79 protein-coding genes and 4 pseudogenes are annotated in these 86,528 nt (G+C 48.1%); 39 read left to right on the top strand and 44 right to left on the bottom strand.

Annotation, left to right across the window (positions count from 1 at the left end):
* Positions 1-48 precede the first annotated feature (48 nt).
* Genes CHK_RS03085 through CHK_RS03075 form a run of 3 tightly spaced genes read left to right on the top strand, consistent with a single transcriptional unit; the run spans position 49 to position 2,645 of the window.
* Positions 49-1,371 carry a sensor histidine kinase gene (locus CHK_RS03085; protein ID WP_046442569.1) on the top strand — a complete coding sequence of 441 codons (1,323 nt, stop codon included), beginning with the start codon at positions 49-51 and terminating at the stop codon, positions 1,369-1,371.
* Positions 1,361-2,074 (top strand): LytR/AlgR family response regulator transcription factor, encoded by a 714-nt coding sequence (locus CHK_RS03080; RefSeq protein ID WP_046442568.1) that lies wholly within the window; start codon positions 1,361-1,363, stop codon positions 2,072-2,074. The genes CHK_RS03085 and CHK_RS03080 overlap by 11 nt, the downstream gene beginning before the upstream one ends.
* Before the next feature lie 7 nt (positions 2,075-2,081).
* Positions 2,082-2,645, top strand: a complete 564-nt coding sequence (locus CHK_RS03075; protein ID WP_046442567.1) for an accessory gene regulator B family protein — start codon at positions 2,082-2,084, stop codon at positions 2,643-2,645.
* Here the strand turns inward: CHK_RS03075 and CHK_RS03070 are convergent.
* A complete protein-coding gene (locus CHK_RS03070; RefSeq protein ID WP_046442566.1) occupies positions 2,635-2,877 on the bottom strand; it encodes a hypothetical protein in 243 nt (80 codons plus the stop codon). The two genes, CHK_RS03075 and CHK_RS03070, sit on opposite strands and share 11 nt — an antisense overlap.
* A 117-nt stretch (positions 2,878-2,994) precedes the next feature.
* Between CHK_RS03070 and CHK_RS03065 the strand changes: the two genes are divergently transcribed.
* Positions 2,995-3,240 carry a helix-turn-helix domain-containing protein gene (locus CHK_RS03065; protein ID WP_046442565.1) on the top strand — a complete coding sequence of 82 codons (246 nt, stop codon included), beginning with the start codon at positions 2,995-2,997 and terminating at the stop codon, positions 3,238-3,240.
* Between the two features lie 541 nt (positions 3,241-3,781).
* Entirely contained in the window at positions 3,782-3,994 is a 213-nt protein-coding gene (locus tag CHK_RS17120; protein ID WP_407923515.1) for a DUF4160 domain-containing protein, read from the top strand.
* A 128-nt stretch (positions 3,995-4,122) separates the two neighbouring features.
* On the opposite strand, the gene CHK_RS03050 is transcribed toward CHK_RS17120, so the two are convergent.
* Positions 4,123-4,932 carry a DeoR/GlpR family DNA-binding transcription regulator gene (locus CHK_RS03050; protein WP_046442563.1) on the bottom strand — a complete coding sequence of 270 codons (810 nt, stop codon included), beginning with the start codon at positions 4,930-4,932 and terminating at the stop codon, positions 4,123-4,125.
* A gap of 392 nt (positions 4,933-5,324) precedes the next feature.
* On the opposite strand from CHK_RS03050, the gene CHK_RS16785 reads away from it, so the two are divergent.
* The 15 genes and pseudogenes from CHK_RS16785 to CHK_RS17025 all read left to right on the top strand — a co-directional run bounded on the left by CHK_RS16785 (position 5,325) and on the right by CHK_RS17025 (position 21,965).
* Positions 5,325-6,308, top strand: coding sequence for a thiamine pyrophosphate-dependent dehydrogenase E1 component subunit alpha (locus CHK_RS16785; protein ID WP_235843862.1), 984 nt, complete (start codon positions 5,325-5,327; stop codon positions 6,306-6,308).
* Entirely contained in the window at positions 6,308-7,321 is a 1,014-nt protein-coding gene (locus CHK_RS16780) for an alpha-ketoacid dehydrogenase subunit beta (RefSeq protein ID WP_046442562.1), read from the top strand. Before CHK_RS16785 ends, CHK_RS16780 begins: the two co-directional genes overlap by 1 nt.
* 22 nt (positions 7,322-7,343) lie before the next feature.
* The gene (locus tag CHK_RS03035; protein ID WP_046442561.1) at positions 7,344-8,273 is read left to right on the top strand and encodes a class II fructose-bisphosphate aldolase; all 930 of its coding nucleotides are present in this window, start codon (positions 7,344-7,346) and stop codon (positions 8,271-8,273) included.
* Between the two features lie 14 nt (positions 8,274-8,287).
* Positions 8,288-9,535, top strand: coding sequence for a dihydrolipoamide acetyltransferase family protein (locus CHK_RS03030; protein WP_046442560.1), 1,248 nt, complete (start codon positions 8,288-8,290; stop codon positions 9,533-9,535).
* 20 nt (positions 9,536-9,555) lie between these two features.
* Positions 9,556-10,926 (top strand): annotated as a pseudogene (lpdA, locus tag CHK_RS03025) (dihydrolipoyl dehydrogenase); the annotation flags it as partial.
* 34 nt (positions 10,927-10,960) lie between these two features.
* Entirely contained in the window at positions 10,961-12,073 is a 1,113-nt protein-coding gene (locus CHK_RS03020) for a zinc-binding dehydrogenase (RefSeq protein WP_046442558.1), read from the top strand.
* Positions 12,074-12,082: 9 nt separating this feature from the next.
* Positions 12,083-13,639 (top strand): FGGY-family carbohydrate kinase, encoded by a 1,557-nt coding sequence (locus CHK_RS03015; RefSeq protein ID WP_046442557.1) that lies wholly within the window; start codon positions 12,083-12,085, stop codon positions 13,637-13,639.
* Positions 13,640-13,684: 45 nt separating this feature from the next.
* Positions 13,685-14,818: a substrate-binding domain-containing protein gene (locus CHK_RS03010; protein WP_082103362.1), complete on the top strand. Its 1,134-nt coding sequence runs from the start codon at positions 13,685-13,687 to the stop codon at positions 14,816-14,818.
* A gap of 121 nt (positions 14,819-14,939) precedes the next feature.
* Positions 14,940-16,415 (top strand): sugar ABC transporter ATP-binding protein, encoded by a 1,476-nt coding sequence (locus CHK_RS03005; RefSeq protein WP_235843863.1) that lies wholly within the window; start codon positions 14,940-14,942, stop codon positions 16,413-16,415.
* Between the two features lie 13 nt (positions 16,416-16,428).
* Entirely contained in the window at positions 16,429-17,412 is a 984-nt protein-coding gene (locus CHK_RS03000; RefSeq protein ID WP_235843861.1) for an ABC transporter permease, read from the top strand.
* Between the two features lie 15 nt (positions 17,413-17,427).
* On the top strand, positions 17,428-18,255 hold the full coding sequence (locus CHK_RS02995; protein ID WP_046442554.1) for a transketolase: 828 nt from the start codon (positions 17,428-17,430) through the stop codon (positions 18,253-18,255).
* Positions 18,252-19,196, top strand: coding sequence for a transketolase family protein (locus tag CHK_RS02990; RefSeq protein ID WP_046442553.1), 945 nt, complete (start codon positions 18,252-18,254; stop codon positions 19,194-19,196). Before CHK_RS02995 ends, CHK_RS02990 begins: the two co-directional genes overlap by 4 nt.
* Positions 19,193-20,653 (top strand): FGGY family carbohydrate kinase, encoded by a 1,461-nt coding sequence (locus CHK_RS02985; RefSeq protein ID WP_046442552.1) that lies wholly within the window; start codon positions 19,193-19,195, stop codon positions 20,651-20,653. The genes CHK_RS02990 and CHK_RS02985 overlap by 4 nt, the downstream gene beginning before the upstream one ends.
* A complete protein-coding gene (locus CHK_RS02980; protein ID WP_046442551.1) occupies positions 20,620-21,342 on the top strand; it encodes a histidine phosphatase family protein in 723 nt (240 codons plus the stop codon). Before CHK_RS02985 ends, CHK_RS02980 begins: the two co-directional genes overlap by 34 nt.
* Before the next feature lie 368 nt (positions 21,343-21,710).
* Complete coding sequence (locus CHK_RS17025) at positions 21,711-21,965, top strand: DUF4368 domain-containing protein (RefSeq protein WP_082103361.1); 255 nt, start codon at positions 21,711-21,713, stop codon at positions 21,963-21,965.
* A 552-nt stretch (positions 21,966-22,517) separates the two neighbouring features.
* Here the strand turns inward: CHK_RS17025 and CHK_RS02970 are convergent.
* The gene (locus tag CHK_RS02970; protein WP_046442550.1) at positions 22,518-24,158 is read right to left on the bottom strand and encodes a C40 family peptidase; all 1,641 of its coding nucleotides are present in this window, start codon (positions 24,156-24,158) and stop codon (positions 22,518-22,520) included.
* A gap of 11 nt (positions 24,159-24,169) precedes the next feature.
* A complete protein-coding gene (locus CHK_RS02965; protein ID WP_046442549.1) occupies positions 24,170-25,075 on the bottom strand; it encodes a radical SAM protein in 906 nt (301 codons plus the stop codon).
* Positions 25,076-25,361: 286 nt separating this feature from the next.
* On the opposite strand from CHK_RS02965, the gene CHK_RS02960 reads away from it, so the two are divergent.
* The gene (locus CHK_RS02960; RefSeq protein WP_046442548.1) at positions 25,362-26,579 is read left to right on the top strand and encodes an IS110 family RNA-guided transposase; all 1,218 of its coding nucleotides are present in this window, start codon (positions 25,362-25,364) and stop codon (positions 26,577-26,579) included.
* Positions 26,580-26,769: 190 nt separating this feature from the next.
* Here CHK_RS02960 and CHK_RS02955 read toward each other — a convergent pair whose 3' ends face one another.
* The 24 genes and pseudogenes from CHK_RS02955 to CHK_RS15985 form a co-directional block, all read right to left on the bottom strand.
* Complete coding sequence (locus CHK_RS02955) at positions 26,770-29,118, bottom strand: VirB4-like conjugal transfer ATPase, CD1110 family (RefSeq protein ID WP_046442547.1); 2,349 nt, start codon at positions 29,116-29,118, stop codon at positions 26,770-26,772.
* Entirely contained in the window at positions 29,111-29,452 is a 342-nt protein-coding gene (locus CHK_RS02950; RefSeq protein ID WP_046442546.1) for a PrgI family protein, read from the bottom strand. Before CHK_RS02950 ends, CHK_RS02955 begins: the two co-directional genes overlap by 8 nt.
* 12 nt (positions 29,453-29,464) lie before the next feature.
* Positions 29,465-29,821 carry an LPD28 domain-containing protein gene (locus CHK_RS15520; RefSeq protein ID WP_052740242.1) on the bottom strand — a complete coding sequence of 119 codons (357 nt, stop codon included), beginning with the start codon at positions 29,819-29,821 and terminating at the stop codon, positions 29,465-29,467.
* A gap of 47 nt (positions 29,822-29,868) precedes the next feature.
* Positions 29,869-30,714: a hypothetical protein gene (locus tag CHK_RS02940; RefSeq protein WP_046442545.1), complete on the bottom strand. Its 846-nt coding sequence runs from the start codon at positions 30,712-30,714 to the stop codon at positions 29,869-29,871.
* A gap of 18 nt (positions 30,715-30,732) precedes the next feature.
* A complete protein-coding gene (locus CHK_RS02935) occupies positions 30,733-30,963 on the bottom strand; it encodes a hypothetical protein (RefSeq protein ID WP_046442544.1) in 231 nt (76 codons plus the stop codon).
* A 5-nt stretch (positions 30,964-30,968) separates the two neighbouring features.
* Positions 30,969-31,220, bottom strand: coding sequence for a glutamyl-tRNA amidotransferase (locus CHK_RS02930; RefSeq protein WP_121418993.1), 252 nt, complete (start codon positions 31,218-31,220; stop codon positions 30,969-30,971).
* Between the two features lie 40 nt (positions 31,221-31,260).
* Positions 31,261-31,716, bottom strand: a pseudogene (locus CHK_RS02925) (type IV secretory system conjugative DNA transfer family protein); the annotation flags it as partial.
* A 758-nt stretch (positions 31,717-32,474) separates the two neighbouring features.
* A pseudogene (locus tag CHK_RS02920) lies at positions 32,475-33,866 on the bottom strand (VirD4-like conjugal transfer protein, CD1115 family); the annotation flags it as partial.
* A gap of 60 nt (positions 33,867-33,926) precedes the next feature.
* Positions 33,927-34,109, bottom strand: a complete 183-nt coding sequence (locus CHK_RS02915; protein WP_052740238.1) for a hypothetical protein — start codon at positions 34,107-34,109, stop codon at positions 33,927-33,929.
* A 4-nt stretch (positions 34,110-34,113) separates the two neighbouring features.
* Positions 34,114-34,965, bottom strand: a complete 852-nt coding sequence (locus CHK_RS02910) for a hypothetical protein (protein ID WP_046442540.1) — start codon at positions 34,963-34,965, stop codon at positions 34,114-34,116.
* A gap of 5 nt (positions 34,966-34,970) precedes the next feature.
* Positions 34,971-35,774: a PcfB family protein gene (locus CHK_RS02905; RefSeq protein ID WP_046442539.1), complete on the bottom strand. Its 804-nt coding sequence runs from the start codon at positions 35,772-35,774 to the stop codon at positions 34,971-34,973.
* A complete protein-coding gene (locus CHK_RS02900; RefSeq protein ID WP_046442538.1) occupies positions 35,716-37,146 on the bottom strand; it encodes a relaxase/mobilization nuclease domain-containing protein in 1,431 nt (476 codons plus the stop codon). Before CHK_RS02900 ends, CHK_RS02905 begins: the two co-directional genes overlap by 59 nt.
* A complete protein-coding gene (locus CHK_RS17115; RefSeq protein WP_046442537.1) occupies positions 37,146-37,517 on the bottom strand; it encodes a plasmid mobilization protein in 372 nt (123 codons plus the stop codon). Before CHK_RS17115 ends, CHK_RS02900 begins: the two co-directional genes overlap by 1 nt.
* A gap of 42 nt (positions 37,518-37,559) precedes the next feature.
* Positions 37,560-37,937, bottom strand: coding sequence for a type II toxin-antitoxin system death-on-curing family toxin (locus CHK_RS02890; RefSeq protein WP_046442536.1), 378 nt, complete (start codon positions 37,935-37,937; stop codon positions 37,560-37,562).
* Entirely contained in the window at positions 37,934-38,176 is a 243-nt protein-coding gene (locus CHK_RS02885; RefSeq protein WP_046442535.1) for a type II toxin-antitoxin system Phd/YefM family antitoxin, read from the bottom strand. Before CHK_RS02885 ends, CHK_RS02890 begins: the two co-directional genes overlap by 4 nt.
* A gap of 177 nt (positions 38,177-38,353) precedes the next feature.
* Positions 38,354-38,710, bottom strand: a complete 357-nt coding sequence (locus CHK_RS02880; protein ID WP_046442579.1) for a DUF7768 domain-containing protein — start codon at positions 38,708-38,710, stop codon at positions 38,354-38,356.
* Between the two features lie 78 nt (positions 38,711-38,788).
* Complete coding sequence (locus CHK_RS02875) at positions 38,789-39,520, bottom strand: DUF6036 family nucleotidyltransferase (protein WP_046442534.1); 732 nt, start codon at positions 39,518-39,520, stop codon at positions 38,789-38,791.
* Positions 39,510-40,166, bottom strand: a complete 657-nt coding sequence (locus CHK_RS02870) for a helix-turn-helix transcriptional regulator (RefSeq protein ID WP_235843860.1) — start codon at positions 40,164-40,166, stop codon at positions 39,510-39,512. Before CHK_RS02870 ends, CHK_RS02875 begins: the two co-directional genes overlap by 11 nt.
* Complete coding sequence (locus CHK_RS02860; protein ID WP_046442533.1) at positions 40,163-40,366, bottom strand: DpnD/PcfM family protein; 204 nt, start codon at positions 40,364-40,366, stop codon at positions 40,163-40,165. The genes CHK_RS02870 and CHK_RS02860 overlap by 4 nt, the downstream gene beginning before the upstream one ends.
* Positions 40,363-41,367 carry a DUF3991 and TOPRIM domain-containing protein gene (locus tag CHK_RS02855; RefSeq protein WP_046442532.1) on the bottom strand — a complete coding sequence of 335 codons (1,005 nt, stop codon included), beginning with the start codon at positions 41,365-41,367 and terminating at the stop codon, positions 40,363-40,365. Before CHK_RS02855 ends, CHK_RS02860 begins: the two co-directional genes overlap by 4 nt.
* Positions 41,368-41,381: 14 nt before the next feature.
* Positions 41,382-42,230: a helicase gene (locus tag CHK_RS02850; RefSeq protein ID WP_152651649.1), complete on the bottom strand. Its 849-nt coding sequence runs from the start codon at positions 42,228-42,230 to the stop codon at positions 41,382-41,384.
* Positions 42,231-42,429: 199 nt separating this feature from the next.
* Positions 42,430-44,067 (bottom strand): group II intron reverse transcriptase/maturase, encoded by a 1,638-nt coding sequence (ltrA, locus tag CHK_RS02845; protein WP_046442576.1) that lies wholly within the window; start codon positions 44,065-44,067, stop codon positions 42,430-42,432.
* Positions 44,068-44,656: 589 nt separating this feature from the next.
* A pseudogene (locus tag CHK_RS17110) lies at positions 44,657-48,616 on the bottom strand (DEAD/DEAH box helicase family protein); the annotation flags it as partial.
* Between the two features lie 1,697 nt (positions 48,617-50,313).
* Positions 50,314-50,613 carry a TnpV protein gene (locus CHK_RS15985; RefSeq protein WP_330379176.1) on the bottom strand — a complete coding sequence of 100 codons (300 nt, stop codon included), beginning with the start codon at positions 50,611-50,613 and terminating at the stop codon, positions 50,314-50,316.
* A 226-nt stretch (positions 50,614-50,839) separates the two neighbouring features.
* On the opposite strand from CHK_RS15985, the gene CHK_RS15980 reads away from it, so the two are divergent.
* On the top strand, positions 50,840-51,094 hold the full coding sequence (locus CHK_RS15980) for a hypothetical protein (protein ID WP_131924984.1): 255 nt from the start codon (positions 50,840-50,842) through the stop codon (positions 51,092-51,094).
* A gap of 414 nt (positions 51,095-51,508) precedes the next feature.
* On the opposite strand, the gene CHK_RS02835 is transcribed toward CHK_RS15980, so the two are convergent.
* The 13 genes from CHK_RS02835 to CHK_RS02775 form a co-directional block, all read right to left on the bottom strand.
* Complete coding sequence (locus CHK_RS02835) at positions 51,509-51,880, bottom strand: LPD28 domain-containing protein (protein WP_046442529.1); 372 nt, start codon at positions 51,878-51,880, stop codon at positions 51,509-51,511.
* A 27-nt stretch (positions 51,881-51,907) separates the two neighbouring features.
* Positions 51,908-52,387 (bottom strand): hypothetical protein, encoded by a 480-nt coding sequence (locus CHK_RS02830; protein WP_046442528.1) that lies wholly within the window; start codon positions 52,385-52,387, stop codon positions 51,908-51,910.
* Positions 52,388-52,404: 17 nt separating this feature from the next.
* Positions 52,405-52,629, bottom strand: coding sequence for a hypothetical protein (locus CHK_RS02825; protein WP_052740233.1), 225 nt, complete (start codon positions 52,627-52,629; stop codon positions 52,405-52,407).
* A gap of 99 nt (positions 52,630-52,728) precedes the next feature.
* Positions 52,729-52,869 carry a hypothetical protein gene (locus tag CHK_RS16505; protein WP_160295578.1) on the bottom strand — a complete coding sequence of 47 codons (141 nt, stop codon included), beginning with the start codon at positions 52,867-52,869 and terminating at the stop codon, positions 52,729-52,731.
* A 27-nt stretch (positions 52,870-52,896) separates the two neighbouring features.
* The gene (locus CHK_RS02820) at positions 52,897-53,187 is read right to left on the bottom strand and encodes a type II toxin-antitoxin system RelE/ParE family toxin (protein WP_046442526.1); all 291 of its coding nucleotides are present in this window, start codon (positions 53,185-53,187) and stop codon (positions 52,897-52,899) included.
* A complete protein-coding gene (locus tag CHK_RS02815; RefSeq protein WP_046442525.1) occupies positions 53,184-53,393 on the bottom strand; it encodes a hypothetical protein in 210 nt (69 codons plus the stop codon). Before CHK_RS02815 ends, CHK_RS02820 begins: the two co-directional genes overlap by 4 nt.
* A 67-nt stretch (positions 53,394-53,460) precedes the next feature.
* A complete protein-coding gene (locus CHK_RS02810) occupies positions 53,461-53,661 on the bottom strand; it encodes an antitoxin VbhA family protein (RefSeq protein ID WP_046442524.1) in 201 nt (66 codons plus the stop codon).
* A 201-nt stretch (positions 53,662-53,862) separates the two neighbouring features.
* Positions 53,863-58,293, bottom strand: coding sequence for a VaFE repeat-containing surface-anchored protein (locus CHK_RS02805; protein WP_052740231.1), 4,431 nt, complete (start codon positions 58,291-58,293; stop codon positions 53,863-53,865).
* Between the two features lie 79 nt (positions 58,294-58,372).
* Positions 58,373-58,666: a type II toxin-antitoxin system RelE/ParE family toxin gene (locus CHK_RS02800; protein WP_046442523.1), complete on the bottom strand. Its 294-nt coding sequence runs from the start codon at positions 58,664-58,666 to the stop codon at positions 58,373-58,375.
* Complete coding sequence (locus CHK_RS02795; RefSeq protein WP_046442522.1) at positions 58,663-58,875, bottom strand: hypothetical protein; 213 nt, start codon at positions 58,873-58,875, stop codon at positions 58,663-58,665. Before CHK_RS02795 ends, CHK_RS02800 begins: the two co-directional genes overlap by 4 nt.
* A gap of 60 nt (positions 58,876-58,935) precedes the next feature.
* On the bottom strand, positions 58,936-59,544 hold the full coding sequence (locus tag CHK_RS02790) for a hypothetical protein (RefSeq protein ID WP_046442521.1): 609 nt from the start codon (positions 59,542-59,544) through the stop codon (positions 58,936-58,938).
* Positions 59,545-59,948: 404 nt separating this feature from the next.
* The gene (locus CHK_RS02780; protein WP_046442519.1) at positions 59,949-60,899 is read right to left on the bottom strand and encodes a ParB/RepB/Spo0J family partition protein; all 951 of its coding nucleotides are present in this window, start codon (positions 60,897-60,899) and stop codon (positions 59,949-59,951) included.
* On the bottom strand, positions 60,856-61,674 hold the full coding sequence (locus CHK_RS02775) for a ParA family protein (RefSeq protein ID WP_046442518.1): 819 nt from the start codon (positions 61,672-61,674) through the stop codon (positions 60,856-60,858). Before CHK_RS02775 ends, CHK_RS02780 begins: the two co-directional genes overlap by 44 nt.
* A gap of 907 nt (positions 61,675-62,581) precedes the next feature.
* Here CHK_RS02775 and CHK_RS15515 point away from each other — a divergent pair.
* On the top strand, positions 62,582-63,352 hold the full coding sequence (locus CHK_RS15515; RefSeq protein ID WP_160295577.1) for a phage tail protein: 771 nt from the start codon (positions 62,582-62,584) through the stop codon (positions 63,350-63,352).
* A 432-nt stretch (positions 63,353-63,784) separates the two neighbouring features.
* On the opposite strand, the gene CHK_RS02765 is transcribed toward CHK_RS15515, so the two are convergent.
* Positions 63,785-64,243 carry an Lrp/AsnC family transcriptional regulator gene (locus CHK_RS02765; protein ID WP_046442517.1) on the bottom strand — a complete coding sequence of 153 codons (459 nt, stop codon included), beginning with the start codon at positions 64,241-64,243 and terminating at the stop codon, positions 63,785-63,787.
* Positions 64,244-64,413: 170 nt separating this feature from the next.
* Between CHK_RS02765 and CHK_RS02760 the strand changes: the two genes are divergently transcribed.
* Together CHK_RS02760 and CHK_RS02755 are read left to right on the top strand one after the other, a co-directional pair.
* The gene (locus CHK_RS02760) at positions 64,414-65,754 is read left to right on the top strand and encodes an MATE family efflux transporter (protein WP_046442516.1); all 1,341 of its coding nucleotides are present in this window, start codon (positions 64,414-64,416) and stop codon (positions 65,752-65,754) included.
* 110 nt (positions 65,755-65,864) lie between these two features.
* Positions 65,865-66,473: a MarR family winged helix-turn-helix transcriptional regulator gene (locus tag CHK_RS02755; protein WP_052740225.1), complete on the top strand. Its 609-nt coding sequence runs from the start codon at positions 65,865-65,867 to the stop codon at positions 66,471-66,473.
* Between the two features lie 108 nt (positions 66,474-66,581).
* Here CHK_RS02755 and CHK_RS02750 read toward each other — a convergent pair whose 3' ends face one another.
* The gene (locus tag CHK_RS02750; protein ID WP_082103354.1) at positions 66,582-67,277 is read right to left on the bottom strand and encodes a GntR family transcriptional regulator; all 696 of its coding nucleotides are present in this window, start codon (positions 67,275-67,277) and stop codon (positions 66,582-66,584) included.
* A gap of 420 nt (positions 67,278-67,697) precedes the next feature.
* On the opposite strand from CHK_RS02750, the gene CHK_RS02745 reads away from it, so the two are divergent.
* From CHK_RS02745 to CHK_RS02680, 14 genes are all read left to right on the top strand, one after another.
* Complete coding sequence (locus tag CHK_RS02745) at positions 67,698-68,012, top strand: L-rhamnose mutarotase (RefSeq protein ID WP_052740223.1); 315 nt, start codon at positions 67,698-67,700, stop codon at positions 68,010-68,012.
* A 276-nt stretch (positions 68,013-68,288) separates the two neighbouring features.
* Positions 68,289-69,029: an SDR family NAD(P)-dependent oxidoreductase gene (locus tag CHK_RS02740; RefSeq protein ID WP_046442514.1), complete on the top strand. Its 741-nt coding sequence runs from the start codon at positions 68,289-68,291 to the stop codon at positions 69,027-69,029.
* 58 nt (positions 69,030-69,087) lie between these two features.
* The gene (locus tag CHK_RS02735) at positions 69,088-70,611 is read left to right on the top strand and encodes a sugar ABC transporter ATP-binding protein (RefSeq protein ID WP_052740221.1); all 1,524 of its coding nucleotides are present in this window, start codon (positions 69,088-69,090) and stop codon (positions 70,609-70,611) included.
* Positions 70,608-71,636 (top strand): ABC transporter permease, encoded by a 1,029-nt coding sequence (locus CHK_RS02730; protein WP_046442513.1) that lies wholly within the window; start codon positions 70,608-70,610, stop codon positions 71,634-71,636. The genes CHK_RS02735 and CHK_RS02730 overlap by 4 nt, the downstream gene beginning before the upstream one ends.
* Positions 71,637-72,635 carry an ABC transporter permease gene (locus tag CHK_RS02725; protein WP_046442512.1) on the top strand — a complete coding sequence of 333 codons (999 nt, stop codon included), beginning with the start codon at positions 71,637-71,639 and terminating at the stop codon, positions 72,633-72,635.
* An 80-nt stretch (positions 72,636-72,715) separates the two neighbouring features.
* Positions 72,716-73,840, top strand: a complete 1,125-nt coding sequence (locus tag CHK_RS02720) for a substrate-binding domain-containing protein (RefSeq protein WP_052740218.1) — start codon at positions 72,716-72,718, stop codon at positions 73,838-73,840.
* A gap of 118 nt (positions 73,841-73,958) precedes the next feature.
* The gene (locus tag CHK_RS02715) at positions 73,959-74,756 is read left to right on the top strand and encodes an SDR family oxidoreductase (RefSeq protein WP_046442511.1); all 798 of its coding nucleotides are present in this window, start codon (positions 73,959-73,961) and stop codon (positions 74,754-74,756) included.
* Between the two features lie 128 nt (positions 74,757-74,884).
* Positions 74,885-75,526 carry a cyclase family protein gene (locus CHK_RS02710; RefSeq protein WP_046442510.1) on the top strand — a complete coding sequence of 214 codons (642 nt, stop codon included), beginning with the start codon at positions 74,885-74,887 and terminating at the stop codon, positions 75,524-75,526.
* A 275-nt stretch (positions 75,527-75,801) separates the two neighbouring features.
* Positions 75,802-77,070, top strand: a complete 1,269-nt coding sequence (locus CHK_RS02705; protein ID WP_046442509.1) for a galactokinase — start codon at positions 75,802-75,804, stop codon at positions 77,068-77,070.
* Positions 77,071-77,087: 17 nt separating this feature from the next.
* Positions 77,088-78,080, top strand: coding sequence for a UDP-glucose 4-epimerase GalE (gene galE, locus CHK_RS02700; RefSeq protein ID WP_046442508.1), 993 nt, complete (start codon positions 77,088-77,090; stop codon positions 78,078-78,080).
* 12 nt (positions 78,081-78,092) lie between these two features.
* Positions 78,093-79,592, top strand: a complete 1,500-nt coding sequence (galT, locus tag CHK_RS02695; protein ID WP_046442507.1) for a UDP-glucose--hexose-1-phosphate uridylyltransferase — start codon at positions 78,093-78,095, stop codon at positions 79,590-79,592.
* A gap of 170 nt (positions 79,593-79,762) precedes the next feature.
* Complete coding sequence (locus CHK_RS02690) at positions 79,763-80,800, top strand: D-alanine--D-alanine ligase family protein (protein WP_330379175.1); 1,038 nt, start codon at positions 79,763-79,765, stop codon at positions 80,798-80,800.
* A 12-nt stretch (positions 80,801-80,812) separates the two neighbouring features.
* Complete coding sequence (locus CHK_RS02685; RefSeq protein WP_046442505.1) at positions 80,813-82,168, top strand: UDP-N-acetylmuramoyl-tripeptide--D-alanyl-D-alanine ligase; 1,356 nt, start codon at positions 80,813-80,815, stop codon at positions 82,166-82,168.
* A 139-nt stretch (positions 82,169-82,307) separates the two neighbouring features.
* On the top strand, positions 82,308-84,941 hold the full coding sequence (locus CHK_RS02680; protein ID WP_046442504.1) for a hybrid sensor histidine kinase/response regulator: 2,634 nt from the start codon (positions 82,308-82,310) through the stop codon (positions 84,939-84,941).
* Positions 84,942-85,023: 82 nt separating this feature from the next.
* On the opposite strand, the gene CHK_RS02675 is transcribed toward CHK_RS02680, so the two are convergent.
* The gene (locus CHK_RS02675) at positions 85,024-86,289 is read right to left on the bottom strand and encodes a phosphoglycerate kinase (protein ID WP_200896516.1); all 1,266 of its coding nucleotides are present in this window, start codon (positions 86,287-86,289) and stop codon (positions 85,024-85,026) included.
* Positions 86,290-86,528: the final 239 nt, after the last annotated feature.

The following is an 86,528-nucleotide window of genomic DNA, read 5'->3' as shown; positions in this document are numbered from 1 at the left end:
ATTATGTAGAGATTAAAATTCGTCTTATAGGCAGGGGAGGAAATAAGAATGTCTTTACTCTGGGTGTTATGGGAAATCTGCGTTAATTCTCTCGAGTGTTACTTTTTGTTTTATATGTTGTCAAGACAATTAGATTTTTATCCAGGAGGCAAAAAATACGCCTATTTAGGCTTGCTTGCGATAATCATCATTGAGACCACTTTGAACTTTACTCATGTGGAATCGGATGTAGTTATCGTCATATGTTCTATTATAAAATTCGTTTATCCGCTTATTTGCTTTTCGGGTAAAATACCTCCTAAAATATTATGGAGCGTAATAGGAAATTTTGTGCCGAATATCGCTAATCTGATTTTATCAAATATTTTACCACTCATCAGCGGTCTGAATATCGTGGATACTTTATCTCCATCAATGGCGCGTTTCGGTGTCCAGATTTTTTATATTTTGGTTGTAATCATACTGTATTGGATACTCTCACAAATCCCAAGAAAGAATAAGATTTCTTTGTCTCCCGCCATTCAGATCATTTCTATTGGCATTGTTGCCATCGGTATTTTTTCAGTCGCTGAAATTGTAGGTTTCTCCATAAACGCAGAACGTACTCCGGATGAACGCCGTATTTTGATCATCATTAGCTTTGCGATCCTTGTAATGATGACAGCCATTATTCTCTTGTTTGACAAGATGGGATCTGCTATCTGGAAAAAATTGGATGCGGAGCATAGATTGCAGCTTTTTACGATGGAGAAAGCCAATATTAAGCGCTCCAAAGAAATGATACGCACATGGAATCACGATTTTAAAAATGCCCTTGAAATATTACGATATTATGCCGTGCGCGGTGATCTTGAAAACATCAAAAAGTATATTGGTATTCTACAGAGTGGATATGAAGAAATAAAAGCAGAGCAATCAACCGGATATTCTTCCGTTGACGCCATTATATCTATGAAACTAATGGTGGCTCATACAAAAGAGATCCCCATTTCTTTAAATATCAGCCAAATCGATAATCTCCCCATTAATGAGTCAGACTTCAGCATGATTTTAGGGAACCTTTTAGATAACGCAATTGAAGCATGCGAAAAGGTGGAAATACCGGACAATCGCTATATCGATGTTGTAATCTACAAACAGCAGGATATGATACGCATTGGAATCACCAACAGCTCTATTGGGGATTATCAGTATAAAAACAATAAACTCATTTCCAGTAAAAAAGTGGGCGATCACGGTCACGGACTTTCTCGAATGAATCAAGTTATAAAACGATGTGGGGGATTCTACAAAACGTTTCCCGAAAATGATTCATTTGAGTTACAGATTTTTATCCCAACTACATCGGAGGAAAAGTGTCATGAAGATTAAAATTGGTATTTTGGAAGATGAAATTGAATTCTGTGATAAATTGAAGCATGAGTTATTAAAGTGGGCAGAAGAAGCGAAATGTTTTGTGGAAATCAAAGCATATAGTACTAGTGAAGCATTTTTACTTGATTTTGATTCACAGGAAGATTTCGACATCATATTTCTGGATATCGTCTTACCAACTTCGCAGACCGGAATGGACGTTGCAAAACATATCCGCGAAACAGATAATGATGTGGTTCTTATATTTTTGACCAGCAATGTAAGTTATATGGGCGAGGGTTATGATGTTCAGGCGCTTCAATATCTTATTAAGCCTCTGCGTTATCCGGTCATACGTAAGTACATGAATAAAGCTAAAGATATTCTTTCCAGAAGAACTGAAAAAAATTATATATTAACGACTCGCAAAATGACGATCAAGATCCCGTTTCATAGTATTCTTTATTTTGATATGATAAGCCAAAGAATTACGATACATACAAAAGATAATGAATATACTCAATGGGGACGTTTGCGTAATATAGAAAACCAACTGCCGCCCGAGTTTATTCGGTGCAATCGCTCGACTATAGTCAATGTTCAGGTAATTTCGTCTTTTTTACCTGGTAATGAAATGAAACTTATAAATGGGCAAAATCTCCATGTTAGTGACGCATGGATTAATCAAGTCAGAGAACGATGGATGTATTATTTCGGGTGAGGAATATATGGAAAAAATCGCAAACAAATTCGCTGACTGGCTAGTATGCTGCGGTGCGCCGGGAGACAATAGAGAAATATATGCTTATGCGGTAGAATGTTTATTGAATACCGTGCTGATTTTTAGCGTTATTATTGTTGTCAGCATAATATTGGGAAAATTTCTCCCAACCTTGCTATGGATATTGTTTTTCTTGCCTGTCCGTCATACATCCGGAGGGCTTCATGCCCCAAATCATATTGGCTGTTTTCTTTTTTCCGTATCAGTAGGAATAGGATGTATGTTTCTGGCACCATTGCTTGTCAATATGCCGAGCGTTTTTTTTGCGGGGATATGTGCGAGTATTGTGATTATCTTTGTATTTGCTCCGGTCATACATTCCAATCATCCTCTTTCGGAGCAAAGTATCCAAAAAACAAAAAAGCACGCCCGAATTATTATTCTTCTTGAGAGTGCTTTTATGATCCTGCTCTATTTCTTAACAAAGGATAGTGTATTGGCATTTTCCGCTTTGTTAGGTGTACTTTCCGCTACGCTATCAACATTCGCCGGACGATTGCTCAATCAATAAATTCAGATTTTTCTTTATGGAAGCGCTTATCCAGACGGCCATACTTTTGAATCGCATTACTGAGTTCTTTATTGACCTTTAATGCTGTTTCATCTTCACAAAGATTTCTGGTGGGATCTGTTTTGATCTCTTCCGTGATCGCGGCCAATTCAGCGCGTTTCTGCTCCATACGTTCTTTTGCAGCAATCAGTTGCTGTTCTAATTTTTTCCTATATTTTTCACTTGTATCCATTTGTTTTATCCAATACCTATAAGAAAAGTTATTTTGACATTTTTATAATGTCATTTATGCCTCGAATATACCATATAATTTCAATATGACAAGATAATAATGTCAAAATGAAATTAAATGGAAATACTGAAGCCGCCTATGGCACCGCGAAATTTATGCGGTCAAAATATTGCACGGTTGCGTAAGGCTATGATTCCAAAAGTCTCACAACGGGCATTAGCCGATAAAATGCAGTTATTGAACATCAATTTAGACAAAAACGCGATCCAACGCATTGAAGCAAGACTGCGGTTAGTAACGGATATTGAATTACGCGCATTTGCTCAAATTTTCAATACAACTACCGATGAATTATTAAAATAACTATTCTACACGGCTTATGCTTATTATAGGGAGTATCGTTGCTAAATACAAGAACAGAAACATTAAAATTCCCGGCCACTCAATAAAAATTGAATGGTCGGGAATTTCCCGTAAAACGAAAGTGCCCAGGGGCTGAGGTTTCTGGCTTTCTGTCTGTTACGGTGAAAAATAGAATATGAGACGTGATAACAATATTAGGCAAGGAGAGTGAAATGCTTTATCCTATTATTTATGCATTACTTTGCAGGTGAGCCCCAAATTACACATTCCAAAATTTTGGATAAAGGGAGAATATATTATGTAGAAGTGCGCTTTGGACGTTTTGATGGAATCGTATGGGCATCGACCGATTGTTTACTGTTGGACTATATATGGAGCGGCCGGGAAGAGTTTTCTAATGCAGAAATATAAGATTTTACAAAGAATGCAATGCGCATTTAATATACCGTTTTGTGGGACGCGGAAGGGCGTATACTGTGTCTGATTTATTGAGATTTGGACAATATCTGGTATATTTCTGAACCGATGATAGTAATGCCCCATCCATGTCTATATTGAAAAAGGCAAGACGGGCAAAAACGCAACAAAAGTATGGCTGACCGCGTCGGGAGGGTGTATTTTGGCAAACAACAACGGCCATATTCCACAAAACGTATTAGGCGACTTGCTTGATATCATTGCCGCCCAGTTCTTTATGATTTGCAATATATGGAAAGAACATTTTTGTATCAATGAAATCCGGTTTTACTGCTAAAGGATAGCCTGCAAAGCGGAAGCATACGTGAGTGTCTGCTTCCGTTTTTTTATTGCTTCAGCAAAAACAGAGAAAGTCCACGCGCCAATATAAAACCTCGGCCAAACAGAGTTATGCCAAAATTGATATTAGCCATTGTTGTAATGATGGATGATCCTGCCGTCCGGAACGTCGACGATCAGGACTTCTTTGCCGAGCGTAACCAGCTTCGCGATACTATCCTCGGAAGTAGCGGAATCAGTAATGATGGTATCGATATCCTTCATTTCCGTAGCAATACAAAGAGAATTCAAGCCGAATTTTGTATGATCAACACACAATACAACCTTGCGGGCCAATGAAGCCAGAAATTGTTTGGGTGGAATAAGCGTTAGGGTATGCTCATAAGCTCCGCCTGGAATCCGCAGGGAACGCGTAGATAAAAAGGCGATATCAGCGCTTAAGTCTCCAACTGAATCCAAGGAGAGATCGTTAATTGTAGAATGCGTCATTTGGTGAACGCTCCCACCAACCTGAATGATTTGGGCGTTTTGGTTGCTGGCAATCTCAAACGAACAGAAAAGACTGGTAGTAATGATCGTAATTGGGAAATCAGGAGGCAGAAATTTCACGACAGAACGTGATGAAGTTCCTGAATCGATGCAAATAATATTATTCGGTTGAATCAGGCTGGCAGCAGCTTTTCCAACAGCATTTACTTCGTCACGAAAAATCCCGAATGGCTGTTGTGCCGGTGGCGTTGTGCCTTGCTGTGCATGGTTGACCAGGATCGCCCCGCCGGGAAACCGTTTTACGATATTCGCCTTTTCCAGATCAGCCAAATCCCTGCGCACTGTCATAACCGAACAATCTAACTTCTGTGCTATTTGCTGAACGGTCAGGAGCGGGGATAAATCGAATTCTTCTACTATTTTTGCCTGACGCAGATTTTTGGACATTTTTTCACTTCCTATCCCTACAAACGCTTGCAATTATATTATCCATGGTTTCATTAAAAATTAAAAAAATTGTTAAAAAACAATCATTTCTTTTTCATTATAGCTCAATCTACAGCAAGTAGGCAAGCATAAGTATTCTTTTTTTTGTTCGGAAAAAATCATTATGTTATTAAACGAACAAAAATATGATGAAATACGATAAAATTTGCTTGACTACGAAGAAAAATAGCATTAAAATAAGCTATACAGACCGATTTCAAACAAAAAATGTTCTATAACAAACAAAAATGTGCGCAAAAGAAAAATATTGTCCGAAAAAAAGATCGAAAACGTCAATTCTTTCACCTGTTGGGTGAAGAAAAATATGAAAAATTATTCAGGAGGGAACAGTTTTGGCACAAAAGTATAGCAAAGAAAAGTTACTGGGGATGTATGAGCGGATGTGCTTGATCCGTAAGTACGAAGAAAGTATCTATTACCTGTTTTTGGAAGGGATTATGCCGGGCAGCATACACCAGTCCACCGGACAAGAAGCGTGTGCGGTCGGAATGTTATATGACCTGACAGACGAGGATTATGTCGCCTCTACGCACCGTCCCGCCGGACATTGCCTCGCGAAAGGTGTGACATTGCAGTCCATGATGTGTGAAATGTTTGGAAAAGAAGAAGGATGCTGTCACGGAAAAGGCGGAGCCATGCATACGGGAGACATTCATGTCGGCGTAGTTCCGGCAAATGCAATCGTAGGTGGGAATCTACCGATTGCCGCGGGAATAGCACTTTCCAATAAAATGCGCAAAACGAACCAGGTAGTCGTGTGCTTTATGGGCGATGGCGCAACGAACGAAGGTTCGTTCCATGAAAGTATGAATTTTGCAGCTGTTTGGAAGCTCCCGGTCATTTATGTATGCGAAAACAACCTGTATTCGGCAACGACTTCGATCAAACGAACGACGCTTTTGGAAGATGTTGCAGCCGGGCGAGCAGCCGCTTATGGCATGGAGGGGATCGTTGTCGACGGAAACGACGTGCTTGCCGTCAATGAGGTTGCGGTCAAGGCGATTAAAAAGGCGAGGGCAGGCAAGGGACCAACGCTGATCGAGCTAAAAACTTACCGGCATGGCGGACATTCCAGGAATGATGCATGTGGATACAGGCCTAAAGAAGAAGAAAAAAAGTGGTTTGACCGCGATCCGCTGAAGCTTTTCCGCGCATATCTGATAGAGCATAAAATCGCGACAGAACAAGAGATTGTGGCGATCGACGATCGGATACAGGACGAAGTAGACGAAGCGGTGGAATATGCGCAAGCAGCAGCAGAACCAGCGTTGGAAAGTGCGTTGCATGACATTTACTGGGAAGGAGAGAACGACTAATGGCTACGATGAGTATAGCGGATGCGCTGAGGGAAGGAATCATGGAAGAAATGCGCCGGGATGAACGTGTTTTTTGCATCGGTGAGGATGTGGATATAGAAGGCGGAATGGGCGGTGCGTTTACCGTAACCCGGGGCTTGGCAAAAGAATTTGGAGAAGAGCGGGTGATCAATACCCCAATATCCGAGATTTTAATTTCCGGAGCGGCGGTTGGCGCCGCGATGACCGGGATGAAACCGGTTGCTGATTTACAATATGGCGACTTCTTATTTTGTATGATGGATCAGCTTGTGAACCAAGCGGCGAAAATGTGTTATATGTCGGGTGGAAAAGTAAAAGTACCGATGGTGATGCGCGCTCCATGCGGGGCAACAAACCGGGGTGCCCAGCATGCGCAAAGCTTTGAAGGGTTTTTCACACATGTTCCCGGACTCAAGGTCATTTGCCCGTCTACTCCTTACGATGCCAAAGGAATGATCAAACAGGCCATACGTGACGATAATCCGGTTGTTGTGTTCGAACATAAACTGTTGTACGGCGGAAGCAGAAAAGAAAAGGACGCACTGCAAACCTCCGGTGAAGTTCCAGAAAACGATTACACGGTAGAGTTTGGAAAGGCAGCGGTGCGCCGCGAGGGAACGGATATGACAATTGTAGCCAATCTGCTTATGAACTATAAAGCACAGGAAGCAGCCGCGCTGGCTGAAAAGGACGGAATCAGCTGCGAAATCATTGATCCTCGGTCCTTGGTTCCCTTTGATTATGAAACTGTAGAAAATTCCGTCAGGAAAACAGGAAAACTCCTGATCGTGCATGAAGACGTCTATTCCAATGGTTGGGGAGCCCAACTTTCCGCGCATTTTGCAGAAAAATGTATCTATGATTTGGACGCTCCGGTTATGAGGGTAGCAACGCCGGATACCCCGATTCCGTTTGCGCCAAATTTGGAGAATTACGTAATCCCTTCCAAGGAACTGATCTACGAGGGAATTTTGAAGTTGGCAAGACAGTAATTTTGATAAAGGAGATTGATCAATGACGAAAATAAGTGGAAAAGCCCTGTTAAAACATGCGGAAGAAAATCACTATGCGGTTGGATATTTTGAAAGCTGGAACCTCGAATCTACGCTTGCGGTGGTTCGGGCAGCCGAAAAAATGAAATCGCCTGTGATGATAGGCGTTTGTGGAACGTATATTGCCGAACCAAAAAGAAAATATCCGGAAGATATAGCGGTTTATGCCGCAATGGTAAACACGATCGCGCAGCGCGCGAGCGTGCCGGTGGCAACTCTTTTGAATGAATCGGACAACGAAGCATTGGTGTATCAGGCTGTTCAGGAAAAATTCGATATGGTGATGTTTGCGCCGATTTTTGCGGCAGATGCGCTGCCATTGGACGAACAGATCGCAGTCCAAAAACGGATCGTCCATTATGCGCACGCATGCGGTGTGACAGTCGAGGCTGAAGTGGGAGAATTGCCGATGGTTAATTCAGCAACCGGGGACGTTCATCAGGGCGAAAACACCGACCCGCAATTGGCGGTTGATTTTGTAGCGCAGACTGGGATTGATGCACTCGCGGTAGCGGTAGGCAATTGTCATTTGATGGAAAATGGCAAGGCAAAGATTGATTTTGAATTGATCCGAAAAATAAAGTCTATGGTGAAAGATGATGTAAGGCTGGTCCTGCACGGTGGTACCGGAGTCGCTTTGCAGGATTTCCGCGAGGCGATTGACGCGGGGATCACAAAAGTCAATATCGGTACAGCATTGAAACGCGCTGCAGTAAATGCCGAAAATAGTTTTTATCATACGAGCGATACCGACAAAATGGATCCCAACGATATTTTGGGACGTGGCATGGATATTGATATCATGGTCAAGCAACAGGAACCGGTCATGCAGGTAGTGGTCGATTATATCAAAGCATTTAATGGAGAGAATAAAGCGTTCCGCGTTGGATAAATGGAGGAGAGAAGATGATCAAGAAAATTATTATGCCTTCCGGCGGACAAACAACGGATCGGTCTATGGTTGCAAATTGGCTTGTCAGCGTGGGGGAGGAAGTAAAACGCGGGGATACGATGCTTGAAATCGAAACAGACAAAGCAACGCTGCCGGTGGAGAGTTTTACCAAGGGCATTGTGGTCGACATACTTGTACAAAAAGGAGAATTTGCATCTGCAGGCGAAGTGCTGGCGCTTGTTGGAGACCGGAACGATTTTGAGCAATATCGGATGGAAACAAATATGACGGCACGAACGCCGGCATCTCCGGAACAAAATAAAGAACCTGACGACGAATACCAGCCGATTATGAAGAAGCAGGATTCCACTGCGGCCCCTAAGGTGCAGGCAGTTGAAAACGCCGTTCGCGCCGGGGAAGCTGACGGCCTGAAAGCAATGCCCAATGCAAAACGGTTTGCGCGGGAAAACAAGATTGATTTGGCCAGATTCGCGCAGGAGCATGGACCTGGCACAATAAAATTAGCGGATTTGAAAGAACATGCGAGCGCTGTACCGACGGTGTTGCAGCCAATGGGCGAAACATATCTGGATATTCCGAAAAGCAGTATGCGGCGCACAATTGCGCGCAGGATGCTTGAAAGCACACAGAACATACCGGCTTACCAGGTTACTGTAGAAGTGGATATGACAAGTTGTATCGCACTGCGCAAACAAGTCAATTCCCTCTACCCGAATGTAAAAGTAAGTTATAACGACATTATTCTAAAAGTTTTGGGGACAGCGGCAAAAATGCACCCGGATGTGAATGCGTCGTGGACGGAGGATGCAATCCGCAGGTATCCCCAAGTCAACGTGGGGTTGGCGGTTGCGGTAGAAGGCGGATTGGTCGTTCCTGTTATAAAAGACGTTGGGGCATATTCGGTCCGTGAGATTGCAACAATGACACAGGAAAAAATTTCGAAAGCGCGTGAGGGAAAATTATCGCCGGATGAGATGGAAGGCGGAACGATCACACTCTCAAATCTGGGAATGTATCCTGTGCAGCATTTTACAGCAATTATTAATCCGCCGGAAGCATGTATCCTTGCGCTGGGGAAAACAGAAGAGAAAGTCGTTGTGCGGGATGGTGAAGCGGTGATTCGACCGGTAATGACAGTGACCGCAACATTTGACCACCGGATCATTGACGGTGCAAGCGGCGCCCAGTATTTAACGGATGTTAAAAATTTGCTGGAAAATCCCGGGTTGGCCGTTTGCTGATGGAGGGCTGAAATATGGCTGATATATATGATTTGATTGTCATTGGCGGCGGACCGGGCGGATATCTGAGCGCTAGAGTCGCAGCAAAAAAAGGAGCGAAAGTCGCCCTGTTTGAAAAAGACAGTTTGGGCGGGACTTGCCTGAACGTTGGATGTATCCCGACAAAATACTTGCTGGACAAAGCAAAACTGATGGACCGGATCACGGAACTGACGGAGCAGGGAATCTTCAAAGAAGCAGGACAGTTTAGTTTTAGGAAAATCCAGCAAGGAAAAGAAAAGGCCGTGTCCCAGTTGGTCGGTGGCGTGGGGAGCCTGCTGAAAGCAAGCGGCGTGAAGCTTGTGAAAGGAAGCGCACAACTGATGCCAGGACTGCGGGTATCCTGCAACGGCCGGGAATACCAAGCCAAGGATATTATCATTGCGACGGGTTCTAGCCCGGTAACAGTCCCTGTTCCGGGTGCGGAAAATACGATTGACAGCACCGCTGCATTGGCGTTGCAAAAAATCCCCGAACGACTTGTAGTGATCGGCGGAGGCGTAATTGGAATGGAACTTGCAAGCGCCTACAACGCCTATGGATCAGATGTAACCGTAGTAGAGATGATGGAAAGGCTTTATCCAGCTGAGGAACAAAAAATTGTGGACGGACTTGTCGCAGCCATGACATGTAAGGGCGTCAAAATTGAAACAGGCGCGGCGGTAAAGGAAGTAAAAAAAGATCGGGAAACATTAGCCGTGCGCTATCAAAAAGGGGAAGAGGAAATAACCCTTCCCGCCGACGTTGTATTGATGGCTGCAGGCAGGAAGGCGAACTTAGAGGGGATCGATGCCAACCGGCTGGGGATACGGCTCAACTCCAAAGGGGAAATCGTGGTCAATCAACGGATGGAAACGTCTGTTCCACATATTTATGCGATTGGAGATGTGATCGGAGGGTACCAGTTGGCTCACGCAGCATATGCCGAAGGAGAGTGCGCTGTTCACAATATTATGGATGGACCAAAGACCGCAGATCTATCGGTTATGCCAAGGTGTATCTATACCATCCCCTGTATGGCGGCGGTAGGAATCACATCGGCGCAGGCGAGGGAAAGGGGGATTGATGCGTCGGTCGGTACATTCCATTACCGGGCGAACGGAATGGCGCTTGTGGAAGATGCGCAAGGAATGGTGATTGTGATAGCCGATAAAAAGACGAAAGAAACACTGGGCGTCCATATTTTGGGAGAAGGGGCAACGGAAATGATTTCTTTCGCCGCGGCAGCAGTGATAAACAAAATGACTTTGGCACAATGGGAAGATTTGATTGTGGCACATCCTTCCCTGTCAGAGATGGTACGGGAAGCGGCGCTCGATTGTTTCGGCATGGCGGTTCACAGCGGGCGCTGAAACTAGGACGAAATATTCTGAGGAGGAGAATACAATGAAAAAAGTAGACGGAATTCCAAAAATTATGAAAGCGTTGGTTGCCTATGGGCCAAATGATTTTCGTTACGAAGATCATAAAGTCCCGGAAATCACTGAGGACGAGGTTTTGATTAAATCGCTGGGATGCGGGATTTGTGCGGGCGATATTAAATCTTATCATGGAGCAGCGATGTTCTGGGGTGGCAACAACTTGCCGCAATGGCAAACGCCGGGCGTAATTGGCGGACACGAATTTAGCGGGGAAGTCGTTGCGATTGGGGACAATGCAGCCAAGAAGTACGGGCTGGAACTGGGAGACTGGTGCGCGCCGGAACAGATTCTTCCGTGTTGGGAATGCCGGTTTTGTGAGGAAGGCATGCGCTGGATGTGTGAAAAACACGACATGTATGGTTTCCAGAAAGGGATTACGGACGGCGGCATGGCTGATTATGTGCGGTTAAGTTCGAGAAGTATAATCCATAAACTGGATAAATCGATTGGGATCAAAGGCGCGGCGTTCGTAGAGCCGGCATCCTGCGCGGCCCATACCATTGAACGCGCGGGGATTTCCATGCGGGATGTTGTAGTCATTGCGGGCATGGGACCGATCGGCCTCGCAAAGACCCGGTTCGCGAAAATGAAATCGCCAAAACTGTTGATTGCGCTTGACGCGAAACAAAACCGGCTGGAGGCCGCAAAAAAAATGGGCGCGGACCTTTGTATCAATATTGCAGAGGAAGACGCCGTAAAAAAGGTAAAGGATTTGACGGACGGATATGGATGCGACATTTATATAGAATGCGCCGGGTATCCGTCTTCCGTAATCAACGGTTTGAATATGGTGCGCAAACGCGGAAAATTTATCGAATTCAGCGTATTTGGACAGGAAGTGACAGTTGACTGGAGTATTATTGGAGACCGCAAGGAACTCGATCTTCTGGGCGCGCACATCAGCGGGCTGGAAGGATATGAAGTTGCAATCAGCGCAATTACGAAAGGTACGCTCGATGTGGAAACCCTTGTGACCCACAGAGTACCGATGCAGGATTGGAAAACAGGATTTGAGCTTGCCGAACAGGGCGATCCTGCAATCAAAGTTGTTTTGATTCCCGAAGCAATGCAAAAGTGAGGAGAAACTATGGCAAAATATCTGATCGGTATGGATTTCGGAACCGGCGGCGGTAAAACATGCATTATTGATGAAAATGCGGATGTACTGGCTTATTCTTTTCAGGAATATCCGATTTATGTGGATCATCCGGGATGGTCAGAACACGATGCGGAGCGGTACTGGAAACTTGCGTGCGAGACTATACAGGATTGTGTGCGAAAGTCAGGAATCGACCCAAAAGACGTAGTAGGGATTGGCGTATCGTCGGCACAACCTTGCCTTGTTATGGTCGACAAGGAGACAAACCCGATCAACCGGGCTTATAATCTCATGGATCGCAGGGCGACAAACGAGGTGCAGTGGCTGCGCGATAACATCGGAACGGACAAAATATTTGAAGTGAGCGGTAACCGGATAGAAGATCATCCGACAATGGTCAACCTGATGTGGGAGAAGAACAACCGTCCGGAAGATTTCGGAAGGATTTGGAAAGCGCTCACCATCGATGGTTTTGTTCGCCTGCGCATGACGGGAAAGGCAGCAATGAATTATTCTACGGGCGGTTTTTGGGGAATTGCGTACAATATTGTGAAAAAAGAATATGACCCGGAAATTATGGAACGTATTGGCATACCGGTTGAGATGATGCCGGATATGTATGCGTGCGAAGAAATTGTCGGGGAACTGACACAAAAAGCAGCACGGGAAACAGGGCTTGTTCCCGGGATACCGGTTTGTGCCGGCCAAGTAGACTGTAATGCAGCATGGGTAGGCGGCGGCGCCACGGAGCCGGGGGATACGCAAATCAATCTCGGAACGGGAGGCATTTTGGGAATTGTCAATAATAATCTCGATTTTTCAGATTTGCTTCTGAATGACCCGTATACGACAAATTCCTGCAACGATTATATTACGATCGCCGCGATCGTGGGTGGCGGACAGGTGTTGCGCTTCCTGCGTGACAGCGTTTGCCAGCTTGAGACCGCAGCGGCGCGGCTGACGCCTAATTTGGATGTGTATGACTACATGAATATTGAAGCGGAACAAGCACCTGCCGGTTGCGAGGGTTTGGTTGCGTTGCCCTATCTGATGGGAGAACGGACGCCGCTTTGGGATGTATATGCACGAGGGGCGTTTTTCGGACTTTCGTTGCATCACACCAAAGGACATATGATACGGGCCATGATGGAAGGCGCCGCTTTCGCGTTATATCAGAATTATGAAGTCATGCAGTATAAGGGGATCAAAATCAACCTTCCAATCGTACTCAATGAGGGCGGCGCGAAAAGCAAACTATGGAGAAGAATCCTGACCGATTTGTTTAATGTTCCGACGGCATTCCTTGAAAACCGTGTGGGCGCTCCTTTCGGAGACGCGATTCTTGCGGGTGTTTCGGTGGGCGTGTTCAAAGATTTTTCGATTACCAAAGAAAAGCGTAAATTTAGCGATTATATGGAACCTGACCAGAAACAGCATGAGCTTTACATGGATTATTATGGATTATTCAAGAAATTGTACGTCCATGTGAAAGATGATTTCCATGAGATGGCCGCGCTCGTTAAAAAATACGGTGTAACGAAATGAGTTTGCCTGCGGGCAAAAATAAATAAAAGTATGGAGGAAGAACAAATGAAGAAGGTATTGGTAGTAGTACTGGCAGTTGTCCTGGTATGTATGAGTTTTATGGGATGTGCACAATCAGGCTCGACGGAGACGGCCGCGCAGACAACGGGAAACGAAACAGCGGCGGCTTCAGACAACGAGCCAGATGCTGCGCAGACGGCCGGAGCTTCTAAACTCTCAAAGGCTTCCGAAGCGGAAGACGATTATCAGCCAAAGAAAGATTTCTATCACATTTACGCGACCTATAAACTAATCCACAACTGGTATGATGCAATTAAAACAGGTGCAGATGCGGCAATTGCAGAATTGGCAGAACAAGGAATCACCGTACAATTTGATTGGGAAGCACCGGTCACACCGGATGCGCTGGACCAGGTCAACCGGATTGAATCTGCGGTTGCAAAGAACCCGGATTTGATTGCGGTCGATATTTCGCAGGAAGATACGACGACCACGGCAATCAACAATGCAGTAAAGGCGGGAATCCCTGTTATGACATTTGCTGGCTCTGATCTTCCCAATAGTGAACGTACTGCGTTTGTTGGGAATTTGGATAATGAAGGAGACGGCTATGCTTTGGCGGTAGCGTTGTTTGAGGCGATGGGCGGAAAAGGTAAGGTCGCAACATTGGAAGGAACGATCGGGGCGCCTTCCCATGAACAACGGATCGAAGGTTTTAATAGGGCGCTCGAAGAATATCCGGAAATTGAAGTTGTCGACCGCCAGCGGGATGAAGACTTGGTGGAAAAAGCGGTGCAGATCACGGAGAGTTATATCCAAAAACATCCTGACTTAGGAGGAATTTGGTGTAACAATGCCTCAAACCCTGTTGGGGCGGCACAGGCTGTTCAGGATGCCGGGAAATCAGGCGAAATTTTGATTGCCGGCATGGATCATGATTTACGGACGCTTTCTTACCTTGACGAAGGAGTGATCACGGCGGCACAGATACAAAATTGCTATGATATGGGATATTTCCTGATCAAAAATGCAATCAAAGTCATTGACGGAGTAGAACCGGGAGATGACACCTATCCGGAAATTTATGCGGTAGGTTCGCAGACTGTTTACCAAGATGAAGCAAAAGAGTATGCAGACTTGCTTTACGGGGCAGGCGCACTCGATACGCAAGCAGAATAACGCACTGTTGTATCATCATATGCCCGCAGTCCTTCTGCGGGCATATGGTGCTGTGAACTGCGGCGGATACAAATAAAAGTCTGAAAGGAAGTGATTTCGGATGAGTGAATACGCAGTGGAGATGAAAAATATAACAAAGACCTTTCCGGGAACGAAAGCGCTTGACGGGGCCTGTTTGTATATCAAAAAAGGTGAAGTACACGCATTACTCGGCGAGAATGGGGCTGGCAAAAGTACTTTGATGAACGTATTGATCGGGATCCATAAAATGGACAGCGGCGAAATGTTCCTCAATGGCGGACCATTGAAAATCAACAATAATTTTGAGGCGCTGAGAAAAGGCATTGGGATGGTTCCGCAGGAAATTAACCTGATACCAGATGCAAGCATAGCGGAAAATATTTTTCTGGGGAATGAACGAAAAAACAATAAGGCCAAGGCATTGATTGATTGGAAAGACGCAAGGGTCCAAGCGCAAAAAATATTGCATAGTTTAGGCGTTGATATTGATGTAAATCAAAAAGTCAAGCAATTGTCTGCAGCATACCAACAAATGGTTTCGATCGCACGATCCTTGGTTTACGACCCGCAGATTTTGATTCTTGACGAACCGACGTCGGCATTGACAAGCAATGAAGCCAATCTGCTGTTCCAGTCGATGGAAAAATTGAAAAACGAAGGAAAATCTTTGATTTTTATTACCCATCATTTGGATGAAGTCATGTCGCAGGCGGATCGGATGACGATCATGCGGGACGGAAAAGTTGTCCATGTATGTGATAAAAAAGATATTACCAAGGAAGAGATCATCAACAAAATGGCCAACCGTGATGTAACCCGCGACAAAAAGGTCGTTCGAACCTATTCAAATGAAATATTTTTCAAAGCTGAAAATCTGCAACGTGAAAATGAATACAAATCCGCTTCTTTTGAGGTAAAACGCGGGGAGATACTCTGTGTCGCTGGTCTCATCGGCGCAGGCCGGACAGAATTATTTAAAACTGTGTTTGGATTGACCAACTCGGAACCTGGCGGAAAAATGTATTTGGAAGGGAAAAGAGTAGAGATCAACGATCCGGTAGCAGCGATTAGGCTAGGAATTGGATATGTTCCAGAGGAAAGGCGGCAGGAAGGCATATTTCCTATTTTATCAGTTGCAGAGAATATGACGCTGCCATCCTACGGGAAATTGAAAAGGCATGGCCTAATCGATATGAAGCGGGTCCGGAGCGTAACAGATAAATATATAGCTGATTTAAAGGTGAAAACAGCGTCACAAGATACGCAGATCAAAAACCTAAGCGGAGGGAACCAACAGAAAGTTATTTTGGCGCGGTGGATGGCAAAAAAAGTCCGAATGCTGATACTGGACGAACCTACGCGCGGGATTGACGTCAACGCCAAAGACGAGATTCATCGGTTGATACGGGCTATGGCGGACGAAGGCGTTACTGTAATCGTCATATCTTCGGAAATGGAAGAGGTGATCGCGCTTGCCGACCGTATCATGGTGATGCATAAAGGCGAAATCAAGGGGTTTGTAGAAAATCCGATCGATGTGGACGAAGAAAATATATTGAAAATTGCATTGGCATAATGGGGGATAGGACATGAATAAAAAATCTGAAGTGAAAATGATGAATCCATTGCTTAAGGGAATTACTCGATCAACGGCGATGGCGGTTTTTTTAATTATTATTGTTCTTGCTGTCATTGTACATATCGCGACAGGAAATTTTTTCACACCATATAATTTAAGTACTCTTTTGCGGCATGTATCTTTTACAATTATTGTAGCATTTGGACAGACGCTTGTGCTGTTGACGGGAGGAATTGACCTTTCTGTCGCAAGTCTGGGATCGATTTGCAGTATGGTCGGCGCCCTTATGATGACGTCGTATGGAATCAACCCTGCAATTGCCATACCGGTCGCTTCGCTGATGGGGCTTGGTTTGGGTGCGATCAACGGCGCACTGATTTCTTCGTTTAGCTTGACGCCCTTTATCGTGACGCTGGCAACGAGTGAAATATTTAAAGGAATTGTAGTCATTGTAACGCAAGGTATGCCCATTATTGGCGTACCGGATGCGGCTGCAAATTTTGTAAACGATATGATCGGGGGAATTATACCAAATATTCTGGTTATTATGCTTGTGATCTTTGTCATTTTGACCCTGATGCTGAAGTTTACGACATTTGGCCGCCATATTTACGCCATCGGAGGGAACAAAACCGCCGCCCGGATGGTTGGCGTTCGTGTAAAACGGGTGGAACTCGGCGTATATGCGCTGAGCGGCTTATTATCCGCAATGGCAGGCGTATTTACGATGTGCCGGCTGGCTTCTTTTCAATCGAGTATTGGTGAAAACTGGGTTATGCCTTCTGTGACGGCGGCAGTACTTGGAGGAACGTCTATGGTCGGCGGCAGCGGCGGTGTTGGCGGGACGATCATTGGCGGCGTGATGATGGGCGTGATATCCGTCAGTATTACATTGATGAGCATCGATTCGGCATGGGAGACCGTCGTTACAGGAGGCGTCGTTTTGATTGCAGTATTGATCGACGCATTACGGCAACGTTCCCAGAAAGCATAAATAGGAGGTGCAGGAATGGCTTCTCATACGGATAACCTGATGAAAGCGGCCGATATACGCCTACGGGTCTGTGAAATCGTGGTCTCAGGCGGCGGAGGCCATATCGGCGGTGACCTTTCATGTGTTGATATATTGATAGCATTATTTGATGTGATGCGGCATGACCCCAGCAATCCGAAGTGGAACGAACGGGATCGGTTCATACTGAGCAAAGGGCACAGTGCAGAAGCGTATTATGCTGTGCTTGAAGCAGAAGGATATCTTGGAACGGAAAGCGGGCTTAGTACCTATGGACAGCCGGAAAGCAGGTTCGGCGGACATCCGACGAAAAGTGTCCCAGGGATAGAGACAAATTCAGGGGCGCTCGGACATGGAATGTCTGTAGGCGTAGGTATGGCGATTGCAGCAAAAATGAACCATCAAAATTATAAGACTTATGTGCTTTGCGGCGATGGAGAACTGGCGGAAGGAAGCAATTGGGAAGCGGCGATGGCGGCCTCAAAATTTGGATTGGATAATTTTTGCATGATTATCGACCGGAACCGTCTCCAGATTAGCGGCAGCACAGAAGATACGATGCCCTTGGAACCGTTGAACAAAAAACTGGAAGCTTTTGGATTTGACATGCGTTGCGTGGACGGGCACGATATAGAAGCATTGAAAAAAGAACTGAACCGTCTTGCTAAAGGCAAACCGACTGCAGTAATTGCGAATACAGTCAAAGGGAAAGGACTTGCGTGTGCGGAAAATCAAGCGGATTGGCATCACAAAACACCCAGCCGGGAGCAATTGGCCGGAATGCGGGAATACACACAAAAATATAAGGAGGAACTGATCAGATGACTGCAAAAGCATGCCGCGTGGCATTTTCTGAAGCTTTGCTTGAGCGGGCAAGGCAGGACTCTAATATTGTTGTTGTGGCGACGGACTCCAGGGGTTCCGCCGCAATCGGTGCATTTGCGGATGAATTGCCGGAACAGTTTGTCGAGGTTGGTATTGCCGAACAGAATGCGGTTGGCATTGCGGCAGGGCTTGCAGCGTCCGGAAAACAAGCATTTGCCATAGGACCCGCCAGTTTTTATAGTATGCGAGCTGCCGAACAAGTAAAAGTCGATGTTGCCTATTCCAATGTAAATGTCAAGATCGTTGGGATTAGCGGCGGAATCAGCTACGGAGCGTTGGGAGCTACCCATCATTCCGTTCAGGATATTGCTTTGATGCGTGCCATTCCAGGGATTGACGTTATCCTTCCAGCGGACGCGAATCAAACAGAAACGCTTGTGGCCAAGCTATTGGACAATCCACGTCCCGCCTACATAAGAATCGGACGCGGTGCGGTGAATGCCGTATATGAAAAAAATCCGGGATGCAGCATCGGAAAAGCCAATATTCTGTGCGAAGGCGGCGATATCGCTATTTTGGCCTGTGGGGAAACGCTCTGGTACGCAATAGAAGCAGCAAATATCCTTGCGCAGGAAGGTATCCATGCAACGGTAATGGACTTGTTTTCTGTAAAACCGATCGACAGGGAAGCGGTGATTGACGCTGCAAAAAAATGCGGGCGTATCCTTACTGTTGAAGAACACAGCATATATGGCGGATTGGGCGGTACGGTCAGCGAAATCCTTTCACAGGAATGCCCGGTTCCGATGAAGATACTTGGATTACCCGATACGCACCTTATCAATGGCAGCAGTCAATACCTTTATGGGTACTATGGCTTAGATGCCGAAGGAATTGCACGAGGCGCCAAAGCGTTATTGGCAGAAAGGGATGGGCGATGAAATATATCCTTGCGATCGACCAGAGCACCTCAGCTACAAAAGGGATGCTGTTTGACGAAACGGGAACTATTTTTCCCCATAAAATATCATTGGCACACCGCCAAATTTATCCGGATGGAAATCGGATCGAGCATGACCCCATAGAGATCTATCAGAATGTACTGAAATGCATAGATGAGATGACGGAATATGTGGGAGTTGGAAATATTGCCGCGGTTGGAATTACCAATCAACGCGAAACAACGGTGATTTGGGACAAAACAACGGGGCTTCCCATCGCGAACGCTGTTGTCTGGCAAGATCAGCGCGGCGCGGACATTTGCCATGGGATAGCCGAATATGGAGACGAGATATACCAAAGAACCGGACTGCCGCTTTCACCGTATTTTTCTGCGGCAAAAGCAAGCCATTTGTTAAAGCATGTGGAAAACGCCCGGCAGAAAGCGGAGCAGGGGGAATTGCTGTTCGGTACCATGGACAGTTGGATAATTTATAATCTTACGAAGGGAAAAACACATGCCTGCGATTATAGCAACGCATGCCGTACCCAGCTTTTTAATATCCACACTTTGAAGTGGGATGAACGCCTTTGCCGATTATTTGGGATTCCCATGGAGATGTTGCCGGAAATTCAGGATTCAGACGGCGATTTTGGTGAAATTGTGGTAGGAAATGCACAGGGGATTAACATTACGGGAGTCATCGGTGATTCGCATGGCGCGCTCCTGGGACAAGGATGTGTGGAAAAGGGATCGGTCAAAGCAACCTATGGAACCGGGTCTTCCGTAGCCCTTAATACGGGAAATAAACCGCTCTTTGCAAAAGGATTGTCTACATCGCTTGCATGGAGGATTCAGGGTGAAACGCTCTACGAACTTGAAGGCAATATTACATGTACTGGCGATGCGCTTATGTGGATGCAAGATCAGATGAAACTTGTGGAAGATTTATCCGGGATCGAGAAAATGGCTGTTTCTGTCGAAGATAACGGAGGTGTTTATGTAGTGCCGGCATTTTCTGGGCTGGGCCCGCCATATTGGAATGAAAATGCACGCGCGTTGATTTGCGGGCTTGAACGGTCCAGTACAAAAGAACATATTGTGCGTGCATTTCTGGAGCAAATTGCTTACCAAATCAACGATGTGCTGCTAAATATGATGGAACAAGGCGGGGTTGAACTGAGGGAACTTAGAACAGACGGAGGACCTACGAAAAATAATTTCTTGATGCAGTTCCAAAGTGAAATTGTAGGAAAAGAAGTGCGGTGTGCCAATATTGCAGAAATTTCCGCGCGGGGATCCGTGTTTGCTGCAGGTATTCACATCGGTTGGTGGGATAACATTTTTGACGCTGCAAAATCAGCGGGTACGGGCAAAACGTTCTTGCCATCAGGAGAGCCAAAATACCAGGAGTATTACAGAAAATGGAAAACAGCAGTGTCGCGGGCCCTGTTATAATGAAAAACAGGAGGCTCCATCCAACAACAATTTATCTGGTCAGACATGGGGAAACACAGTTGAATGTAGAAGGACGGTTTATCGGTATGCTGGATGTACCTTTGAATGAGCGGGGCAAAAGACAGGCTAGGTACCTGCGTTTAGCACTGGCGGGAACGCCTTTTGATTGCGTATATAGCAGTCCGCTTCAACGGGCATATGAAACGGCACAGATTGCACTTGCGGGTAGGAAACTGGATATTCTTCCCGAGGAAGGTCTCAAAGAAATCAATTGTGGAGTTTGGGAGGGATTGACGGGCGAAGAAGTCCAAAAAAGTTGGGGGAAAGAATTGACGCAGTGGGCGACCTCTCCCCATAAACTCAAAATACCTGGTGGGAATACGTTTTTGGAGGTTCAACAAAATATTCGGGGGGGCTTTGACAAAATTGTGGAGCAGAACAGCGGAAAGACGATTCTATTTTCTTCGCATATGATGGCAATCCAGCTTTTGTTGATGAATATAGAAGGAATCCCAATTGCGGATTTTTGGAACGTAAAAGGGGTAGACAATGCTTCCATTAGTGCGGTTCGTATAGAAGCGGATAGGCCGCCTTTGGTCATCCTATGGGGTTCAACCGATCATCTGCCGTCTGGAGAAAAAAATAGTGAAGTAACAGTTGCCGGACGGAAAATTGATTGCCTAAAATAGGGGAAAGATGCAGACTAGGTGCTTTTACATCTTATTTGTAATAAAAGAGGAGTTTCCGATTCGGCAAAAACACCTATGGGGCTTCCGTTTGTATGTGAGCCAGAATGGGCTGACATCATAGGGCGTGACGATGATGAAACAACTGTGCGAACTGGTACTGGAGAGCTTGAGACGGATACTGACCTATGCGCAGGTGTTTGAAAAGTAATCTGTACGGGTGCAGCTTGAACGGTCGGGCGAAGAACAGAAGAAAGAGATTGCAAAAAAGCGCGGGGAGTTATATAAGGCGGAGAAACGTATTGCGGAGCTGGACATACTGTTCAAACGGGTGTATGAGGATAATTGTATAATGTAATGTATCCGGCGAGCTGACGGACGAGCGATTTGCTACTTTATCTGCAAGCTATGAGGATGAGCAGAAGCGGCTGACGGACGAAACCGAGAAACTGTGTCTGGATATTGAGAAACAGGACAACAAAACGGCAAACATAGCCGCCTTTGTGGAAAGAGCCAAGCGGTACACGGGGATAAAGGGACTGACGCTATTCATTGCAAACGAGGTTATCTCCGGGATTGTGATCTCCGGAAAAATGTCGTTGATGGCAAGATGGTATATCCCATAGACTTCTATTACAACGGTGTGGGGATCATTGAAGCGCCTGCCACCGAAGAGTATGAGAAAATAAAATATTTTAGGAACGAAGGAACCTACGCTTGAAAAACAAAAAATGACATAGCCGAAACCCTGCCGCGCCTTTTGCCCCCCTCGCTTTCTTTTGTGGGCGGGATGAGTGCAGGCAAAAGCCTTTCCCCTCGCGTACAAAAATCTCACTGAAGAACAATCGCAACGATTGTATAATGATATTTGATCGTGGCGCTTCCGAAAAGAAGCTGTGCAAGGGTGTGTCGGCACCTTTGAGCAGGGCACCGAAGTGTTGGCGCACTCTGGGTCTGCCGCGATTTCTGCATATTTAGGGAAATTCCATCCCTACGCTTTCATTGTATTGGGCAGTTTAATGAATGTCAACTATGTGAGACGAATTATTTGAAATTTAACCGTTTCATTCATATATCCTTAAATACATCAAAAAAGGCAGAACAGCGAAACACAATAATAAGACTAACGCCGCGAGCCATAGTGCAACATACTTATTTCGTTCCATTGCATACCTCCATTATACGCCGGGACGGGCAAAAGAATAGACCTGCCATTTTCCGCCGTCAAGCCCCCAAAGTTTTTGAATGACAACACAGCCCTTTGAGCTGCTCGCCTCGATCACCTGATTGTTTCCCGCATAGATCCCTACATGATGAATTTCATTCCAGCGTCCGCATCCGCAGGTCGTTTTTGACCAAAACACGAGATCGCCGGGCTGGAGCTCTGACCGTCCTACGTTCCGCCCGTTCTCCTGACAATACCGCGCCTGTTCCACGGAGGTCGTGGGGATGTCGATCCCCGCCTGGTTATATGCCCACCATGTGAGGTAAGAGCAGTCCACATAATCGCCCTGACCGCGCAAAGGCTGGCTGTACGGATGACCGAGGCGTGTGAGCGCTTCCTGTACGATCATAGTTCCTTTTGTTCCCTGCGGCAGCCCGGAAATGATGTCTGTCAGCTCTCCGTTCGTCATACCGCCGTAAATATCCGTACCGAGAAGTTCGGCAAACAGAGGATAATAGTCCGGCCTTGCAAGTTCCTCTGCGATCTGCAACTGGCTTTTATCAAAAGCAAACAGTGCAGCGCCTTCCTGCCATGTTTTGCTGTCTATGGTCACATAGATGTTGAGAATGTTTCCATGTTCTGTGTCCTGCACCGCTTCTGTCCTGTATGATACGGTGTTCATGGCATAAAAGATGCGGCGCAGCTCCTCCCGGGATTCTTCCGTAAGCTCAATAGACGGTTCGCCGTCCGCCATACGGTTGCCGGAAAATACGATCAGGATGTCCCGCCAGTTATTGACAGTATCGCTGTCTCCGTCCATATTTCCGTCGTAAATGATATTGACTTTATCATAAGCTCCGCCAGCCAAAAGGCCGCTGATCTGCGTATCAATGGCGAGCCGGAAATCTTCATTGACCTGTGCGGCGGTCTCACTGACGGACAGCCCTCCGGATTCATCCACAAAAAATATCCCCATCAGAAAGACGACAAGAATAATAACGACCACTACAATCAAGATCACGAGCAATACGACCCAGCCTCCCGCCGCGATTGCTGCAACGAGCGCTTTTACCGCCGCGATCACAGCCTTTACGATTGCCATCGTTATTTTAGCGGCGGCCTTTGCGGCAGCAGCAGCCGCCTTCGCCGCCGCGCGCGCGGCACGGACAGCCATCTGCGCCGCTTTTGCCGCCATTTTTGCCGTCTTTACTGCGGCCTTTGCAGTTCTGACTGCACGGCGGGAAGCCTTAACGGTATTCCGCGCGGCTTTCACAGTATGCCGCACAGACTTGACTGTCCGTTTTGCTGTTGTTTTCACTGTTCGCTTTGCCGCGTGTCTTGCACTGCGGACGGAGCGGCGCGCGCTGGTCGCTCCTGTTTTCGTTGTTTGCGGTGGAGTATTCTTTTTCACCACGTCATATATTTTTCGTATCGCCTGTTTTCCATGCTCCTTTGCCTTTCTGCCGGAACGCTGCGCGGCTTCCTGAATCCGGTTCTCGGCATACTGCTGCGGGGATTCCTCTTGTTCGTTCCGTCCGCCGCTTGTATCTTCTGCTTCACCATGAATTTTATGCAGTAGTTCTTTGGGAGTCCGCGCCGCTTCGGACAAGATGCGCGGAGCTCTGGCTGTCGGTTTGGTTCGTATTTCTTTCATAGGTTTTTTCCTCATATTTCAATATTTTCCGATTTTTTTGCGGAAATATAATCTGCAAAATTCGGCATGTGTCTGAAAAGAACAATACTGTTCACCCAACGCTGCAAATGCCGCGTTATTTTCGGAGCGCCCGGCTTATCATAGACCATGACATAAGGCCGATAACCCATTTCCCATACCTTGTAAATGCGTTCCAAATCCTGCTCATGAGTGCTGTTAAAGTTCGTCAGAATATATACCGACCTGTGATTATCATCAAGTTTTGTTTGTTTTGCAAACCACTCCAGCATTTGGGGGGCGCTCGTATCGTTTGGATCATCCCATGCGAAGTGCAAATTTTTCACTTTAACGCGGTCTATAAGCTTAACGTTGTCCTCGTTTAATAGCCGTGCGTCAAGTCCCTGTGTGAAATGCACCCATGCACCGCTGTCTGCAAGCTGCTGCAATAGTTTCTCGTGGTCTTTACAAGCAAGGAGATTGGGATCGAGGAGACGAATTTCTTTCTGCCCTCTCCAAAATTCCGAGAGGTCAGCGACATGTACGGACCTTGTTCCTTCTTTTTTGCCTACAATACAAAAAGGGCACCCCCGTGGACATCCGCGTGTTAGGTAACCGTATGCTGCTGTATACTGCGAATAAAGGCTGTAATCCGGGTATTGGTGTTCAATATTTTCCGGCAATTTAATGGAAAGATCATATCCTGTTCCGCCCCGTATGATTTGATCCGCCCGGATACAATGTATTTCATCTTTTGAATAAATATCCGTAAAAATACGGCTCATATATACCAGATCATAAGACAGCAAACCGTTCCACCATTCTACCGTATCGCCTCTTGCCTTGTGATAAGCGGAAAGCTTCATCAATGCGATGTTCGGAAAATGGTGGCTGTCTACGTCGATCAATCCTATTCTCATATCGTCTCCTACTACAATAATATTTGGATATAGATACTGCACTCCAGCAGTACCTTGTTCCATCTCATGCCTAAGCTGTTAGAATGTTGAGGTAATTGGTCTGACGGTCGCCTCCCAGGACTAACCATGTCCGTGCATAAGTCAGTCAGCCATCCTCTCATTCGCAGCGTTCGATTTAAGCAGGTTGAACCACCTCTGTGCGTTCGTGTCACGCAGTAGATTGAATCGGCGGTGAGTAAAGGATGTATTGCCAGTTGCATATCAATCTTAGGAGGTACACTTTTCTATGAACGCAGTCGGTATTGACGTATCCAAAGGCAAAAGCATGGTTGCTGTATTGCGGCCCTTTGGCGAGGTAGTGACCCTGCCTTATTCAGTTTCCCACACCGCCAGTGAACTCAGCGAGTTGGCAAACTCCCTGAAAAGTCTGGACGGCGAGGTTCGGGTTATCATGGAGTACACAGGCCGGTATTATGAACCTGTCGCTAAGGCGCTCCATGAAGCGGGAATCTTTGTCAGCGTCGTGAACCCTTTACTCATCAATCAGTATGGCAACAACTCTGTCCGCAAGGTCAAAACCGACAAAGCCGACGCTGTAAAAATCGCCAAATACGGTCTTGACAACTGGGCTGAATTGCGTGAATATGACCCTATGGATACTACTAGGCAAAACCTGTTGCTTGTCTGCCGGCAATACAATCTCTACATGAAGAACAAAACTGCTTTTAAGAGCAACCTCATCGCATTGCTTGACCAGACATTCCCAACAGTCCATAAGCTGTTCAAAAGCCCTGTCCGTGACGATGGCAGCCAGAAGTGGGTGGATTTCGCCACAACATTCTGGCACTGTGAGTGCGTCTGCGGCGTAAGCGAGAAAGCCTTTACCGAGCGTTACCGCAAATGGTGCAAACGGCACAGGTACATCTTCTCGCCTCGTAAAGCTTCTGAAATCTATGCTGCGGCCAGTGAGCAGGTTCCCACCTTGCCAAAGGATAACCACATAAAACTTTTGGTTACAGAGGCCATCACACAGCTTAACGCCATTTCCAGAACGGTTGAGGCTTTACGCTCCGATATGCAGTCTCTGGCACAGTCACTGCCCGAATATCCGGTAGTAGCTGCCTTGTATGGCGCTGGTGATACCACAGCCGCACAGCTTATCGCTGAAATCGGTGATGTGCGCCGCTTTAAGAGCAAGCAGGCTTTGAGCGCCTTTGCTGGCGTAGACCCAAGCCCTAACCAATCAGGTACACGCGAGGCTAAAAGCACCTCTATCACCAAACGGGGCCGTGCGCCTTTGCGTAAGACACTGTTCCAGATTATGGAGTGCCATCTCAAACGCGCGCCCCATGATGAGCCTGTGTTCCAGTTTCTGGACAAGAAGCGTGCCGAGGGCAAGCCGTACTACGTGTATATGACCGCTGGTGCTAACAAGTTCCTGCGTATCTACTATGGGCGTGTCAGGGAGTACCTGAACGCACTTGACAGTGGCGATGAATCATAACTGAATCGCTCCCTTCTTTTCTTAGCCGTGCTGTAAATCTTTAGGGCATGGTCTTTTTGCTGTATGCCTTTTACCTGTATTTTTCACTTTTCCCATTACCTTAAAAAAGTTCTTGACTTTTTATTTGCAGGCTTTTACAAACAGCAAAAAGACGAGAAAAATATCCCGTCTCTTTTCGCATACATACTGTCTATACCAACATCTCCTCGATCTCACCCGGCTTGGTACTCATCAGTCGGTACATTTTGGTGTCTTTGGGAAATTGGTCTATGAATGGTACGATACTGCTCCCGCACTTCAAAAGCCCCTTGCCGTATCCCGCATTGGTAATATACGACAGCTGATTATCCGAAATATGCAGGAGCTTTGCAAGTTCCGCCCGATCCGTCGGAGCCTGATTGAGCATGACAAGGTACTCGCTGTTCGCAAGCATAGTACGGGCAGTAACGGACTTCAGGCAGTCCTCCACGTTCTGCGTAATTCCTGTCGCAAGTGCACCGTCTTTGCGAAACTGCTTCCAGCTTTCCGAGAAAAAAGTTGCAGAAAGGTCGTTGGCAAAGAAGATATGCATCTCATCAATAAATACATGGGTACGGATCCCGCGTTCCCTGTTCCGTGCTACCCGGTTGCGGATCGCGTCGGTCATCACGAGCATACCCGGGGTGCGAAGCTGTTTTCCGAGGTCACGTATGCCAAAACTGATCAGGCGGTTGTTCACGTCAATGTTCGTCTGATGCGCGAACATATCAAGGTTCCCGGTCGATACCATCTCCATTGCGAGAGCCAGTTCGTCCGCGCGTTTGAGGCGCTGTTGTTTCAATGCCTTGTGTAAATCAACGAGCGTGGGCGGCTGAATGGTGTAGTTGCTCCCGAGATACTCCGCATAGATTTTAGAGAGGCACCTGTCCACAAGGGATTTATCCATTGCGGTGAGCCTTCCCGTTCCGCCCATGATCTGCTCCAGAAAGGACAGAGTAAATTCACTTTTGGCGATCAGCGGGTTGGCGTTGTCCCCATAGCCGAGCGCCAAGTCCATTGCATTTAAATGGAACGGCGAAGTAGGGGACATATCAAAGGCAGCGCCGCCCATTGCCGATACAAGCGGGGTATATTCGTTCTGCGGATCGGCAATAATAATTTCATCATCTGTAAAGAGAAGCAGGAAAATGATCTCCCGTTTGGCAAAGAAAGACTTCCCGCTGCCCGATACGCCGAGGATAAAACCGTTGCCGTTTATAAGCTGTTTCCGGTCTACTATAATAAGATTGCCGGACAGGGCGTTCACCCCGCAGTAAACGCCGCCCGGTTCCATAATTTCCTGTGCGCGGAACGGCATGAGCACCGCAGCCGATTCGGTGGTAAGGGTGCGCAGGGCATTTATTTTCCGCAGACCATACGGCATGGCGGTATTCAGTCCGTCCATCTGCTGATACCGCAGCACCGCGATCTGGCACAGGTTTTGCCTGCCGATGGCAAGCAGTGTTTCCGTGTCCCGGTCAAGCTGCTCTTTGGTATCAGCGGTATGCACGAGCGTTACAAGTCCAAACATCATGCGCTGGTCACGCGTTGTAAGGTCGTCCAGAAATTCTTTGGTTTCCTTTCTCTGCAATTCCATGTCATATGGAATGACGGCGGAAAAGTTATTGTTTTGGTTCTGCCTGCGCTGCCAGTTCGTAATATTCGTTTCTACACCAAGCATACGGTTCTCCACTTCGCGCACCGCCTCATCTGTGGGAACAGGAATAAAGTCGATAGAAAAGAACATGCTGCGGTTCAGCTCGCACAGTTTGGAAACAAAGCTGTCTTTGAGATAAGAGGCATATTCTTTCAGAAAGAGGACGCGCCCAAACCGTTCGCCCATTTGGAAATAGTCGCTTTCAAAGCGGAATGAATCCGGGCAGACCATATCCTTAAAACTACGCCCGTTTTTCATCATCTCCCGCAGGTCCATAGAAAACATGGTTTCCTCGCCCTCTCGGAAAAATCCATGCAGGAGCCGCAGGCGGTCTACGGTATCGAGCGGTTCACAGGAAGAAGAAAGCTGTGCAAGATGTGTCGTGAGTTCCGCATCCACACGGTTGAAAAAGCTGCGTGCTTCCGCGACATCTTTTGCTGAAATTGATACGGTGATGTACCTGTCCTGCATAATAGAATTGGACACGTCCGTCACCTTATCCATCAGCATCTGATTGTATTCCCGGCGGTAACCGTCCAGTTCGTTATCCTGCATTGGAATCAGAATAGATTTTTCAAATTCTTTTTTATTGATCCTGCGGTTGCATATCGTGATCTTTGTTGTGGCAGAAGAATCCAAGGAATTTAAGAGTTCGCTGTAATCCAGAAACATAGCAGTCTTATCCTCTTTGGATGCAATTTCATAGTTGATGTCCGTAAATCTCCAGCATTTACTATACTTGTTGCCGACCATCCACACGCCGTCCGGCCACACCCGTTTTACGGGTATGACCTGCTGGACGGAGCGGGGGATATGCAGTTTTTCTTTGTCCTGCTTCAAGATGCGCATCAGCGCCTTAATCATACTTTTTTCCTCCCTCAGATATGATGTTGTAATAGATGTCCTCGCTGCGGAACGTGAGGCAGCGGGGCGTTAAAATTTCAGACTTGATAAACGCCCATACAAATTGTTCGGCGGTCATGCCGTTGTACTTGATAAAGCCGACGGCGGCAAACGGAGCCGCGCCTAAAATGCACAGCCATGATACCGTTTCCGCGCCGAGTATATCTTTCAGTCCAAAATATATGGCAACGGCAACGCCCATTGCGAGGATCGAAAAAACGAGCTGGCGCAGGTTCAGCCCGAAAAAGATACTTTCCTGGTATTCCCGTATTTCACGGTTGATTTTAACTTCCATCTCTCTTCTCCTTTACCGTTCCGGTTCATTTCGCCTTTTAGCAGGGGTATGCTCCAGCCATTGGCCAAGCGGTATCTTTTTCCGTCCAATCTGTAAATCTCCCTTGCGAAGAGGAAGATACGGATCGTTCCCGGTAAAATTCAACGGTGTTTTGGATACGACTGTTCCATACCAATTCACCAATACAAACGGCTCTATGGTCGCAGGCCGGGAAAAAGAATGATCGCTGTGCCGGATATCATAGCAGTAAAGTCCATCCGGTACGCTGTGTTTATCTACTCTCTGATCGGTAAAGAGCACTTCCTTTCCAAATAATTTTGCTTGTTTGAATATCCTGTTCTGGATTTTTGTATCATCTGGATTCATCATATTGTATTCTCCCTTCAAGATATGTTTTGATTTCTAAATTCTCTGTTTTACCCTCCAAACATCATTTCACGAATCACCCGATCCGCCATCTTGACCGAACCGACCAGCACCAATAAGTTGAAGATCAGCTCTCCCATATATGTCCATACCATTGTGGTGGGGCTTGCTCCCTCTATGACCACAGGCGGGGACGCGGCGAACACGGAAAAAATAATGCAGGCGAGTACAATGACCGCTCCCTCAAGGCATACCGCCGCGTAGGACTTGATGAAGCTCCTGCCAATGCTTGCCGTGGGTTCGCCTGCAAATCCGGCGAGTGGGATCGGGGCAATCGCCGTATACATGTAGAGTTTAAAAAAACGCCCATATACAGACATGATCATAATAAACGACAATACCGTAATAATAAGACCGCCGATCAATGACACGAGCCATACGGGAATACTGTCTAAAAACGGCAGGTCGCGTACAGCTGCGTCCATCTCGGGCGGCAGGGTAACAGCCTGCATCGCGCCGCCGACGCCCGCCGTATCCATTACAGTAGAGATCACGCCCTGAACGATACGGAACAGCGCCATCATCAGTTCCAGCCCGTAGGTGATCGCTGCCTTTGCGAGGACAAAGCGGACGAACATTTTAAGCGCCACTTCCGGGCGCTTAATTTCTACGAAGCTCCCGCATGTCTTGACCACGCCGATCAGGAAGAACAGGACGAGCAGGGCATAGCCTACGGCTTGCAGCGCCCCGTTTATGTTTACAATGATCTCCCAGATCCCGCCGCCTTTGAACGTTTCCGGGGATTGCGTGAGCAGGTTCCATATTTCCGCCAGTTTTGCGTTCCATGTGGAAAGGGCGTTGGAAAGGTTGTCTATGATCCAGTTACCGCTATTCAATCAGACGCCTCCTTCCCGTCATCTGCACGGCTCGTTCCTCTTATGTTGTTTTTCTTTGATGACGCTGTATTTATCGTCCACATAAAAACACCCCCGGAAAGGGTTATATATGGCATGGCATTTTTTGCCGTTGTATTCGACTATATAATCGTTATCTCCAACTTTTGCCAGCAAAGTCGCTTCCCGCATTTCACCGTTTAGCGAGTGGATCCGCATCTCTTCCGTATGGGGATAGTCCAGTTCAAACATCGTTTTCAGCCTCCTGTAATCAGATCGAGTATTTCTTTGGAAAATGTGATGATGATACCGCCCGCAAGCGTCAGAAATCCATTGGCGCGCTGCGACGGATCGTGGCTTTTTAGGGAAAGCCCAACCTGCACGATCCCCCAGCCGAGCAGGATCATTCCAACTGCCCGGATCAATCCAAAGATAAAAGTGGAAAGATTGTTTACCACCGCAAGGGGATCGTCCGCCGCGTATGCAGCGGTTGTAAATGATACGATCATTGCCTGCACAATAAAGGCACAGTATAATACTTGTACTATTTTAGGCGGTCTGATTGCCTTTAACTGTGTTTTTCGTTCCTTTTGTATTTTCCTCACGTTCAGATTCCTCCTTGTTTTGTTCCTCCAGCCATTCCTGTATTTCTTCTTCAGACACTACCTCATAATCTTCCTGTTCTCCGTCAAGCAGGATCTGCTCCGCCTCCATTGCGTTTGGCGCTGTTCCATGCAGGTAAGGCGGCGCGCCGCCATCCGCCGTAAGGGCAAGAAATGGGTGGCGCAGGATATCATATTTCTCGTCGCGTACCGCACGTTCCCCACGGACAAACAACAGGGCGTAGCGGTTGTCGAGCATACGCACCTCATCCGGGGTATATAGCTCGCGCCCGGTCAGTTGGTAGTTCGTGGAATAGTTCCCGCTGTGGCCTGTACTCTTGCCGTAGGTATTGGTGTCTATTGTCGCTTTGCCGAGCAGTTCCGAAACATATTTGTGCGTGCTTTATAACGATAGGTAATCCTTTGAAGTCATCTCCAGATTTTCCCCCGCTTCACACCGTGCATGCGGCTTTCACCGCACACGGCGTTCCATCGAAAATGATTGATTGAATCATTTCCGACTGGTGGCTATCCCTCCATCATGTTTCCATAACTTCATCGGTACTGTGCCACCACTTTCACAACCATTAAAGGCGCTTATTATTCTTCGCCGCCACCGTGTCAACAGACTGCAATAGTCCTCCGCGTTAGGTTGCTTACCACGTTCCAATAACTCAATCTTTGCATATACCTTTAGGTGCTTGCTATGAGCCTGTATGCAGGACGCCGCCTATAACGGCGTATGGTGTTTCATAACGAACATTCTTACTCCACCACACATACCAGTAATGAAACTGTAAAGCCTTTCGACTTATTCGGCATTTAGACCCGTACATTCGCAAGTTCGTCAGTTGCCGCCAAGCAACATTCTCACCGTGGGCATTTTATAGAACCCCGGCATATAGGTGATACCATCCACCTCTGGACAGCTTTCGTATTGGCAAGCCAATACGATCACTCTCTGCCGACTTCACCGAGCCTCTGACCGCATCGTAATTGCAGTTGATACCGCCAGTCGGAGTATTAGGCGAGCGTTTCAGGGCGTTACTCCTTCATTCCACCCATTGAGTTATTAGTTCTCCAAGTCTGTTTTTCAAAGCTCCTTTCAATCTCTGAAATTATTAACATCGACCTTGTGCCTAACCTTTTCAGTTAGGAACGTGTCGCACGTTCGTTTCCGCCCAAAAACAAAAATTCGTCGCAATTTCCGATGATAGATTCCCATTGCTTTTCAAACAGGGCTTTGAGCTGCGCGATGTTTTGCAGGATGATCGACACGGATACCTCGCGCGAGCGCATGGTCGCAAGCAGCTTGTCAAACTCATCGGGTAGGGCAACATTCGCAAATTCGTCCATCATGCAATGCACATGGACGGGAAGCTGCCCGCCGTGCTCTCTGTCCGCGAGATAGAATAATTCCTGAAAAAGCTGCGTATACATCATGCCAATGATGAAATTAAGGCTGCTGTCATTGTCCGGTATAAGCGCGAACAGCGCGGTCTTTCTCTTGCCGACAGAGGGCAGATCAAGTTCGTCATACGTCACGAGGGACGCGATCTGCGGGATATTGAATTTTTCCAGACGGACGCCCAGCGATACCAATATAGATTTGGCAGTCTTGCCCGCCGCCATTTTGAAAATATGGTACTGCTTGACGGCAAGGTGGTCGGGATCGCGCATTGCAAGGCGTTCAAAGAGTTCATCCAGAACGCTTGCATATTCCTCATCTTCCTCCCGCACTTCCGCTGCCGCGAGCATTTCCATCACCATCGGGAAATTTTGCTCTTCGGGCGGGGCTTCGCTTCTGAGATAGAGGATCAGCGCTTCCAGCAAAGCTGTCTCCGCGCGTTCCCAAAAGGGATCGTTGGAATTGGAGCCTTTAGGCGTAGTATTGCGGATCAGGTTGTTTACCAGCTTCAGCACGTCTTTCTCGTCGCGGAGGTAGGCAAACGGGTTATACCCGTGGCTTTTCTCCATATTGATGAAATCCAGAACACGGATAATATATCCCTGCTGTTCAAGCAGCTTTCCGGTATCCCGCAAAATTTCTCCCTTGCAGTCCAGTACCACGAAAGACGTGTTTCCCTGCATGATGTTCGGCTTGGCATAGAACCGTGTTTTACCGGCTCCGCTGCCGCCGACCACGAGCACATTGAGGTTGCGCCTGTGCCTGCGTCCGTCAAGTCCGATCCGCGTATTTTGTGTAAGAATGATATTGTCCGCAAAAGTTTTATCCGCGTATTTTTTGGACAATGAGCGGGCGTCTCCCAGTTTTGCAGAACCATACTCCTCACCTCTGCGGTAATTGCGCCGTGCAGACAGGAAAATGCCGATACACAACCCATAAATGAGCAGGAAAATGAGGATTGCGCGGGGCGTATCATCGCACCATGCCACGCGGAACGGATGCGCCATTCCTGCCGCAAGTCCTCTTATGATCCCGATCAATCCGTTGGATAAAAAAGGGGCGGCTATAACAGCCGCCCATACGACAAAAACGCATCCGATCCCAATCAGAATCAAGCGCGTATTCCAATCTTCATTCGGATTCATTGTCGTTATCTCCGGATTGCTCTTTTTCCGCCCTTCCGAGCGATTCAATGCACTGTATCATTATCTTTGCGCCTCCGTTCTTTTCTTCTGTTTTTTTGCAGGAGCGTCGATGACGGTCAAAAGGGTATCGTCCACAAATCCTGTATCGCGTCCCTGTGCCATGAGTTCGTTCCGTGTGTCGTTCAGGGAAGCTATGATAAGCCTGCGTTCATATTCGTCTACCTCGATCAGCCGTTTTTCCATACGCTCACCTCGCGGGCTGTTCTTTTTGCTTGCGTAGCTGTGCATACAGGGTGCGGTCTATGCGGTCAATCGTATCGTTTGCCGCTTTATGGATCTGGCTTAATGCGAGCCGTTTGTCCTGTGTTTCAAGCTGCGCATATTCCTGCGGTATCTGATCCGGCAGGGGCACGGAGACTCCAAACCGTTTACAAGTAACTGCTGCGGCACAGCCGCATGAAAATGGGGCGAGATTATGTTCCGCACGGGCAAGCTCCCGCGCGATACAGAAAAAGAGTTTGTTCCCATCAAGGCCGCGCGCCACTTCCACCGCTTTGTTTTCTTCTGAATAGACGGCTCCTGCATTTTGATCTAAAGAATCAGACAGCCGTACCGGAACGGGCGTACCTGTCATAAGGGCTTTGAGTTTGGATTTGATTGGCATGGACTTGGTCGCGCGTTCCGGTACTTTCCGTCCATACGTTTGGGATACGTCAAAACACCGCTCCACCTTGTATCCCATTGCCATTGTTCCGTCCTCACGCTCATATTCCTTATCCTGCTTGAATTGCTTGATGGCGCTGCGCCCCTGTCCTTTTCGTATTCCCCGTTCCCGTTCCGCCCATTCCTCCGCGGTCAGGATATATGTAGCTTTGGGATTCTGCGCCATCGCAAGGAGGGTATTGCCTACCGATGTTTTTCCGAGCCGCGCCTGCATTTCCAGATACTCGCCTAACTGTTTTGGATCGGAGAATACCCGCTCCGTCATATCTTCTACGGTCTGGTGCAGTTCATCCCGTTCCTGCTGTTTGTATGCGGCATATTCCTCTTTGGAATACTGCTGTTCTTGCTTTTCCAGCAATTCGTCAAAATTTTCCATTCGTTTTACCTCGCTTTTCCTTTGGATTTTCTCTTTCGTTTCGGCTGCCTGTGGGCGGTCTGCCGGAGAATTGCTTTCTGCGGCTGTTTTTCCGCCTGGGCTTTTGCTTTGCGTTCTTCGCGCAGCTCTTTTATTTGGCTGCGGACGGATGGTTTCCGCTCAATATCCTCCGCGGCGGTATTGTCTTTGTTCCCGGAGATAGGCGCGGACGGACTTGAGTTTTCCGTTCTCTGTTTCTCCGTCCCCGCCATCGTAGGGTTTTCCTGCGATACTTCCTCCGGCTGTTTTTGTCCCTGCTCTTTTGGGGAGCCTCCCAACATTTCATCGAGCGTATCGTTGTCGATGGTATGCGTATCCTGCGGCGGCGTTTCACGTTCCTCTTCCGGGGCGTTTTCCTGCGCTTTGCGCTTTTCCAGAATATCTTCCCGTATTTTGTCTACCTCTACGGTGGATAAGGCGAACCGTTCCGCGATCCGGTTGACCTTTGCCGCGTCGTTTGCGTTGACCACAACGTCAACGAGGCCGTCCGGCTGTTTTCTGTTGATGACCGCCGCATACAACACGCCGTATTTCCGAGTTTCCTCTGCAAAGACCTTCATATCTTCGCTCCTGATAACGAATACCTTGGTCGGTTTTCCGTTGAACGCACGCATCCGCGTCCGCCCTCTGGTACGTTTTTGGCTTTTTGAGGCCGCGATGAGGAACGCTGCAAGGGAAAGCGCCGCCTTTCCCGCGATATTTGCCGCTACTTCAACGCCGCGTACCGTCATGTTCACGACCTGATCCGCCGCGTCTCCTGAATGGTTCATGTTTCATCATCTCCTTTTTGCGTTCTGCATGGATCTTTTGTATGGTTTCCCGCAAGCGGGCCGCCCGTGCGGGGATCTCACCGCATAGCCGCACCTCCTTTCTGTATTGCCCGAGCAGGGATGCGATCTCCCGCAGCCTGCCGGATAATTCTTTGTCGCGTTCCGGCGTGGTGTTTGTGCGCCGCCGTTCGTTCCTGACGTCCGTCCGTTCGGACAATAAGGCGGTAATGTCTTTCTGCCGCCGCGCTTTATGTGCCTCAAGGCTCGTAAGAGTTTCGATCTTATATCTGTTTAAAAATTTTGCATGACCGGACAGTTTATCTATCTTCCGCAGATCCTCCCGCAGGAGGTATGGAGCACTCGGAACATGGGGAGCCTGCCGCAGTTTGTGGAGATAGTAATAATACAGGGCGCGGAGCCCACGCCATGTGATGCGGTGGGAAAGAACAAAGAGGCCGAGGTACCGTCTGCGGGGGATCGTTTGCTTTGTCGGGGCGTATTCTTGTTTTTGCTGGCGCAGGATACGCGCGCGGATCGCTTCTTCCGTATATTGCGGTCCTAAGCTGCGGAGCCGCACAAACCGCTCTTTGCCGGGAGGACGCACCGCCATGTGTTTTACCCCTGTTTTGATCTCATACCCCATATCCCGCAGGGAGCGGAGAAAAGCGGGGAAGCTCATCGCCGCCATGACAGCCTTGTCCACATCCCCGCGGATCGCGCTCCTCCATGTCGGCCTGCTTTCCTGCTCCGCTTTCCATTCCATATAGTGCTTTGTTCGCCCCGCATATTTTGGCTGGATGACGGAAAGGGAATATTCCCGGCAAAGTTCATCCGATGTCCGCCGCATGAGCGCATAGCTCGCCTTATTGTCGTAATACCGTTTCCCGTCCTTGAACGACACGGAATTGAGTACGAAATGATTATGAATACACTTGGCATTGAGATGTGTCGCCACAATAACTTCAAACCTGTCACCCCATAGCCGCCGCGCAAGCTCCACGCCTATTTTATGCGCAAGCTCCGGTGTTCCCTCTCCCAGCGCGAAACTCTGGTAACCGTGGTATGCGGCGATCCCATCTTCCTTTTTCCATTGTTTTTTGGTGAGTATCATCTCCTTCCGGGCGGTTTGCTTGGCGCAGTTGACACCCGTTACAAAATATTGCTGCTCCGTTTTAGCGTCTTCTGTGGCATAACCGATTACGTCCGCAAGCCCGCGCGCCTGCGCCTGCCGCATGGCTTCCTCCATTACGTCTGTCATATCTGCGCTGTTTGTCTTGCCCCAATCCGGATTTTTCGTCTTTTCCGGGTTCTCCGCATAGCCGAGCACATGGTCGATTCTGCCGCGAATATCCCAAATTGCCGTTGTTGCCATTACGTCATTTTGTCCGGGAGCACGACCGCTTCGCGTATTTTGACGATGCTGTCAAAAAGCCGACGGGCGTTTTCCGCATATTCTTCGGCAAGAAAAAAGCCCGTTGCGTTGGCACGGGCGGCGATCTGATTCATACGGTTTCCAATGGCGCGCAGTTCCTTTGTCATAGCATAGAAATCTGCGGACGGCGGCTCCCGGGGCACATATCCCATAATGAGGGAGCGGAGATACGCCGCCTGAGAAAATTTGGCTTTTGAGGCATTTTGTTTCAACATTCTGTATTCCGTTTCGTTAACGCGGAAAATTACCTGTATGTTTCGTTTCAGCGTAGTGATCCACCTCCTTATTTTCTGCAACAAAAAAGCAGCCATATTTTATGGCTGCCTCAGGTACTGTTTAGCAGTATAGAATTGTTATATCTCGTGATCCAGTAACCAACTTAAAAGCTCTTCGTCGTTCATTGTGCCAGCAGCAATCCTTAATCCTATGTGTATCAGATCATCATCTTCACAGTCGATCTTTATTTCGTTTATCTCAAGAAAAGACAGCATTGCCATAATCCCTGCACGCTTATTGCCATCCACAAAAGGATGGTTAGAAATTAGAGAGTATCCGAGCCTCGCCGCCTTACGTTCAATCGTGGGATAAACATATATGCCGTCAAAAGTTTGGAACGGAGAATTGATTGCAGATTCAAACAGATTTTCATCCCGCAGGCCATCGCACCCGCCTGTTTCCTCTATCAGCATTTTATGCAGCAATTTGATTTGTTCTCCTGTCAAACGCTTCATTTTGCGAGTTCCTCAAAGGCATGTCGGTTTTTCTCCAGAATTCTGCGCCCGATTTTTTCGACGTCTTCTGTCGACGCCGTTTCTTCTTTTTGAAATTGGCTAATCTCCATTAAAACGTATTTGGGAGCATTATTTTTCAGAATCACCGCTGCGCCGTTTTCATCTACCATTCGGGCAACACGGGAAAAATTCTGATTCGCTTCCGAAATAGATACAAGGTTATTTGTATTGACATTCATCGTTCTCACCTCCATTTATATTATATCCAAATTTTAGGATAAATACAACCTAAATTGTGCAATGGGGTATAAGGGCCTCCCCTTACAAGCGAATCATGATGGCGAATGCTATCATGATTCAGTGCTTGGTAGGACAGCGCAGACGCGCTGTCCCAATTCCTGCCGAAAAGAAAACATCTATCCGCGCGGTGTTTTGGATCCGGTATATTCAGATACTCCTTTAAGCCCGTCAAAGGTCACGGTCACGATCCCGAGCCGTTCTGCAAGCAATATCTCCTGTGTCATTTCTTCCGTGATATTGTTTCCGCATACGACCAGTATCCGGCAGCGCCGCAGCACCTCCAGCGACATATCCTGCCGCGCCTGTTTTTGGCTCGGAACCGTATTCGACAAGAAGGCTGCGAACATTACATTCGGACAGATCGGAATATACCCCAACCGAAACAAAGACTGTGAATATTCCTGTGTTTCCCGTACCGGGGAACCGTCTTTTTCAAACGGAGCACAAACATACGCAAATACCTTATTTTTCATCTGGCCTCCTTCTAAATATCTTTTGCAGTAAAAAAGCACCCTCATCTGAGGATGCTCTCTCCATAATCTGAGAATGTTTTATCGTTCCGGTTCATTCCGGTCATGCTTTCTGGCTCTTGCAATTTTTAGTATCTCATTGATATTATCTTCTTTCACAGCATTTGGGTAATCCCGATTAAATTCAAGCAAAGCCTCGCGGCTCATTGTTTCCTCACTGCGGTATTCCTGATATAACCGTTCATAGTCTCCATTCGCTGTAACGTTTTTGATAAAAGAGACTGAATCTTCCGGTACGCTCTCCCAACTACCATAAAGCGCGAGCATAGCGGCGTCGATCCGCTCCATGTCAATAGGCCTTCCCATGCGGTCATGTTCGCGCAATATACCTATAATATCCGAAAGATCGTTCTTATATTTCCTGCCGGACGTCAGTTTCATGGCAATCAGGTACTCTGCCGAGACGGTTCGCACCGTAAGGATATTTGAAAATGTCTTATAGTAGGTCGAATACTCGATCAATTTTGGTGTATAGGATCGCGTCCTGACAAAATCCGTATTCAGCCAACCGTGCGGAAGATGGTGGGCGTCTCCCACATGGTTAATGGCTTCTTTCATAACAGAAGACGCGGATATAACGGCGTCAATATCGTAAGTCATTTCCCGAAATCCGTAATTCACGAGGATCGCCGCACCGCCGATAAGCACGATCTCCGCTGGCATTGTCTTTCCGTTCAACCTGCGAAATTCTTTTGCCAATTCCTTCAAATAACGGTCAAGGTTTTCCTGTGTAAATATCGGCTCAATAGACATCACGCACCTCGCTTTCCACAATATTAAATTGCATAAACTCAGGAATGGCTGCATTTAGGCTTTCCTGCCTGATCGTATCGTCGTTCATAGCGCTGGCGGCAGCGATCACACTGGAAGGGTAGATGACAGTCTTTAGTTTTTGCGCACGGATATCGTTATAGTTTTTGCACAACGGAATGTTGTTTTCGCTGCAAAGGTAATCCACCATCGCAAGCAGATACAGGCTTTCAGGATACCATTTTCTGTCATAGAGCTTACGTATCTCATCTTTTTCCAATATGTCAATGATAAAATCAAGGTCACCCATATCTTTTACAAGATGACGGATATTGTTCTTAAATACCTCAAATCCGCTTCTTAAAGGAACTGCGTCAACGTCAGCGATCTCATCTTCAATCAGTTTTTCCATTGGCACATTCAGAGCCTTTGCGATCCGATATAAGGTTCCGGCAGAACATTTTTCAATCTTCGCTTTTCCAGAACAAATATCAACGACCGTAGTCTGAGGTACTCCACTATCTTTTGCCAGCCGATAGCGTGAGAGTTTTCTTTCCGCGAGTAAATCATTTAACAACATGATCATCCACCTGCCTTTAGAATGATTATATCGGTTTACCGAACTATTGTCAATCAAGTGAATACTCATCTTGCATCCTCCCGCGACAACTTTTTATGTGCTCTTTGCCCGTGAAATTCAACACCTGTAAAATGATCTGCATCCAAAATGTATTCCCCCCTATACCATTGAGCCGATACGAGCTGTTCGGCTTCCCGTCTGTCTGCGGCTGCTACCTCTACTGTCATGGACAATGTTTCGGTTATTGTTACCCTATATGGCTGTTTCATCTTGCTTCCTCCCTTATAACATGATTTGACTGCCTTGTACGGATTTTAGATAATCCTTTGCTTTTCATCAGCATATCGTTATAATCCTTTCCACATTCCGGCGGATCGTATGTTACGGTATATCCGCTGTTTTCCAGCAATATCTGTATGGTGTGCGCCGCTCTTTGCCCTGCAAGGTCGCTATCGAGCCGCAGGGAAATATTGCGGATATTGCCGTTTTCTTTGAGAAAACGGGCAAGGGCTGCTGGGAGCGGCGTTTCCCGTATCACTTCTTTTGGCTGATAAACGCCGGATAAGGAGAGATAGTTTTCCTGCCTTATGTCTATGCCTTTCCTCATTCGTAGGGTTGCGAGAGACAGCAGGTCGATGGCGCTTTCACAAACATATACCGTATCGTTTTCAGACAGGAACGGGATGCGGAACGAATATTCCTTATTGCTTCCCTCCGCTTCCCGCATAAATGTGGAAGCGGGATTACTGCTTCTAATCATGGCATACTGCGCTTTCCCTGTGCAATCATACCCAACGAAACAGCAGTTTCCATACTTCCGTTCCTCATAAACCGTTCCTTTTTCAATGCAGACTTGAAGCAGGGCAGGGGAGATACCGCGTGCAGTGAGATAACGCATCACCCGGTCGTTATTTATATTCCGCTCCGGAAGAATGAAAGGCGGCTTTGGTTTAGGTTGGCTTGTGTATCTGGGCATCGGGGCAAGATATTTGTCTTTATCACATAGATGTTCCACTGCCTGTACAAATCCCATACCGCGCACTTTGATCAGGTAATCCAGCGCGCTTCTGCCGCCGATCCCGCGCGACCACCAAAACCATTTTCCGTTGGAGATTTTCAGACTGTCATGCGTCCGGGTGCAGTAGATATTCCCAGATACCCGTACCAATTCGTCCGGTTCATATTGACTCAAATATGAAAACAGATCGGGACGTTTTGCCGCCTCGATCTGCTCCCGTGTTACAGGATGTACCTGTTTTGGTATTCCCATATCGCTTCCTCCATCTATCGTTGTATTTCCTGTGTCTTTTCCTGCGTTTCCTCCGGCGTCGTGTCCACCGCTTCGGGCGTCGCATCACCGAGATTAAGCAGTGCGTTTACCGCTGTGAGGCGTTCCGCTTTTTCTTTGAGTTCCTGTTCCTGCTTAAACGGCCTCCCGATCTCTTCTTTCGCGTTTTCCATCTGCCGCCGAAGCTCCTGCAATTTTTCCTCGTTGGCCTTGGCTCTGTCCGCGACGCCTTTCAGGGTATTCTCGATCCGCGTCATGTTCCCAAGCGCGTCCGCTCCAAGCTCTGTGACATGGGACATCGTTCCTTTGCAGTTCAGCTTGAAATGACGGTCAAACGTATCAAACGAAAGCAGCATTTTGAATCCCTTATACGTCCCGATCTCCCGTTCGTTTGAATCTTTTGCCCGTTTACAGAGTTCCACGATTGCCGCGCCTGCCGCCGCTTTTTCCTTGAACAGTACGCCTTCTATCTCCATACCGGGGAAGTCCTCGCTCTGATGCTGCCTGAGCAGCTCCATGTCCGCCTTAAGCCCCCGAACCGTTTCTTTCGTATGTTCGATCATCACAGGGTAATGTTTGGCTACTTTGTCCTCCAGTTCATACCTTCGGCTCAAATAATCCGATTGCAGCAGCCGCAGCCTCGATACGGCGATGTCGAGGTCCATTTTCTCTTTGATGTAGGGATTGCCCGTTGCGAGCATTTTGACCTCCGCATAGGAAAGGGCGGCCTCGTCCACGTCCTCGCATGAGCGGACAGGAGCCTTTGAAGTCATGATCTGCCCAATATACTTCTGTTTGCTTTCTATGGTCTGCCACATATATGCGTCGAACGTATTCTCCGTCACATACCGGAAAATATCTACGGATTCGTTGTTGTTTCCCTGCCGGATCGCGCGCCCTTCGCGCTGCTCGATGTCAGCGGGGCGGTCGAGTAGGTCGGCGGCATTACTGCCGCCTTCCCCTCTAAGAACCGTACGTGAGAGTTTCCCCTCATACGGCTCAAGCAGTTCTAAGCCTTTATCATTCTAAAGGCCAGCTAGTCAACTAACGATTTTCTTTGTAGCATTTGGCATGCACGAGCAGCCGGACTGTTCTTCCATCCGCTTTTTCTTCCCGTACATTCCATTGGGTTTCGGCAGTGATTGGTTGTCCGCAAAGCGGGCACTTTTTATCCTGCTTTTTCCACATATACATTAAGGATTTTCTTCCCTTTAGGGATAACAGCATTTTGTAGGTCATTCTTTCCTCAAAGTAACTTTTCCATTCACGATCAAATGGATTGGCTTTACTGACGATCTTTTGATGCCGGATTATCTTGGTATCAAAAGCCAATTTCAAAGGAAATATGTCTTCTTTGCCATTTTTATCCAGCTTCACGAGAAACCGCCAGTTTTGCCCCTTGTAGTAATGGAAGTATTTGTTTGCGATCCAGCGCTTTCCCTTTTTCGGATGCCGCCTTTTCGCCCACTGCCATAATTTACAAAATATCTGATGATCTACCTTTTGGAAAGTTTTTGATGATGCGCCGCATCTGTAATAGTTTGCCCATCCGGTAATCTTTGGATTCAGAAGCCGGATCAATGTCTCCTGCGTGCACGATTTGTTGCTGTCAATCGTATGACGGATTCCATCCAAAAACCTTTTGGTGCTTTTCTTGGATGGCTGTGTCAACAATGTTTCTTTGAACTTCCTAATATTGAATCCTAGAAAATCAAATCCATCATCTATGTGTGTCACTACCGTCTTTTCTTCCGACAGCTCCAGTCCGCGCGCGGCAAGAAACTCCACTAACATCGGCTTTATCTCTTTCTCCAAAACATCCCTGTCAGCACTTGTTATGATAAAATCATCCGCGTAACGAACCATATTTACCATCGGCGAATACAGCTTCCCGTTTCGGGAATGCCGTTTGTACCGTTGTGCCAACATTGCCTGAATACCGTCCAATGCCATGTTCGCAAGGGCGGGCGAAATAATTCCGCCCTGCATCGTTCCTTCTTCCGTCCGGTATAGTTCCCCGTTGAAGATCACCCCGCATTTTAACCATTGTTCCAATATCTTTGTGTCTGTCGGAATATTTCCGAGCAGCCACTCGTGGCTAATATGGTCAAAACAACCTTTGATGTCTCCCTCTAAAACCCATTGGGGAGAGTAACCATGCGACAAGATCGTGTGGCACTGCTGAATCGCATCCTGACAGCACCGCCCTTTGCGAAATCCGTAGGAATGCGGATCGGCTGTCATCTCTGCTATCGGTTCCAACGCAAGCAAATACAACGCTTGCATCGCCCGATCTTTCATTGTAGGTATCCCAAGCGGGCGCAACTTTCCGTTGCTTTTCTTGATGAATACTCTGCGTAATGGCTGTGGTTTGTAGCCCTTCCTCTTTAGCTCCAGAATGGCCTCCACTTTTTCTTTGTCGGTAGACCATATGATACCGTCTACCCCTGCTGTCTTTTTCCCTTCGTTAGTTGTCACCCTTTTTATGGCGATTGCTTTTGCCGAAAAAGAGTGTGTCAGCGTCCACTGCAAGGCTTTCACCTTACCGTGTCTGCCTTCCTTTCTAGCCTTTACAATACGTTCCTGTAGCTTTTTAACCTCAGCTTCGCATTTTGTCCAGTCAATGGACTCCCATGCCAGCTCCAAGTTAGGTGCTGCACACGCTGTTTTACTCGCGTTCATTTGCTTTGCTCCTTTCAAAAGTTCCATAGGTTTCTTGTAAAGAACCACCGTTGCGGAAGTCTGCCCACTTTCGTGTGGGGTAACGTCTAAACCCCTATCTGCTTCATTACAAAGCAGCATTCGCTTTTTCCGCACTTCCTCTACCTGCATCCCTATCGGCGGCCCTTACGGGCAGCTTCCCTACATTGTAGGAGAGATACAGGCTTACCTTGTTCCGCATAGATAACAATAGGTAGGTTAGGCTCTGTCTCATCCACCGGCAGCGCACTTATCCGTGTAATCCCACCATGGAAGGGATTATCTGGCTGCTTCCCATTTTGGGCTGGAGCCTGTCAGCATCTTTGGCTCGTTGGACGTTACGATGTTTACACGACAGTTCACGTATGTTAGCCATACTACCCAAGCCTAGCGCCCCGCCCACATTGATGCTCGCAGGCTCGCCCTCACCTCGCGGTTTTGGCTTCTCCGAATTACCGGAGGGCTACATTGTCGTGACAGCTTCACAAAAGACCGTTGCCAGTCTTCCATGTGTCACTAGGCTACCGCTAACGGAATAGCGGGTTTAATCTTTATTCAGTTAAACAATTATCTATGCGACTTCAAGTCGCACCCACGGCACATCGACATGATGGAGCGCCGCAAGCCTGTCCTGTACGTTGGTCCCGGCGCCCATTTTAGAAGTCGATCCCATGAGGATACGCACCTTTCCGCTCCGCACTTTGGAAAACAGGTCAATTTTTTTCGCGTCCGTATTCGCCTCGTGAATAAAGGCGATCTCATCGCGCGGTATGCCTTTGTTCAGAAGCTTTACCCGTATATCTTCGTAGACATTGGAAAAGCCGTTCGGCAGGGAATATACGCCGTTTTCGTCTTTAGTCAGTTCCAAAGCTCCCTGCGGCGTGGAAAGATCAGAGAACACCAGCTGCGTTCCTTTTTGATCTGTTGTATCCCGGTACACTTTTAAGATATTTTCCACGCAGGCATTTATTTTGCTTTGCGGATCGTCCTCCAGCATAGAGTTCAGGATGCGCTGGTCAAGCGCGAGCTTGCGCCCGTCGTTGGTAATTTTCAGCATATTGTCTATTGTTGGATCCATTTTTCCGCTCCGCACCACATCGGCACGATCTGCAAATTCCGCTACCATCTCTTTTTGAAAGTCGCTTGACTTTGTCACTACCGTATGATAGTTTGCTTCCGGAACAGGCAAATCCAATGTGTCCGCCGTCCGTATATCCGCGCACTCCTTGAACATGGCAAGCAGTTCCGGCAGATTGTAAAAGCGGGCGAACCGTGTGCGCAGCCTGTATCCCGTTCCTTCCGGTTTCAGTTCAAGCGCCGTTACGGTCTCGCCAAAGGTTGACGCCCATGCGTCAAAATGTACCAGATCATTTTTTTGAAGTAATGAATACTGGAGGTAGCGCTGCATGGTATACAGTTCCGTCATGCTGTTGCTGATCGGCGTACCCGTGGCAAATACAGTTCCCCGGCCTCCGGTGATCTCATCCAGGTACCGCGTCTTTCCAAAGAGGTCTGCGGATTTCTGCGCTTCCGTTTGGGAAAGCCCCGCTACATTGCGCATTTTGGTGAACAGGAACAGGTTCTTGTAAAAATGCGCCTCGTCCACAAACAGCCTGTCCACACCCAATTCCTCGAACGTTACGACGTCGTCTTTCCGGCTGGTATCCGTGAGCTTCGCAAGTTTGGCTTCCAGGCGTTTTTTACTTTTTTCCATTTGCTTGATGGTAAAGCGTTCGCCGTTCGCCTCTTTCAGTTCTGCAATACCCGCGACGATCTCGTCTATCTGTTCCCGAATCATCATGATCTGCCGTCCCATGGAAAGCGGTATCTTTTCAAACTGGGAGTGTCCAATAATGACCGCATCATAGTCCCCGGACGCGATACGCGCGCAAAACTTTTTCCGGTTCGCCGTTTCAAAGTCTTTTTTCGTTGCCACAAGGATATTGGCCGACGGATAAAGCTGCAAGAATTCAGCGCCCCATTGTCCGGTCAGGTGGTTGGGTACGACAAACAGGCTCTTCTGACACAGTCCGAGCCGTTTGAGTTCCATTGCCGCGGCGGTCATCTCGTAGGTTTTGCCCGCGCCCACGACGTGCGCGAGCAGGGTATTCCCGCCGTAGACCGTCCGCGCCACTGCGTTCAGTTGATGTTCTTTCAGCCGGATTTCCGGGTTCATGCCGGGAAACCTCAGATGGCTCCCGTTATATTCCCGGGGACGGATGGCGTTGAGCTTTTCGTTATATATCCTGGTAAGCGCGTCCCGCCTGTCCATATCCGCCCATACCCACTTGTGAAATTCGTCTTTGATCGTCTGCTGTTTCTGCTGTGCGATCATGGTCTGCTCCACATTCAGTACACGGGTTTCCGTACCATCGGGATCGGTACGCTTATCAAAGACGCGCACGTCTTTCAGGTTAAGCGTCTCCTCAATGATCTTGTATGCTCCCACGCGCTTCGTTCCGTATGTATTGGTCACGGCAATGTTTTTATCGTCCCAGTTCTTATTTGAGATATTCCAAAGGGCGGTGGACGGGGAATACCGCACATGGATCTTTGTTTTGAGGTAAGGGGACGGCTTCAGCAGTTCGTAAATAAACTGCTCGACATATTCCGGCGGGAGCCACGTTGCGCCCAGCCGTATGTCGATCTCGCTTGCGGACAGGTCTTTCGGCTGTACTTTTTCAAGGGCTTCCACCTGTATCCGCACAGTATCCAGTAAGCCCGCTTCCGCTCCGTGTTCCTGTAAAACCTTGTAAATGCCGAGCGCCTGCTTGAGTTTTGCCCGCACGTTGCCGGACAGGTATTCGTCGGCTGTTACAAGCGGGAATTGTTCGGGATCAAAAGAATCCCGTTCGATTTCTTCGGAAATCAGCGTTCCGAAATCCCGGAAGATGATCCCCCGCAGCTCCCGCACGATCTCGCTGCCGGATATTCCGGTAAGCTGCTCCATATATGTAAGATCCACCTTTGCTTTTTCGGCAAGGGATACCGTAAGGGCTTCCTGCGCGGTATCCACCGAAGTAACGGCTTCCGGCTGCCGGATGGTGCGTTTGGAAAACATGTCTGCTTTACGTTTTAGTTTTCCGTCCGCGTCCAGTATTTCAAGGGAGCAAATAAGGAAGTACGCCGAATCGTCTGAAAACGCCATGCTGTTGCCGCGCGAATTGAGCAGCCCATATTTTTTGGTGTAACTGTCGTACAGCGAATTGAGCTTTCGTTGTTCCTGCTGTACTTCCTCTTCCGTTCCGTTTTCCATTTGGACGTCGATCAGGCGGCGCATACAGTCCCGTATCCCGATCATGCCGCGTATCCGATTTTCGGCGGTCAAAGACACATCCACGCGGTTCATGCGGCTGTTTTCCCGGAAATATATCTTTCCGTCATGCAGGGTATAGCTGTAATTGCGCACATTCGGATCGGCTGGGATGGACTCCGTTTCGTCCTGTTCCGGGAACTCTACATCATAGTCAGTGATGCGCGCGTCGATATGCGACAATGCCTCTTTCAGCTGCTTCCCGAGGTCTGCGCCGGGGATCGGAACACACTTTACATCTTTTCCACCGTATTGCGTATGTTCGGTGGATAACATACCGAGTACCATTTCCGGGTGATCTATGAAGTATGAATTGATAGAATACCCGTCCTCCGTTTTCTGTGCGTGTATCCAGTCGGCTTCCACGGCCTGCGGCCTGTCGCGCTTTTGCAGGAACAGGATATCTGCCGTGACCTCTGTTCCTGCATTTTTGGAAAAAGCGTTATTCGGCAGCCTTACCGCTCCAAGAAAATCTGCGCGCTCCGCGATATATTTGCGGACAGAGGAGTCTTTCTTGTCCATCGTAAAGCGGCTGACCACAAAGGCCACGATCCCGCCCGGGCGCACCTTGTCCAGCGTTTTGGCAAAAAAGTAATCATGAATGGAAAACTTGTTTTTGTCGTACCGTTTATCCGGCACGCGGTAATTTCCAAACGGGACATTGCCAATGGCAAGGTCAAAAAAGCTGTCCGGCAGGTTGGTGTGTTCGTAGCCCTGTACTGTGATCTCCGCATTCGGATAAAGCTGCTTTGCGATGCGCCCGGTGATACTGTCAAGCTCGATCCCATATAGCTTGCTGTTTGTCATGGAATCCGGCAGCATACCGAAAAAGTTTCCCGTGCCGCATGATGGCTCCAGAATGTTCCCGGTTTCAAATCCCATTTCCGCAATGCAGTCATAGATGGCGCGGATTACGGTAGGAGAGGTGTAGTGGGCATTCAGGACAGACGCGCGTGAGGATTCATATTCCGTTTCGGACAGCGATCCTTTGAGTTCTGCATATTCGGTTTTCCAGGAATCGTTGTGTTCGTCAAACGCTTCCGGTATCCCGCCCCAGCCCACATACTGCGCCAGCGCTTCCTGTTCGTCCGGCGTAGCAGCGCGGTTTTCTTTCTCAATCGTCTGAAGGATACGGATCGCGGCAATATTCCTGCTGAATTTCTCCTTTTTGCCGCCATAGCCAAGCTCATCATCTGTAATACGGTAATTTTCCGCCTGTTGCTTTTGCGGGGGCGTAGACTCCGGTATATTGTCCGGGGCTTCGGCAAGATTTGTTTTCGCGATTGCCCGATGGGACATCTCCGGCATATATTTGGCATTGCGCTCGTCCTGCTCCAAAAGATGTTGGAATGTCTCTTTGTTTTCTGCGCGGAAAACAGGGTGGGAAAGCGCAGGATCGAGAAGCTGTACCTCATTGTCCGTGATCTGTGTGATTCGGAAAGCAGTCCCGTCGAGATACACCGTATCGTTTACAGCATACGCATAGGGGCTTTCTGTTGCCTCCTGCGATTCGGTCATAAGGCTGTCATTGCGGCTGTCCTGCCGCAGCATACGGTCAAAATCTCCGCGCGGGATCTCTTTGGTCAAAAGCGGATATTTCTCATCGTTGACTGTTACTGTATCATCCGTGATCCCGAGGATGGTGTGAGTTCCGGTAGACAGGAACACTTCCGTGCCAAGCGAATAATCGTAACCTGCTGATTCCCGCCTTTCCCATTCCTGTTCCCGTGTCCGCTTTGCGATACGTTCTTCCGCTTCGCGGAGCAGGCGGGCTTCCTCCTGTTTTTGTTCCCGTTCCGCCTCTCTGCGTTCATATTCCGGCAGGTATGCCTTTTCTTCCGGGGTGAGGTATCTGTCCTGCTCGATCATGCTGCCGATATACTTCGCTGCTTTTGTCCATGAGATGAGCACTTTGTCATACGGAGCGGCAATGCTGCCGCGTGAGAGGGCAATGCCTTTCCTGTCGTGCCATTCGCCGCTGTCATCTGTTCCGGACATTCCCGGATAACTTCCGCCTGTGCCGAATATTTCGCTCAGGAAGTTCCCGCGCTCCTGATTGGATCTTTCCTTTTGAAAGTATAGGTATGTGCGGTACTTATTATCTGTAACGTGAATAAAATTTTGAAAAAATCCCGCGATCTCATCGTCGGTAATAAAGCGCCGGGGAAGCTCCCGCGCAGTTTCCTGCGCCTCAAAAACAAGCGGGATACGTTTCAGGTCGGAAACGTCCTGCAAAAGGCGCCCGGGATCATGGAGAATACGGCGCGCGGGAGGATCCTGCCTGAAATCTTCGATGGCGGATTTCAGCCTTTGCAGAATATCTTCTATGCCTTCTTCCCGCGACAGCATATCTATGATGTGCGCCTGTACTTCCGGTGCGCCCGAGCCTTCCGTTTTCCATTCCTGCGGAAGATTTTGGTGATCGTCCCGGAAAAAGAAATACAGGCTGCCCGCGATCTCCGCACGTTCCGCTTCATCTACCCGCTTCAGTTCTTTTTTCGGCAGGTAACGTCCAAGCGTGAGAAGCTCCATCACGCGCTTTGCCGCCTGTTCCCATGTAAGCAAAATATGCCCGGCAGCTTTCTCGACGCTCCGGCCCTGCACGATGCGGACGCCTGTTCCATCAAACCACATGGATACAGGCTGATTGTCCGTATAAAACCCGCGGCCGCCCGTACCGTATTCCTCCCGCAGAAATGCGGCGTTTTCTGCAAGCCCTTTGTCTTTCTTGAATTTGGCGCAAATACGCAGGGCGCTGTTTCTTTTGTTCCCGCCAAGGCACAGGGCTTCGTCCACTATTTGCTGCGGCAAGGTGAATCCCGGCTCCGTTTCGAGCAGGGACAGTTGTTCCTGCGGACTGTTTTCCTGCAATAAAAAACCGGGGGCTCCGTTGTCCTCCGGTCTTTCGGTTTCGGTTAATTGTATATGAGGTCGTGGATCACCGCTTCCTCCGCCGCCTGCTTCAGATTGTTCATCAGGCCCGTCCACTTCATGGGATCGGACGCTTTCAGCTCCTCCGTCACGCCCTCGTCCTGCGCCATCTTCGTTATGGCCAGTTCCACGATCCCGCGGACTTTCCGGTCTACCTCGATCAGGTGTTCCGTCAGTTTCCCGTTCAGAAGCAGGCTGTTGTACAGCCCTTTCCTGTGGTCTTGCAGGAATGTCCTGCGCATCCTCCCGTATTTCCCGATCTTCTCCTGCGGCTGGCGCGGCATCGTGAGTTCGGGGATCATCTGTCCGTTTTTCTCTTTGTATGTGATCTCCATATTCTTTACTCCTTTCGGTTTCCCGTTTTTCTTCATTCTCCGATACTTTTTCCGGTTTGGCAAGTTTGCCGCGTTCCTCCCACAGGAGGGAAAGCTCTGTCCGCTCGATCTGCCGGAGCAGCATTTCTGATATATCTCCTGCGGCGCTCCCAAGATGGGCCGCAAGTCCGGGCGTATGAAACTCTATGACATCACCAAATTCTTCCGGCGCATAATATTCGCGCGGGGAATATCCAAGACGCGCAAGCAGGCAGTAATGGACGCTGTTTTCCACAAGGCGCTGAAAGTCTGCGCGAATTTCAAGCTCGTCCTGTCCCTCGAGCATACTGCCGCCAATATCCCGGAGCAGTCCGTCAAAGTAGTCCCCGAGATTATCTGTGACGGCATTGGATATAACGCCGAAAAGACGGTCCGAAAAGGGAAGCTCTGATCGTTCTTCGATCTCTCCGAAATGGTTTACAAGTTCTTCCAGTATCTTTTCTTCATCCTGTTCCCGCATCTCCCATAGACGGAACGGGAGATTGGCCATAGGCCGGGTGTCCGACACGTCGAAAACATACTTCAGCGATGGTTTTTCGCCGCTGTCGTCGATCAGGGCGATCCCCTTAGCTCCACGGTTGATCCAACGCCTCATACGGTCGTTCCAAAGCTCGAATGACGCGCAGGCACGCGCGTCCGGCCTTTGCGCGTAAATAAGGGCCTGCTCGTGGAACGGGTATTTATATAGCCATGCGGCAGAATCCAGAAAGGATTCCCATTCCTGTACGCTGCCTGTGATCCGCAGGAGCGTTTCCTGCGCAAGCTCTATAATACTTTGTACCTTTCCTGCCAAGATATGTACCTCCTATCGTTCTGTTCCTCTTTGCTTTTCTTTCTGCGGAGGATATTTTTTCATATATTCTTGCAGATTGCAGCTCCCACCCTCATAATTCCAGTCTTTTTGAGGATCGATCTCACGGTAAGCGTTTTGTGTGACGGGACTTTTTTTCAAGCGGATCGGCTCGTTCGTAATGAGCGTTCCCCAATGGTTCACCATGACCGCACGGGCGATCTCGCACGGATCGCCGCGGCCTTCGTCATCATGCCGTACTTCGTATAGATACATGCCTTTCGGAACCGTACTTCGGTCTATACGGGCGTTTGTGAACAACATGGTTTTTCCCAAAACAGTTACCTCTTCGTAAGTTTCCTCCCACGCATTATATGGATATGCCATTTTTTATCTCCTGCCTTCTCAATATGGTCAGCTTAAAATGTACTGTCCGCTCTCTTCCATGTCTGTCTTTGTACCGTTCATTTCATTCAGCAGCTCCAGAAGTGTTTTGAGGCACATCACAGCGGCGAATGCCTCAAGATTGTCGTCCTGTGCCGTAATTTCAAACCTGTTTTCTTCCAGCAGCGCAAGATGCGGCAGGATAAAGGAAAACAGAATAAAGTCTTGACTGAGACGATTTAAGATCAGCGCATGGTCGTCTCCTGCATGGTAAGAATAATATTTTTCGTATACGGCGGCAGGGAGCTTAAGACCACCGTAAAAATATGTGATACGCCCTGTATCTGAAATATGCCATACAACATAGTTACCGCCCTCGCGCAGCCGGATCTTTGTGCTGTGTTCGTCCAATGCCGATTCGGCAGTCAGCCCGTCGTCTCTGCCGAACAGGGCCGCTGCCGCCATTGCCATCATTTTTGCCGCTTTTTCCATAAATTCCTGTTTCTCCATACTTGTTCCCTCCGTTCTTATCTTTCCGGCTCGCGCCGTCTTTCAGCGATCCTGCGCCTGTAATCCTTGTGCGCAGCGCTTTTGTCTGTGTAATAATGGCCCCAAAAGTATTCGTGGGGCGTACTCCTGCGAAACTGCCACGTTACATAAGGCTGCGGGGCTTTGCTGTTATATCCCAGCGCAAAACCCGTATTTCCAATACACCGTTTCTCAAGAATGGTATATCCCTGATTACGTTCCACTCGCTTCCTCATCTCCTCCGTTTCTAAAAATAGGTACAAAAAAAGCCATGCAGCGCATGGCTTTTGCAATTTTCCGGTCACATTGCTTATTCAGTTTTGTTAGAATCCGCAGCGTTTTTTCATTTCTGCCTTTACTGTTTCAAAGCTCACAGAATCGCCGCGCTCTGCTTCAGCTAATCCTTTCAGTACGATTTTTCGGATCATCATTTTATATATCTCAACTTTTTCATCTAACGGCATTTTTTGCTTCCTCGGTAAAATGGGTACTTAATCTGTCTTTGTCCGTATATTTTGTTTCATCTGATGATAAACTTCAGTTATAAGGATCACGGAGTCAAAAATCGTGTATACGATTGAATATCCTTTATAGTGCAATACCCTGTCATTTTTATTGGAAGATATTAAGGGAACACCAAGCATAGGAAATTCTAATAATTTTTGTGCTTCATGACGAATTTCTTCAGTAAAAGAAATGGCGCGTTCGACATTATCTTCTGCAATATAGTACAGAATTTCATCCATATCGGCTTCCGCCATGTGCGTCCATTCCAGTATCATTTTTGAATCCTGCGTAATTCAGCATATTTATCCTGAAGCCGTTGCTGCATTTCGCTGTCGGAAATCCCTCCATTTTTCAGATACTCTTTTTTGCTTGCCTCATGTCTCTTAACCATGAAAAGATAATCGTACGCCTCATCAATGCTCTGTATATTGCCGGGCATTCCGTCAATAATATCATAAAAATATTTTTTAGCTACATTCATTTCATCACCTTCTCAAAACAAGTCCGTTTATGTTTTGAATAACTCAACTATTCTACTTTTTCCTTTATTACTGAAATAAACGCGAGATATTTTTGCCATCTTTTGTTTGGAGATACTCTTGTTTCATTTGCTCTGCGCTTATTTCACCATTAATATATCGTTTGGTAATATCTGTGGCTGTTTTCGATGGCTGTCGGCCTTCTACCATTGCAATGCCAAGCGCGTTATTAACACGCCGTAACCGCAATGCTTTTTCCTGTTTTGTCATAGTAACGCGCTCCTTTCGTATTGTTATATATATTATACCAAAATACTGGAAAAAGTAAACCGAAGAACCGCGATCAGGGGGCTTGTATAGCCCCCCTGCCGCCTTGTCCTTATTGTTTGCTCTTTTTCCTCTTATGCAGGAAAACAGCTCCTGCTAAAATGCCGATACATAATACGATTGCTAAAATTGTTTTCGGTTCCATTATTTTCCTCCGTTCCGTATTTTTTTAGAATGTTTCTTTTTCAGCCATATTGTAAGCACGATCAGCCCTGCCGCTGCCGCGCATATAACGAGATAGGGGAGCACGGTTCGGGTATCTCCCGTTTTCGGCGGGTTCCCCGGAGGCGGCAATAACGTTACCGTCTGCGCCTCGTCGTTTATGTCCGTATGCACGGCGATCTCCATCCCACCGCACTCCAAATACTCAAACGCTACCAGCGTTTTCCCGGTAAGGTCTATAGCGGGGAACGTGAATATAACCTCTGCTGTTCCCGCTGCTTCCTCCGGCGTAAATACTGTTTCTGCTGTAATTTCCTTACCATTTACAAGAATCGGCTGTTCCGTTTCCTGATCCATCAGAATACCTTTCAGCACATATTCTTTCCCGGACATGAGATTTTGATACGAGACTGTATCAACAAGGGATATTTCTTCACTCACTGCAATCTCTTTGTCTCCCTCTTGTCCGGTGAGCGTCGTGCCAATCTCCGGGTTCCGAAAACGTACTGTCTGCCCTTTGTCCCCGATGTCTGCGTGTACGGAAATCTCCCGGCCTTTGTATTGCAGGCTTTCGAACACAACGGCTGTCTTGCCTTTGAGCGGAACAGAGTTGAATGTAAAGATAACTTCTACTGTCCCGTTTTCCGTTTCCGGCACAAACTCAGCCCAGGCGGTGATCGGCTCATCATCCGCAAGTAACGGTTCGCCTGTTTCTTTGTCCATTAACACGCCTTGCAAAGTGTATGTTTCGCCCGGGAGCAATCCATGATAGGTTACCGTATCCACAAGCGTTACTTCGGGAAGCACATCCAGCTCCTTTTCTCCATCCGGACCAGCCGCATTTGTACCGATCTCCGGTTTCTGGAACCGAACCGTCTGGTTTTCGTCCGCTATATCTTTATGTTCCGCAACTATTTTTCCATCCAGTTCAAGCGTCTCAAAAACAACTACGGACTTTCCATCCATGTCAAGGGAGTTGAACGTAAATTCATTGGTAACTGTCCCTTCCGGCGCGGTTGCCCGGAACACTGTTTCCGCCGTTATTTCCTCGCCGCCTATGAGGAGCGGCTGTCCTGTTTCCTTGTCCATCAACACGCCTTTGACCGTATATATCTTCCCAACGGACAAACCGCTGTAATACACCGTGTCCTGAAGTGTCGTTTGTTCAGACACATAGGCGTCATTCAGCATTGTTTCCACATCGTTTGCCGTGGTAAAGATTTCCGGCTGCTTTCCATAATCGTCGGTCAATGTTCCTAAATCTATAGTAGTATTGTGGCGGTAAATGGAGACTTCAAACGAAAGCAGCTCCATATCCTTGTTCGCCTCGCACCGCTGTTCTTCGATCAGATAATCGTCATACAGGAGCGCGCCCACGCTGTCGTCCAGTGTATCAATATCTCCGAACCAGATACCGTCCCGGTCGGTCGTTCCCCGGTTAGTGTTTTGTGAGTGCGGGTTCCATGCAGAGGAAGTATCAAACTGTCCGTTCCTATCTGTGATGATGGTATGGGATTCTCCCGTGGTAAGGGACGTTATTTTGAACGGGATATTCGCAAGCCGCTGCGCCGTTCTGTCCGCGATCTTCACGCCTTTCAGGTCGCCGCGGATCGGCTCGTTTTTGATTGCCGTATCAGCCGTATTCAGGTTCACAATTTCTCCGTTTTCACGAATCGTAAAAGTGCGGACGAGTACGCCCGTATGCAGATATCCTTCATCCGGCGGAGCAGTTTCCCGCACTTCGTAGGTTCCGTAGGGAAGCAGGTTATTTGCCGTGCTTGCCGCGCCTGTTTCGTCCGTTGTCATGGTATATACCACTTCACCGGGCGCATACAGCGTCCCGTTTACCAATACACCCATTTTACTCCGGCTTATAATCTCAAACACCGCGCCCGCAAGCGTGCCGCCGCCCTGCGGTTTGTTTCCGTCAATTTCCGCGTCCCATTTCTCAATACGGACGCCGCCGCGGATCACATCATTTTTGATTCCTGTGCCGGAGGCGTTCAGATTAACTATTTTCCCGTTTTCCCGGATTTCAAACGTTCTTTGAAGTACACCCTCATGCAAATACCCCTCCGGCTGTCCGTTTTCTGATTCCCTCACCTCATATCTCCCATAGGGGAGCAGGTCATTTGCCGTACTTGCCGTGCCTGTTTCGTCTGTCATCATCGTATGCACGACCTCCCCGGGCTCAAAGGAGTTTCCGTTTACGATCACTGCTTTCGCATTGCGGTTGACGATCTCCAGTACAGTATTTTCCAGAGTTCCGTCTCCCTGCGGCGTATTCCCGTCCAGTTCGTTATCCCATTTCTGTACGGAAACACCGCCGCGTATGACGGATTCCCGAACGACAGGCGCATTGTATGTCCACACCGATTCCACGCCCTGGCTGTCTGCGCTGATCTGCCGGATAAACAGTTCATCATTCGGCAAATATCCTTCCGGGCTTTTGGATTCCTGAATTGTTACTGTTCCGAGAGGCAGGGTGGGTATTTGCCCATTGCTTCCGTAATACAGCGGATCGCCGGAAACGAGATAGTCCGGGTGGAGCAGGGCATAGCCGTCTGCGTCTGTCCTGACAGTCCATGTCCGCTCCGGCTGTTTCCCGGACAAATCGGCTTCTGTAGAATACAGCCCTTTGTAGTAGCGTATGGTAAATTCTGCTCCCATAAGTCCCGCGCCGCCCTGCGGCACATTTGTTCCGTTATCTGCGTCCAGCTTGCGGAGCAGGATATCTGCCGGATCGTTCTGCGGGATATTTTTGACCTCCAATGCCGTCGTTTGTCCCGAGGTAATGGCAAAAGAAATTTGCCCTGTATGTCCTGCATACCCTTTTGGCGCGGTACGCTCTACGAGGTAATATCCTGTTCCTGCCGGGATGCCTGTAAGACTGCCTCTGCCATCTTCCTTTGTGGTGATTGTGCCAATTTTCTGCCCGCTGCCGGAATACACATCAAAGACCGCACCGGCAAGAGAGTAACAGGGATTCCCGTTCGTTTTAGCGGGATCGGCAGAAACTTTGACGATCTCGAGGTTACCTGTGGGTGTATAGTCCCAGCTCATGATGGGCTGCTGGCCATTCGCGCGGCCCTCGTTGTAGAGGAAGGCGTCAAAACCCTCCGGTGGCATAGCCTGTGACTCAAACGAAGCTATCATTCCTTTGACATGGCCGATCATATCATCGCCAAGTCCCTGAAACGCGGATTCGTCATTGAGGTATACATACGCCGCCGCTACATGGCACAGGGCATACATGGAATCGTTGTTGTCGTTATCTCCGAACAAGCCCTCCTTTACGCTGTCCCATCCGGGGCCGCCGAAACCGTAATACGCGATCTTTGTTAAGGTTTTATCCTGGCCGCTTCCGTTACGGTCAAGGTATCTGCTGATGGCATACTCGCCGTTGGATGCTCCCTTAACAGTGGGATCGAGACAAAATGCCTGATTGCCGTCAGCCCAATAATATTTTGTATAGTAGCCGTAATAGATCTGGTTTTCGTCGCGGATGCTGGTGATCGTGGTCTTATCCTGTCCGCGCGTCTGTGGGAAAATGCCTGCGGCGTTCACCCGGATATTTCCGCCGAGCGGCGAGGTGCAAATGGTAAGCGTTCCATTCTCTATGCTGTAATCCCTGTCCGGCAGGTCTGCGCCGTTTTGAGAGACAGAGGCTCCTGAAACGCCTGTAAGCGGAATGCTGACCGTATCTGCATTGGAGGGCATAGTGAGTTCCACGGCGCTGTCTTCATACACATCGCGCCTGTTGGTACTGACCGTTACGGTAACGGGCAGTTCCGTGATTTCGGAAGCAGGGCAATACCATTCAATATGCAGATCATGTCCGGCAAGATTGCCCGGAAGCGAAACGATCCCGCTTTCAGCGTTATAGGCGGCATAGCCTGTGACGTCTATGCTGCCGTCCAGCGTCACACGGAAACGGTCTGTGCTGACCGGGATCCTGTCCGGGTATTTGTTTGCCGAAACCATGATGGCTCGTCCATCTGTTTCAAATTCTGCATAAAAGGAATGGCTAGATTGTATTTCGCTGACATCATGGGCGTAATAATGGTACGTTACCTGTACCAAAGGCTGCTTTACTGTTCGGAACAGGATCGGCTGAATACCGCTGATATCTGCCGTCCGTGGTTTCGGTGTTGGTTCCGGTTCCTGTTCATTCGCCTGACTTGGCGTTTCCGTTGGAATCGGTGTTTTCTCCGCTCCCAATGCCGGAGAGGGCTTCGCCGTTGGGGAGGGGATAGGCGTTGCCGTTGGTTCCGGTGATAATGAGGGCGCGGCAGATACAGCAGCGGATGGACTCGGTATACTGCTTTCCGCTGACGCCGAAACGGGTATCAGGGAAAAGCAGACTACGGCTGCCAATATGAGGCAAACTGCCTTTTTGGATATCTTTTTCATAATTACCTCCTGTTTTTTAGATAAAAGGGTAAACAAAAAGGCCTGCATCTTTTTGCAAGCCTTTTGTAATTTTAAGTCTTTATTTCATTTTGATAATTGTTGGTATTTTAGAATGATGATACACTACATGGACTATGATATTTTCCTTTTCCACCTGATAAATGATATTGTACCCTTTATATACCAGAAGCCGGATATTTTCATCATAATCTTCTGAATACCGTACTCCTATATATGGATTGTCCATCAGGCGGTTAGGTTGCTCCATTAATTCATCTGTAAACGATATTGCCCGTTCTACATTATCTTTTGCGATAAAAAGCATGATATCATCAATATCCTGTAACGCCTGCTCTGTCCATTTCAGTATCATAGCAATATTTTCCCACTTCTCAGAGCCGTTTGGCGTTTTTCTATCATACGTCTGGCTTCATCGTGAGAAAGCGCACCATTTTCCTGGTACTCTTTCATGCTTTCTTCCAGCTTTGTATCCATAACAAGGCGGTCAAGCATTTCTTTTTTATTGTATGAATCAGGATAGCTGTTGATTTTTTTGATCAACTCATTTTTGATCGCATTCATCCTGCGTTCCTCCTTACTTTCTTTTTCTTATTATACCACATATCAACTGCATAATTTCGCTTATTTTACATAGTAACTGAAGTTTTCTCCGTTTAGCGTATGGCTTTTCCCATGTGCAACGATTATGTCTATCGTCATTTCCGCTCCGCAGGTATTACATACCGCAATATCTTGTTTGGAGGCTGTTGGCTGCGGCGTAGGTTCTGCCGTAGGCTGTGGAGCTGGGGCAGGCGTAGGCTGTGGAGTAGATGCCGGAAGCGGATCGGGATTTGATTCCGAAGTAGGCCCATTTTCCGGTACAGCAGCCGATTGGGAAGTAGATTGTGATTCGTACAAAGAATGATCTGTTCTGGTTTGCGTACCTTTGGGATTTGACGTGCTTGAACTTTCGTTACTTTTCACCGTGTTATCTTTTCCCTGTCCAATGCTTTGTATGCTTTCCTCATTGTTTCCTGTCACCGATGCGGAGGCCGTTGGAGCAAATGACTGACCACGGCTTGGTTCAGGAGACGGGATTGCCAATGCGCCTGCTGTAGCTGTTGTTGTAGGTGCGCTTGTAGGACCTGATATAATTTCCGCTTGTTTGTTCTGGCTTCCTGCTATACTGACCGCTATAATACCTGCGGCTATCCCTGCCGCTGCTATAATGACAATTCTCTTACGCTTCATTGTAACTGCTGCCCCTTTCCCTCGTATTTGCCACCATTATATTCTGATTCTGCTTTGTTGTCTAATGCCTGAAATTCTTCTTTCGGTTGGTAATACGGCAGGTAACAGGGTTGGGGTTTGTAAGGGGAAGGGGGAAAAACTATGTCACCTCATTTTTGCAAAAGGACAGACTTCTCCCCGGGCTTACCTTTTCTCTTTTGCAGGCATTTTTTCCGATTATATGTAAGGCGGGAGGAACACTGTTTCTTTTCTTGCGGTTTAATTTCCCCGCGGTTAAATCCCGGGATTTCCCGCATCATTTTTTCGTATTCTAAGTCTTTGCCCTCTGTAAAATACACGTTTCATCACCTCCCCGGTGAAAAGGGCATAGAAAAAGCCTTGCGTCTGCGCATAACACAAGGCTTTTACCGTTCATATTCCCGCGCCTGTTTCGCCCGTTCCAGTTTCCTGTAATACAGGTCGAGCGCCTTGAAGATGATCTCCTCCTTTTGTTTCGGCGTGTAATCTCTTGGGAAGTATTTATTAAGCTTATCTCCCGCAATGGTGAGCTTATAGTCCTGCGGGCGTTCCTCCTGCAACACAAGCTCTATGCCGTTTCGGTCAAGCTTTCCAGCCTGTGCTGCCTTTTTCAGCCGCTGAGCTTGGGCGAGGGACGGCGTGCTTTCTTCCTGTTCTATAACCTCTAACAAATTCTCCTGTAACGGTGAAGGAAGAAAGGACAACTCATAGGCGGGGTTAAGGGCGATCTTTTTATCGTCTACCATTTGCATCAATGGCGGGATCAGTTCGGTTAAGCGGATATATCGCTGTATTTGTTTTGCGCTATCTTGTCCCTCTTCGGCAAGTAAGTCTATTGATTTACCTTTTATTAAATGGTGGTCAAGTTGGCCACCATTTTCTTTAGATGGTCTGCCGCCTTGCCTTTTGACTGCCTCCAATTTCAGTTTATATGCCTTTGCCCGTTCGCTTGGCAGGATATTTTCACGCTGCAAGTTGCTATCCACCATGGCAATCGCGGCTTCATCATCTGTGAGGTTTCGCACGATACAGGGAAGGGTTTGCAATCCTGCTTTTAGCCCTGAAAATTTTCTGCGGTGGCCTGCCACAAGCTCATAACCGCCGTCTTGTTTGGGACGGACAAGCGCGGGATTCAAAATGCCGTATTCTTTTACGCTCTCCACCATTTTCGCCATTTCCTCATCGTTCCGCACCTGAAATGGGTTGTCCGGGTTTTCGCTGATTTTTTCCATTGGAATCTCAATTACTTTTTCGTGTTTCGCGTCTTGCCTGTCTGCTTCACTGGAGAATAGGTCATCGACTGAGGCCAACTTGATGTTTCTCACGCTGCTTGCCATTTCTCATTACCTCCTTCGTTAAGGCTTCGTATGCTGCCGCCGCGCGTCCGCTCTTATCATATTCATAGATACTCTTTCCCTCTGCACTCGTTTCCGCGACTTTTACCGCCATTGGTATCTCTGTTTTGAATACTTTGAGTTTATCCCCGAAATCCCGCCGCAGGATAAAAGAAATATCTTTTGAAAGGTTCGTGCGTCCGTCTACCATCGTAAGCAGGACGCCCTCTATCCTGAGATCAGGGTTCGTATTCCGTTTTACACGGCTGATCGTCTGCAATAACTGGCTCATCCCTTTTACAGGAAGATAATGTGCCTGCACCGGGATCAATACGCTGTCCGCCGCAGTCAGGGCATTGACCGTTACCATGCCGAGAGACGGCATACAGTCGATAAGGACATAATCATAATCCTTCTTGACTTCCTCCAGATAATTCCGCATGATAGTCTCACGGCTCATCGTGTTGACAAGCGAAACTTCCATTGCGGATAATTCAATATTTGCCGGGAGCAGGTCTATGCCTTCCGCATGTTGCAGGATACCTTCTCTCTTTTGGAGCGGTTCGTCCGTGATGATTTTTCCCATTACGGTTGCAAGAGTTGTATGTAGGTTATCCGGCTCATGCCAGCCGAGGCTGTCCGTTAGATTACCCTGTGCGTCCGCGTCTACAAGCAGCACTTTTTTGCCGTTCCGGGCAAGTCCGATCCCAAGATTGGCCGTTGTCGTTGTTTTACCCACGCCGCCCTTTTGATTGGCAAGGGCGATCACTTTCGTCATATTCGTTCCTCCTTTTACTTGAAATATATGCAAAAGCCGCTTGCTCTCGCAAACGGCTTTTGTATTATACATTATTATCAAGAGATTTCTTCCGTTTATTTGTTTCCTTTATGCCTATTAAATTCAATTTCAAACCAGAATATGTTTTAAATAAGGTATATGTGCAAATATGAAATATCTATATTTTTGAGCCACTGACTACTGCCTTTTGATTTTATGAGCAAAAATTACTCATTTTTTTCTTCGCTCTTGTTTTGCTCATAAATTTTGCTCATAAAACTAGGTTTTGCTCATAAATCACAAATTTTTCATCTATTGCACAATTCGACGCAAAAAATATACGCGATGTCCAAAAACGCCTCAACCATGCGTTTCGCGGAACGTCGCGTATTGCATTGAAATTATTCTTTTAACAGTTTTTGCACGAAACAAAGTGCCAACTACTGCCTTGGTAAGGACGAGGTCACGGGTTCAAATCCCGTCATCAGCTCCAAAAATCCCTTTAACCATGTGGTTTTAGGGATTTGTTTTTATTATATGGAGTTTTTATACTCGAAAATGTTCTGTTTTGAAAGACATGGAAAAGCGGAAGGGCTTGCAGCCTGCGATTCGCAGACGGCAAGCTTTTTAGTTTTTCCTCCTGCAATATTCTTATAAGTTGCTCTTTAAACTGCTCCATAGAATCAAATTCCTGTCAATATAATGACTCACTCTTTAAATGCCTGAAAAAGTTTTTTATCATAGCATTGTCTGGGCAGTTTCCTTTGGGACGCACGCTTTGCTCAATGTCTTTTCTTATGTCTGCTGGATGGCGGGCAATGTCGCACAGGTACTGTTATCATTAATAGCAGAAGACAGACCGGCGCGCGGGAATGTTCTCAAAAAGCAACGGAAAGAAGGAATAAAGATGGACGAAAAAATTTTGGATTATATGACAAAGACGGAGTATGCGAGCGAGCATGCGGGGGTGGTGAAAAATGCCGAGCATGCGGATAGTGCGACGGGAAGCCAGTTTGCGGAAAACGCGGTTAAACTCGGCGGCAACGAATCGACGTATTATGCGTCGGCAGCATCCGTGACAACCCTTGGAGCAACGGTAAACGGCGTGCTTGGTACGGCGAATAACGCGCAGGCCACGGCAAGCGAAGCAAAAACCGATGCGGCAACGGCGGACGCAAAGGCGGTGGCAGCGCAAGCAGCAGCGGCAGCGGCAAAAGACATAGCAGAGGCTGCACAGGAGCCAGCAGGCTGTATGAAGTTTTTTGCGGGCGGCATTCTTCCGGCAGGCTATCTGTGGTGTGACGGAACGAGCTATCCTGCAAACGGTAATTATGCAAAGCTGTATGAAACGATTGGAACAAAATATAATGAAACGAACGATGAAGCAGGTACCTTCCGTGTGCCGGATATGCGTGGACGCGTGGGCATCGGCAAGGATGCCGGTACATTTGACACGCTTGGCAAGACCGGCGGCGAGGAAAAGCATACATTGACGATTGCGGAAATACCGTCACATAGCCATACATTTCTTACTAACTATATTGGCGCTGCAGCAACGGTATTCCCCTATCAGACGGGGAAGACATCCGGTCCACAAAGCACAAGCTATACTGGCGGCGGCCAAACGCACAACAACCTACAGCCCTACCTTGTATGTAACTACATCATCAAATATTAGGAAAGGCGGGGAGAAATCCCCGCTCTTTTATATTTTCCCCACCTGTATGGGCCGGGGAATTAATCATTGGCGCATGGCTGTTCTAAAAAACAGGGAGGCTCTATTGTTCCAGGTTTATATTTAACTTCAAAAGAACAGCCCTTTTCCTTTCGGAATATCTTTCAAAAACTGCATAATAGACCGGAAAACGGGACATGACTTTATGGGAAATGAAACTTCAATCGCAAACCGTATCATATCCAGAGTATGAGGATGCAGTATTGGGTGAACAATATTTTTTTAAACAATGGGATTTAAAAAGGCGCTCCCTGCAAAGGAGCGCCCGTTATAAGGAAGAAAAATGAAAAAGTTTACTATAGTAATTATATTACGACACAGATATGAATAGGAAATGTCAATTTAATGAAATAAATATTAACAAATCAGCACGCTTTACAAACGCAGGCCTTTGATATCTTTGATACGGGACAAAATAATATTGCACGAAAGGCTGGTAACCCCTGGAAGCTGATAGATGACGTTGCTTAAAAACAGCTCCATTTCATCATTGCCGGCAGTGACGGCGTGCACATGCAGCTTGTTTTTCCCTGACACATGATAAATTTGCGTGACGCTCTCTTCCTTTTGCAAGCGTTCAACTGCCGCACTGAAATGTTCCGGCAAAAATTCGATTTCGTAGTAAGAGGATACGGCATTCCCCACCTTCTGGGGATTTACAATGGTGGTGTATTCTTCAATCACGCCTTTTTCCTCCAGCGCGTGTATCCGGTTTTTAACCGCGACACGCGACAAATTGACCGCATGGCCAATATCCACGTAGGAAATACGCGCGTTTTGAGTCAGCAGCTCTATAATTTTCCGATCGATTTCATCCAGGCCCTTTAGATACATTGCATGTTCCCTCTTTTGCCGTTCTGCTTTGATTGTATAATATTACACGCCACAACGCAACAAAAAGACAGTTTTGTGCTTATTTGGTTGACACTGCGGACATGGCAATTTATAATAACTTACATAAAGAAATATAAAACTTTCGAAAAGAAATAAAGGGCGGCAGGATAATGCAGAAGGATCTGACAAAGGGAAACGAAGCGAAAGCAATTCTTTTTTTTGCCATGCCCATGATTTTGGGAAATCTGTTCCAACAGTTTTACAACATTGCGGATACGGTAATCGTAGGGCAGTTTATCGGGCCTGACGCCTTGGCGGCAGTTGGGGCATCTTATACGCTGATGGTGTTTCTTACCTCGGTTATACTGGGGCTTTGCATGGGCAGTGGAATTGTATTTTCACTTGCATTTGGCGCAAGCCGCTACGATGAACTCCAAAAAAGTTTTTCCCATGCGTTTGTCTTTATCGCTTTGGTTTCTGTTGCGATCAATATATTAAGCTTTGTGCTGCTGGAGCCGATCCTTGTGTTCCTGCACATTCCCCAGAGCATAAACGGGATGACAAGAGACTATCTGCAGGTTATCTTTGCAGGCATCTTCTTTGTGTTTCTCTATAACTATTTTGCCGCGGCGTTGCGTAGTATGGGAAATTCTGTTACCCCGCTTATTTTTTTGATGATTTCGGCAGGAATCAATATCGGCCTCGATATACTATTTGTTGTGCCGCTGGGGATGGGCGTTGTGGGAGCCGCGGCAGCGACTGTGATTGCACAGGCGTTTTCAGCGGTTGCTATCCTGATCTATTGCGTTGTGAAGGTGCCGCTGCTGCGGATTTCCAGGCGGATGATCTGCTGGGACAGGAACGTGCTGAAAAAAATTATTCATAACTCCGTGCTGACCAGTATCCAGCAGTCGATTATGAATTTTGGCATTCTGATGGTACAGGGGCTCGTGAATACATTTGGGGTAACCGCCATGGCGGGTTTTGCGGCTGCGGTGAAAATCGACAGCTTTGCCTACATGCCGGTACAGGACTTTGGAAATGCGTTTTCCACCTATATTGCCCAAAACAAGGGCGCGGACGACAAAGCCCGCATCCGCAAAGGAACCAGGGCCGCTTTTTTGATGAGCACTGTTTTCTGCGTGGCGATTTCCTCAGTGGTGATCCTGTTTGCAAGACAGCTTATGACTTGCTTTATCAGCCCGTTGGAAACCGGCGTAATTGAGGTGGGAATACAATACCTTACGATTGTGGCAAGCTTCTATTGCCTGATCGGATATCTGTTTCTGTTCTATGGCTTTTACCGGGGGCTTGCCCTGCCGGAGATATCGGTTGTACTGACTGTGATTTCGCTTGGGTTGCGTGTCCTTCTTGCGTATGTGCTCGCAGCAATTCCTGAAATAGGGCTGCCTGGAATCTGGTGGGCTATTCCAATCGGCTGGCTTGCGGCTGACCTTACCGGATATATCTATTATCGAAAAAAACAAAAAACCATTTTGGCAGGCTTGTGAAAGAGAAATCTTTCAAATTAATAAGGCACCTAAAAATAATGCTTGACAGGAAAGGATATGGTGTGTTAAATTAATGTTAAGGTACCTAAATTAATTTGGAGGATAACGAAATGGAAGAGAACAACAGAATAGAAAATTTAGAGGAAAAAGCGATACGGTTTGCTCACCTGATGAAGAGAGTGACACATTTACACCATCGGCATGAGGAAGGGCCGATGATTCATCCGGGGCAGGGAAAGCTGCTGCTCCTGATCCTGCGAAAAGAACCGGTTGGGCAAAAGGAGCTGGTTGAGATGCTGGATATCCGCCCGTCGTCATTGAGCGAGCTGCTTAAAAAGCTTGAGGCAAAGGGACTCGTAACCCGTACGCCTGACGAGCAGGACAAACGGAATATGATTGTGACGCTGACCGGCGAAGGAAAGGCGCTTGCCGAAAAAGCGTTTGCCGGAAAGGAAGAACAGCAGGCAAAAATTTTCGAAGCACTGTGCGAAGAGGAACGTGTACAGCTGGGCGCGTTATTTGACAAGCTGTGCGGCGCATGGCAAAAAGAGCTTGATGATGCTGGGGAGCAAGAACCTCCGCACAGGCCGCATCCCGGCCCGCACGGCCCCCATGGCCCCGGTCCGGAAATGCACGAATTCCACAGGCATCACGATGGCTGCTGCAAGATGGAACGTTTTATGCGGGAAGCCAAAAGATGCGATATGGATCGTGAGTAAAATAAAGGATACGCCGCCTGGAAATATAACCCGGTATAGAAATCAAAAAAAGAGCCTCGTCCAGATGGGCATGGCTCTTTTATAATTTCTTATAAAAATTAACCTCGCTTATTTTTTGATATTGGAAAGATGCTCAATAATCGTCAGGTAGGTTTCCACACCTTTTTCTACATGGGCGCGCAGATTGGAGAGCGTAAACTCAAGATCGCGGTTTTTGAGGCCAAGCAGTATATTATCATGGAAGGTAAATGTCTTTCGCAGGTTGTGGAGCTGCTGCTGCATAATATAGGTACGGTTCATCTCCATGATGCTGCGGCTCAGGTTATTGGTGATCTTCCAGACATGGATATACACCTTAAAATTCGCCTGCATGATAATCGCGCGGTGAAAATCACCGTCAAGCTCAGTGAAAACGCCTTCGTTATTGAGTTCAAGCTGGATACGGGACTGGTCGAGGATAGACTCCATCTTGCGAATCCATTCCCAGTAGTCATCGTCGGCAGGTTTTGACAAAATACGTTTGATCGATTCGGATTCGATAAAATAACGCAAGTCATAATAGCCGCCGATATCGTCCGGCGTAAAACCAGTCGCCACAGATCGCCCGTTGGAGGGCGTCATTACAAGGCCTTCCATTTCAAGCAGGCGAAGCGCCTCGCGAATCGGGCCCCGGCTTACGCCAAAGCGGGTTGCAAGAGCGGTTTCATTAAAATGGTCGCCCTCGTGGATCTCGTTTCCCAATATCTCCTGACGAAGAATATCTGAAATCCGTTGTGCAAGGTTTGTTTTTAAATTCGTAGTCATGGTAAAATCCAATCTATGTGAATTTTTTATCTTTAGGATTATTTTAGAGCACAATATGTGAATTGTCAACAAAATACAGTATTTGATTTCAATAACATTTCAAAATGTAGTATTTTGAAACGTTAAAAATCTTTGTGAAAAATAAAACTTTTAAAATGGGCTTGCTTTTTGGAAAATCACGACGTATAATAATGTTAACAAAAAACAGTAAGCAATTCGAACTCCAAAAAACTCAGTTACAAAATGAAAATGAATTTATCTATGCTAAATTAATCAGAGGATTGTCGTTTACGCCTTATAAATGTTGACAGTTGACAATACGAGCAAAATTTAACGATAGGGCAGCCAAAAAAGCCATATAAATAATAAAGGGATTTAAGCAAACAGCAAACAAAACGATTGAAAAGGGTGGGATCAATTATGAAGTATGCTTGGACATGGAATATTAAACCGGAATGTCTTGACGAATACCTTGAGATGCACGCGCATCCGTGGCCGGAAATTATGAAAGCGCATCACGATGCAGGTTTTCGTAATTATTCTATTTTTCAAAACGGTTGTCAGTTTATCTATGTGTTTGAGAGCGACGACGCACAGGCTTCTTTTGATTATGTGAACAACAATGAAGACTGCAAGCGCTGGAATGCCATCACCACAAAGATGATCGATACGGATTTTGACGGCGCGATCGATAGCGGCATCCAGTATTTACATGAGGCGTTCTATCTGGAATAAGCATAACTTTTACACAATTTTCTATTTACTTTTAAGCTTGATTAATATGCGCCTTATTGCAGTTTAACAAATGGCTGCGCAAGAATAGTTGCAGGAAACATTTTTGTGCGTACAACGCGTGCCACCGGTTGTTTCCATGCTACAGGAAATGGGTGGGCCCGGGCTGGCGTTTCCCTACAACGCCATTGTATTTATATTCTCAAAAAAGGAGTAATTTATTGTTTGTTTTTTCAATTTGATGAGTTGGAGTTCATTAATTGAAGATGGAGGAAGCACATGAAACTACTGAAAGACAAGACAGCGATTGTTACAGGAGGCGCAGGCGGAATTGGGGCCGCGTGTGCCAGAAGGTTTGCCGAGGAGGGCGCGTCATTTATATTGATTGCCGATCTCAACATTGAAGAGGGGCAGGCGCGGGCGGACGAGATTACGAAGGAATTTGGGACGCGCTGCATAGCGGTCAAAACAAATGTTGTAAACGAAGAAGAAATTTCAAAGGTGTTTACGGAATTTAAAAAGTATCAGGAAAATCTTGATATCCTGCTCAACTGTGCGGGCATTGGCAGAATTATCGATATGCAGGATATTACAACGCAAAGCTGGGATCTTACCATGAACGTTAATTTGCGCGCAGCATTCCTGTTCTCACGTGAGGCGCTCAAAATGATGAAGGGCCGTAAATACGGAAGGATCATCAACATGGCATCTCAGGCTGGAAAATCCGGAGGCCTTACGATCGGAATCGATTATGCGGCGTCAAAGGGCGGGCTTCTTAACCTGACAAAATCGCTTGCCAAGGCCGCTGCTGAGTACAATATTACGGTAAACAGCGTTGCGCCGGGGCTGATCGCTACCGATATGACAACGGAATTTGGCTATGATCCGCAGACGGTTCCGTTGCAGCGGATCGGAACGCCGGAGGAGGTAGCGGATGCGACGCTGTTTGCGGCGTCTGACCTTTCGCGGTATGTAACCGGCGCGTGCATCGACGTCAATGGCGGAATATCAATGTGGTAAGACAGCGGAAATGTAATGGTATTTCCGAAAGAAATAACAGGGAAAAGGAGATAATGCAATGGCAGAAGGATTGAATCCGATTATAAGCGCAAAAAACATTGTCAAATCGTTCAGCGGAGTCGTTGTGCTTAAGGATGTGGATTTTAATATCTACCCGGGCGAAGTACACGCCCTGATCGGTGAAAACGGAGCCGGGAAATCGACGCTGATGAAAATTATAAGCGGCGTTTATACGCCAACATCCGGAGAGATCAGCATAAACGGGCAACCGGCATCGTTTAAAACTCCTCATGACGCACGTGAGGCAGGCGTTGCGCTCATCCATCAGGAGCCGCTTACTTTCCAGGATTTGAATGTAACGGAGAACATTTATCTTGGACATACACGCGGCGAAGGGAAGATGACGATCAACTGGAAGGAAAAATACAAACAGGCGGATGAACTTTTGAAGTCGCTTGAAGTACATATGGGAGCAAAAGATCCTGTGCGCGGGATGACGATTGCGGACCAGCAAATGATCGAGATTACAAGCGCGCTTTCACAGAACGCAAAGGTAATTATCATGGACGAGCCGACTGCTGCGCTTTCCCATGGCGAGGTGAAATCACTGTTTGATATTGTGGAACGCCTGAAAAAGCAGGGCAAGGGCATCGTATTTATCGGGCACCGTTTGGAAGAGATCATGGAAATCAGCGACAGGATTACGGTCTTGCGCGACGGAGAGCTTGTTGGAGAATGCTTTAAGAAGGATGTAGACCAGGATAAGCTCGTACAGATGATGGTCGGCAGAACCTTTAAGGAACTGATCGTGAAGGAAGAAACCGAGATTGGCGAAGTGCTTCTTGAAACGGAAGGGCTTACCTATCCGGGCAAGTACCAGGACGTAAGCATCAAGGTGCGGCGCGGCGAAATCGTCGGAATGGCGGGCCTCGTGGGTGCGGGACGCAGCGAGGTTGCATCGGCAATCTTCGGTACGGAGCCTGCGGTGAGAGGAACGATCAAAATCAATGGAGAAACAGTCGAGATCAAAAATGCGATCGATTCCATGAACAAAGGCGTGGCAATGGTTTCGGAAGATAGGGCGCAGACAGGGCTGATCCTTCCGTTCAGTATCAAACAAAATATGACGTTTGCAATTTTGAAGAAAATCAGCAAGGGATCGTTTGTCAATACAAAAGAAGAAAACGAGCTGGTAAGCCAATATTCCGATTACCTGAAGGTGAAGATGCGCGATGCGAACCAGCCGGTATCGGAGCTTTCGGGCGGGAACCAGCAAAAGGTTGTCATTGCAAAATGGCTGCTGACAGAGCCTGACATCCTGATCTTGGACGAACCGACAAGGGGAATTGACGTAGGCGCAAAGGCCGAGGTATATAAGCTGATCAGCGAGCTCGCGAAGCAGGGCAAGGCGATCCTGATGATCTCTTCCGAGATGCAGGAGATATTGCAGCTTTCCGACAGGGTGTACGTGATGTGCGAAGGCCATGTGACAGGAGAAATGGAGCGCAACGAGCTTGACAGCGCAAAGATCATGACAGCGGCTTCAACGCGTAAGAATATCCGGAAGGAGGCAGTGCAATGAACGATACAATCAAGAAAAAAGGCAACTTTCCGATCGGAGTCAAGGAGCGGGTTACGCTGATTATCATCGCGGTTATTTTTATAGCGGTGGCGGTTGCAAAGCCTGAATTGTTTGGCGCAGACCGTTTTCCGGAGGTTATGAACAGCATACTGTTATGGACTCCGCTTATCCTGACCGTATCGGTCGGCATGATGATGATCATTATCACACGAAATATTGACCTTTCAGTTGGGGCGATTGTGGCGGTATCGGCAATGGTTGCCGGGATTTTGTTCCGCGATTTCAATATTCCGATCTGGCTGGGCTTCCTCGTTTCAATGGGTGTCGGCTATCTGTGCGGGGCCTTCAATGGATTTTTGATCTCCTACCTGAAAATACCGGCAATCATCGTTACGCTTGGTACGATGAACGCATTCCGCGGATTGACTTTCATTTTTGCGGATGGCAAGCAGATTACAGGATACGAGCTTCCCAGCGGGCTTTCCGTATTTGTAACGGAAGGGTTGAAAATCGGGAACTTTATCATTCCGTGGATCGTATGGATCGCGGTTGGAATTGCAGTGGCATTCTATTTTATCCTGAAGTATACGCATTTTGGGCGCGAGGTCTATGCGGTTGGCTCCAATTTTGAAGCAGCCCACCTGAGGGGCATCAACAACAAAAAGGTGGTATTCAACATCTTCTCGATCACCGGCGTTTTATGCGGGATAGCGGGAATGATGTATGCGGCAAGGTATGGATACGTCAATCCTTCCAATACCGGCGACGGGCTTGAATTCGTCGTCATCTCAGCGACAATCATCGGTGGCGTAAGCGTTTCGGGAGGCTCGGGAACCGTACTTGGAACCTTCCTTGGCTGTATCCTGCTCGGAACGGTCAATACGATGCTTGCCATGGTCGGGATGCCCGGTACATTCCAAAAATTCTGTTACGGACTTATCATTGTAATCGCCCTTCTGGTTGATATGTCTGTCCAGACGGCACAGAAGAGAAAGTCAATGAAACTTGAAAAGGAGGTCGGTTAAATGAAAGCGAGTAATACACAAACAGTGCGGCAGATGAAATTGAAATCGGTTGTAAAAAGCCGCGAAACGTTTACCTTCATACTGCTTATCCTTGTCATTATCGTTGCAGCCGCTTTATCGCCGAGTTTCCGCGATATGGCATATATCCTGAAATCGTCTACGAAGTATATGGAGCTTGGCCTTGTGGCCTTCACAATGACGCTCATTATTATCGCGGGGCAGATCGACCTTTCGGTAGCGTCTATCATGGCGTGCGTGGCTACCTTCACGGCAATGATGTTCCATGCAGGAATGGATATGGGGCTTGCGTGCGTGATTGGCCTTGCAATCGCATTTGGCTTTGGTACGTTTAACGGCGTATTGGTCGCGTATGCGAATTTGCCGTCCATGATCGTTACGATCGGTACGATGTCGTTATTCCGTGGGCTATCGCAAATATTTATCGGCGACGCAAGCCTTGGAAAATTTCCGGACTGGTTTAACAGCGTGGAGAAAATACCGGTGTTTAAAGCCGGGAACGCCGTATTTGGCGTAACAATCCTGCTGTTTATCATTATGGCGGTGGTATTCTTCTTCATCCTGCACAAGACGTCGATTGGCAGAAAAATATATGCAATCGGCACCAATGAACGCGCAGCGGTATATTCCGGCGTCAACACCAAAAAAATCAAATGCCTGCTGTTCAGCTTTTCCGGCCTGATGGCAGGGCTTGCAGGCATCCTCACCATGTCGCGGCTGCTCCTGGTACGTTTTGATATGGCAGACGGAGGAGAGCTTGATATTGTTACTATGGTGCTGCTCGGTGGAGCGGACATCAACGGCGGCAAAGGGAGCATCCTTGGCACCTTCCTCGCCGTTATCATCGTGGTAATTTTGAAAACCGGGCTTATCGTAGCCAATGTAAAGGCGCAGGACCAGATGTTTGTAATGGGCGTATTGCTCCTGCTCTCCATCGTTATCCCCAATGTCGCCCAGTTGATCAAAGACAAAAAGGGTTGAAAATTTAATTTGAAATTGATTTCAGCGCAAATGCGCTGATGTAAGAGTAAGGAAAATAAGGTAAAATCAGGAGGAAAAAAATGAAAAAGAAACTTACAGTAATCGTATGTGTGGTTCTCGTTGCATTGTTCGCTTTTGCGGCTTGCGGCGCTCCGGCGGCTGAGTCTTCGACATCCAGCGCTCCGGCAGAAGAATCCAAGGCACCTGCTGAATCTTCGGACAGCGGTACTGCCGAATCAGGTGAACCCGCTTCCTCGGACGGCCCGGTAAAGGTCGTGTTTATCCCTAAGAATCAGGGAAATCCGTATTTTGAATCCATTGTTCTCGGATTCCAGAGAACTGCTGAAAAGCTGGGTGCAGATAAGGTTGAATTCTCAACGACAGGCCCGGCGGATGCGGGCGCGACCTCGCAGATCGAGTATGTTGAAGCTGCCGTACAGAATGGCGCAGACGTTATTTTCATCGCGGCAAACTCAAATGACGCACTCAATGGAACGTTTGACGATGCGCGCGCAGCGGGAACGAAGATTGTGATTATCAATCAGGACATTCCCGGAAGCGAAGATCATCGCGACGCGGCGATTATGCCGGTTGACTTTACTACAACAGGAACCGTGCTTCTCGACACGCTTGGAGATATGATCGATTTCAAGGGCGACTTCGCGATTCTTTCCGCTACGACGGACGCTCCGGATCAGAACACATGGATCGACGACATGAAGAACCTGCTCGAGACGAATGACAAATATAAGGACATGAAACTCGTAGAGGTTGTTTACGGCGACGACCAGCCGGAAAAATCCACCACAGAGATGGAAGCCCTGCTTGCAAAATATCCTGACCTCAAGGGCGTAATCGCTCCGACGACGGTTGGTATCGCAGCGGCGGCAAAGGTAATCCAGACAAAAGGCGTTGGCGACAAAGTAAAACTGACAGGCCTTGGACTTCCTTCCGAAATGAAAGAATTCATCCTGGATGGCACGGTAGAAAAATTTGCACTGTGGAATCCTCCGATGGAAGGCGATATTGGCGTTTATATGTCGGTAGCGCTCAAGGATGGTTCGCTCACAATCGAGCCGGGCGCAAGCTTTGAAGCCGGGGACTATGGTACGTTCACCTTCACAGACAATGGACAGATCATTTCCCTGAAAGAGCCGCTGATTTATGACAAATCCAATATCGAAGAATATGCGGCACAGTTCTAAAGCAATATGGTAAAATAAGAATCAGATGAAATGGTGGGGCGCCCTTTTTACAGGGCGCCCCATAAAAAATGTATGTGATACGGCGTTTGCCGGACGAAAAATGAGCAGGAGGTAACCAATGAGAGGCTTAAAAGGAAAAGCGGCGATCGTCACGGGCGGTTCAAGGGGAATCGGACGCGCGTGTGTGGAAAGGCTGCTCGAAGAAGAGGTAAGCGTTTTATTTTGCGGAAGGAACGCACAGACAGGAGAAAAGACGCTCAGTGAACTGAAAGAAAAATTTGATAACGTTGATTTTATGGCGGGCGATATGAAGGACCCGCAGTTCTGCAAGGATTTGATCGCGGGGGCGATCAAAAAATTCGGAACGCTCGATTATCTTGTAAATAACGCGTTCCCATTCACGGCAAAGGGACTTAACGCATCGCGCGAGGACTGGCTGCATACGATGGAAGCAGGCCCGGTATCCTATGCGACGATGATTCAGGAATTTGTCAGCCAGCGTGGCAGGGAAAACGGTTCGATAGTAAATATGTCCAGCATATCCGGACACATCGCGCAGCCTGAGCGCTGGACGTACAATGCGGCGAAGGGAGCGGTGAAGCAGCTGACGCGCTGCACTGCGCTTGACCTTGCGCCCGGAATCCGCGTAAATTGCGTCAGCCCCGGATGGGTATGGACGGACGAAGTGAAAAAAGCAGCGCCGAACGGAGACAGGGATACGGCGGAAGAGATGTGGGGAGATTTTCACATGCTCCAGAGACTGGAACGGCCGGAAGAGATCGCGTCCGCAGTCGCCTTCCTCCTAAGCGACGACGCGAGCGCGATCACTGCAGCCGATATTCCTGTGGAAGGCGGCTATCTGAGCCTTGGGCCTGAAGGGCTTGGCAAGGACTCTAATTTTGCAGGAAGCGATTGATTGGACATGGTTGCAGCCTGTCAAATGGATGCGAAGGCAACATTTGATCAAAACTGCAATCAAACGCATATGATTGTATCTGCGCTATGCGCTACGCTTCATTTATTTGCTGTAAGGAGGCAAGTGATATGACAAAGCTGATTGACCTCACCGCCGAAATGTACGATGGCGCTCCTACCATGCCGATGGATCCGAAGCTTTCGATTTCCTGGCACTGTAATCTGGACACGCTTGGTTATAATCTTTCACGTGTGACGACTTCCACCCATCAGGGAACGCATTTTGATTCGCCAAGGCATTTTTTCTATGACGGACAGACGATCGACAAAATCAGTCTCGAGCGCTGTGTGACGCGCGCGTTTAAAGTAGACCTGACGGCAAAAAAGCCGGGTGAGCCAATTACAGTGGCGGATATTGAACCCTACGCGGACAAAATAGAAGCGGGGCTTGCGGTGCTTTTGCATACCGGCTGGGATAAAGTATTTCCAAAGGATGAATTTTTCAATGATTTCCCGGTTGTTTCGCGGGAACTGGCGGAATGGTTTGCCCGGAAAAAAACAAAGCTTGTAGGAATGGACATGCCTACTCCGAACGGAAAAGACTGGAAGTATATCCACGAAACGATGCTCGGAAACGATGTACTGATTATTGAAGGGCTTGCAAACATGGAAGAGCTTGCGGCAGGGGAGGAGTTTACGCTGATTGCGCTTCCGCTCCGGCTCAAAGACCGCGACGGCTCGCCAATTCGCGCGGTCGCAATGGTTGACTGAAAAAAGATAACGATACGAAAACGTCCTTTGCCGCATCGCCGCGGCAGAGGACGTTTTTGACTGGGCGGAAGCAAAGTGCTTATAAGCCGTGCTAATTGCGGGTATGGTATTCCTTGACGGAGGTCTTAAAATATTCTATCATAAAATGAAAGAATCAGAACGCCTGCTTTTTTGAAAAGCGTTTGGGACTGCATATTTTCAGTGGAAATCACCTGTTTCGCGGCAGGCATATTCATATAATGGTACTAATTTTTTGAGATAAAGGTAGGAAAAAGATGACTGAATGGAATGAAGCGGTAAGTACAATCGAGAGTGGAAAACTCGATGAAAAGCTGGAAGCGCTCTATGGCGATGTGGAAAAAGCGCGCGGACGGTATCTGCGGATATTGAAAAATTTTTCTGAACTGTTTGGCGCTCCGGCGGCGGTGGGAATTTTCAGTACGCCCGGCAGGACGGAGATCGGCGGGAACCACACCGACCACCAGAACGGATGCGTGCTTGCCGCAAGCGTAGACGTAGACGCTCTTGGCGTTGCGGCGGAAAACGGTACCAATGAAATCCGCATCCTCTCGGAAGGATATGATCTTTGTACAGTGGATCTTAATGATCTTAAGGTGCATGAAGAAAACGCGGGAAAGACGGGAGAGCTGATACGCGGGGTGGCGGCCCAGCTGCAGAAGCGTGGGTTTGAAATCCGTGGATTTGACGCATATGTTTCGTCAGATGTGCTCTCCGGCTCCGGACTTTCCTCCTCAGCGGCATATGAAATGTGGCTTGGAGTAACGATGAATCATATGTTTTGCGGGGGAAGCGTAACGCCGATCGAGACGGCGCAGATCGGGCAGTATGCGGAAAACGTTTATTTTGGTAAGCCGTGCGGCCTGATGGATCAGGCAGCTTCTATTTCAGGCGGGGTTATTGCGATTGATTTCATGGATAAGGAAAATCCTGTTGTGGAAAAGATCGATGCGGATTTTCATGGGCACGCACTGTGCATTGTAGATTCCGGTGCGGACCACGCCGGTCTAACGCCGGCATATGCGGCAATCCGCAGCGAGATGGAGGCGGTTGCGGCACATTTTGGCAAGAAGGTGCTAAGGGAAGTGCCCAGAGAAGACTTTATAAAGGAGCTTCCTGCGGTCAGGGAAAAGCTTGGAGACCGGGCGGTTCTTCGGGCGTTCCATTTTTACCATGACAATGAAAGGGCGATCCTGGAGGCAAAGGCGCTTAAGGAGAACCGGTTTGAGGACTTTTTGGCGCTTGTAAACGAATCCGGAAGGTCGTCGTTTATGTACCTGCAAAACGTCAGCGTGCCGGGGGCGGATAAACATCAGGAGCTTGCGGTAACGCTTGCCCTGTGTGATGAATTCCTTGATGGAAAAGGGGCCTTCCGCGTGCATGGCGGCGGCTTTGCGGGTACGGTGCAGGCATTCGTACCTGCGGATATGGCAGATGCGTTCCGGAAGAAAATGGACGCGGCGCTCGGAAGCGGACGCTGCCATGTGCTTTTTATCCGTCACGTGGGCGGACTTGAAATTCTGTAGAGCGGGAGGAGAAAAATATGGCGGTATTGGTTCTGGGAGGCGCGGGCTATATTGGCTCGCATACGGTTTATGAGCTGGAGGATGCAGGCGAGGATGTTGTAATTGTCGACAACCTGGCGACAGGGCACAGGGAGGCTGTGCATCCGAAGGCGCGTTTTTATGAGGGAGACGTGCGCGACGGGGCCTTCATGGACAGTGTATTCGAACAGGAAAAAATTGACGCGGTGATTCACTTTGCGGCATATTCGCTGGTGGGCGAAAGCGTGGGAAATCCGGTCAAATATTATGATAATAACGTAGGCGGGGCGATTGCCCTTGTGGATGCGATGCAGAGAAACGGCGTAAAGCAGATCGTTTTTTCCTCTACGGCGGCAACATATGGCGAGCCGGAGCGTGTTCCAATTATGGAAACGGATCGTACCCAGCCCACGAATCCGTATGGGGAGACCAAGCTTGCGATGGAAAAGCTGTTTCATTGGGCGGATGTTGCTTATGGCATTAAATTTGTATCCCTGCGTTATTTCAATGCGTGCGGCGCACACGAGAGCGGCAGGATCGGCGAGGATCACAATCCTGAATCGCACCTGATTCCTTTGATATTGCAGGTGCCGAATGGAAAACGCGAGGCGATCAGCGTATTTGGGGACGATTATCCCACGAAGGACGGTACGTGCGTGCGCGACTATATCCATGTAACAGACCTTGCGCAGGCGCATATCCTGGCTGTGAAATACCTGCGGGACGGCAGGGAAAGTGATATTTTCAATCTGGGGAACGGCGTTGGATTTACGGTGAACGAAGTGATCGACACGGCGCGAATAGTGACGCAGGACGATATACCGGCGGTGATTGCCCCGCGGCGTGCAGGCGATCCGGCACAGTTGATCGCGTCGAGCGCGAAGGCGCGGGAAACACTCGGGTGGAATCCGGAGCATGATTCGCTTGAAGAGATTATTGCATCCGCGTGGAAATGGCACAAAAGCCATCCGGACGGCTACGCTACGAAATAACGGGGATACGATATGATTGATTTGCAAATAAAAAGATTGGTGGATTACGGCGTTAATAAGGGCCTGATCGGGGAGGCAGACCGCATTTGGGCAACCAATGAAATCCTGGATGCGCTGCATCTTTCAGAATACACGGAGCCGGATTGCAAAGCGGATAGCGCAGACCTCGAGGAAATCCTGAAGGGCCTGCTTGATTACGCCGCACAGCAGGGAATACTCGAGCATGACAGCACGGTATACCGCGATCTTTTCGACACCAGGCTGATGGGGCTTTTAACACCGCGGCCACATGAGGTAATAGACCGTTTTTCAGCGCTTTACAGACAAAGCCCGCAGGCTGCGACGGATTTTTTCTACCAGCTCAGCCAGGATACGGACTATATCCGCACGTACCGCGTCAAAAAGGATATTCGGTGGAAAGCGCAGACGGAGTATGGCGATCTTGATATCACGATCAACCTTTCCAAACCGGAAAAGGATCCGCGGGCGATTGCGGCAGCACGCAGCATGGCGCAGAGCGGGTATCCAAAGTGTCTGCTTTGCCCCCAAAACGAGGGCTATGCGGGACGGGTAAACCATCCGGCGCGCCAGAACCACAGGATCATTCCGATCACGCTGGATGGAAAACCGTGGTTTTTCCAGTATTCGCCATATGTTTATTATAACGAGCACTGCATTGTGTTGAATGCAGAGCATACGCCAATGAAAATAGACGCAGGAACTTTTCGCAGGCTGCTCGGTTTCGTGAAGCAATTTCCGCATTATTTTCTTGGATCCAACGCCGATCTTCCCATTGTGGGGGGATCTATCCTGACGCATGATCACTTCCAGGGCGGGCATTACAAATTTGCTATGGAGAGCGCGCCGATAGAGACTCCGTTTCTATTCAGCGGATATGAAGAGATTGAGGCTGGGATAGTAAAGTGGCCGATGTCGGTTTTGAGGCTGCGCGGAACGGACGAGGCGCGGCTTGTGGAGCTTGCGGACAGGATATTGCAGGCATGGCGGGCCTACACGGATGAGCAGGCGTTTGTGTTTGCTGAGACGGAAGGAACGCCGCACAATACGATTACGCCGATTGCACGGATGTCGGACGGGAAACTTGAGCTTGACCTTGTGCTGCGCAACAATATCACCACGGATGAACATCCGCTGGGGGTATATCATCCGCATGCAGAGCTGCACCACATCAAAAAGGAAAACATCGGACTCATTGAGGTGATGGGCCTTGCAGTGCTCCCCGCACGCTTAAAAGAGGAACTTGCTCTGCTCGAAGAAGCGATCCTGATGGAAAAGGATATCCGCGCGGACGAGCGGATTTCTTCCCATGCAGACTGGGTGGACGAAATATTGGCCCGGCGTGATACGATTGAAAAGGAGGCTGTCGGCGCCATCCTGCGCGAAGAGGTTGGAAAGGTATTCAGCCGCGTGCTGGAGGATGCGGGAGTATTTAAACGTACTGACGCAGGGAAAGCGGCGTTTTTGCGGTTTGCACAGAGCATAAACGTATAAAAAATGCAAAAAAGGAACAGACCGGGCTGCCTGCGCAGCCCGGTTTTATATTGCTACAGATAAAATTAATTCGTATATTTTCAAATGTGAATAAAGCGCGTTTTACTTAACACTTTTGGCTGGATATGATATAATAAATCCGTTCAAAATTCTTTTGGAACGGAGTTTATATGATGAATGTAGTTGTTTTGGCGGGCGGCATCAGCACGGAGAGAGAGGTATCGCTTTCATCCGGCGCAATGGTGTGCAATGCGCTTCGCCGGTCTGGATATAAAACGGTTTTGGTGGATTCCTTTCTGGGATTAGAGGAGCTGCCGGAGAACATTTTGGATATTTTCTCAGATAAGGGTGAAGTGGAAACGGTCCGTGTGGAAGAAACAGCGCCGGACATCGAAAAAATCAAGGCTGGCAGGGGAGACAGCGGCTTTGGAACGATAGGGAAAAATGTAATAGAGGTTTGCAAAGTAGCGGACATCGTTTATATGGGCCTGCATGGAGAGGACGGAGAAAACGGCCGTATGCAGGCATTTTTGGATGTGCTTGGAATCAAATACACCGGAACGGGTTATCTTGGCAGCGCTCTTGCGATGCACAAGGGCGTTACGCGCCAGATGATGCTGCAGAGCGGCGTTATGATGGCAAAGGGGAAAGTGCTCTACAAAGGACAGGGCGCTTCTGAAGCGGCAGAGATCGGTTTTCCATGTATTGTAAAGCCGTGCTGCGGTGGCTCGAGCATTGGAATTTCTGTGGCAAATGATGTGGAAGAGCTGAAAAATTCACTGGCCGATGCGTTCCGTTATGAAAATGAGGTATTGGTGGAGGAATTCATTCAGGGACGCGAATTTTCTGTGGGAATGCTCGGAAATGAGATGCTTCCGCCGATTGAGATTATTCCGCGCGGTGGGTTTTATGATTATGCGCACAAATACCAGGCCGGGTGGACAGAAGAGGTGTGTCCTGCAAGCCTTGATGAAGAGACGACCAAAAGGATGCAGGAGCTGGCTTTCATAGCCTGCCGAACCCTGAAGCTGGAAGTATATGCGCGCGGGGAATTTATTTTGGATGAGAGAGGAGATATCTATTTCCTTGAAATGAATACGCTTCCCGGCATGACGCCCACGAGCCTGATTCCACAGGAGGCGCAGGCGGTCGGAATTTCTTATGAACAGCTATGCGCCCGCGTGATCGAGCTGTCGCTTGAGAAGTAAAGGGAAACGGGTATGAAGGAATTTTCAGTCTATGACGCGACGCGCGCCTGCGATGGTATTTACAATGGAGGCGAAGCCGTAAAAGGCCAGATGGTAAAAGGCGTTGTGATCGATAACCGCAAGGTGGAAGACGGCTTTCTGTTTGTGCCGATCAAGGGAGAGCGCTTTGACGGGCACGACTTTATCGGGGCGGCATATGAAGCGGGGGCGGTATGCTGCCTGAGTGAAAAAAAGCTGGAAACGCAAAAGCCGTATATCCTGGTGAAGGATTCGCTGCAGGCTTATCAGGACATTGCGGAGTTTTATAAAGGGCTCTTTGGCGTAAAGATGATTGGCATTACCGGGAGCGTGGGGAAAACGACCACAAAAGAGATGGTTGCCAGCGTGCTGGAACAGCAATTTTGCGTCCTTAAAACAGAAGGGAATCTCAACAACCAGACAGGCGTTCCGCAGAACTTGCTCCGGCTTTTGCCTGAGCATGAAGTTGCTGTGATCGAGATGGGAACAAATCATTTTGGAGAGATCAGGAGCCTTTCAAAAATGGCGCGCCCGGATTTTTGCTTCCTGACGAACATCGGGCAGGCGCATATCGAGCATTTGGGCTCCAGGGAGGGTATCCTGAAGGCGAAAAGCGAGATGCTCGAATATATGCGTGAGGATGGACGGGTATTTGTAAACGGCGACGATGAATATTTGTGGACATTAAAAGAGACGAGAAGCGACGTAACGACCTTTGGAATAGGGACTCAAAACGATATCTATACGACGGATATCAGGGAAATGGGCCTTGAGGGATCGGACTTTACAGCGCACTTTGATGGAAAAGAAATGGCGATTCATGTTCCGTCGCCCGGCCGTCATATGATTTATAATGCGCTTGCTGCGATTGCGGCAGGACTCGCGCTGTGCATGGAGCCGGAGAAGATTGCCAGGGGGATTGCCGGATATACTCCCATTTCCGGACGGATGTGTATCGAAAAGGCAAACGGGCTGACGGTATTAAATGACGTATATAATGCCAACCCGGGCTCTATGAAAGCTGCGATTGACGTTTTATCGTATGCGAAGGGACGCAAGGTTTGCGTGCTTGGAGATATGTTTGAGCTTGGAGATAAAGCGGAGGAATACCACCGGCAGGTGGGGAGCTATGCCGCAAAAAAAGGGATTGACGAAATCCTTTGCGTAGGGGAGCTTGCAAAGGGTATCTATGACGGCGCATCAGAGCGTTGCGGGAATGCGAGCTATTTTAAAACGCAGAATGAGCTGCTTGAAAAAATAGAGGGGCACATCCACAGTGGGGATACGGTTCTCGTGAAGGCGTCCCGTGGGATGAAGCTTGAAAAAACGGTTGAATATCTTTTGCATTAAGCAGTCTGCCGGCAATAGACGCAAAGAATCTGCACGATGGTTGTGTTAACGCTCAAGTTAAGATATACTAACTTTATGTAGTCCTGTTTCATGGACGATATTTTTGGGACCGCTCAATTTTCAGGAGAAATCGGTCATTATGAAAAAGAAAACAACGAAGCCAAAGGGACGTTTTCAGGACAGAATCGGAAAAACGGGCTCTTTTCTTGTCTGTGTATTCGCTGTTATTTTTATGCTCATTTCTATCACTGGAGTGGGAAGCCTGGATAAAAGCATCGATATGATACTAAAGCATCCTTTTACCGTTACGATGGAGGTCAATAATGCTACAAACACGGTATCTGAAATGCGTATGCGCATGGAGCAATTAATCAACTATTCCATGCCAGCAGATTTTGAGATTGCACAGAGGGCAATAAGCGGTCTTGAACCGGCGCTTGAAAAAAGCCTGGATTCGATTGAAACCAATTATCTTGGAACAGATGGCGCCGCACAGCGGCTCAAGGATACCGGCGCGCAAATTATAGATGCGCAGGAGGCGTTGCTTGCGAATCCGGAAAATGTGAATAATAACAGCCGGATCGAACGGGATATGGCGGAAAACGTTTCTGTTTTGTATGACAGCTTCATGGAGGAATCGGACGGAATTGTTTCCTACGAACAAAAAGTAATCAATGACTTTAACAATGAATCAAGCAGTCTCACAAGAAACAATACGGTTCTTGTCGTGTTACTGACAGCAGTTATTATTCTGGTTTCCGTTTATTTTCGATATGCGGTAGGAAAGAAAAACCAGGAAATTTATTACAGGGAAAATCTCTTTTCGCAATTATCCGATAAAATTGACGATGTGATTTTTATCGTTGACATGGAGAAAGGAAAGTCCGAGTTTATCAGTCCGAACAGCGCACGTATATTAGGCATAGACCAGGCGGCTTTTGTGGAAAACGAAAATATTTTGTATTCTTACATGGACGAGGATTCCGTAATGAGGATACGGGAAGCTTTTTTAAACGGCGAAATGGGAAACAATGCAGAACTGGAGATCAAGCTGAACCATCCGAAGGACGGAAGCGAGCGGTGGATGATGATGCGGGCGTATCCCATTATGGCGGACGGGATTTTGCAGAGGTATATCGTATCAATTACAGATGTGACCGAATCACGGCGTACGCGCCAGATACTCACAGATTCGCTTGTGGCGTCAAGGCGTATCAATGAAGCGGAAAAGGCGTTCCTTTCCCGCATGAGCCACGAGATACGCACGCCGATGAATACGATTATCGGCATGACAACGATTGCTGCAAATGCGCTGGATAATAAAGAAAAGGTTGCGGATTGCCTGTATAAAATAGCCTATTCGTCGCGGCACCTGTTAGGAATTATCAATGATGTGCTGGACATGTCTGCTATTGAAAGCGGTAAGCTCGTAATGAAAAACGATCCGTTTGATTTTGGCGAGATGATAGAAGAAATTGCGTCTCTGTATCATACGCAATGTGAATCCCAGGGAAAAAGCTTTGATCTGAAGCTCGTAGGGGTGGCGGAAGAAAAGCTGATCGGCGACGAGAGAAAGCTGAATCAGATTTTGCTGAACCTGCTTTCCAACGCGGTGAAATTCACTCCGGATGGAGGACATGTCCTGCTTTCTATCAGGCAGCGGCCTGTAAGGGAAGGCAAGGTACACATGACGTTTACGGTCAAAGATGCTGGCATCGGTATGGACGAGGCGTTTTTGAACAGGGTATTTGAGCCCTTCGAGCAGGGTGAAAATATTGCCGGGAAATATGGGGGATCCGGGCTTGGACTGGCGATTACGAAAAATATGATCGGCTTGATGGGCGGAGATATCAGCGTACAAAGCAAGCAGGGCGAAGGAACTACCTTTTCAGTGGAAATTTCGCTCCAGGTGGATGATACAGGTGAAAAGAAAGAAGAACGAAACGATTTGCGGGATCTTCATGTGCTGGTTGTGGATGATGACGAAGACACGTGCGAACACGTCGCCATTCTGCTGGAACGAATGGGAATCAGGACGCAATGGGTGCTTTCCGGTGCGGCGGCAGCAGAACAGGTTGAAGCGGCACAGCATGGAAAAGACGCATTTGACATTTGCCTGATCGATTGGAAAATGCCCGGAATGGATGGAATAGAGACGACGCGAAAAATAAGGGAGATTACGGGGAAGGATTCGCCTGTCATCATTATTTCCGCTTACGACTGGCAGTCAATCGAAAAAGATGCGCGTGCGGCAGGAGCGAACGCGTTTATCTCCAAGCCAATGCTGCAGTCCTCCATCTATAATGTATTGCTCTTTGTGATTGGAAAACGTGATTTTTGCCATGAAAAGAAGGACAAGGACGGGGAGACATTTGACTTCAGCAACAAGAGAATCCTTCTGGTGGAGGACAATGAAATGAATATGGAGATCGTAACGGAGCTGCTTGCGCCGACAGGAATAGCGATTGAAACTGCAATAAACGGGCGCGAAGCAGTGGAACAATTCAACAGCAGCCCGCAGGGGCACTATGACGCGATTTTGATGGATGTTCAGATGCCTGTGATGGACGGTTATCAGGCAACGCGTGAAATAAGGGCGGAAGAGCGTGCCGACGCGGCGGAAATTCCAATTATAGCAATGACCGCAAACGCCTTCTCAGAGGATGTTGCGGCGTCGCTTGCCACGGGCATGAACGACCACATTGCAAAGCCGATCGATATTGTGGCAATGAACAGGACATTATTCAAATTTTTCAGCAGGAAAAAGAAATAAACGAATTGAAAAAGGAGCGCCGGATATTTTTCCGGCGCTCCTTTTGATATAATCAAAGGAAAATAAAAGGTGGTAGCGGAAGTCATAGCTTGGAGCCGTGCTTCAAGGCCTTGATGACCGGCAGCTCCTCGTTGGAAAGGAAGCGTACCAACGCCCCGCCTCCTGTGCAGATGTACGACATCTCATCCTTGAGCCCGAACTTCTTGGTCGCGGTCACGCTGTCCCCTCCGCCTACTACGGAATATGCGTCCGAATGCGCAATCGCTTCCCATACCGCCTTTGTCCCATGCTCGGATTCCCTGTCCTCAAATACGCCCATCGGCCCATTGATGAAAACCGTCTGCGCATAGTTTAAGGTTTCGCTGTATTTGGCCGCAGTCTCTTTCCCAATGTCGATATACACTTCCTCGTCCGATACGCCGCTAAGCGGCACATCCTTGCGTTTGCCGTCTGTTACGCATGCAAGGTCAACGGGCAGTACGAGCTTATCACGGTAGGTTTGGCACAGCCTTTTGGCTTCAGGCAGCAGCTCCAGAAGATTTTTCTTCCCGAGGAACGCCATGGACGCTTTGCCGATGTCCACCCCGCAGGCAGCAAGCATCACATTGCCCACAAGGCCGCCTGTGAGGATCATATCCGCGCTGTCGTTTGCCAGCACCGTCTCCATCATCAGGAACGCGTCCTCGATCTTTGCGCCACCCAGCACAAACATACACGGGCGCTCCGGCACGCTCATGATTGTCGAAATGATTTCATATTCCTTTTCAAACAGCCTGCCCATTGCGCTTGGCAGCAGGTATTCGAAGCCGCACAGGGTGGGCTGGTCCCTGTGGGAGGCTGCAAACGCGTCGCATACGTAAAGGTCTGCAAGCGGCGCGAGCTTTCTTACCACAGTCGTCTTTGCCTGCTCCTCATGCGTCAGGCGCAGCTTCGTCTCAAACAGCGTCAGCTCCTCGCCCATGATACGCACGTTGTCGAGCATCAGGATATCGCCGGGCTGCATTGCTTTGATGCGCTCGCGCGCATACGGCCCGCACACGTCGTCAATGTACTCCACGTTTCTGTCAAGCAGCTTACTGAGCACCTTGCTGTGCGGCTGGGTTGTGTAAAAGTTTTTGTATTCGAGGTCTCCGCCCTGGTGGGCGAGCACAACGACCTTTGCACCTTTATCCGAAAGCTCGCGCAAAGTGGGTACGCAGCCCTCGATGCGCGTTGTATCCTTGAGTTCCCCGGTCTGTTTGTCGACCGGCTGGTTGACGTCCACGCGGCACAGCACCGTTTTGCCCTGCACGTCGAAATCGTCCAGTGTTTTGATTCCATATTTCATGTTGTTTCTTACCTCTCTCAATGCCTTTTGCAGTTCCACAGGTACAAAGCCGCGCGGCAGCCTGCGCCTGTACCGGCGGTATATGCGATGTTTCGGGGAATATCCGAAGACGGGGGCATAAGGCGCCGCCCTTCGGAGACGCACCGTACAGTCCAAAAATCAAAACTGTGTACGGTGCGCTGCATCCGCCTTTCAAAGCATGGATGGAACAACGTGGTCACGGCTTCTGAAGCTCCTCATTGCGGAGCCTCATGTCCCCG

The organism is Christensenella hongkongensis, from assembly GCF_000981035.1.
Lineage (GTDB): Bacteria > Bacillota > Clostridia > Christensenellales > Christensenellaceae > Christensenella > Christensenella hongkongensis.
This window is presented reverse-complemented; position numbering and strand designations above follow the sequence as displayed.

Excerpts from the sequence above, each read along its gene's own strand:
- CHK_RS03030 (WP_046442560.1), top strand. The coding sequence starts at position 8,288 with ATGATCAAGAAAATTATTATGCCTTCCGGCGGACAAACAACGGATCGG.
- CHK_RS15520 (WP_052740242.1), bottom strand. The coding sequence starts at position 29,821 with ATGATGAATCCAGATGATACAAAAATCCAGAACAGGATATTCAAACAA.
- CHK_RS02705 (WP_046442509.1), top strand. The coding sequence starts at position 75,802 with ATGACTGAATGGAATGAAGCGGTAAGTACAATCGAGAGTGGAAAACTC.
- galE (WP_046442508.1), top strand. The coding sequence starts at position 77,088 with ATGGCGGTATTGGTTCTGGGAGGCGCGGGCTATATTGGCTCGCATACG.
- CHK_RS02860 (WP_046442533.1), bottom strand. The coding sequence starts at position 40,366 with ATGAAACAGCCATATAGGGTAACAATAACCGAAACATTGTCCATGACA.
- CHK_RS02690 (WP_330379175.1), top strand. The coding sequence starts at position 79,763 with ATGATGAATGTAGTTGTTTTGGCGGGCGGCATCAGCACGGAGAGAGAG.
- galT (WP_046442507.1), top strand. The coding sequence starts at position 78,093 with ATGATTGATTTGCAAATAAAAAGATTGGTGGATTACGGCGTTAATAAG.
- CHK_RS02765 (WP_046442517.1), bottom strand. The coding sequence starts at position 64,243 with ATGTATCTAAAGGGCCTGGATGAAATCGATCGGAAAATTATAGAGCTG.
- CHK_RS02855 (WP_046442532.1), bottom strand. The coding sequence starts at position 41,367 with ATGGGAATACCAAAACAGGTACATCCTGTAACACGGGAGCAGATCGAG.
- CHK_RS03075 (WP_046442567.1), top strand. The coding sequence starts at position 2,082 with ATGGAAAAAATCGCAAACAAATTCGCTGACTGGCTAGTATGCTGCGGT.
- CHK_RS02805 (WP_052740231.1), bottom strand. The coding sequence starts at position 58,293 with ATGAAAAAGATATCCAAAAAGGCAGTTTGCCTCATATTGGCAGCCGTA.
- CHK_RS15980 (WP_131924984.1), top strand. The coding sequence starts at position 50,840 with ATGAAACTCTATGACATCACCAAATTCTTCCGGCGCATAATATTCGCG.
- CHK_RS02900 (WP_046442538.1), bottom strand. The coding sequence starts at position 37,146 with ATGGCAACAACGGCAATTTGGGATATTCGCGGCAGAATCGACCATGTG.
- CHK_RS02715 (WP_046442511.1), top strand. The coding sequence starts at position 73,959 with ATGAGAGGCTTAAAAGGAAAAGCGGCGATCGTCACGGGCGGTTCAAGG.
- CHK_RS02885 (WP_046442535.1), bottom strand. The coding sequence starts at position 38,176 with ATGAATGTCAATACAAATAACCTTGTATCTATTTCGGAAGCGAATCAG.
- ltrA (WP_046442576.1), bottom strand. The coding sequence starts at position 44,067 with ATGAACGCGAGTAAAACAGCGTGTGCAGCACCTAACTTGGAGCTGGCA.
- CHK_RS02905 (WP_046442539.1), bottom strand. The coding sequence starts at position 35,774 with ATGAACCATTCAGGAGACGCGGCGGATCAGGTCGTGAACATGACGGTA.
- CHK_RS02875 (WP_046442534.1), bottom strand. The coding sequence starts at position 39,520 with ATGTCTATTGAGCCGATATTTACACAGGAAAACCTTGACCGTTATTTG.
- CHK_RS03050 (WP_046442563.1), bottom strand. The coding sequence starts at position 4,932 with ATGTCCAAAAATCTGCGTCAGGCAAAAATAGTAGAAGAATTCGATTTA.
- CHK_RS02820 (WP_046442526.1), bottom strand. The coding sequence starts at position 53,187 with ATGATACTGGAATGGACGCACATGGCGGAAGCCGATATGGATGAAATT.
- CHK_RS03000 (WP_235843861.1), top strand. The coding sequence starts at position 16,429 with ATGAATAAAAAATCTGAAGTGAAAATGATGAATCCATTGCTTAAGGGA.
- CHK_RS02965 (WP_046442549.1), bottom strand. The coding sequence starts at position 25,075 with ATGAGAATAGGATTGATCGACGTAGACAGCCACCATTTTCCGAACATC.
- CHK_RS02960 (WP_046442548.1), top strand. The coding sequence starts at position 25,362 with ATGAACGCAGTCGGTATTGACGTATCCAAAGGCAAAAGCATGGTTGCT.
- CHK_RS16780 (WP_046442562.1), top strand. The coding sequence starts at position 6,308 with ATGGCTACGATGAGTATAGCGGATGCGCTGAGGGAAGGAATCATGGAA.
- CHK_RS02955 (WP_046442547.1), bottom strand. The coding sequence starts at position 29,118 with ATGATTAAGGCGCTGATGCGCATCTTGAAGCAGGACAAAGAAAAACTG.
- CHK_RS02985 (WP_046442552.1), top strand. The coding sequence starts at position 19,193 with ATGAAATATATCCTTGCGATCGACCAGAGCACCTCAGCTACAAAAGGG.
- CHK_RS15985 (WP_330379176.1), bottom strand. The coding sequence starts at position 50,613 with ATGCCGCGCCAGCCGCAGGAGAAGATCGGGAAATACGGGAGGATGCGC.
- CHK_RS02735 (WP_052740221.1), top strand. The coding sequence starts at position 69,088 with ATGGCAGAAGGATTGAATCCGATTATAAGCGCAAAAAACATTGTCAAA.
- CHK_RS02970 (WP_046442550.1), bottom strand. The coding sequence starts at position 24,158 with ATGAAAGAAATACGAACCAAACCGACAGCCAGAGCTCCGCGCATCTTG.
- CHK_RS02980 (WP_046442551.1), top strand. The coding sequence starts at position 20,620 with ATGGAAAACAGCAGTGTCGCGGGCCCTGTTATAATGAAAAACAGGAGG.
- CHK_RS02890 (WP_046442536.1), bottom strand. The coding sequence starts at position 37,937 with ATGAAGCGTTTGACAGGAGAACAAATCAAATTGCTGCATAAAATGCTG.
- CHK_RS02995 (WP_046442554.1), top strand. The coding sequence starts at position 17,428 with ATGGCTTCTCATACGGATAACCTGATGAAAGCGGCCGATATACGCCTA.
- CHK_RS03005 (WP_235843863.1), top strand. The coding sequence starts at position 14,940 with ATGAAAAATATAACAAAGACCTTTCCGGGAACGAAAGCGCTTGACGGG.
- CHK_RS02930 (WP_121418993.1), bottom strand. The coding sequence starts at position 31,220 with ATGATCGTATCATTTACAACCGCTGCATACGCGGCGGACGATCCCCTT.
- CHK_RS02800 (WP_046442523.1), bottom strand. The coding sequence starts at position 58,666 with ATGATACTGAAATGGACAGAGCAGGCGTTACAGGATATTGATGATATC.
- CHK_RS02725 (WP_046442512.1), top strand. The coding sequence starts at position 71,637 with ATGAAAGCGAGTAATACACAAACAGTGCGGCAGATGAAATTGAAATCG.
- CHK_RS02745 (WP_052740223.1), top strand. The coding sequence starts at position 67,698 with ATGAAGTATGCTTGGACATGGAATATTAAACCGGAATGTCTTGACGAA.
- CHK_RS02755 (WP_052740225.1), top strand. The coding sequence starts at position 65,865 with ATGGAAGAGAACAACAGAATAGAAAATTTAGAGGAAAAAGCGATACGG.
- CHK_RS02730 (WP_046442513.1), top strand. The coding sequence starts at position 70,608 with ATGAACGATACAATCAAGAAAAAAGGCAACTTTCCGATCGGAGTCAAG.
- CHK_RS02685 (WP_046442505.1), top strand. The coding sequence starts at position 80,813 with ATGAAGGAATTTTCAGTCTATGACGCGACGCGCGCCTGCGATGGTATT.
- CHK_RS17115 (WP_046442537.1), bottom strand. The coding sequence starts at position 37,517 with ATGGCTGCTTTTTTGTTGCAGAAAATAAGGAGGTGGATCACTACGCTG.
- CHK_RS02740 (WP_046442514.1), top strand. The coding sequence starts at position 68,289 with ATGAAACTACTGAAAGACAAGACAGCGATTGTTACAGGAGGCGCAGGC.
- CHK_RS02815 (WP_046442525.1), bottom strand. The coding sequence starts at position 53,393 with ATGAATGTAGCTAAAAAATATTTTTATGATATTATTGACGGAATGCCC.
- CHK_RS03020 (WP_046442558.1), top strand. The coding sequence starts at position 10,961 with ATGAAAAAAGTAGACGGAATTCCAAAAATTATGAAAGCGTTGGTTGCC.
- CHK_RS02870 (WP_235843860.1), bottom strand. The coding sequence starts at position 40,166 with ATGAGTATTCACTTGATTGACAATAGTTCGGTAAACCGATATAATCAT.
- CHK_RS02750 (WP_082103354.1), bottom strand. The coding sequence starts at position 67,277 with ATGACTACGAATTTAAAAACAAACCTTGCACAACGGATTTCAGATATT.
- CHK_RS02710 (WP_046442510.1), top strand. The coding sequence starts at position 74,885 with ATGACAAAGCTGATTGACCTCACCGCCGAAATGTACGATGGCGCTCCT.
- CHK_RS02990 (WP_046442553.1), top strand. The coding sequence starts at position 18,252 with ATGACTGCAAAAGCATGCCGCGTGGCATTTTCTGAAGCTTTGCTTGAG.
- CHK_RS02910 (WP_046442540.1), bottom strand. The coding sequence starts at position 34,965 with ATGGAAAATTTTGACGAATTGCTGGAAAAGCAAGAACAGCAGTATTCC.
- CHK_RS03085 (WP_046442569.1), top strand. The coding sequence starts at position 49 with ATGTCTTTACTCTGGGTGTTATGGGAAATCTGCGTTAATTCTCTCGAG.
- CHK_RS02935 (WP_046442544.1), bottom strand. The coding sequence starts at position 30,963 with ATGTTTGAACTGGACTATCCCCATACGGAAGAGATGCGGATCCACTCG.
- CHK_RS02680 (WP_046442504.1), top strand. The coding sequence starts at position 82,308 with ATGAAAAAGAAAACAACGAAGCCAAAGGGACGTTTTCAGGACAGAATC.
- CHK_RS02880 (WP_046442579.1), bottom strand. The coding sequence starts at position 38,710 with ATGAAAAATAAGGTATTTGCGTATGTTTGTGCTCCGTTTGAAAAAGAC.
- CHK_RS03070 (WP_046442566.1), bottom strand. The coding sequence starts at position 2,877 with ATGGATACAAGTGAAAAATATAGGAAAAAATTAGAACAGCAACTGATT.
- CHK_RS03065 (WP_046442565.1), top strand. The coding sequence starts at position 2,995 with ATGGAAATACTGAAGCCGCCTATGGCACCGCGAAATTTATGCGGTCAA.
- CHK_RS02795 (WP_046442522.1), bottom strand. The coding sequence starts at position 58,875 with ATGAATGCGATCAAAAATGAGTTGATCAAAAAAATCAACAGCTATCCT.
- CHK_RS03035 (WP_046442561.1), top strand. The coding sequence starts at position 7,344 with ATGACGAAAATAAGTGGAAAAGCCCTGTTAAAACATGCGGAAGAAAAT.
- CHK_RS02830 (WP_046442528.1), bottom strand. The coding sequence starts at position 52,387 with ATGGAGAAACAGGAATTTATGGAAAAAGCGGCAAAAATGATGGCAATG.
- CHK_RS02950 (WP_046442546.1), bottom strand. The coding sequence starts at position 29,452 with ATGGAAGTTAAAATCAACCGTGAAATACGGGAATACCAGGAAAGTATC.
- CHK_RS02760 (WP_046442516.1), top strand. The coding sequence starts at position 64,414 with ATGCAGAAGGATCTGACAAAGGGAAACGAAGCGAAAGCAATTCTTTTT.
- CHK_RS02790 (WP_046442521.1), bottom strand. The coding sequence starts at position 59,544 with ATGAAGCGTAAGAGAATTGTCATTATAGCAGCGGCAGGGATAGCCGCA.
- CHK_RS03010 (WP_082103362.1), top strand. The coding sequence starts at position 13,685 with ATGAAGAAGGTATTGGTAGTAGTACTGGCAGTTGTCCTGGTATGTATG.
- CHK_RS02810 (WP_046442524.1), bottom strand. The coding sequence starts at position 53,661 with ATGACAAAACAGGAAAAAGCATTGCGGTTACGGCGTGTTAATAACGCG.
- CHK_RS02835 (WP_046442529.1), bottom strand. The coding sequence starts at position 51,880 with ATGGCATATCCATATAATGCGTGGGAGGAAACTTACGAAGAGGTAACT.
- CHK_RS15515 (WP_160295577.1), top strand. The coding sequence starts at position 62,582 with ATGGACGAAAAAATTTTGGATTATATGACAAAGACGGAGTATGCGAGC.
- CHK_RS03015 (WP_046442557.1), top strand. The coding sequence starts at position 12,083 with ATGGCAAAATATCTGATCGGTATGGATTTCGGAACCGGCGGCGGTAAA.
- CHK_RS03080 (WP_046442568.1), top strand. The coding sequence starts at position 1,361 with ATGAAGATTAAAATTGGTATTTTGGAAGATGAAATTGAATTCTGTGAT.
- CHK_RS02915 (WP_052740238.1), bottom strand. The coding sequence starts at position 34,109 with ATGGAAAAACGGCTGATCGAGGTAGACGAATATGAACGCAGGCTTATC.
- CHK_RS02720 (WP_052740218.1), top strand. The coding sequence starts at position 72,716 with ATGAAAAAGAAACTTACAGTAATCGTATGTGTGGTTCTCGTTGCATTG.
- CHK_RS02775 (WP_046442518.1), bottom strand. The coding sequence starts at position 61,674 with ATGACGAAAGTGATCGCCCTTGCCAATCAAAAGGGCGGCGTGGGTAAA.
- CHK_RS02780 (WP_046442519.1), bottom strand. The coding sequence starts at position 60,899 with ATGGCAAGCAGCGTGAGAAACATCAAGTTGGCCTCAGTCGATGACCTA.
- CHK_RS16505 (WP_160295578.1), bottom strand. The coding sequence starts at position 52,869 with ATGCCGTTAGATGAAAAAGTTGAGATATATAAAATGATGATCCGAAAA.